Below are 115343 nucleotides of genomic sequence, written 5' to 3' on the forward strand. Positions count from 1 at the left end.
TCAGGTGCAATCATCGCGCCTCGCAATCTGTGCCGCCTACGGGCATTTCAGGCGACGAAAGTCGCTAAAGCGGTTAAACTCAGCCTTTGTTTGTAATTCACTGTTTAATAAGGCGGCAGAATGGATTTACTCACCAGTTATGGATTATTTCTGGCCAAGGCCGTCACCGTGGTGGTGGCGTTCGCAGCTATTGTTCTGATTGTGCTCAATGCTGCGATGCGTAAACGCCACAGCGGTGGTCAACTGCGCTTGACTCATCTCGACGATGATTATCGTGAAATGAAGGAAGACCTGCAGTTGGCGAAGATGAAGCCACAGGCGCAAAAAGTGTGGCTGAAGCAGCATAAAAAAGAAGAGAAGCAAAAAGCCAAAATCGAGAAGCGCAATGCCAAAGCCGGGGTGAGCGAAGCCAGTAAACCCACTCTCTACGTGCTGGAGTTTAAAGGCAGCATGGATGCGGGTGAAGTCAGCTCTTTGCGTGAGGAAATTTCCGCTGTGCTGGCGGTGGCAGTGCCGGGAGATGAAGTCTTGCTGCGTCTGGAAAGTCCGGGTGGCGTGGTGCACGGTTATGGCCTGGCCGCATCTCAGTTGCAGCGCCTGCGTGACGCGGGCCTGCAGTTGACCGCAGTCGTCGATAAAGTGGCGGCGAGCGGTGGCTATATGATGGCTTGTGTTGCGGACCGTATTGTTGCGGCGCCTTTCTCCATTATTGGCTCAATTGGTGTGGTCGCGCAGATCCCCAACTTTAATCGCCTGCTGAAACGCAATGATATCGACGTTGAACTGCACACTGCGGGTCAATATAAGCGCACGCTGACCTTGTTTGGTGAAAACACCGACGAAGGCCGTGAGAAGTTCCAGGAAGATCTCAACGAAACTCATCTGCTGTTCAAAGAGTTCGTTCAGCAGATGCGCCCAACACTGGATTTGGAAAAAGTGGCCACTGGTGAACACTGGTATGGACGCCAGGCGCTGGACTTGGGCCTGATTGATGAAATCGGCACCAGCGATGCGTTAATCATCAAACAGATGGACCGATTCAATGTGTTGGGTGTGCATTATGCACGGAAGAAGAAAATGATGGACCGTTTCACCAACAGCGCCAGTCTGGCGGCCGAGCGGTTAATTCTGAAAATATGGCAGCGCGGTGATAAGCCGCTGTTGTAAGCGAGCCCGGCAAATGCCGGGCTTTTTTATGCCAAGTGATAGCGTGAGGAGAGTTCAACGGCAAGGGATTTAAACACGTTAAACACGGCGGTAGTTTTCGCGCTCGGCAGGCCTTCATCATCCAGGAACCAGGGGCCACGAAACACCAAAACGTTGCCCTGCTGTATCACGTCATTGGCTTCCATCCCGGCTAAATAACCGTCGTGCTGCTTGATCATTTGATTGGCTATTTCCAGTAACGCCTGGCGTGAAATGGATTCCGTTTCTACTGACATTGTTCACCTCTTTTTTGACAGCAATCGTTCTCCTTCTATATTACTAGCGAGTTGGGCTGTTCATCAAATCAACGTCCGTCAGCAAAACTGGCGCAAAATTAATCAGAATGCTAATTAAGTTGCGTAACGGATTTTATCAGGTAGAGTGTGGGCGATTCAGCTTTCAGGGAGATCACACCCGGATGTGTGGTGCTGTCAGATGGAAAACCCGCTTCTAATCATAAAGTTGCATAAGTCGATGCAATCTGACCTGAGATTATCCCCGCTGCCTTGAAATGTGAAAAGTTGGCAGCAATATTGAACCCGTTGGGTTTTGGGGCACCGAATCCTCTCCCGTTTATCAGGACGTTTCAATTAGGTAAAGGTACATATGGGTAAAGCACTCGTAATCGTTGAGTCCCCGGCAAAGGCCAAAACAATCAATAAATACCTCGGTAATGACTACGTGGTGAAATCCAGCGTCGGTCATATCCGTGATTTGCCGACCAGCGGTTCAACTGCCCGTAAAACTACCGACGGGGAAAAGGCGAAAACAGGAAAAAAGGTTAAGAAGGATGAGAAGGCCGCATTGGTCAGTCGCATGGGTGTCGATCCCTGGCATGGCTGGGAAGCGGACTATCAGATTCTGCCGGGTAAAGAAAAAGTCGTAGCCGAACTGAAAAGCCTCGCCGCCGATGCTGACCACATCTACCTCGCAACGGACCTTGACCGCGAAGGGGAGGCCATTGCCTGGCACCTGCGGGAAGTGATCGGTGGCGATGACAAGCGGTTTAGCCGCGTGGTGTTCAACGAAATCACCAAAAATGCGATTCGCCAGGCGTTTGAAAAACCGGGCGAACTGAATATTGAGCGTGTTAATGCACAGCAGGCGCGTCGCTTTATGGACCGCGTGGTGGGCTACATGGTTTCCCCGCTGCTGTGGAAGAAAATTGCCCGTGGTTTGTCTGCGGGTCGTGTACAGTCTGTGGCTGTGCGACTGGTGGTTGAGCGCGAGCACGAAATTAAAGCGTTCGTGCCGGAAGAGTATTGGGAGATCGATGCGGATTTCTCTACGCCGAAAGGCGACGCGCTGGGGATGCAAGTCACGCATCAGGGCGACAAAGCGTTCCGTCCGGTTAATCGCGAGCAAACTTATGCTGCGGTATCCGTGCTGGAAAACGCGCGTTACGAAGTGCTGGATCGTGAAGACAAACCGACCAGCAGTAAACCGTCTGCGCCTTTTATTACCTCGACATTGCAACAAGCGGCGAGTACACGTCTCGGTTTTGGCGTGAAGAAAACCATGATGATGGCGCAACGTCTCTACGAAGCGGGTCACATCACCTATATGCGTACTGACTCCACCAACCTGAGTCAGGATGCGGTGGCGATGGCGCGCGGCTTTGTCGAGAAGAGTTTTGGTAAAAAGTATCTGCCAGAATCACCGATCACCTACGCCAGTAAAGAGAATTCGCAGGAAGCACACGAAGCGATCCGTCCTTCGGATGTCAATATTCAGGCAGAACAGCTGAAAGATATGGAAGCTGATGCGCAGAAACTGTACCAGCTGATCTGGCGTCAGTTTGTGGCCTGCCAGATGGTGCCTGCGCAGTATGACTCCACCACCCTGACGGTGGGTGCAGCAGACTTTAAACTGAGAGCGAAAGGCCGCACCTTGCGTTTCGATGGCTGGACAAAAGTGATGCCAGCCCTGCGTAAAAACGATGAAGACTTGACGCTGCCACCGGTCAATGTCGGCGATATGCTTGACCTGAAGGAGCTGATGCCAAGCCAGCACTTCACCAAGCCGCCAGCCCGCTTCAGCGAAGCTTCCTTAGTCCGTGAGTTGGAAAAACGGGGTATCGGCCGTCCATCGACCTATGCCTCAATTATTTCCACCATTCAGGATCGCGGTTACGTGCGGGTAGAAAACCGCCGCTTCTATGCTGAAAAGATGGGTGAAATCGTCACCGATCGTCTGGAACAGAATTTCCGTGAGCTGATGAACTATGACTTCACCGCGCGCATGGAAGACAGCCTTGACCAGGTCGCCAATAACGAAGCGCAGTGGAAAGCGGTGCTGGATTCCTTCTTCAGCGATTTCAGCCAGCAGTTAGGTCAGGCCGAGAAAGAGCCAGAAGAGGGCGGCATGCAGCCGAACCAGATGGTGCTGACCTCGATCGACTGCCCGACCTGTAGCCGCCAAATGGGTATCCGTACCGCCAGTACCGGTGTGTTCCTCGGCTGCTCCGGTTATGCGCTGCCACCCAAAGAACGCTGCAAACAGACCATCAATCTGATTCCGGAAAACGAAGTTCTTAACGTACTGGAAGGCGATGATGCTGAAACCAATGCGTTACGTGCCCGTCGTCGTTGCCAGAAGTGTGGCACCGCGATGGATAGCTACCTGATCGACAATCAGCGTAAGCTGCACGTCTGTGGTAACAACCCGGAATGTGACGGCTACGAAATCGAACAGGGCGAATTCCGCATCAAAGGTTATGACGGCCCGATCGTAGAGTGTGAAAAGTGTGGTTCTGAAATGCACCTGAAAATGGGGCGCTTCGGTAAATACATGGCCTGCACCAACGACGAGTGTAAAAACACTCGCAAGATTCTGCGCAATGGTGAAGTTGCACCACCGAAGGAAGATCCGGTGCCGTTGCCTGAGCTGGCGTGTGAAAAGTCAGATGCCTACTTTGTATTGCGTGACGGTGCGGCAGGGGTATTCCTGGCGGCCAACACCTTCCCGAAATCGCGTGAAACGCGTGCGCCGCTGGTGGAAGAGCTGCAACGTTTTGCTGACCGTCTGCCTGAGAAGCTGAAATACCTGGCGGAAGCGCCAGCAGCGGATCCGGAAGGCAATAAAACGTTAGTGCGTTTTAGCCGTAAAACTAAGCAGCAGTATGTTTCCTCCGAGAAGGAGGGCAAAGCGACTGGCTGGTCGATGTTCTATATCGACGGTAAGTGGCAGGAAGCGAAGAAGTAATTCTCCTCAAGGCCAGCTTCTGCTGGCCTTTTCCTCATCCTTATAGCTAATCGTTCTACATTCTTACGTTAACTGATATAGTGGTTATAGCTTTTTTCGTTTCGCTGACATGCTTTCCCTCCCTATACCTTAATTAAGGCGGAAACACGCCTGCAGGGATGGCCCCTCTGTCGCTACCGGGAAGATATAACTATGAAATTGCAGCAGTTGCGTTACATCGTCGAGGTGGTTAATCACAACCTCAACGTCTCCTCCACCGCTGAAGGTCTCTATACCTCACAACCGGGCATCAGTAAGCAAGTGCGTATGCTGGAAGATGAACTCGGCGTGCAGATTTTTGCGCGTAGTGGGAAGCATCTCACTCAGGTTACGCCAGCGGGTGAAGAGATCATCCGAATTGCTCGCGAAGTATTATCCAAAGTGGATGCGATTAAGTCTGTCGCGGGTGAGCACACCTGGCCTGATAAAGGCTCGCTGTATGTGGCGACCACACATACTCAAGCGCGTTATGCCTTGCCCGGTGTGATCAAAGGGTTTATCGAGCGTTACCCGCGCGTATCGCTGCATATGCATCAGGGCTCGCCGACGCAAATTGCTGAAGCGGTGTCGAAGGGGAATGCTGACTTTGCGATTGCGACTGAAGCGCTGCATTTGTACGACGACCTGATTATGTTGCCTTGCTATCACTGGAACCGCGCGATTGTCGTCACGCCAGATCACCCGCTGGCAGGCAAATCGAATGTAACGATTGAAGAGTTGGCCGATTTCCCGCTCGTGACCTATACCTTTGGCTTCACTGGCCGCTCAGAGCTGGATACTGCGTTTAATCGTGCAGGATTAACACCACGTATCGTCTTTACCGCCACCGACGCTGATGTCATCAAAACGTATGTGCGTCTGGGCTTGGGCGTGGGTGTGATTGCCAGTATGGCGGTGGACCCGGTTTCCGATCCGGACCTGGTGCGAATCGAAGCTTCAGAAATTTTTACCAATAGCACGACCAAAATTGGCTTTAGGCGTAGCACGTTCCTTCGAAGCTATATGTATGATTTTATTCAACGTTTTGCACCGCATTTAACCCGTGATGTCGTGGATGCCGCGGTCGCATTGCGTTCAAATGAAGATATCGAAGCGATGTTCCGCGATATCAAGTTACCTTTTAAATAATCCCCTAACTCATTATTTTCACAAGGTGTCCAGTGGGCATCTTGTGAATACCCCCTCGTTAGCGCCACAAGAATCTCAAAAAATTTCATTATTTTTTTGTAAATGAAACATCGATCACATGTTTTTTCATTGTTATTTCTTAAATGAGAAACAGTACACAAAATTTACGCTGCCGCTTTGCGTACCGCCAGGAATATTCCCATACTCCAGTTATCAACTGATGAGAAAGGGCTTTTAGTCTGGTCCTTAAAATTAAACTCAAATTTAGAATGGTACTAAATTTGTTTTAACCCAAATTTACAAAGTAGTTATTTGATGAATAGTTTGATCAGTAATTAAATTTATCTCATCAATATTTTGGGTTTTGATAAATAGCGTTAATCGTTGTACTCAATAAAAATAACTGGATTTTCGGACTTAACAAGTTTAGGATTCGTCCTAAATCTTAATCGTTATCAACAATCGTTTTATTGAGAGTGATTATCAAAAACTATGAATACTAGACTGACTGTACAACAAGATTTTCGTACTAAAACCGCCAAGGTTGAGCGCTCTGGTAATGTGCGTCGCAAGGCTTGGTTGACCGTCTTCGCTGCTTCAGCACTGTTCTGGGTAGTGGTGGCATTGATGATTTGGCGTATGTGGGGTTAAGCCATGTGGGCAAATACACTCAGCCGTAAGTCTCCGGTTTCTGCGCGTCAGCCGAACACGTCAGCGTGCAAAGCGAAAGAAGTAAAGAGCGTTGAACAGCCTGTGGCGATTCCTGCGTCGTGGGAACTGAGTGAAAACCAGCGTAACTTTATCGAATCGTTCATGGATCCGAAGTCGAAATAACGCAGTCTGCGTTCTGTTCTATATATAGACATCCATACCTCTCTTTACCGGATTATCCGGTGGGCATTTTAAAAGCCCGTCCTTTAACACTCAGCATTCAAAAAACGGTGTCATCAGTACAACGCTGAAGACGGTGGACTTTTTTTGCCCGGAATCCGGGAGGGAGTGACTCGATGAATACAACGACTTTTTCATGGTTCGGCGTTTATGCCTTTTCCTTTGCATTTTGGGCCGCGGCCGTGTGGGCAATGATCTAATCCAATAACTCAAATTGTACTGACTTCTATTAATGCCCTGACAAACGTCGGGGCATTTTTCTTTGTGCCTTTATGTGTCATTTCGTGTTGTTATCAAATCGTTAACGAAATTGTGGTCTATCTTTAAGCTAAACCTTGCGGTTATTGAGGTTTAAAAGAGAGGCCCATAAAAGGAGGAGCTATGTCGTTAACGTTACGGGAGCACAGTCAGGATACGCTGGACGTTCGGGCAAAAAAATATCATTACTACAGCCTGCCAAAAGCTGCCCAGCAATTGGGTAATATCGATCGCTTACCCAAATCAATGAAGGTGTTGCTGGAAAACCTCCTGCGCTGGCAGGATGAGGATTCCGTAACCGCTGAAGATATTCAGGCTCTGGTTAGCTGGCAGAAAGATGCTCATGCTGACCGGGAAATTGCCTATCGCCCCGCGCGCGTGTTGATGCAAGATTTTACTGGCGTGCCAGCGGTAGTCGATTTAGCGGCGATGCGTGAAGCGGTAAAACGCCTCGGCGGCGATGTGGCCAAAGTTAACCCCTTATCGCCGGTCGATTTAGTTATTGACCACTCGGTGACTGTTGACCATTTTGGGGATGAAGACGCCTTCGAAGAAAACGTGCGTCTGGAGATGGAGCGCAACCACGAACGCTACGTTTTCCTGCGCTGGGGGCAAAAAGCGTTTAACCGCTTCCGCGTAGTGCCGCCCGGCACCGGTATCTGCCATCAGGTTAACCTGGAATATCTGGGGAAATCCGTCTGGCATGAAACGCTAGAGGGTAAAGAGGTCGCTTATCCTGATACCTTAGTCGGCACAGACTCCCATACCACGATGATCAACGCGCTGGGCGTATTAGGCTGGGGTGTCGGCGGTATTGAAGCCGAAGCCGCCATGTTAGGGCAGCCCGTGTCTATGTTGATCCCCGACGTTGTCGGTTTCAAACTCACCGGCAAACTGCGTCCTGGCATCACCGCGACCGACCTGGTTTTAACCGTGACGCAAATGCTGCGCAAGCATGGTGTGGTGGGCAAATTCGTTGAATTTTATGGTGATGGCCTGGCCGATTTGCCGCTGGCCGATCGCGCAACTATCGCCAATATGGCACCGGAATATGGTGCCACCTGCGGTTTCTTCCCCATTGATGAAATCACCCTGAGCTACATGACCCTGACCGGGCGTGATGCTGAAAAAGTCGAGTTAGTCGAAGCTTATGCTAAGCAACAAGGGATGTGGCGAAATCCGGGCGACGAACCACGGTTTACCAGCTCACTGGCGCTGGACATGGCAAACGTTGAATCCAGCCTTGCGGGTCCAAAACGTCCGCAGGATCGTGTCTCCTTAGGCGATGTGCCCGCAGCTTTTGATGCCAGCAACGAACTCGAAGTCAATCATGCGCAGAAAGCCCACAAGACCGTAACCTATAGTGACAGCGAGACCGGCGATAACTATCAGCTGGAAGACGGCGCGGTGGTTATTTCGGCCATCACCTCTTGTACCAACACATCCAACCCCAGCGTCTTAATGGCGGCGGGTCTGCTGGCGAAAAATGCGGTTGAGCGCGGATTGATGCGCAAACCTTGGGTGAAAGCGTCGCTGGCACCGGGATCAAAAGTGGTGTCGGATTACCTCGCGGTGGCCCAGCTGACGCCATATCTGGATGAATTAGGCTTCAATCTGGTGGGGTATGGTTGCACCACCTGCATTGGTAATTCGGGCCCATTGCCAGATGAAATCGAGAGTGCCATCAAAGAAGGCGATCTGACCGTGGGTGCCGTGCTATCAGGTAACCGTAACTTCGAAGGGCGCATCCATCCTCTGGTGAAAACTAACTGGCTTGCATCGCCGCCGCTGGTGGTGGCTTATGCGTTGGCCGGTAACATGAAGCTCAACCTGCAGAACGATCCCATCGGGCAGGATAGACAAGGCAACGATGTCTATCTGCAGGATATCTGGCCATCACCTGAAGAGATTGCCGCCGCAGTGCAGAAAGTGACCAGCGATATGTTCCATAAAGAGTATGCGGAGGTCTTTGACGGTACGCCGGAATGGCAGCAAATCAAAGTGAGTGAAGCCGCAACCTATGACTGGGATGAGGGATCGACTTACATCCGCCTGTCGCCGTTCTTTGACGATATGGGCAAAACGCCGGAACCGGTCAAGGATATTAAGGGCGCACGCATTCTGGCAATGTTGGGTGATTCTGTCACCACTGACCACATCTCTCCGGCGGGCAGTATTAAAGCGGAAAGTCCTGCTGGACGCTATTTGCTGTCGCATGGTGTTGAGCGTACCGATTTCAACTCATACGGTTCGCGTCGTGGTAACCACGAAGTGATGATGCGCGGGACCTTTGCAAATATTCGTATTCGAAATGAAATGGTGCCGGGCGTGGAAGGGGGATACACCAAACACTTCCCCAGCAATGAACAGCTGGCGATTTACGATGCGGCCATGAAATATCAGGCAGAAGGTGTGCCACTGGCAGTGATCGCCGGGAAGGAGTATGGCTCAGGTTCCAGCCGCGACTGGGCTGCTAAAGGCCCACGTTTGCAAGGTGTGCGCGTGGTCATTTCTGAGTCGTTCGAGCGTATCCACCGCTCTAACCTGATCGGCATGGGGATCCTGCCGCTGGAATTCCCCGCTGGCGTCACGCGCAAAACATTGGGATTAACCGGAGAAGAGTTTATTGATGTCGAAAACCTTTCACAGTTGAAACCCGGTTGTACGGTGAATGTCACCCTGACGCGCGTCGATGGTAAAAAAGAGACGCTGGAAACCCGGTGTCGTATCGATACCGGCAATGAGCTGACCTATTACCAGAACGACGGCATATTGCACTATGTGATACGTAATATGCTGAACTAAAGAAAAAAGCCGGGAGATTTCCCGGCTTTTTACTTTCTGCATTATGCTTTTGGCAACAGATGGCCCATTTTTTCTGCCTTGGTATCAAGGTAGTGAGCATTTTTGGGGTTGCGCCCAACCACTAACGGCACGCGTTCTACAATATTAATTCCCGCTTCGCTCAGGATCTCGACTTTGCGCGGATTGTTCGTCAGCAGGCGGACTTCATTGACGCCCAACAGTTTGAACATATCTGCACACAGGGTGAAATCGCGCTCATCGGCGGCAAAGCCCAACTGATGATTCGCTTCAACGGTGTCGTAACCTTTGTCTTGCAAAGCGTAGGCGCGGATCTTGTTCAACAGACCGATATTACGGCCTTCCTGGCGGTGATATAACAGCACGCCACGGCCTTCTTCAGCGATAGCGGTGAGCGCCGCTTCCAGCTGAAAACCACAGTCGCAGCGCAGGCTGAACAGCGCATCACCGGTTAGACACTCAGAGTGAACGCGCGCCAGCACTGGATTGTGGTCGCTAACATCACCGTAAACCAGCGCGACATGATCCTGGCCAGTTGCCAGTTCTTCAAAACCAACCATCAGGAAATCTCCCCATGGCGTGGGCAGTTTGGCTTCTGCTACCCGTTTAAGCTGCATGTGACTCTCCAGAACCTTCAGAGGATGCGCTATCATCATGATAACGCACGGGCCCGACTGGCCCGACAAAACTGACAATATTGTGCCACAACCTGTACCCGGGCCGTTAATCAGTCAGAGTTATTGTAGTGATAAAGCACAATTATCTAAGCCGCAACGGGTATGTTATTCTTTTTTCAGCTAAAGTTATGCCACCCACGCGATTACCCACGGACCTAAAAGGAAACGGATGTTAAAAATTGCTCAGCGCACTACCCTGGGAATGCTTTTGTTATTAGTCATGCCCGTTGCGGTCTGGCTCTCTGGCTGGCAATGGCAGCCAGGTGAGAGTAGCGCGTTTTTGCGGGTGCTTTTCTGGATGACAGAAACCGTCACCAGCCCCTGGGGTATATTGACCAGTATTATCCTCAGCACCTGGGTTTTATGGTGCTTACGCTTCAGGCTTAAACCCGCCATATTACTGATTATCTTCATGAATGGCGCTATTCTTGTCGGTCAGTACACCAAATCTTTCATTAAAGAGCAGGTACAGGAACCGCGTCCTTATGTCGTTTGGCTGGAGAAGAGCCACGGTATTGATGAAGCGGCGTTTTATCAGCAGAACCGTCAGGGGCGCAGTCAGTTAGTGTCGACATTATTGGCTAACGATACTCAACTGCCGCAATGGCTGAAAAACCACTGGGCGTTTGAAACCGGTTTTGCCTTTCCTTCCGGACATACCATGTTTGCCGCCAGTTGGGCGCTGCTGGTGATTGGCTTACTCTGGCCACGGCGGCACATAGTGACCGTGGTCGTGCTGTTTGCCTGGGCTACCATGGTCATGGGCAGTCGTTTGCTGCTGGGCATGCATTGGCCGCGCGATTTGGTGGTGGCCACCCTGATTTCCTGGCTGCTGGTTACGGTTGCCACATGGCTGGCGCAGCGTTTTTGTGGTCCGCTTACGGTGCCGCGCGAAGAGCAGCAGGAGATCGCACAGCGTGATGACGCATTGTAATTTTCGCGCGCGACCCCATATGATTGATTGCGCTTACGGAAAATGCGCTAAGTGATGTGCTGATAAGCAGCATCGACGGCACTTTTTTGGCATACTTCTACTGGATAACCTCACGACAGGACGCATTGTGAAATATTTGCTGATTTTTCTCGTGGTTTTGGTCATTTTTATCATCTCCGTCACGCTTGGAGCGCATAACGACCAAATCGTCACTTTTAACTATCTGCTGGCGCAGGGTGAATTCCGCATCTCCACATTGCTGGCGAGCCTGTTTGGTGCCGGATTCCTGCTCGGATGGGCAATTTGCGGTCTTTTCTGGTTGCGGATACGTGTTTCTCTCGCTCACGCGCAGCGCAAGCTGAAACGCATGCAGGCGCAGAATGAACAATCAACGGCTGTGACAAATTCTTCCACTGCTGGTCGTCGGGATTAAGTTTCGATGCTTGAATTGCTGTTTTTGCTTCTTCCTGTTGCTGCGGCATATGGCTGGTACATGGGCCGCCGAAGTGCACATCAGGATAAGCAACAGGAAGCGAATCGCCTGTCACGTGAATACGTTGCCGGTGTAAACTTTCTGCTTTCCAATCAACAGGACAAAGCTGTCGATCTCTTTCTGGATATGTTGAAGGAGGACAGCGGCACAGTCGAAGCTCATCTGACGCTCGGCAATCTGTTCCGTTCACGCGGCGAAGTTGACCGCGCCATTCGTATCCACCAATCGCTGATGGAAAGCGCTTCCCTGAGCTATGAACAACGCCTGCTGGCGATTCAGCAGTTGGGACGCGATTACATGGCCGCAGGGTTGTACGACCGCGCTGAAGACATGTTTAGCCAGCTGATTGATGAAACCGACTTCCGCATCGGTGCATTACAGCAACTTCTACTGATACATCAGGCAACCAGTGACTGGCAGAAAGCTATCGAAGTGGCGGAAAGATTGGTCAAGCTGGGCAAAGACAAGCAGAAGGGTGAAATTGCCCATTTTTACTGTGAGCTTGCGCTACAGGCATTGAGCAGTGACGATCTGGATCGCGCCATGACGTTGCTGAAGAAAGGTGAATCGGCCGATCACCAGAGTGCACGCGTTTCCATCATGATGGGACGCATTTTTATGGAGCAGGGGGAATACGCCAAAGCAACGGCTCGCCTGCAGCGCGTACTGGATCAAGATAAAGAGCTGGTGAGCGAAACCTTATCGATGCTCGAAACCTGCTATCAGCGACTGAATCAGCCTGAAGATTGGGCTCAGTTTTTACAACGCTGCGTCGAAGAGAATACCGGCGCGGCCGCTGAACTGTACCTTTCTGATATCCTTGAACAGCAGCAGGGCCCGGAAGCGGCGCAGCTGTATATCAACCGCCAGTTGCAGCGCCATCCGACCATGCGCGTGTTCCATCGCTTGATGGATTTCCACCTGCACGAAGCAGAAGACGGTCGTGCCAAAGAGAGCCTGATGGTGCTGCGTGATATGGTAGGCGAACAGATTCGCACTAAACCGCGCTATCGCTGCCAGAAGTGTGGATTTACCGCACATGCGCTTTATTGGCATTGCCCATCCTGTCGCGCATGGTCTTCGGTGAAACCGATTCGCGGACTCGACGGCCAGTAACGGCCGTTTTTTTTATTTATTCTGCTATATAGTTACAACATACTATTTGGCTGATTCATCAACCGAAACTGCAGCATTGTGCAGCGTTCAGTCTATCATCGGTATTAACCGCGCTGTGAGATTGTCGGGAAGGGCACGCACGGGTAGAATGCTTGCCGTTTGTCCATTGCGCCTGCGGGTGCCTGCCTTTGAGGAAACGTTATGCCTGTAACCACTTCACCGATTCTGGTAGCACTCGACTATCATAATCTCGACAGCGCACTGCAGTTTGTGGACCGCATTGACCCGAGCCAGTGCCGCCTGAAAGTCGGCAAAGAGATGTTTACGCTATTTGGCCCGTCGCTGGTGAAAACACTGCAGTCGCGTGGTTTTGACGTTTTTCTCGATCTGAAGTTTCATGATATTCCCAATACTACCGCGCACGCGGTAGCCGCTGCTGCCGATCTCGGTGTGTGGATGGTCAACGTTCACGCCAGTGGCGGGGCGCGGATGATGAATGCGGCTCGTGAAGCGCTGCTGCCTTTTGGTAGCGATGCGCCGTTGCTGATTGCGGTAACTGTGCTGACCAGCATGGATGAAGACGATCTCAGGGGTCTCGGCATTACGCTTTCTCCCTCAGAGCAGGCAGAACGTCTCGCTCGCCTGACGCGTGAGTGTGGCCTCGATGGCGTAGTCTGTTCAGCTCAGGAAGCTGCGCACTTTAAACAGGTGTTGGGTCAGGATTTCGCGCTGGTGACACCAGGTATTCGTCCGGCAGGCAGTGATGCGGGCGATCAACGCCGTATCATGACGCCGCAGCAGGCAAAACTGGCTGGCGTGGATTACATGGTGATTGGGCGTCCGATCACCCAATCAAATGATCCGGCTGCAACGCTGCACACTATCCTGCAAAGTTTATAGGAGGCCTAATGGCTCAGGACAACCGACTGGTTTACTCCACTGAAACTGGCCGTATTGCACAGGAAGAAGAAAAAGCGCCGCGCCCACAAGGGGATGGCATAGTGCGTATTCAACGCCAGACCAGCGGCCGTAAAGGTAAAGGCGTCTGCCTGATTACGGGGATTGATCTGGATGATGATGCGCTCACTAAACTGGCGGCAGAACTGAAGAAGAATTGTGGCTGCGGTGGGTCACTCAAAGATGGCGTCATCGAGATTCAAGGCGATAAACGCGATCTCTTGAAAGCGCTACTTGAAGCCAAAGGCATGAAGGTTAAATTAGCCGGCGGTTAATAAAAACGGGCCGCACACTGTGCGGCCCGTGATGCTGTAGATGTGCTGCGTAGCCTGAATCTTTATCGTTATTTAGAAACCTGATGGCCGATAATACCGCCAACGGCTGCACCACCCACGGTACCGAGTGCACTTCCGTTAGTCAGAACAGAACCACCGATTGCACCCGCACCCGCGCCAATGGCGGTATTGCGGTCGCGTTTTGACCAGTTCGAACAACCACTCGAGGCAACAACCAGGGTGGCAGCTAATACCGCAACGGTCATACGTTTCATTGTTGTCGTCATCTCTTTCTCCTTGATTGTATGTACAGAGGCAACCTTGTAAGTATAGATGTTGCGCAACGAAGTACGTCATCCCAGCGTGTCATTCATTGTTCACTTTGATGCCTGTATACAGCGCTTTAATGGGCGAATTAACCGCTGGAAACCGTACCGCTCCTGACTTTAGCCACCTAAAGCAAAGCTAAATGCCATGAAGATAGAAAATTCTGAATTCACGCCACACTTCTCCGGTCTCAGCGACTTTCCGCTGCTTTTACAGCGATTCGCTCCATAACGTTTTCTCTGCTCGTTCAGCACAATTCAGCTATCACAGTTCGCAGGAGAAAAAATTATGCTGGAATTGCTCAAGCAGCAGGTGCTGGAAGCCAACCTTGACTTACCGCGCTATAACCTGGTCACTTTTACCTGGGGTAACGTCAGCGCCATTGACCGCGACCATGGCCTGCTGGTGATCAAACCTTCGGGCGTGAAATACGAGAATATGCAGCGCGACGATATGGTGGTTGTGGAGTTAGCGAGCGGCAAGGTGGTGGAAGGGGCGCTTCGCCCATCATCCGATACGGCCACCCATCGCGCGCTGTATCTCGCCTGGCCGGAGATTGGTGGCATCGTACATACCCATTCACGCCACGCCACAATTTGGGCGCAGGCCGGGCGCGACATTATGGCGCTGGGGACAACACACGCGGATGATTTCTACGGCACCATTCCCTGTACGCGTGCGATGAAGCGTGAAGAGATACAGCAAGAGTATGAATGGAACACCGGGCAGGTGATTATTGAAAGCTTTGCTCAACGCCGCATTAAGCCAGCCGACATCCCTGCTGCGCTGGTCAACTCGCACGGCCCCTTTGCCTGGGGTAAAGATGCAGCTGCAGCTGTGCACAGTGCGGTGGTGTTGGAAGAAGTGGCTTATATGGCGCTTCACACGGAACAACTGCGCAGCGAACTGCCTCCGATTTCGCAGAATCTACTCGATCTACATTATCTGCGTAAGCATGGCAAGAATGCCTGGTACGGGCAGAATTGAACATTGAAACTTTATTGAGGCGCCTGAGGGCGCCTTAATTTTTTGCCATTTAGCGCTGGTATGGCGATGCACATCATAAAAAAGAAATGCCCACCCTATAAAAATAAAACACTGTTTCATTAATATCGATGCGATCACTTTTTTCCAGACTGTCAGTGGTTATCTTGCCTGCCATGCCATCCGGCGAACGATAACGCATCTCCTTCTGGCTCAGTAAAGGTGACACAACTATGCATATCAAACGTGCAATCGATAAGATTCCAGGCGGTATGATGTTAATCCCGCTGTTTTTGGGCGCGCTCTGCCACACATTTTCACCCGGCGCAGGAAAATACTTTGGCTCTTTTACTAACGGCCTGATGACGGGCACTGTGCCGATTCTGGCGGTATGGTTCTTCTGTATGGGTGCATCGATCAAACTCAGCGCAACCGGAACCGTGCTGCGTAAATCCGGCACCCTGGTATTAACCAAAATCGCCGTTGCCTGGGTCGTGGCTGCCGTGGCATCCCGCATGATGCCGGAAAATGGCGTAGAAGTCGGTATGTTCGCCGGTTTATCCACGCTGGCATTGGTTGCTGCCATGGACATGACCAATGGCGGCCTTTATGCCTCCATCATGCAGCAATACGGTTCAAAAGAAGAAGCCGGCGCGTTTGTGCTGATGTCGCTGGAATCGGGTCCGCTGATGACCATGGTGATCCTGGGGACTGCAGGCATTGCTTCGTTTGAGCCCCACGTGTTTGTTGGCGCGGTGTTACCCTTTATTGTCGGTTTCGCGCTTGGCAATCTTGACCCGGAATTACGCGAGTTCTTCGGCAAAGCCGTTCATACCTTGATTCCGTTCTTTGCCTTCGCTTTGGGTAACACCATCGATTTGGCCGTGATTGCACAAACCGGTTTGTTGGGCGTATTGCTCGGTGTAGCAGTCATCATCATCACCGGTATTCCACTGATTATTGCCGACCGCTTGATAGGTGGTGGTGATGGCACGGCGGGGATCGCAGCCTCCAGCACCGCAGGCGCGGCAGTGGCCACGCCGGTACTGATTGCAGAGATGTTGCCTCAGTTTAAACCGGTCGCTCCTGCAGCGACTGCACTGGTAGCGACATCCGTTATTGTGACTTCTGTATTAGTGCCGATTATTACCGCCGTCTATTCGAAACGCGTTAAGCGTTCTCATGTGGCGGTGGGACAGCGCGCTGCCATCAAGTAAGCCTGCTTATCTTTCCCCGGCCCTATGGTCGGGGATATCTCTGGATTTTACTTTATAAATCAATCTCTCATTTGGTCTGGCCTCACTCTGGATTACGCTGATGTTGCGTTTAACGCATCACATAACTAGAGGATGAGACAATGACAGTAATTAACCAACCAACTTGCAGATTGTTTACCGAAGTCGGACAAACTACCCAGCTGGCGGCCTATTATGAGGAGGGCCGACACACCATGTGGATGATGCTGCGTGCGCAGCCACGGCCCAGTTTCAACCACGAATTAATCGAGGAAATCATGAATCTGAGCTATGCCGCTCAGCGTTCGGGTTTGCCAATTGATTTTTGGGTGACGGGTTCGCTGGTGCCGCAGATGTTCAACGCCGGTGGCGATTTGCGTTTCTTTGTGGAGTGCATTCGTAACAACCGTCGTGAAGCGCTGCGAGCCTATGCGCGTGCCTGCGTGGATTGCATCCATTCGGCAGCGCGGGGGTTTGATACCGGAGCGGTGACGCTGGCGATGATTGAAGGTAGTGCATTGGGTGGTGGCTTTGAAGCCGCGCTGGCCCATCACTTCATTCTTGCGCAGAACTCTGCACGGATGGGGTTCCCGGAGATCGCGTTTAACCTGTTCCCTGGCATGGGCGGCTATTCACTGGTGGCACGTCGTTCTGGCATGAAGCTGGCCGAAGAGCTGATCTGTGAAGGGGAGTCGCATAGCGCGGAATGGTATGAGACGCGCGGTCTGGTGGATAAAGTCTTCCAGCCAGGCGATGCCTACCGCACCACGCGTACCTTTATCGATACCTTGCGTCCGAAGCTGAATGGTGTGAGAGCCATGCTGAAAGCGCGCCAGCGCGTGCTGCAACTCTCACGAGCCGAGTTGATGGATATCACGGAAGATTGGGTGGATTACGCCTTCACACTGGAGCCTAAAGACATTGCTTACATGGAACGACTGGTGCAACTACAGAACCGTCATAGCGCATCCCTGCGCAAAGCCGGATAATCGAGAGCAGCGTTAAACGCGGGCAGGATGCTTAGCCAGCCAATGCCCGAGCTGTTCTGCGGGCATTGGTTTTGCATAATAATAACCCTGACGCCCATCGACACCGTTGGTCATAACAAACTTCTCTTCGGCTTTGGTTTCAATGCCTTCCGCAATCACCTGCAGATCGAGGGTTTTGGCCACGGCGACAATGGCACGGACCAACGATTGCGCCACGGGTTGTTTGTTGATGTTACGCACGAAGCTTTGATCCAGTTTGATTGCATCAATGGGCACGCGAGCCAACTGGGAAAGCGAGGAATAACCGGTACCAAAGTCATCAAGATGAACCTGAGCACCCAGTTCCTGGAACTGCTTCATTAGCGTAAGTGCACCGGCTTCGTTCTCAATCAGGCAGCTTTCAGTCAGCTCGATATCAATGGGACAATCAGTGAGACCGGCTTCATTTAATGCCTGCTTCAAATCGGTATAAATGCTTTGATTGAGCAACTGCTTAGCGGAAACGTTCACCGCAACGCGCAGGTAGATGCCTTCATTGCGCCACTGAACAATTTGCTGTAACACATTGAGCATCACCCAACGCCCGAGCGGAACAATAAGACCAGACTCTTCAGCGTAAGAGATAAAATCTCCCGGTGGCACCAGACCACGTTCCGGAGAGTTCCAGCGCACCAACGCTTCTGCGCTGCGCACTTCGCCGTCACGGTCTAATTTGGGCTGGTAATACACCACCAGCTGCTCCAGCTCCAGTGCTTTGCGCAGGTTAGTATCAAGCCAGAGATATTCGAAAACACGCTGATTCATCTCATTGGCGAACACGCAGAATTTACCGCGCCCATTCTCTTTGGCGTGATACATCGCGGTATCGGCGTTGCGGATCAGACTTTCCCGATCCTCGCCATGCAGCGGGGCCAGGGCAATACCAATCGAGCAACCACTGTAGACTTCGATCAAACCAACGCGGAAGGGTTGACGCAGGCGCTCAAGAATACGTGATGCCATGGCTTCCAGCGCAGCCTGACTGGTATGCTCTGCCAGTACCACGAACTCATCACCACCAAGACGGGCCAGCGTCTGATCTTTGCCCAGACAACTGAGAATGGCGAGGGAGACCGCTTGCAGCAGTTGGTCGCCAAACATATGGCCGTAGGCGTCGTTCACCTTCTTAAAATTGTCCAGATCGAGATAAACCACGCCAGTTTGACTGCCATTGGCTAATTCCAGTGCCAGACTAATCTGTTGATGGATGGCATTGCGGTTCGGTAAACCGGTCACCGTATCGGTGTTGGCGAGAACACGTAAGCGTTCCTGAGCGCGTCGCTCTTCTGTGATGTCGGTTCCAGAACAGATGAGGAAAATTTCATTTTTCCCGCTACCGCTGTGCACAAACTTATTACGAAACAGAAACAGTCGTTGACCTTTTTTGGTTTTGATCCAGCGTTCCACTTCATAAGAATTGCCATCGCGGAAGAAACCCGAAATGTTGCGCCGTGAAGCCTGCGCCTCCTGCTTGGTCATAAACAGTTGAAACACGTTACGGCCGATCACTTCCTGCTCTTTCAGACCGGTGTACTCTTCGCTTAAGCGATTGAATCGCTGAATATTCCCACGTTGATCGAGGATCACAATCACCGAGTTTGCTTCGGAGACCACTTGTTCAGCAAAAGACAATCCGAGTGTTAAATCACGCGCCACGGAGGAGGTATCACCCCAGGCGGAAGAGGTACCAGCCCATGTTGATTGGTTCACCTTGCGGCCGACAAAGTGCATAGGCACCGGCGCACCGCGCAGGGAGAGGGTCAGGTTGATACTGGAAGTGATCACCGTCATCGCACGCAGCAAACTGGCCTGCGCGGGGGTTAATGGAACCGCCAAATTGGTATTGGCATTCTCATCTTCGGCAAAATGCAAAGCATCGCTATCTGAAGTTAAACGCCAATGAGGGCTGGTTGTGCCAAACAGGGTGTATAGCAACGTTTGCCCTTGTTCATCGGTCATGGAAACTTCCTCCGGGGAAATGCTGAGCAGGCGGTATCTCATTATTTTAGCAACAGTATTCAACCTCCTGCGTTAGCACAAGATGCAAACCAAATATATTTTTGTTTTCACTAAAGAATGGCACGAAAAAGCCCCGAAAATCGGGGCTTAAAAATGTCAGCAAGGACACTTGCCGAGCTTGCCTGCCTGGCTGGGAAAACGGGCCTCAAGGCAGTAGCGATGAAAGGCTCGCTCATCCATCGGCGTTTGCCCGGGATGGTGCTCGTGCATATGCTTCAGATAAGTTTGATAGTCGTGAACGCCAACCATTAAGCGAAAACTTTGCTTCAATCCCTGCCATATTCGTTGCCAGCGATTAAGAGTTTGCCCGGTGGCCTGGGGTGCGATCGGTAAGCAATGCTGAATGTGCCAGGCACCAATCGGTTTTTTCCAGCGATGAATGGACTCAGACATTCCGCACCTCCTTACGCAGGGAGACTTCGGACTCATGGGTGGTAGGGACCTGGCTGCCCAGGGCACGGCGGATAACAAAGAACGCTGCAATTAACATGGTGACGGCCACCAGCATAAAGAAGCCACACAGGGCCGCGTTAATTTGATTGCTAAACACGATAGTTTGCATGTCCGCCACGGTTTTCGCCGGGGCGATAATCACACCCTCATCAATCCCTTTACGGAACTTGTTGGCTTGCGCAAGGAAGCCAATCGAGGGCTTCTCGTGGAAAATCTTCTGCCACCCTGCGGTCATGGAGGTCACAAACAGCCAGGCGGTCGGTAAAATCGTCACCCACGCGTAACGCTGCTTCTTCATTTTGAACAGCACTACGGTGCCGAGGATCAACGCCATCGAGGCCAGCATCTGGTTGCCAATGCCAAACAGCGGCCAAAGGGTATTGATGCCGCCCAGCGGATCGACCACACCCTGGTAGACAAAGAAGCCCCATCCGGCAACGGCCACCGTGGTGCCCGCCATATTGCCCAGCCATGAACGGTTGTTGGCCATGGAAGGCACCACGGTGCCGACCAAATCCTGCACCATAAAGCGACAGGCGCGGGTACCGGCATCGACTGCCGTCAGGATAAACAGCGCTTCAAACAGGATGGCGAAGTGATACCAAAACGCCATCATTATCCGGCTGTTAAATACCTCGGTGATGATGTGCGCCATCCCCACGGCAAAGGTCGGTGCACCTCCGGCTCGGGAAAGCACGGTACTTTCACCCACATCGCGCGCGATGCCGCTCAACATCTCCGGCGTGACGACAAAGCCCCAGCCGTTAATCACCTGCGAAGCGCTTTCAACGGTGGTGCCGATCAGTGCTGCGGGTGAGTTCATCGCAAAATAGACGCCCGGATCGAGCACTGAGGCGCAAATCAGCGCCATGATCGCCACAAAAGATTCCATCAGCATCGCGCCATAGCCGATAAAGCGGATGTGACTCTCGCGCTCAACCAGTTTTGGCGTAGTGCCGCTGGAGACCAGCGCGTGGAAGCCAGAGATGGCGCCGCAGGCGATCGTGATAAACAGGAATGGGAACAGTGCACCGGAGAACACCGGCCCGCTACCGTCGATAAATTTGGTCACCGCCGGCATTTTCAGTTCCGGCATGGCGAACAGAATCCCAACCGCCAGCCCGATAATGACACCGATTTTCAGGAAGGTTGACAGGTAGTCACGCGGAGCCAGCAGCAGCCACACAGGCAGCGACGAGGCGACAAAGCCATAGATCACAAGTACCCAGGTCAGTTCAGTGCCTTTCAGCGTGAACAGCGGTCCCCAATAGGGATCGGCTGCCACATCGCCACCGTAAATAATCGCCGCCATCATCAGCACAAAGCCGATAATCGACACTTCAGCGATCTTGCCGGGGCGCAGATAGCGCATATAGACGCCCATAAACAGCGCGATCGGAATGGTGGCGGCGATGGTAAACAGCCCCCACGGACTGTTGGCAAGCGCTTTCACCACCACCAGTGCCAGCGCCGACAGGATGATGATCATCACGCCGAGTGCACCGAGCATGGTGACCACGCCCGCAAACGACCCCAGCTCCTGACGTGCCATTTCGCCAAGCGAACGACCATCACGACGGGTAGAGATGAACAGGATCAGGAAATCCTGCACCGCACCGGCCATCATCACGCCGACCAGAATCCAGATGGTACCGGGCAGGAAGCCCATCTGCGCCGCGAGGATCGGCCCAACTAAGGGACCAGCACCGGCAATCGCCGCAAAGTGGTGACCGAACAGTACCCATTTATTGGTCGGCACATAATCGAGACCATCATTGAGCCGCTCAGCAGGCGTGAGGCGACGGTCATCCAGTTCGAAAATACGTTTAGCGATAAACAGGCTGTAGAAGCGATAAGCAATGCTGTAGCAGGCAACGGACGCAATAACCAGCCAGACGGCGTTGACGTGTTCGCCACGGCTGAGGGCCAGCATGGCAAACGCACCCGCACCAATTAACGCCACCGCTAACCAGATCAATCCGGTTTTGACGTTGTTCATGAGTTAACTCCTTGTAGAGACCGGGAAAATAGGCGATCGGATACAACAAGTTAAAAGTAATGTAATGAATTGTTAACGACAGGGAATCGAATCAGAAGTGTGAAGCGGAAGGCAAATTTAACATCAGATAAAACGTAGAGGGAAAAATGCGGGATAACGGCTGTTATCCCGCAGATATTCATGCTCAGGCAGCAGGGCGTGCCACAACGCTACGGGTTTCCATACGCACTTCGGCAATGGTCACGTCGATAATGTCGGTCACACGATAAACGACTTCGCCTTTAATCTGCACGGTGCCGCTCTCTTGTGAGCACACCAGCTCATCACGCACCGCGTGGATGAACGGGGCAGGGATAAAGGCAACGGCGCCGTTCTCCAGCAGACGCACGCGCATACCGCCACGAGACACATCGATGATCTCGGCGCTGAATTTGCGATCGGTCCCGGCAGATGGCGCGAGGAAGCGCGCATACAGCCAGTCACCAACATCACGTTCGGCCATGCGGTTCAGACGACGGCGTTCACTCATAATGGTGGTGAACTCGTCTTTTGGACGCGCAATGCTGTCGCCGCGCACAATGGCTTTCAACAGGCGATGGTTGATCATATCGCCGAATTTACGAATCGGCGATGTCCAGGTCGCATAGGCTTCGAGACCCAGACCAAAGTGCGGACCCGGTTCGGTGCCGACTTCAGCGAAGCTCTGGAAGCGACGAATACGGCTGTCGAGGTACTGAGTTGGCTGGGCATCCAGCTCACGACGCAGCTGGCGGAAACCTTCCAGCGTGGTGATCGCCTGTGGATCAACGGTGATACCGTGACCGGCAAGCACGCCAGCGGCTTGCTCCGCATTGGCCAGATCGAAACCGGTGTGCAGGTTATAGATACCAAAGCCCAGCTTCTCCTGCAGCACTTTGGCCGCGCAGACGTTAGCCAGAATCATGGATTCTTCAACGATGCGGTTGGCGATGCGACGTGGCTCAGAAATGATATCCAGCACTTCGCCTTTGTCACCCAGCACAAAGCGGTAATCAGGGCGATCTTTAAACACCAGCGCATGAGTTTGACGCCACTCGCTGCGCGCCAGGCAGACACGATGCAACAAGCGAATCTGTCCGGCAATTGCCTCATTCTCTGGCTGCCAGCTCCCGGCGTTTTCCAGCCAGTCGGACACTTCGTCGTAAACCAGCTTGGATTTGGATTCGATCCAGGCCGCGAAGAACTGCACTTCGCCCGCTACACTGCCATCTGGCGTGAGCGAAACGCGGCAGGCCAACGCTGGACGACGTACGTTTGGACGCAGTGAACAGATGTCATCAGACAGTTCGCGCGGCAGCATCGGGATGTTGAAGCCAGGTAAATAGTTAGTGAAGGCGCGTTTAGAAGCCAGTTTATCCAGCTCGCTGCCTTCTGCCACGTAAGCGGTCGGATCGGCAATAGCGATGGTCAGCTGCAGACTGCCGTCAGCCTGCTCTTCAACATACAGCGCATCATCCATATCTTCGGTGCTGGCGCTGTCGATGGTGACGAAGTTGAGCGCGGTAAGGTCTTCGCGCTGCAAGTGCTCATCCAGCATTTCGCCGAAGCCCACTTTCGGGGCTTCGCGCTCCAGATTATGGCGCGACAGGGTGACCCACCACGGCGCAAGATGATCGTCGGCTGTGACAATGAATTCGGTCAGTTCAGCATAGAATCCGCGATCGCCTTTCAGCGGATGGCGGCGCATTTCAGCCACGGCCCAGTCGCCATTCTGAAAATCATGGGTCACGTCACGGGCAGCGCGGCACTGAATCGCCTCTTTCAGCAGCGGATGGTCAGGCACAATCGACAAACGATCGTCCTTCTTCTGCACGCGGCCAACAAAGCGGGTCAGGAACGGCTCAATCAGGGTTTCCGGCTCGGCGCTCTCGCGATCTTTATCAGTGTGGATCACCGCAGAAATACGGTCACCGTGCATCACTTTTTTCATCTGCGGAGGGGGAATGAAGTAGCTTTTTTGAGCATCGACTTCAAGGAAGCCAAAGCCTTTTTCCGTGCCTTTCACAACACCTTCGGCGCGCGGGGTTTGCGCGTGAAGCTTCTCTTTCAGCTGCGCGAGCAGCGGGTTATCCTGGAACATAATATATTTAGTTTCGTGGCCTAAGAGCGGTGGACAGTTTTACGCGAATCAGGGGCGCGCGGCAAGGCCAAAACAGGCTAAAAAGCCGCATTACGCGGCTTTTTACCTTCTGATAACGCTGAGGGCTCAGGCGATACGTTGGGTCGGTACGGCGGCGGTTAACGCCAGTTTGACCGGTACCGATTTCGAGGTCGGTGTCCCGCTGCCATCGCCGTAGCTGGAGAGCGGCACCAGTGGGTTGGTTTCCGGATAATAGGCCGCGAGATTTCCACGCGGAATGTTATACGGCACCAGCTTAAAGCCACTGACACGGCGCGTCAGGCCATCATTCCACAGCGTTTCGATATCCACTAACTGGCCTTCACTAAAGCCAAGTGACGCCATATCATCCGGGTGGATAAACACCACTTCACGCTGGCCATAGACACCGCGATAACGGTCATCGAGGCCGTAAATCGTGGTGTTGTACTGGTCATGTGAACGCAGGGTCTGCAGTGTGAACGGCACTTCAACATCGTTACCCAACTGCGGGAACAGTGAAGCTGGCAAGGCCGCCGCACTGAATTCCGCCCGTTGACTTGGCGTATTGAAACGCAACTCCGCCGCCGCGCTACCGAGATAGAACCCGCCCGGAATATCGCATTTGTTATTGAAGTCGGCAAAGCCTGGAATGGTGGCGCCGATGTGATCGCGGATCACATTGTAATCATCGGCCATGCCCAGCCAGTCAATCTTGTCGCTGCCCAGCGTGGCGTGTGCAATGCCTGCCACAATCGCCGTTTCGGAGCGTTGGGTGTCTGCCAGTGGAATGCCCACACCTTCTGAGGCATGCACCATGCTGAAAGAGTCCTCAACGGTGATGAACTGGTTACCGCTGGCCTGACGATCGCGCTCTGTACGGCCCAGCGTTGGCAGAATCAACCCCTCGTGGCCCGGCACTAAATGGCTGCGATTGAGTTTGGTGCTGATGTGAACGGTCAGACCGCAATGCTGCAATGCTTCCTCTGTCACCGGTGAGTCGGGTGCAGCAGCAGCAAGATTGCCACCCAGGGCGATCAGCACTTTCACTTCATCACGCAACATCGCGCTGAGTGCTTCAACGGTGTTATGGCCGTGTTCACGCGGCGGTTCAAAACCGAAATGCGCGCCCAGAGCATCGAGGAATGGCTTATTGGGTTTCTCATCGATACCCATGGTGCGGTTACCCTGCACGTTACTGTGGCCGCGCACCGGACACAGGCCGGCGCCTTTTTTACCCAGTTGGCCAAACAGCAGTTGCAGGTTGGTGATTTCACGTACGGTATCAACAGAATGCTTATGCTGGGTCACACCCATCGCCCAGGTAATGATGACGCGCTCAGCACTCTGGTAGATCGCTGCCGCTTCCCGAATCTGCGCTTCGCTCAGTCCGGATTGACGCACGATATCTTCCCAGCGCGTGTTATCCACGGCAGCCAGATAACCCTCAATGCCATGGGTATTAGCATCAATAAACGCCTGGTCGAAGATCCCCGGTTCACCGGCCGCCAGACGCTCACGCTGGACTTCCAGCAGGGTTTTCACCATGCCGCGAATGGCCGCCATGTCACCGCCAAGATTAGGCTGGTAATAGGCAGAGCTAATCGTACCTGCTTTAGAGGTAACGATTTCCAGCGGTTTTTGCGGATCGGCAAAACGTTCCAACCCGCGCTCGCGCAGCGTGTTGAATGTCACGATTTTCGCCCCGTGATCGGCCGCGTGGCGCAGGCTGTGCAGCATACGTGGATGGTTAGTTCCCGGATTTTGACCGATAACGAAAATCGCATTGGCGTGGTCAAAATCATCGAGACGAATGGTGCCTTTCCCGACGCCGATACTGCGCTTCAAGCCGGTACCGCTGGCTTCATGGCACATGTTGGAACAGTCAGGGAAGTTATTGGTGCCCATCACACGGCCAAACAGTTGATAGAGCCATGAGGCTTCGTTACTGGCGCGCCCGGAAGTATAAAGCTCCATCTGGTCGGGGTGATCCATCGCCTTGAGATGACGAGCAATCATCGCTAGCGCATCGTCCCAGCTGATCGGTTCATAGTGATCGGTGGTGCTGTTATAGCGCATCGGATGGGTCAGGCGACCCTGATACTCCAGGAAATAGTCGCTCTGTTGATACAGGGTGCTCACGCTGTGTTGGGCAAAGAATTCAGGCTCCACTACGCGGCGGGTCGCTTCCCAGGTCACCGCTTTGGCGCCGTTCTCACAGAAGCTGAAGGTACTTTTATTGTCATCACCCCACGCACAACTTGGGCAGTCAAAGCCACGCGCTTTGTTCATGCGCATCAAATTGCGCATGTTTTTCAGCGCGGCTTTACTATCAAGGACGAAACGAGTGGTGGCTTCCAAAGAGCCCCAGCCGCCAGCAGCGGCACGATAAGGCTGAATTTTACGTTTAAATTTCATAGTCGTTGCAGGCTTATTGTTTATGAATTGTTATCAGAATATGACTTCTGTTGTGGGAAAGTGTGCGACTGACAGCAAAAGTTGTCTAATTGATTGGTTTAATGGTGCGATAGGCGGCGTTTATCGCGCTCAAGCTGGCAGAAGCGTGATGCAGTTCAAATTTTACCCGCTGGCAGGACCGGGCTGCGACGTGAGAATCCAATAACTGGCTAATAATTGCTCTTTCCATCGATGAAAGGGCGCGCACCATGAAGAATCTTGCCAGCCAAATTCATGCCTTCGGTAAAGCATTAATGATGCCGATCTCCGTTATTGCCGCTGCCGGTATCTTTCTCGGCTTGGCTGCCGCGATGCAGAATCCCGCGGTCACCGGCGATGCCTTTGCCCATCTGCAGGTACCACAACTGATTATTGGCTTTATCCGCAAAGTGGCGGCGGCCTTATTTGCCAATCTGCCCGTGTTCTTCGCCGTTGCCAGCGCCATTGGTCTGGCGAAAGCGGAGAAGCCTACTGCGGCTTTTGCGGCAGTCATTGGCTATGTCGTGATGAATGTGGGCATCAGTGCTACGCTGGCGGCCAAAGGGCTGACGGCGGCTACCACTACCCCAGAAGCCTTGCAGCAAGCAGGCCTGGATCAAACCACGGCGATGATGACCTCGGCAGAGTACATCGAAATGCTGGGCATCTTTACTTACAACATGAGTGTGCTTGGCGGCGTGATTGCCGGGCTGGTCACCGTGGCACTGCATAATCGCTTTTACACGCAACAATTGCCGACGGCGATTAGCTTTTTCGGCGGGCGGCGCTTTGTACCCATCGTCACCGTTATCGTCTTGCCGCTGATTGGCGTGCTGCTGGCGCTGATCTGGCCCACGATCGGCGAAGGCATTGCCTGGGTCGGCAAGATGATTGGGAAAAGCGGCCAGTACGGCGCGTTTCTGCTGGGAACCGGCGAACGCCTGCTTATCCCAACAGGTTTGCACCATATCCTCAATGAAACGGTGCGTTTCACCCCCATCGGTGGCATGGCGACGGTAGACGGGCAAACCATTGTCGGTGCACTGAATATCTTCAACAATTCGCTCACCAATCCGGGCGCTATACCTGATGAGACGGTGCGCAGCGCCACCCAATTCCTGGCTCAGGGTAAAATCCCGGTGATGATGTTCGGCTTGCCTGCGGCTGCACTGGCGATCTACCACACCGCGCGCCCGGAGCATAAACAGCGGGTTAAAGCGCTGGTGATGGCAGGTGCGTTGACCTCCTTCACCACCGGCATCACTGAACCGCTGGAGTTCTGTTTTATCTTTGTGTCACCGGTGCTTTATATCCTGCATGCGTTGTTGACCGGCCTGTCATTTATGCTGATGTCGATGCTGCATTTAATGATCGGTAACGTGCAGGGCGGCGCGATCGATCTGGTGGTGTTCGGTATTCTCGGCGGCAGTAAAACCCAATGGTGGTGGACGGTAGCGCTGGGGGTGATTTATGCACCGATCTATTACTACGGCTTCCGTTTTGTCATCACGCGCATGCGAGTGGAAACGCCTGGACGAGAATCGGATGAGGAGCCGCAAAATGCGCAGGTGACAGCGGATGAACGCACTCAGGTGATCATCAGCGGGTTGGGCGGCGAGGCCAATATAGAGGACGTCGATTGCTGTTTCACACGCCTGCGAGTGCGCGTGAAAGAGATGAAAGAGGTGGTGGATCAAACGCTGCTGACCACCGGCGCTAACGGGATTAACCGCGTCAGCGAGCACGATGTGCAGGTGATTTATGGTCCGCAGGTAGAGAAAATTGCGAATCAGGTTAAGTCGGCGCTAGGGGTTGCCTGAGAAGGCGTTCGTCATGGAAATCATGTCGGCATAAGCGGCGATTGATTACCCTCTGCATCCACTTCTACCGACAGGACCCGAAGAGCAAGCATCAGGGAACATAGGTTGGGGAATCATTGGATACCAATCTATGCCGAGCACAGGGTCTCGATAAGGCTCAGTATAAGAGCAAGCTGAGAGTACAACTGTTATGAGCAAAATAAAGAGCTTCAACAGGATTTATCCATATAAGGAGAGAATTTATGAGAGATTACGCTATAGTGAGTGGCAGACAAGGCAGACTCGTCTTGTTTTGATTTCATGGTGTAATGAAAAAACCGCTAATGCGCCATCAGACTATTTACTCCTTCATTTGACAGGCACCTGCAATAGACATTAAACAGCTTATTTACCTTTGCAATCTTGAGCGCGAGCGCCATTTTGGCCGCGCGGCAGAGGCCAGTTTTGTCAGTCAGCCGACCTTATCCATGCGGTTAAAAAACCTTGAGCGTGAGCTGGGTTTATCGCTGATTAACCGCAGCAACAACTTTGACGGCTTTACGCCAGAAGGGGAACGCGTGTTGACCTGGGCGCGAGAGATCGTTTCGGTCTACTCGGGCCTGAAGCTGGAAGTCGAATCGCTGAAGCATGGCGTCAACGGCACGCTGCGCCTGGGCGTGATGCCGCAGTGCAGTGTCGCCTTGCCGGCGTTATTAAAAGCGGTTGAAACGCGTTATCCGCAGCTGGATTATCGCGTCTCCGCCATGAGTGCGGACCAACTGCTGGAAGCACTGAATAGCCATACTGTGGACGGTGGCATTGGCTTCTTCGAACTCACCGCTCTGCGAGAATTACACTTTCAGACCGCGCTGTTAAAAGACCCCGGCGTGGAAGCGATTTTTAATCCTCAGCACTTCCCGGATTTACTTCAACAAGAAACGGTTTCACTTTCGCAACTGGCGCAGCAACCGCTGTGTCTTGCCGAACCCACGCGCTATTTCCGTCGTTACGTGGATAGCCAACTACGCGAAACTGGTTTGTTACCGCGAGTGATTGTGGAAAGTGCCTCGATTATGCAGCTATTACAGAGCGCGCAGGTGGGATTAGGCGTGATGGTGTCGCCGCGCGGACATTTACTGCCGGAGATGCTGCAAAATCTGGCGCGGAGGCCGATTGAGATGGCGCCCATGGGACGCCAGGCCCGCGTTAGTGATTGCTGAGCCGGGCAGGGCATCGCCGCTGGCTCAACATTTCTTTGACGAAGCGCGGCGCCATCTGCCGGATTAACGTGTTTCACCCAGCGCCATCCATAACCGATCCTGCCAGCTGGCAAACGCCACTGTCTGCAATAGCGTAAAAATGCGCTCGGTTCCCCATCCCGCATTCAGCAATGGCTGCAGGTGTGCTGCGCTAAAGCGCTCTGGCATGCGAACCAGCTGAGCGCTAACGCCAATCACCGGCTGCTCTTCTCCCGCTTTATCAACATCTGCAAGCAACGCGTCGCGCTGGCTAGCGGCATGGCGCGTGAACGGACGCTGACAACCCAGGATGCGCGCGCTGGTTGCCAGCGCCAACGCAGATTGCTCGTCATGATGTTCGCCGATGCGCTGTTGCAAAGTCGCCCAGCCATACAGCGCCTGCGCGTCATGCACCAGCAACCAAATCGCGTCCTCTAATCCTTCGATGCCCTGACAAAAGGTTATTGCCGCCAGTTGATCGGCACTGGCATAGCGCAACTCAACCGGTTTGAGCGCGTGCTGCCATGCGGTGTCTCGGTCAAAAAGCGCCGGATCGGCATCCGCGGGTGGTGATACGCCGGGTATCCAGCGTACCGGCAAGCCCATCATGGCCTGCAGTGCCGCGACGACTCGCGCCTGATAGCTGACGAATCCCACCAGTTGATTAAGAGTGACGATATCTGGTTCTGTAAGCCCGACGGCATCCAGGGCGCTGATACCCGTGGCATTGATCAGTGCCGGTTGCATCGCCAACTGACGCGCGTACTGGGTGATTTGCGTCAGGCGGTTGTTACTCTCGCGGGAGGAGTCCGGGCCCGGCAGCGGATTGAGGCGCGCGGAGTAGTGATTGCACAGGCGCTGCACACCGGCAACCTGCGCCACCGTTAACGCGGTACTGAGACGATCGTAGAGCGTTAAGGTATGCGTGAGCGAGTTGCTCAGCGTATCCGGCAGCAAAATCTGGCTCAGATCACGCGCGGCCAGTAACGCCGGCTGGAAGCGAGTAAACAGGGGCTGAAGAGCAGTGGCTTCCTGTTGCAGACCTAATAAAAAGCGGTCTTCGAGATAGGCGGCTTCGGGCACTAATGGCGCGGTGGCCTGGGTGTGCGGGCGAGTCTGGCTTTCATAAAACCAGTGGTCATGGCCGGGAGAACGGCGTTGTTCCATGGTCATTCCTTGCGCAAAAAACGGTCTGGGTACGCGACGGGCAAATCTGAAAAGCGCATCGCCACCAAAAGGCTAGCTTATCGTCGCTGAAGCACTGGCTGTGGCAAAAGAATGAAGGGGAATAATTAAGATCGAATGAATCTATACGCCTGAAATTTCAAGCGGTAGCGAGCAGGAAGAGGTGAGTTTGCGGAGCAGTCAGGCGAAAGTGAACAGGGCGAAAATCGGTCAGGGCAGCGGAGACTTCGCTAAGAAAAAAGGCGAGCACCAGGCTCGCCTTCAGAACTTATTTCAGTTCCAGCTCGTTCATCGCGGCAATGCTGAAGCCGCCATCAACGTGAACCACTTCACCGGTGATACCACCCGCCAAATCAGAGCACAGGAAGGCCGCAGAGTTACCTACGTCTTCGATGGTGACAGTACGGCGAATCGGGGTAACGGCTTCACAGTGAGCCAGCATCTTACGGAAATCTTTGATGCCTGAAGCTGCCAGGGTACGGATTGGACCCGCGGATACGGCGTTAACACGCGTACCTTCAGGACCCATCGCGTTCGCCATGTAACGCACGTTGGCTTCCAGAGACGCTTTGGCCAGACCCATCACGTTGTAGTTCGGGATCGCGCGCTCTGCACCCAGATAAGACAGGGTCAACAGGGCTGAATTCGGGTTCAGCATCGCACGGCACTCTTTCGCCATCGCAACGAAGCTGTAGGCAGAGATGTCGTGAGCGATTTTGAAGCCTTCACGGGTCACGGCGTTCACGTAGTCACCATCCAGCTGATCGCCAGGTGCGAAACCAATTGAGTGAACAAAACCGTCAAATTTTGGCCAGGTTTTTGCCAGTTCGGTGAACAGCGCAGTGATGCTCTCGTCTTCTGCCACATCGCAAGGCAGAACAATGTCAGAACCCAAATCTTTAGCGAACTCTTCCACACGACTTTTCAATTTGTCGTTCTGGTAGGTGAAAGCCAGTTCTGCGCCCTGTTTGTGCATCGCCTGTGCAATACCGTAGGCAATGGAGAGTTTACTGGCAACGCCAGTAATCAGAATGCGCTTACCGGAAAGAAAACCCATAGCTGTAATCCTTATGGTCATTGTTGTTGGCGGTCGCAATGATTAAATAGTAGGCGACCGACGTTAATCGACGTGCGGATTCTAGCACGTCTCTCTCAAATGCGGTAAATCGCACCGCGTTTTCGCGATGTGATGAACAATCAACGAACTTTGCGCCAGGCTTCGGCGGTTAAGGCTTCGCCAAAATGGCTGGTGATCAGCCGTTTAGTGAGGTCATGCAGTGGTGAGGCCAGCACATCCGCTGTGCCGCCGCGTTCCACCACTTCACCCTGATGCATCACCAGTACCTGATCGCTAATGTGCTTCATCATGCCGATATGTTGCGTCACATAAATATAGGCGATGCCGTGCTTCTCCTGCAGTTCCAGCATCAGATTCACCAGCTGCGAACGCATCGTCATATCCAGTGAGGCGAGCGCTTCATCTGCGACAATGACCTTCGGCTGCAGGATGAGTGCGCGAGCCAGCGCCAGACGTTGTTTCTGGCCGGGGGCCAGCATATGCGGATAGTAACCGGCGTGATCGCGCAGCAAGCCCACCTGACGCAGCGTGGCAATAATGCGTTTCTCCCGCGCTTCATCATCCAGATCGGTATTCAGTCGCAGCGGAAAGTCGAGAATCTGACTGACACGCTGACGCGGGTTGAGTGAGGTCGATGGATCCTGAAAAATCATGCGAATGCGCTGACTGCGGTAACCGTAATCGCCATACTCCAGCGGATGATCGTCAATCAGCATCTCACCTTCCGTCGGGGCCACCATGCCGCTCAACATTTTCGCCAGCGTGGATTTCCCTGAGCCGTTCTCACCAATGACCGCCAGGGTCTGCTTCTCACGCAAGGTGAAGCTTACCCCTTTCACCGCCTCAACATGCTGTCGGCGAAACAGGCCGGTGCGATAGCGATAGGTTTTACTCAGGTTGCGCACTTCCAGCAGGGTTTCCATGCTCATTGCCCCTCCACATTTAACGGGAAGTGACAGGCAAACAGATGCGATTTGGTACCGGTGAGACGCGGCGTTTCAATACACTTACGCTGCGCATAGGGACAGCGTGGCCCTAGTCGGCAGCCAATCGGCAGATGTTCAAGCGAAGGAATGGCACCGGACAGTGTGTTCAGGCGGCTTTTATGCGGCAGTGCACTGCCAAAGTCGGGCATTGCGCGGATCAGCGCCTGGGTATAGGGATGATGCGGCGTATCCATTAAATCTTCACTCTGCGCGGTTTCAACGGTCTGTCCGCAGTACATCACGTTAATGCGATCCGCCCACTGGCTCATGGTGCGCAGGTCATGACTGATCAGCAAAATCGTGGTGTTGTTATTTTGGTTGAGGCGGCTCAACAAACGGAATATCTGTGCCTGCGTGGTCGGTTCCATAGCATTGGTCGGCTCATCGGCGATCAGCAGACGCGGCTGATTGGCCAGCGCAATGGCGATCATCACTTTCTGGCATTCACCTTCCGTCAGTTCATACGGGAAACTGCGCATGATGTCTTTGTGGTCTTTAATGCCCACGCGGTGCAACAGCTCGATGGCCCGCGCTTTGCGCCAGAACCACAAACGCTGATACCAGCGCCCTTTAAAAGTCCAGCGTGGGATCGCCTGCATCAACTGGCGGCCGATGCTTTCAGAGGGATCCAGACAGGATTGCGGTTCCTGGAAAATCATCGACACGTTATGGCCGACAATGCGGCGTCGTTCGCGCGGCGTCAAACGCAGCAAATCGATATCATCGAACACCATACGATCGGCGGTGACGCGCCAGTTATCTTTGGTTACGCCGCAAATCGCTTTCGCAATCAGGCTTTTGCCAGAGCCGGACTCACCCACCAACCCACGCACTTCACCTTCACTGAGCGTCAGGTTAATGCGATCAACGGCTTTCACCGGACCTTCTGAGGTCATGAACTCAATAGTGAGATTACGAATATCCAGTAACGGCATTATTCTGCTCCCGCTTCTACGGCGCGACGGATGCCATCGCCCAGCAGGTTAACGATCAACACACTGACCATCAGCGCGACGCCGGGCAGCATCACGGTCCAGGGCGCGACATAAATCAGCTCCAGCGCATCGCCCAGCATCGCTCCCCATTCAGGTGAGGGCAGCTGTGCCCCTAAATCGAGGAAACCGAGTGCGGCAATGTCGAGAATGGCCATGGAGAGTGAACGCGTAAATTCCCCGACCAGCAGCGGCAGGACATTGGGCAGCACGGCGTTCCACAGAATATTCAGATTGCGCGCGCCATCCAGACGCAGCGCCACCACATACTCTTTTTCCATCTCGTTATGTACCGCAGTATAGATCTCCCGCACCAGACGCGGAATGATCGCCAGCAATACCGCCAGCATGGCGTGTTCAAGGCGTGGACCTAAAAAGGCCACCACAATGATTGCCAGCAGCAGCGAAGGGATGGAGAGCAAGGTATCCAGCACGTGGTTCATGACCGCAGAGCGCAAACCGTGGGTAACGCCAGCCAGCACACCCAGGATCAGGGCGCAAATCGCGGCTAAAACCGTCACCATGATGGCCGAACCGACAGTGGGCGCGACGCCGCTCAGCAGGCGGCTCAATACATCGCGGCCCAAATCATCGGTACCGAGGAAGAAAGAGACATCCCCGTAACGCGACCATGAAGGGGGCAACAGTTGATAGCCGAGGAACTGCTGATCGATGCCATAGGGCGACAATAAGCCGCCAAACAGGCACAGGAATAGCAGGGTACCAAAGCCGTACAATCCGATCATGCCACTGGTATCACGATAAAAACGCTGCCAGAACAGACGAAACGGGCTGGGTAACTTCGTCTCTGCATAGATATTATCTAAGGGCATACCATTCCTTGTGTTTCAACGGATTAAGCGCCGCACCCAGAATATCTGACAGCACGCTGACCAGAATCACCAGACCGCCAACCACCATCACACCGGCAGAGATGGCCGCATAATCCTGCTGACGAATGGCGTTGATCAACCAGCGACCAATGCCCGGCCAGTTGAACACCACTTCCGTAATCATCGCCAGCGTCAGCATGGTGGAAAACTGTAAACCCAGACGCGGGATCACGGGCGGCAGCGCGTTGTGCAGCACATGGCGGCGAATCACGGTGAAGCGAGATAATCCACGCGTGGCCGCCGCTTTCACATAGTTTTTATCCATCACATCGCTGGTGCTGCTGCGCAGTAAACGAATCACCTCGGTGGTCGGTGCGACGGCCAGTACCACCACCGGCAAAATCATATGAGTCAGGGCACTCATCAACATCTCATGGCGCCACGGTGAAGGACTCAGCCAGGCATCAATCAGTGCAAAGCCGGTCACGTTTTGTACCGGGTAGAGCAGATCAAAGCGTCCGGAAACCGGCAGCCAGCCCAGCGTCAGGGAGAAGAACAGGGTGAACAGCAGTGCCAGCCAGAACACCGGCATCGAGAAGCCGAGCAGAGCCAGTGCGCTGATGGCTTTATCCTGCCATTTTTTGCGCATCACGCCCGCGCAAATTCCCAGCGGGATACCCACCAGCAGCGCCAGCATAAAGGCCAGTATGCAAAGCTCTAGCGTGGCGGGGAACACCTCGCGCAGTTGCAGGTCGATCAGCTGGCCGTTGGTGCTGGAAACACCAAAGTCGAATTGCAGCAGGCCTCTAAACCAGAACCACCAGGCATCGAACAGCGAGGCACCTTCCAGCGGCGCATTCGGCGTAAAGTAGCTCAGACTGAAACTCACCAGCGACAATAAAAACAGCGTGATCAGCAGCAACAGCAGGCGACGCAGTATATAGATGATCATGCTTATTCCTCGCTGCTCTCATCACGGTAAACCCCGGCAAACGAGGCATTCCCAAACGGACTTAGCACCAGACCTTTAATATCATGGCGATATGCCTGTAAACGCAACGATGACGCCAGCGGCAATACCGGTAATTCCTGCGCCAGAATTTGCTGTGCCTGATCGTAGCTGTCGATGCGCGCCGAAAGCTGCTGCGACAACAACGCCCGTTGCAAGGATTCATCAAAGGCCGGTGAACACCAGTGCGCAAAGTTGGTTTGCGAGCGGATGGCTGCACAGCTCAACAGCGGCCGGAAGAAGCTATCCGGGTCGTTACTGTCTGTCGCCCAGCCGGTCAGCGTCAGATCATGATTCATCGCCATCAACTGCGCTTCCTGGAAACGGCCCTCTACCGGAGCGATGGTGACGCGCACGCCAACCTGAGCCAAATCGGCTTGCAGCAGTTCAGCGGTTTTCAGTGGGCTGGGGTTCCAGGATTGTGAGGTGGTAGGCACTACCAGCCGCAAGTGCAGATCTTCCAGCCCGAGCGCTTTCAGCGCTGCACGGGCTTTCGCCGGATTGTATTCGGTGACCCGTGCATCATTATCATACGCCCAGGACGCTCGCGGTAAAATGGAGGCGGCGGTTTCAGCGGTGCCGTAATAGATCGATTCCATCAGGCGTTCGTTATTAATGGCCAGTGCCAGCGCGTGACGCACTTCGGGGCGATCCAGTGGCGGTTTACGCGTATTGAACGCTAAATAGGCGATATTCATGCCAGGACGCAGCGTCATGCGCAGACGGGGGTCATCACGCAAAATCGAGAGCTGGCTGGCCGCCGGATAAGCCAGCACATCGCATTCACCTGTGAGTAACTTCGAAAGACGTCCTGTTCCACCAACGCCAAGATCGATCACCACCTGTTGCAGACGCGGCACACCTTTCCAGTATTGCGGATTACGTGCCAGGCGCAGATATTGCCCGGTACGGTACTCGCTCAGCTGAAACGGCCCGGTGCCCACCGGCTCGCGATCCAGGCGCTCCTGCTGGCCTATCGCCGTCAGCTTGTCGGCGTATTCCTGCGACAATATCGGCGCGTAATGCGTAGCAATGTGCCAGAGGAAAGAGGCATCCGGACTGTTGAGACGGATTTCTACCGTGTCGTTGTCCAGCTTTTTAACGCTTTGTACCGAGTCAGAGAACTGCAAACTATCGAAATAAGGATAGCTGCCACCGTTGACGTTATGCCACGGATGCTGACGATCAAACATGCGCGCAAAGCTGAACACCACGTCATCGGCATTCATTTTGCGTGTGGGTTTAAACCAGTTGGTGTGCTGGAAAGAGACATCTTTGCGCAGATGAAAACGGTAAGTAGCGCCGTTATCGCGTACTTCCCAACTCTGTGCCAGGTCAGGAATCAGGCGATAAGTGTAGGGGTCCACATCCAGCAGGCGGTCATAGAGCTGTGCCGCCAGCGTATCCACCACAAGGCCGCTGCTGACCATTTGTGGGTTAAAAGTATTGACCGTGCCATTGACGCAATAAACAAAACCGCTATTACGGATGTTATTGGTTGGCGCGGCCAGCGCAGACGCACTCAATACGCTGAGACCGAGCAGCAGCGAGGAGAATAATTTTGGCATAGAACTCAACGATTCTGAGGCAATAGCGTGAGTGTATCGCAAACGTCACGCACTCCCCAAATTCATGATGGTTCTGCGTTGTTTTTCACCAATCTGGCGAGGAGGTAATCACAATGTTAGTGTGGAAATGAGAAAAATTCTCAATTAGGGCTTTACAGATGATAATAAGAATGATTATTATTCTTCTGCTCTTCGACGGTGGCTCTACCGAAGAAGAGCACGACATTGCTCACATTGCTTCCAGTATTAAGTTGCCCGCATCTAATGCGGGCTTTTTTTTGTGTGTCGTTTTTCCCGTCATCTTTTGCGCTGCTGCTGCGTTAGCTGCGCGCGCTAACCCCGGTCACATACTGATGTATGCTCCCGGGGATTAGCGCACTTGCCGCCTTGCATCAGCACAAAAGCTATAGGGAAAACCGACCCACACCTGAGCTGTCTTTAAAAGCACTTCGATAGGTAAAACGATGATGTGGTGAGTTATCTGTTAGCAGCGAAGCAACGATGTGCTCCCAGATAATCACCAGGCTGCGTTTTTTCATCTCATGTAGCTCAGGCTAATCCTCATCACGTGCCGGATGCGGTGCTTTTTCATGATGGCGCTCAATTGATGGTAGGAAATGCGCAGTCACTCTGCGGCACGGCGTTTGCAGCTCTCGCTTTGTCGTTCAATCCTCATCACGTGCCTGGATGCCGTGCTTTTTCATCATGGCGCGTAACTGATGGTAGGTGACCCGCAGTAACTCGGCGGCGCGGCGTTGGTTGTATTTTGCCTGTTGCAAGCTGGCTTCGACCAAATCGCGCTCCTGCTGGTTTTGCCACTGGCGCAGATCGAGTGGCAGGGCGGGTAAGCCGCTGGTGCTGGGTTCGGGGAGGCTTTCAGGCGCGGCGCTGCGCGGGGCGAACGGGTTGATGATGATATTATCCAGTTCCTGCTCTGCGCTGTGATGGCGATACACCGAGCGTTCCACCACATTCTTCAATTCACGTACATTGCCGGGCCAACTGTGGGTGAGTAGCGTGAGCTGAGCGCGCTCGCTGAAGCCGGGAAACAGCGGCAGGCCGAGTTCGCGGCACATCTGGATAGCAAAATGCTCGGCCATCACCAGAATATCGCTACGACGTTCGCGTAACGGTGGGAGTTGCACCACATCAAAGGCGAGACGATCGAGGAGATCCGCGCGGAATTTTCCTGCCGCAGCCAGTGCGGGTAAATCTTCATTGGTGGCACACACCAGACGCACATTGACCTGCAACGACTGGTTGCCGCCCACACGTTCCAGCTGACCGTATTCGATGACGCGTAGCAATTTCTCCTGCACCAGCATCGGCGCGGTCGCCAGCTCATCGAGGAATAAAGTGCCGGTGTCAGCACGCTCAAAGCGGCCAAGATGACGTTTTTGCGCGCCGGTAAACGCACCGGCCTCATGGCCAAACAGTTCAGAATCCAGCAGGTTTTCATTCAGTGCCGCGCAGTTAAGCGACACAAAAGGCCCTTGCCAGCGATCGGAGAGATAGTGCAAGCGGCTGGCAATCAACTCCTTACCGGTTCCTCGCTCGCCTATCACCAATACCGGTTTTTCCAGCGGCGCGAGGCGGGAAACCTGCTCCAGCACTTCCAGGAAGTTGTTTGATTCGCCCAACAGGTTGTCACTGCCATTTGCCATGATGAATTTCGCCACTGGTTAATCAATTTCACTACATTAATGGATGCTTACTCGAATGTAAAATATGCAAACTCTATAAAATCAATAAATTAAAAGTTGGCACGCCATTTGTATTAAGAAACCGTGCACCGCACAACCACATGACAATCAGAGGAACATCATTATGGGTATTTTTTCTCGTTTCGCCGACATCGTGAACGCTAACATCAATTCCCTGCTGGAACGCGCCGAAGATCCGCAGAAACTGGTACGCCTGATGATTCAGGAAATGGAAGACACGCTGGTGGAAGTTCGCTCCACGTCAGCGCGCGCGCTGGCAGAAAGGAAACAGTTGCTGCGCCGAATTGAGCAGGCCGAAGTTCAGCAGGCTGAATGGCAGGAAAAAGCCGAGTTGGCCATCAGCAAAGAGAAAGAAGATTTGGCGCGCTCTGCGCTGATTGAAAAACAGAAACTGACCGATCTGATTGCAGCACTCAAGCAAGAAGCCATTCAGGTTGAAGAAACATTAGATCGCATGAAAGGTGAGATCGGTGAGCTGGAGAAAAAACTCAGCGAAACCCGCGCACGCCAGCAGGCATTGATGCTGCGTCATCAGGCAGCGTCCTCTTCCCGCGATGTGCGCCGTCAGTTGGACAGCGGCAAGCTGGATGAAGCCATGGCGCGCTTCGAATCGTTCGAACGCCGCATTGACCACATGGAAGCGGAAGCGGAAAGCCAGCGTTTTGGTAAGCCAAAAGGTCTTGACCAGGAGTTCGCCGAGCTGAAAGCTGACGACGAAATCAGCCAGCAGCTGGCGGCGTTGAAAGCCAAAATGAACCGCAGCGAGTAAATGGGCGTGGGGCTCTACGCTGAGCCCCGTGACCAGGGTGTTAATGATTAAGGAGAGTCAATGAGCGCACTTTTTCTCGCCATACCCCTGACGATCTTCGTGCTCTTTGTAGCGCCGATCTGGTTATGGCTGCACTACAGCAACAAACGCAACGGGGGCGCGGAATTGTCATCAGGCGATATGCAGCGTCTGCAACAGTTGACCCAGGACGCGCGCCGCATGCGTGAACGCGTGGAAGCACTCGAAGCGATTCTGGATGCAGAACATCCGAACTGGAGGCAACCATGATGAATGGCCGCAAATTGTGGCGCATCCCGCAGCAGGGGAAAATTCGCGGTGTTTGCGCCGGTCTGGCCGAGTATCTCGATATTCCGGTGCGCCTGTTGCGTGTGATTGTGGTGCTGTCACTGTTCTTCGGGCTGTTTATGTTTACCGTGCTGGCGTACTTCATCCTGGGCTTTGTGCTGGATGAAAAGCCCGCGGATGCGCCGGATGAGCACACGCCAACGGCACGTGATTTGCTGGATGAGCTGGAAACATCGTTGAAAAGTGATGAGCGCAACGTGCGAGATATCGAGCGTTACGTCACTTCAGAGACCTTCAGCGTGCGCAGTCGCTTCCGCCAAATCTGATTATTTCCGCCGGGCCCACAGCGGGTCCGCTTCATCGCATATTCTTAAGGAGTGGAGATGTACAATCCGCGTATGACTGCTCTGCGCCGCCGCGCAACACCTGCGTTGAAGTCGGCGGGGAAATTCATCATCATCAGTGCAGTAACCTATGGTCCCGGCGGGTTAGCTGGCTGGGCAGTGAAATCGGTGGCGCGTCGCCCGTTGCGCCTGCTTCTGGCGGCCGCCCTGGAACCGTTGCTGAGTAAGGCATTCAAACGCCTGTCCTCACGTTTCGTCAGGGAGATGGATGAAAAGACTGCAAAATGAACTGGCCGCGTTGATGAACCGCGGTGTTGACCGTCACTTACGCCTTGCCGTAACCGGCCTGAGCCGCAGCGGGAAAACCGCGTTTATCACCTCGCTGGTGAACCAACTTCTCAATGTACACAGCGGCGCCCGTTTGCCGCTGTTTTCCGTGGTGCGTGAAGAGCGCCTGCTCGGCGTCAAACGTGTGCCGCAGCGGGAACTGGGCACGCCGCGTTTTACCTATGACGAAGGGCTGGCGCAACTCTACGGTACGCCTCCCGTCTGGCCAACGCCGACGCGTGGTGTCAGCGAAATGCGTCTGGCGCTGCGCTATCGGCCTGAACAATCGCTTTTGCGCCATTTCAAAGATACCGCCACGCTGTATCTGGAAATCGTCGATTACCCTGGTGAATGGTTGCTCGATCTGCCGATGCTGGCGCAGGATTATCTCAGCTGGTCACGACAGATGATGGGGTTGCTGCAGGGCGATCGTCAGCAGTGGGCGTCATACTGGCACAGCTTGTCACAGGATCTCGACCCCTTTGCCCCCGCGGATGAAAATCGTCTGGCGGAGATCGCTGCTGCCTGGACTGATTATCTGCATCAGTGCAAAACCGAGGGATTGCACTTTATCCAGCCAGGTCGCTTTGTGCTGCCGGGCGATATGGCAGGCGCCCCGGCGCTGCAATTCTTCCCGTGGCCACAGGTCGATGAGATTCACGCCAGCAAGCTATTGCAGGCTCCTGCAGGCAGTAACTTTGCCGTGCTGCAACAACGTTTTAACTACTACTGCCAGCACGTGGTGAAAGGTTTCTATAAAAATTATTTTCTGCGCTTTGACCGCCAGATTGTGCTGGTGGATTGTCTGCAACCGTTAAACAGCGGACCGCAGGCGTTCAATGATATGCGCCTGGCGTTAACCCAATTGATGCAGAGCTTCCATTACGGGCAGCGCACGCTATTCCGTCGTCTGTTTTCCCCGGTCATCGACAAACTCTTGTTTGCTGCCACCAAAGCTGACCATATCACGGCCGATCAGCACGCCAATATGGTGTCTCTGTTACAACAGTTGGTTCAGGATGCCTGGCAAAACGCGGCGTTTGAAGGGATCAGCATGGATTGTCTTGGGCTGGCGTCAGTGCAGGCCACCGAAAGTGGGCTGGTGGATCATCGTGGTGAAAAGCTGCCCGCGCTGCGCGGTCATCGTCTTCATGACGGCGAAGCGCTGACCTTCTATCCCGGCGAAGTGCCGCCACGTTTGCCCGGACATCAGTTCTGGCAACAGCAAGGATTTCAGTTTGAACAGTTCCGGCCGCAGCAGTTTGATGTCGATCGGCCGCTGCCGCACATTCGCATGGATGCCGCGCTGGAATTTTTACTTGGAGATAAATTGCGATGAGCGACGAAACCCCTTTAAAACCGCGCATTGATTTTGCACGACCGCTCGAAGCGGAGGCGCAGCAACCGCTGCGGGCGGCACACACTTTCAGTGAGGAAAGCGAGGGCGCGTTTCATGCTACCCAAGAGTCGGAGCCGCTGGCAGAGGGCGAAGGCGAAAAAGTGGTTGAGGCCGCGCTGCGCCCCAAACGCAGCTTATGGCGCAAGTTGGTAGGTGCGGGTCTGGGGATTTTTGGCATCAGCGTAGTCGCGCAGGGCGCTCAGTGGATGCATGATGCCTGGATCACGCGCGATTGGTTTTCGCTCGGCACCGGTGTGGCAGGAAGTCTGATTGTGGTCGCCGGAGCCGGGGCATTGATCGGCGAATGGCGTCGACTTTACCGGCTGCGCCAGCGAGCAGAAGAAAGGGATATTGGACGAGAGTTGCTACACAGCCACGGTATCGGTAAAGGGCGCGCTTTTTGCGAAAAGCTGGCCCAACAGGCGCAGCTCGATCAGGCGCATCCGGCACTGCAGCGCTGGCATGCGGCGCTGCATGAAACCCACAATGACCGTGAAATCGTGATGCTTTACGCGCAACTGGTGCAACCGGTGCTGGATCGTCAGGCGCATCGTGAGATCAGCCGCCACGCTGCGGAATCCACGTTGATGATTGCGGTGAGTCCACTGGCGCTGGTGGATATGGCATTTATCGCCTGGCGCAACCTGCGACTGGTCAATCGCATTGCGGCTATTTATGGCATCGAGTTGGGGTACTTCAGCCGCATCCGCCTGTTTCGTTTAGTGTTGCTGAATATGGCCTTTGCCGGCGCCTCAGAGTTGGTGCGTGAAGTGGGGATGGATTGGATGTCGCAAGACATTGCCGCACGGCTCTCAGCCCGCGCCGCTCAGGGCATTGGCGCCGGTTTGCTGACCGCACGTCTGGGTATCAAAGCCATGGAACTGTGTCGCCCGCTGCCATGGCTGGAAGATGATAAGCCGCGTCTCGGAGATTTCCGTCGGGAACTATTGGTTCAGCTAAAAGAATCCCTGTCTAAGAGTGGGGGTAAAGCAGGGCAGACTGCTAAATAATGTCCTGTTGCTCACCTTTCACGCTGTCAATCAGGTGGAAGGTGAAATTATCTTTGTTAAATGTGATATTTGGCGGGATTATTGTGGGTTGTTCCGCTACACTTCTTCGCGTCACCTGCCTCAAGCTGTCAACTTTTCATGACAGGCCTCTTCTGAGGCGCTGCAAGTTAGCGTATTATCTCTAAAATCAAAACCTGACTAAGGCTCATCGCAATGCGTTTGGAAGTTTTCTGCCAGGACCGCATCGGTCTGGCGCGCGAGCTACTCGACCTGCTGGTTGCGCGCAACATCGACCTGCGCGGTATTGAAATTGCGCCACTCGGTCGCATCTATCTCAACTTTTCTGCCCTTGAATTCGAACCCTTCAGTACGCTGATGGCGGAAATCCGTCGTACACCGGGCGTAACAGATGTGCGCACCGTAAGCTACATGCCCTCTGAACGTGAACATCGCGCGTTGAGTGCACTGCTGATTGCTATGCCGGAGCCGGTGTTCTCTATCGACCTTAAATGCAAGGTGGAACTCGCCAACCCGGCAGCGCAGAACCTGTTTAATCTCGATGAACAGAAGCTGCGTAATCAGAACGCCGCAACCCTGATCACCGGTTTCAATTTCCAGCGCTGGATCGAGAATGAGCGTGTGGAAGCCCAGGCACATCACGTTGTTATTCAGGGACGTGATTTCCTGATGGAAGCCCGACCGATTTATCTGGCAGAAGAAGAGGGGCAGAGCGATCAGCCCGTCGGCGCAATGATCACGCTGAAATCCACCGCCCGCATGGGCCGTCAGCTGCAAAATCTCACCGTGACGGATGAGTCGGAATTTGACCACATCGTGGCAGTGACGCCGAAAATGCGTCAGGTGATCGATCAGGCACGTAAACTGGCGATGCATGATGCGCCGCTGCTGATTGTCGGCGATACCGGCACCGGCAAAGATATGCTGGCACGCGCCTGCCATCTGCGCAGCGCACGCGGTAAAAAACCCTTCCTGGCCCTTAATTGTGCGTCTCTGCCGGATGATGTGGCCGAGAGCGAGCTTTTTGGTCACGCGGCGGGCGCTTATCCGAACGCGCTGGAAGGCAAGAAAGGCTTCTTTGAACAGGCCAACGGCGGCTCGGTGCTGCTGGATGAGATTGGTGAGATGTCACCGCGCATGCAGACAAAACTGCTGCGCTTCCTCAACGATGGGACTTTCCGTCGCGTGGGTGAAGAACATGAAGTGCATGTGGATGTGCGCGTCATTTGTGCCACGCAGAAGAACCTGATCGAGCTGGTGCAACGGGGTGAGTTCCGTGAAGACCTGTTTTACCGCCTTAATGTACTGACGCTCAATTTGCCGCCGTTGCGAGAGCGTCCGCTGGACATCCTGCCGCTGACGGAGATGTTTGTGGCGCGCTTTGCCGATGAGCAGGGGCTGCCGCGTCCGCGTTTGTCACCGCAGCTCGCGCCGTTCCTGACGCGGTATAACTGGCCAGGTAATGTGCGGCAGCTGAAAAATGCGCTGTATCGCGCACTGACGCAACTGGAAGGCTACGAGTTGCGTCCTCAGGACATCATTCTGCCTGAGCAGGCATTAGATGTGACGTTGGGCGAAGAAGCGATGGAAGGTTCGCTGGATGAGATCACCAGCCGTTTCGAGCGTTCGGTGCTGACGCGTCTCTATTTGTCTTATCCCAGCACGCGCAAACTGGCAAAACGCCTGGGGGTGTCGCATACCGCGATAGCCAACAAATTGCGCGAATACGGTTTAGGGCAAAAACGTGGCGAAAGTGAATGACCTGCTAGCGCATAGCTCGCAGCGATAAAAAAGGGCGCACTTCACAAAGTGCGCCCTTATCACATCATCTTAATACTTACTTCAGTGCAGCCAGTGCCGCATCATAGTTTGGCTCTTCGGTGATTTCGTTCACCAATTCGCTATAAATCACTTTGTCGTTTTCATCCAGCACCACCACAGCACGTGCAGTCAGGCCTTTCAGTGGGCCATCAGCGATTGCCACACCGTAATCTTCTTTAAATTCTGCACCGCGCAGCGCTGACAGGGTCACGACGTTGCTCACGTTTTCTGCACCGCAGAAACGAGACTGGGCAAACGGCAGATCGGCAGAGATGCAGAGCACCACAGTGTTGTCGGATTCGCCGGAACGCTCGTTGAACTTGCGCACTGATGCCGCGCAGACGCCGGTATCAATACTTGGGAAAATGTTCAGAACTTTGCGTTTACCTGCATACTGAGAAAGGGAGACGTCACTCAGGTCCTTTGCGACCAGACTAAAAGCTTTAGCCTGTTCGCCAGCCTGCGGGAAGTGACCTGCAACCGGGACCGGATTACCCTGAAAGTGAACATTCTGAGACATACGATTTCCTTTTAGCGATGAAAAAGTCTGGCATTAAGCCTGCCAGAGCAGATATAGCGTTTGTTTATGACATAATTTTGAAGGGTTTACGAGCGCATTTCGTCGCGATAGCAGAAGCACATCGCAATTAAGCCACGGATTTAAGGAGAATTAATGAGAACAGTGAAGAGTTATCCAGAGGCCTGGCCGTTGCATTCGCCGTTTGTTATTTCACGCGGGAGCAGGACAGAAGCGCATGTTGTGGTGGTCGAGATTGAACAGGATGGTCTGAAAGGCGTGGGTGAAGCCACGCCTTACGCACGCTATGGCGAAAGTGAAGACTCGGTGCTGCAACAAATCGCCGCGCTGTTGCCCGCTATTCAGGACGGTATGACACGTGACGAACTGCAACAGGCATTAGCGGCGGGTGCCGCGCGTAATGCCCTCGATTGCGCCTTATGGGATCTGGAACGCCAGCAACAGAGTAAAAGTTTGCAGGCGCTGTGCGGTGTTGAGTTGGCAGAGGAAATCATCACTGCGCATACAGTGAGTATCGATACGCCGGAAGCGATGGCCAGCAGCGCGTTAGCGTTGTGGCAGCATGGTGCGCGTTTGCTGAAAATCAAACTCGATCATCATTTAATCAGTGAGCGCCTGGTGGCAATTCGCACTGCCGTACCGGAAGCGACGCTAATTGTGGATGCCAATGAATCCTGGCAGGCTGAAGGGCTGGCGGCGCGCTGCCAGTTACTGGCAGACCTGAACGTCGCGATGCTGGAGCAACCGCTTCCTGCGGCGGAAGATGCTGCGCTGGCAAACTTTGTGCACCCACTTCCCATCTGCGCAGATGAGAGCTGTCACACCCGGGAGAATCTGGCGCAGCTGAAAGGGCGCTATGAGATGGTCAATATCAAGCTGGATAAAACCGGAGGATTGACCGAGGCGCTGGCGTTGGCCACCGCGGCGCGTCAGCAAGGTTTTACGGTGATGTTAGGCTGTATGTTATGCACCTCACGGGCGATTCGCGCCGCGCTGCCGCTCACGCCGCTGGCAAAATTCGCCGATCTTGACGGCCCAACCGGGCTGGCTGCCGATGTTGAGCCGTCGCTGCATTTCTCACACGGCGTGCTTAAACCTGCGGCTGCCAGCGCAGCAGGTTAATCATCGCATCAAGATAAACCTCGGTGGCTTCATCCACCGAGATAGGCGGCATCTCGGCGGTTATGCACAACAAGCCGAGATCGTCGCACCAGCTGCCAAAGGATCCCGGCGTGGCATAGCCCACGCTACTCACTACCGGTAATTGCGTTTGTTCAGCCAGCCACTGCGCGAGGTGACTGTGGTGTGGATCATCAATACAAGCCAGTGGCTCATGCCAGGACACTACCCAACGCGGTTTAATCTGATGAATCAACTGGCAGAGTGCGCGTGTTTCCGGTTCAGAAGCGGGGCTACTGCCCGTCGACAGCACCACATCACGTTCGTCCGCTGCGCTGTTCCAGCGATAGACCGTGTCGCCATTTTGCCAGTTGGCGGCCGGGAAATTGCGATTGAGATCGACCCCGTTCGCATTGGCACGCAGCCCCAACTGGCAACCATCCGGATTCATAGCCAGCACCACATGATGACGGCGCAGTGGCTCCGGCAGCGTGCGCATTGCACCGGATAGCGTCGCGACGGCGGCATTTTCATCACCGTGCGTGCCGGCAATGATCAACCCACTGTCGGCATCGGCCGCCGGGGCCGGGAACCACAGCAGCGGTGCACCGAGCACCGATTGCCCATATTGTTGCCAGACCACGTCGAGTTTGCCGCGCAGCGGGCGGGGATGATGTGACGACATGACATTCCTCTCTGAAATCGTGCAATGAGCGCCAGGATGGCCAGGCGCTTCAGGATTAAAAATGTGACCGACAATTCAGCCTCAACATAACGGTAAACAGCAGACAGGGAAATAGCTATATATCAATCAGCAATTTGCGATAGAGTCACCAAAGACGCTGGCGACGCAGACCTCTTCGCAGTCGCCATTTTTTTAGGTAAAGGAGTGGTGATGAAATTAACTTTCCGCAAGACGCTGGCCGCCGTAATGATTGCTGGTGTTTTCTCACCGGTGTTTGCCGCTAATGTGCCAGCGGGCGCACAGTTAGCGCCAACACAGGAAATTGTTCGCCATATTAAAGACGAACCTGCTTCGCTGGATCCAATGAAAGCCGTGGGTCTGCCAGAAATTCAGGTCATGCGTGATCTGTTCGAAGGGCTGACCAATCAGGACGCACACGGAAAAATCGTGCCGGGCGTGGCCGAAAGCTGGCACAGCAACGACAACAAAACCTGGATTTTCACGCTGCGTAAAGATGCGCGCTGGTCAAATGGCGAACCGGTGACAGCGCAGGACTTCGTCTACAGCTGGCAGCGCCTGGTGGAGCCGAAAAACAGTTCTCCCTTTGCGTGGTTTGCCGCGCTGAGTGGCATCGAAAACGCGGATGCCATTACCAAAGGGCAGATGAGTGCCGATAAGCTGGGCGTGACAGCCACTGATGCGAATCATCTTAAGGTGACATTGTCACGTCCTGTGCCATGGTTCCCGAGCATGGTCGCGAATGCCGCGATGTATCCCGTCCCGCAAAAGGTGATTGAGCAAAACCCTGATAGCTGGACGGCCCCGGGAAAACTGGTGGGCAACGGCGCCTATCAATTGCAGGACCGCGTGGTGAACGAAAAAATCGTGTTGGTGCGTAATCAACACTACTGGGATAATAGCCACTCTGTCCTGACCAAAGTGACCTTCATCCCTATTAACGAAGAGTCCAGCGCCACCAAGCGTTACCGCGCGGGCGATATCGATATCACCGAATCCTTCCCGAAAAATATGTATGCGCTGCTGAAAAAAGAGCTGCCAGGCCAGGTGTATACGCCGGATCAGTTGGGCACCTATTACTACGCCTTTAACACGGAAAAGGGCCCGACTGCCGACGTGCGCGTGCGCAAAGCGTTGTCATGGAGCATCGATCGCCGCATCATCGCCGAGAAAGTGTTAGGAACGGGGGAGAAACCGGCCTGGCACTTTACACCGGACGTCACCGCAGGGTTTACGCCACAGCAAAGTTATCTGCAACAGCACAGCCAGCAGGAGTTGAACGCACAGGCAAAAGCGCTGCTGACCTCCGCTGGCTACGGTCCCGGCAAACCCTTGCATTTGACGCTGCTGTACAACACCTCGGAAAGCCATCAGAAGATCGCCATCGCCGTGGCGTCAATGTGGAAAAAGAACCTTGGAGTGGACGTTACGCTGCAAAACCAGGAGTGGAAAACCTACATCGACAGCCGCAACAGCGGTAACTTTGACGTGATTCGTGCGTCATGGGTCGGGGATTACAATGAACCTTCCACGTTCCTGAGTTTGCTGACTTCAACGCACACCGGCAATATCGCCCGTTTCCACAGCGCGGATTATGATGCGGTGCTGACCAAAGCCAGCATGGAAACCAGCGTGGCTGCACGCAATACCGACTACAACAAAGCGGAGCAGATCATTGCCGATCAGGCGCCGATCGCCCCGATCTATCAATATACCAACGGGCGCTTGATCAAACCGTGGGTCAAAGGTTATCCGATCACCAACCCCGAAGATGTCGCATACAGCCGCGAACTGTGGATCGAAAAGCACTGATTTAACGACGCTAATCAGCAGAGTGGCGTGATGGTGTGCGTCTCCTTAACCGGTGCAACGGATTAGGGAGGCGCATCCAGTGACGTTGTTGCCGCTCTCGCTTTCAGCGGATGCTCACCACTGCCTTGTCATCTTTGCTCACAGCCTCATGATTGCAACTCGTCGCCGCCACGCTAGACTGTATCGTATTGATTTTGATAGTGAGGCGAGTCAGTGAACGTCATTGAAGGAAAAGCGCTAAAAGTATCGGATGCGATTATCTCCTGCCAGCTGGACGGCAAAGGCGGGATGATTCCGATTGAAGATAAAGATGTGATCAACTGTGAGCGCCCGTGCTGGTTGCATCTGAACTACACGCAACGGCAAAGTGCCGAGTGGCTGCAAAATACCCCCTTGATCCCCGATTCCGTGCGTGATGCGCTCGCGGGCGACAGCATGCGTCCACGTGTCACTCGCTTAGGCGATGGCTTTATGATTGTGCTGCGCAGCGTGAACCACAATGCCGATTCACGCCCCGATCAACTCGTCGCCATGCGCGTGTTTATCAACGATAAAGTGATTGTTTCCACGCGCCGGAGAAAGGTGTATGCCATTGATGAAGTGCTGGCCGATTTGCAAAACGGTAACGGCCCGGTGGATGGCGGCAGCTGGTTAGTGGATGTCTGCGATGCGCTGACCGATCACGCCAGCGAATTTATCGAAGAGATGCACGACAAAATCATCGAGCTGGAAGATGCGCTGATGGATCAACAGGTCCCGGCGCGCGGTGAGCTAGCGCTGCTGCGTAAGCAACTGATTGTGATGCGTCGTTATATGGCGCCGCAGCGTGATGTTTATGCCCGCCTGGCGAGTGAAAAACTGCCATGGATGAATGATGACGATCGCCGCCGCATGCAGGACGTTGCCGATCGACTGGGACGCGGACTGGATGACCTCAATGCAGGCGTAGCGCGAACTGGGATACTGGCCGATGAAGTGGCGTCTTTGCTGGCAGAATCAATGAACCGCCGCACCTATACCATGTCGCTGATGGCGATGATTTTCCTGCCTGCGACATTCCTGACAGGATTGTTTGGCGTCAACCTTGGCGGTATTCCGGGTGGTAGTTGGCCGCTGGGCTTTACCGCGTTCTGCGTACTACTGCTGGTGATGGTGGTGGGCGTGGCGATATGGCTCAAACGACGCAACTGGTTGTAATGTAAGGCTCAGGCTATAAGCGTTAACCCGCTGTTAAATAAAGTGCTGCAAGCAAAAAAGCGGGAAAAACCTGATCGATATCAATAAGTGGATCGCCTAACAGGGGCAAACTCTCTCTCGCAGGTGAATGCAACGTCAAGCGATGGGCGTTGCGCTCCATATTGTCTTACTTCCTTTTTTAGAATTACTGCATAGCACATTTGATTCGTACAACGCCGGCTAATCCGCCGGCTTTTTTTTGCCCGCTTGGCTTGGCCGCGCTTCATTACCTATGCTTTAGGGACATTCAGCAATAAGGAGCAGGGCATGCAAGAACTCATTGCGAGCGATCCCATTCCAACCGATCCGCCACCGATTCCAGAACCGATTCCTCATCCGCAGCCGATTCCGGAACCTGATCCTCCCTACGATCCCGAGTTTCCACCGATCATCGATCCGCCTCCCCATCGGTAACAAAACAGGCGCAGAGCCGAAGCGCTGCGCCTGTTTTTAATTCGTCTGTCAATTACTTAATTTCTAATACATCCAGACGAACGCTCATTTCCGGCGCGTCTTCTTCGTCCGGCTGCCAGCCCGCAGGTTTCACCGGCAGTGTTTCGCGATCAAAGCCAATATCGCCGCCGTCGACCACTTCATCGCCGTGCTGGATGCCTTTAAAGTCGAACAAATTAATGTCCGCCATGTGCGAAGGCACAATGTTCTGCATCGCACTGAACATGGTTTCGATACGGCCAGGATAGCGTTTATCCCAGTCACGCAGCATATCCGCAACGACCTGACGCTGGAGGTTCGGTTGTGAACCGCACAGATTGCAGGGAATGATCGGATACTGGCGCGCTTCAGCAAAGCGGATGATGTCTTTTTCGCGGCAATAGGCCAGCGGACGGATGACAATATGTTTGCCATCATCACTCATCAGTTTTGGTGGCATGCCTTTCATTTTGCCGCCGTAGAACATGTTCAGGAACAGGGTCTGCAGGATATCGTCGCGATGATGGCCTAGCGCAATCTTGGTACAACCCAGTTCAGTGGCGGTGCGGTAAAGAATCCCGCGACGCAGTCGTGAACAGAGCGAACAGGTGGTCTTGCCTTCCGGAATCTTCTCTTTAACGATCGAGTAAGTGTCTTCATCGACGATTTTATACTCGACACCCTGTTCTTCCAGATACGCGGGCAGAATATGCGCCGGGAATCCTGGCTGTTTCTGGTCGAGGTTAACCGCCACCAGTGAGAAGTTAACCGGCGCGCTCTTCTGCAAATTGCGCAAAATTTCCAGCATGGTATAGCTGTCTTTACCGCCAGACAGGCAGACCATGATGCGATCGCCTTCTTCAATCATGTTGAAATCAGCAATGGCCTCACCCACGTTGCGACGCAGACGCTTCTGAAGCTTGTTGAGATTGTATTGTTCTTTCTTTGTTACTTCTTGATTTTCTTGCATTATTAACTGTCTCAGAAAACAAAAGGGGCATGCAATGGGCAAGTCATTTCAGATCGCCAGTTTGCTGTTGAGCATATCTACCTGCTCGCCATTCATCTCTTCAATCCATGTCGCTTAGATTTTACTCACCATCTGCGCGTTCTCATGTCCCATCTGATTCGCTATGAAAGACGGGTTTGCGCCTGCCGTCAAAAGCCAGCAGGCAAAAGTATGTCGCGTATGGTACGGATTACGGCGACGAATTCCAGTTCCAATCTGATTATTAATATGAATTTTCAATGTCCGGCTCTGGAGCTGTTTTGGCGTTGAGCTTAAAAAGCAATCTTTCTGCCTCTGCTAAACTTTTGTCTGAAAACATGAAAATACACGATTAAAAGGATAGACAATGGCAAACGCAGAGCTGATCCCAAATAAAGGTTCGGATAAGATCGAACATAAACTTGTTCTACAGAGTGGGGCAGCATGGAATAAGCAGTCTTATGAAGCGTATCCCAAAGGCAAGCCACTCATATCGGTTATGCGTATGTCTCTACCTCCTGATACCGAACTGCCCTGGCATACACATGCCATACCTAACACGGCCTACGTTCTGTCGGGACAGTTGACGATTGAAAACAAGAATACAGGCGTCACATATCGCGCTAAAGCGGGTGAGGCGATTAATGAAACGGTAAATAGCGCACATCGCGGGTATACGTCCGAACTGGGGGCTGAACTGGTAATTTTTTACGCAGGAGTTGAAGGTCAGGAGCTTTCAGAACCTCTGCCTGGAGAGAAACCTGAATATTAGGCCCTGATTTAAAAGACCACAGTATTCAGAATGTTATCCTACATTTTGGTGAGGGTTGTGTTGCACCGACCCGTCGAACTCATTTCATATTCGAACGTGCCGGGCATCACACCAGAACATAACAGTGCTGTTAATTCACTAAGCACCAGTTGCTATAGGCGTACCCTGATGGAAAACCAGAGACCACTGGCCCTCTTTCGAAATTAGCCAGTAAGAGGAACGTAATGCGGGTCGGCTCCCGTCAGCATCAGACGTATGGTAAAGAAGTATTACGCAACTTTCACTTATTTCGATTAGCCGGAAATTGCTGCTTATGATTGGACTTGAAGTTTTCTCGCTCTTTAGCGACATGATCGTGTCTGAGCGATCGACCATCATGCCTGAACGTGTAATCTCCAGGAATTCAGGATGAAGAAGATGCTCGAGCCAATTCCGGTCGTTGCGTTTTTCACCGTGAAGGCTGCATTCAAGCAACATGAGCTTTTCAAGGAGCATTGTAATTGACCTCTAATGATTTGGCAGGACGTTTTTTTGAATTGAGAGGGTGTCAATGAGTTATGGCGCCGCTCACTGGGCAGAAAAGTACTACTCTTTGTAGAAGTTATCATAATTTTAACTGGAGAGTATGTATGGAAAATATACCGACGCGCGCGCCAAGCAGGGGCATAAACCATGTAGGGCTTACCGTTCCTGACCTGCAAAAGGCAACTGAATTTTTACAGAAGGCGCTGGACGCGAGGTTTGTCTATGACGGCCTAACAGACCATGATCATCCACGACAGGGGGCAGATACAGAGAAACAATTAGGCCTAAGTTCTGGGTCAATGATTATCAAGCAGCGCTTGTTACGGATTGGTAATGGTCCAAATCTTGAGCTTTTTGAGATAAAAAGTGAAGAACAGGAGCAACCTGTAAGGCTGCAGGATATTGGCTGGAATCACATATCTCTTTACGTGGACGATATAAATTATGCGGTGGAAAGGGTCAGAGCAGCGGGAGGAAGGCTTCTTTCAGAAATACATGGGAACTCCCGTCATGAAGATACAGAAAATAATGCCAGCGTATACTTTCAGGCTCCGTGGGGCAGCCTGATTGAACTTCAATCAATACCGAATGGTTACTATTATCCCGATGATAGCGAAGCAGAGACATGGATACCTGCACCGTAGTTATCATCTCAGGTAAGGGTGCTTGACTAAACCGGCTCCCACTCCCGCAGTTCGTGTCTGAAAACTAGCAAACACTTAACCATAGCTGGCTTATGCACTGCGTCAGCTATGTAGTCAACTCCTCTTACTCTCATCATCAGATGTCTCTTCTGAGTTATTCTCAGATTAAACAGGCTATTGACTCACTTTCCCAGAACCGGTAATTAAAGTGAAGACTGGATTTCTTTCACAGAACTTTAGTACCAATAAGGGAATATTAAGTACGAGGAGGGGCAGTTAACCTTGCATTGCTATTACATCGCGTTATTAACTTGCTTTTGCTTATGCTAGTTAAGACTTTATTAGGGTAGTCACCTCATCATTAATGATGCCAGGCATTTATTTAAGTCGTTTACATATGAGTTGAGAGATTTCGGTCCCTTAACGTCATAAATGATTGTTATAAAATAGAAAGATCTCAATTACCTCCTATCTGCCATTATTTTAAATAAATGATGACATTGTTACATGCAACAATAATAATTCATATATTTCACCTATTTAAAGAAATTAAGGAAAGTTCCTTCATGAGTTGCATCTTTAAATAGGCGTAACCTATCGGGTAAATAATATAATTAGGGAGGTTAATGCTATAATAATAGTGTAGTTGATAATGTTATTTAATTTATTAAGCGAGGTGTAAACGTGTTGTACAGCGAAGACATGACCGGTCACGCAATTATTGGTGAAGCAGCAGTCAATCTAGCCGTGCGTGACCAGGATATAACCGTCGATGCGCTTATCTCAGAATTGGCCACGATGCTTAAGGCGGACAGTAGTCACTCGAGAGACCAGGCAATCAGGGGAGCCATTAAGTGGTTGCGAGGACACCGTAGTATGAGCGCTAAATCAACTGGCGAAGATAGCTGGCTTTTACCAGATGCAGGCCATTCAGGCACTACATCGCAGGAAAGTACCATCCGCTTGATGGCAGATGACGATGACTTAAGATAACTACACACTGTGGCGGCAGGTACGGTTATGCCTGTCGCTTTCGTAAGTGTCAGTGCCAGGATTTTACTTACCCATATAGCCGCTTATTCTGAATCTGTGCTTGCTGGTTCCGCAATACATTTACTGCCATATACTTAACCTTAGCGGCAGTATTTGTGACTGCAAGGCTATAATCTTTAACTTTTTATCCAGCCAATGCGTAATTTAAACCAACGCGAATCGCGCGAGCATTCAGGGATCATCACAGCATGAGAGAAACCAATACGGTTGCACACATACAGGCATGCCTTATGGTTAAAGGTTACCGTTATGCATTACAGAAAGAAGCGCTGGATAACATGATCCGCAGCCTAATTTACATAGGGGTACCGGTGAATAACAGAACCATTATGCGGCGTATCATGAATCAGCTCTTGGTTGAAACTAACGCCGAAAGGCAGGAAACTCTGCGCGTCCTGCTCCAATTGGTCGTGAGATTTACTCCGGACGATCCCGGTGTCTGAAAGCGGCTGGCGCCGCATAATTTCAATTGAGTTTTTTTGCCAGTAACCTGATGGCCCGCTCACAGGAGTCGCGCGTTATTTTGTCCGGGGTGGACTCCTTCAGGCGCCAGAGGGCGGCGATGAGTTCATGCACATGTACGGCCCCGTTTGGACGCAGAAGTTGTTTCAGCGCGACCGCCACAGCCTGATGCATAAGATCATCTATTTCATTTCCGTTTTTCAGATGCGCTCCGCTTATTGGGGATATATACAGTATATCGCGATAAGCGGTGCTGATAAACATGCGGGAAAAAAACAGCCTGATGGCAGTTCAATCAGTAAGGGGATATACGGTCAGGTGGAATATCATGATTGCCGCCAGGTGCTTCGTCTTCATGACCTGGCAGCGGTATAGCGACATCATGAATACAATGTTCTGACATGATTATTCCCGTCATCTTTAAATACACGACATTAAGTTTAGCTGCGTTACTTTACCGAGCGTGAATCATTATCGGGAATGTGACTTAGGATTAAATGAGTTCAACGCGCATGAAGTGTGAGCGAAGAGTCCCGCGTATCGGACATACTGTCATCGATGCACAAACGACAGATGGAGGCCCATACATTCAGACGTTGCGATGCAATCTGATAGGCGTGCCTATAGGTGAGCGCAGACCCCAGAAATTGACGCTCCGGATGATCTTCCAGGCATACGCATCCTCTGCCGTGTAACTGGTAATGCTGTCCTGCATTGAGAAGGTAATAAAACTGGGGCATACGTTTTTCCTTCCGGTTAAAAGAGATACTGTATGCTGGGATGTCAGGTAGTGAAATTCATTTTTTAAAGCGATATAAGTCGGAACTACCGGAGGGTGTCGTCCTTGACAGGTTCTCCGGCCGGTGCACGCATTGGCGAGACCGGTGAGGTCATCTTCATCGTCGTCTTCCGGCCAGAGCCGGACTACGTCCTTTGGCGTCAGTTCTTCTCGTCGTTCAGGTCTGCAGAAGTCTGCAGGTACGGCAGATACCGGACGGCCTGATCAGGCTCATGGAAGCTTTTCAGCCAACTTCTGGCTTCCGATATTTCCGTGAGCCGTTTATCGCTGCCGCCGGCTTGTGCCATGCTTCCAAGCTCAGCAATAAGCGATTGTACGCTTATCTCTTTTTCACCCAGCGCAAGGCTCAATGCCGCTTCGCCAATAATGACGTGCCCTTTCCCGTCGTGATGATTAGACAAATTAACTACCTCCATTTCACGTTGATGACAGCCTCACGTCACACTGTAGTCGCAGATGGTGAAAGTGCCCGTAGGTAATTCTGAAAAAAGCTATATTCGTAATAATTTGTATCAATTGCTGAGTTTATTGGACCTTTCATGCAAAAATTTACTTACGTAATCCACTAAGAATTAACCGTGGCCTGATGAATTGATTCGCTGATAATTAAATCAGGCTGTTCTGTCCATCAGATTTTGTCTGCATGAATGTGGGGGGTGTGCTGCCCGTAACCTTGAGTCTTTCGCGGCGCGCAGATTCAGTACTGTTGATTAGGATTTGAGGTAAACGCATGCCGGAGGCGCTCAAATCGAAAGATATTACTTTGTGTACATATGCTTTGCTGTTGTACGTACTGGCTTTGCGAAGCGCGGCACCCTCATGAATTAATGCCAGTGTTGAGGACAAACAGGCTTAATGATGTCTAGGTCGTTGAAGTCGCGGTGTGGTGAGGGTGACTACCGGTCCGGTTTGAGAATGGTCAGCCAACTGCTATGGTGCCTGTGACAATCTGCGGTAAAATGGAGCCAGAAATGCTTACAACAATTATTTACCGAAGCCATCTCGCCGATGAGGTACCCATCAACATCCTGCCGGGTATGGTTGAGAAAGCCAGCCTGCTCAACGCACGGCATCAGGTCACGGGGATCCTGCTCTTTAACGGCACCCACTTCTTTCAGATTCTTGAGGGCCCGGAGGAGGGCGTGCAGGACATCTATGGTCGTATCTGCGCCGACCGGCGTCACCACAATGTGGTTGAGCTGATGCGCGACTATTCACCGTCGCGCCGCTTCGGCAACCATGGTATGGAGCTGTTTGACCTGCGCCGCCATGACAGCGGCAGTGTGCTGCAGGCGGTGCTTGACCGCGGCACGTCTAAATATCGTCTGACATACGACGATCGGGGCCTGCAGTTCTTACGCACCTTCGTGGAAGCCCGTGAGAAAGAAAACTACTTCGAGGTTTTGCCCGCTGACTACTGGGACTTTGTACCGGATGAGAACGGTCCTTCGTTCCCGGCTGTGGGCGTCACCTTCCGCCCGGTGGTTGATCCTCTGGGTCGTGAAGTCACAGCCATCGAGGCCATACCCGATGACGCCCCGGATGGACTAACCGGCGAAGCGCTGTATGCGTATAACCTAAGCGTCGTCACAGAGGCACTGAACAAGGCAGGCAGATCGTGTCCCGACGACATCATGTTATACGTCAGCATATTGCCCATGACGCTGGTTAACCTTCCAGATGCCGTCAGCCGGCTCATTAACGCAATTGACCGTGCTGAGCTGGTGCCGCAGCAAATAATACTCGGCGTCAGTGAAACAGAGGTTATCTCTCAGCTGGAATCATTCACTCAGGCGGTACGCCAACTGAAGCAAGCGGGTATCAGTATCTCTATCGACAACTTTGGTGACGGTTCGGCAGGACTGTCTCTGCTGGCGCACGTCCAGCCGGACCGCGTGCGCATCGGCGCAGCGATCGTGCGCAATATTCACCGCAGCGGTCCCCGTCAGGCGGTGGTACACGCGGTGCTTCGCTGTTGTTCAGCGCTGGAGATAAACGTCATTGCTGCGGGTATCGAACAGCCGGAGGAGTGGATGTGGCTGGAGGCAGCTGGTGTCACTGATTTCCAGGGTGCCCTGTTCACAGCAGAAGGCGCGGCTGTTGCCTGGCCGGAGACCCGAGAGGCTGTTTGAGATACAGGAAAGAAAAGGGCCCTAAGCGGGCCCAACATGCGGTAAGGTTGGTTGCTGGCTGCTCTGCCATTACAGCCGATTTAAGCCTTTTCATACCGCAGAGTTCTGCCACGATTCGCTTTTTCAAGCCAGGTAATGAAATGCGTCATCATTGCGGACGCGTGTTGTGTATCGGGCGTGCGGTAAATAAGCAGCCGGCTTTTGGTCTGGTTTGTGCAGTCGATGGCATAAATCTCAATACCGGTATCACGTTGCTCGCTTTCAATTGCTGTGAAATGCATGCGAGGCCAGCGGTTTAACCTCAACATAAACTCACTAAGAATCATCTTTTTCGCCTTTGTTGTTTTAGAGTTGGAAGACTTTTTTCACTGGTCTGCCCAGCGTAGAACTGGTTGCGGACTCTGCAAGCTATCGGCACATTATTATTCGTAAAAATTTCGTAAAGGCAGCGGGTTAGAACACTTATCAGCACCGCAGATGTCTTTAGCATGAACCTGTGGTGCGTATCCGACAATCCGCTGGCAGGCTATCAGTGCAAGAGGGAATAACTGAGAGGGGAGTCAATAATGCTCAGTGAAGATCGTTTGAATCAAATCGCAGAAAATCCGGGCAACTATGAAGCGGAAGCTGTGGCCATGGCGCTGGAGATCCTACAGCTGCGGCGTATGCTGGGTGCGCCCTGGGCCGTGGTGCAACCGCTGGGCGAGCTTTACGTTGAGGACGGGAACGCGGCGATGATCTGGCCGGCAAGCCTGGCGGAGCGCGGCGACGTCTGCCTGTACCGCCTGGATAAGCCTTCACAGGTGGCGGCAGCCTCATCGCCCGCAGCAAAGCAGCGCGGCCGCAGAAACAAATCACTGGCGCTGGAGTAAGCTACCTTCAGCACAACATCCCTAACGTGACGCGTATTAACACTGCCGTGTAAATGTTTTCTATAGGTATCCTTCCCGTTAATGTTCGGGCCAGCTGCGCTGTGGTAAGCTCTGCGCCCAAAACCTGCTGCCGGATAACCCCATGAAAAATGATTTTGAAGATAAAATGGCCGACATTATGCTTGGCGAGGCCGTCACGGCGCTGCTGGATGAGGACGTGGCCATTAGCTGGGCGGCACTGACGGATCGCTTACGGTCGGCCATTGAAACTGAAACGGACGAAGATCGGATTCGCGCAGGTCTGCGCGCTATTGAAGAAGTAAGGCGGGAAATGCGTATTCGCAACGGTGAAAAGACCGGAGGGAAAAGGGTCACAGGACTAACAGAGCAGAAGCTTCACTGACTCCCTAAGGGGCTGCGGTATCTGACACTGCCCCTTTCTGTTATACTGTACACTCATCCACCTTACGGACGGAGGTCATATGAATGATGACACCACCGCCGAAGATATCTACGCCGTTATTGGAACGGTCGTGGCTCGCCTTCTTAAGCCGGACCAGCACCTCTCTCTTCACGAGATTACCAGCGCCCTGCACAGCATGAGTGAATCAGTCGACACTGCCGGAATGCGCGTAAGCTGCGAACGCGCCATCAGGCTTCTGGCTGAGCAGATGCACTGACTTTCGGATTCCTCCTGTTCTGACATACACCCTGGCGCACTGACGGTGACGTGCCACACTAAGAAGTGTTGAACTTTTAAGCCGGGAGAAACCTGTGAAATTCTGGATTGCTGTAAGTCTTACCGCCGCCATCAGCTGCTCCGTGTGGGCTTCGCGGGGCGGATTTGATTCCCCAGCAGCAATGGCCGCCGCGCACGTCACGCAGCAGAATTAGTCTCAAAAACCTTCGTCGTCAGGCGTTTTGCCCACCACAATTTCCAGCGCGCTGCGTAGTATGTCAAGCTCAACCATATCTGTCGTGCTCTCCAGCTCGGCGATCAGGTAAAGTATGATCGCTTTGCTGGTTACCTTTTTACCATGAATGACGATGTCGCGGATAACAGCGTCTAGCACGGCAGTTTCTGCGGCCAGCTTGTCGCCGCCGCTGCGAAAGTGCTGAATGATGCTTGCTTCTGTAGAGGTGTTTTGTTCATTAAGCTGCATAGTGTTATCCGTCAGGCCCTACGGGCTAAAGTGACCAGGCTCATAGCCTGAAAAAAACGGCTACCCCCTAGGTAGCCGCATCCTGCGGGCGTCCTGCCGCTCTCCGGTAAATACGGAGATTCGTCCTGAGGTTAATCAGCGACTACTATTTCTTTGTGCTACTACTCGGTCCATTAAGGGCACCCAATGCCAGCACTGCTGCATCAAGGCCTTCCCGGGACTGTATAAATTCCGTCTGCACCTCACCCAGCGCCAGGGCTATAGCTTCTCGCCTGTCCTTAGTAGTCTCACTGCTACCCATAGCCCTGAGCTGTCGAGCCACGCTATCTGCGCTAATTCCGTCATCGATGCTCAGCAGGGCTACCACGGCCTCACCCAGGACGACGTCGGCGAGGCGTTTTAAATCGTTATTTTTCATACCCGCATCTTCAGGTTAATGCCCTCCAGGCAGGGTGGCAGGACAACTATTCCGGGCGGTCCTGAATGCACGCTGCGGGCATCACCTGCTTACAGCGAAAAACTCAGCGTTCAAACAGCATGCCGATTAGTGTTTGATAATGACGCTCTTCTTCCTGATTCGCCGCCACTTCAAGGCGGCGCAGCAGTTTGGTACAGATAGCCTTACGGTTAAGGTTCTTGCCTGCGCGCAGGATTTCAACGACAATCTGTCCCAGCGTTTCCTGCTGGGTCGGCGCCGATGCTTTACTGAAGTAATACGCAATATCGCTGGCGGAGTCCGGGAATTTCGTAACGTTCTGACGCATGGTGAACCTCTCAATGGTTAAAATGTAGTCGGCTCTGTCTGACGATAAAGTTATACAACCAAATCAAACTTGTACAGCAATTGTGTTGTTGTACAACTTTTCTTTTTGTGCAAAAAATGCTTACATCTATTATTCAGTAAGTTAGGTTGATACCTGTGCGCAAATAGTGAGTGAGTAATTCAATGGAATGGTTGTACAACAGGCTGGCTATTTAGTTAAGAGGTCAGGGAAGATGCCTACCCGGTTTGTCCCGGACAGGCTTAAACTATTCAGTGCACTGAGCTGCGGCCCGCTCCGGTGACCCATCTCAGCTCGTCCCGGTTACCCGGTAATGATTTAAACCCGCGAAGCCAGCGCTTTGCCCCTCTTATCTGCACGCAGCGCAAAGGATCTTTTTCAGCTGCGGCCATATCAGCCAGTTCCCGGATAAGTGAATTAACGGTAATATCCGTATTATTCATCGCCAGGTGAACCGCAGCCTCGCCAATAATCAGCTGGTTTCCGTTATGAAAATCTTCAGACATGTTCAGCTCACTCTCAGTCTCGTTACGGTGTTTCAGTGTAGTGGTTTAATGAAATCAAGTCCGCTTCCATATCATTATTTTCAGCGCATTATCCTCTCAGCCTGAAATAAAAGTTTCCGTCAGAAGATAAAAACAACCTGAATTCAGATGCCTGGCAGCTTATAGGGGTTAAGCATCGGAAAATACTGAATAATCCTTAAGTGTAAAATGAAATCGATTTCAGCTTAGGAATCGGGCTGAGAAGAGATTTAATCTCAAACGAGGATTTAACACATTACGAAAAGTTCTCCCCGGTCAGTCTGTGAGGTAACACTGTGAAAGTGCGAATCGGGCGGGTAAATCACGGAGTAAAACGTGAAGATTATTGTGCAGCAGAATCGAAAATATTTAGGAAATGTAAATTCCCTAATTGAGCACTCCGGGATGAAATATTACCTTCGGCGCGCGTCCGTAAAGCTTAATTAAATTCAGGTTTTGGACCCCGGGCGGCCACGCGTGCGCGGTCGGGACAGTTTTTAAAGTTGCCGTCACTGGCGGCGGCGCCTTTGCTGCTCGCTTCAGAGGCTAGTGACGGGTCGGCCGCAAAGTTTCCGGCACCACCGCGTCTTGATGTTGTCGTGATGTGTTCCTCAGTTAAAAGATGTCCTGTATTTCAGGCAGTTAAATTATGACCCGTCCGCACAGGACTACCCGCGTTCGGCACAATTTTTCAGAGAAATGACGGCGGACGCGTGTTACAGGACGGCTGAATCTGAAACGCGGGCCTAACAGCACTTGCGGCTTGCCATTTCATTGGGATGCGTCAGGATTTATGCGCGGAACGGCACGTGACAACCCTCCGGTGGAGAGCTGTTCTGCGGCCGTGCCGTTCCGCAACTGCGTCAGTTCTGCGCAGCGTTAGGGGCTGTGAGCTAATAACACCCGTCTCCGCAGATGACTTTAAGGCTCGACGCCCCCAGTAGAAGGCGGGTCAGTGGACTCAAAATGCCAGCCAGCTGCGCATCGGGTGCAGGCAGCCTGATTCACCTGTGCCGTCCCACTCGTACACGCGGTGCTTCGGGTCGCGCAGCGCACAGGCTACAATTCCCACCCACATCCCTTTTGCCGCGTTGGTCTGCGCGCTGTCGATAATGATGAACGATCAGTGATGCAGCAAATAGCAGAAAATCGTCGCGTCAGGCCGTACACCGCATTCTAATGCAGCGGCTGGCGTGTGCGTCATACCTCACCTGTATGCTGGCTTGCTACGGCGAGGTGTAGTCTTCAGTGTCATCCAGTCACCGCATAGACGGTTTCCAGCAAGGGCACCTGTGCGAACAGCCTGAACTGCCGTTCTGCTGCGTACTGCCATAGGGTGTAGCCGAACGGCATTAATAGGGCAGCGTAAAGGCTTTGCATCGCCGGCAAGAAATACCCGGGTATTGGCCCGGATAGTGTCTTTCGGATTGAGTAACTGACTGAAGATGTTATCGGGCAGGGTAATGGGCATGCTGTCGTCCGCCGCTATTATGCTGATCAACGAGCTTCCCTTATAACCGAAGCGTTAATTTAACTTTATGAATTTAATGAAGTAATGCCAAATTTTGCTTAAAGAATTTAGCGCCGCCGGATTACTGCTGTACACGCGCCATTACATCGGTTATTTTGCGCCCGAACTTATTCACTCCACACGGGTATTTCATGCGACAGGACGGACTACCACCTGAAAAAGATGCCGGGCTCACCGGTTACTTTAGCCAGGTTACCCACCCCTGCCAGATTGCGCTGCTGGGCCGCATTACCGTTGAAATCCTGCGAAAGGAGCGCCGGCTGACTCGGACTGCTGTGTGCCTGAAACTGATAGCGCGGCTCGACGCGACCAGCGATGAAACCGAGGCGGCACACCTGATGGATCTGCTCAGGATGCTTTTTAATCGCTGAGTCTGGGGGCTGCCGACAGGGTGTTTGTATAGATAAGTTCGCCTAAAAAGGAGAGTGGCAACCGGAATGCCGTACAGTCCCGGCGCATAACAACAGTTCTAAGATGCCGGTTTCAAACACACCAGACTTCATCGCGACCGTTGGAAAGAATGAAATGGGCGTCCGACGTTTCCGACGGGTTAAAGCACCCTAGCGCCCGACAGGCGGTAGTTAGGCTGAACCCGCCCAGCATCGGCAGCGGCCGCGGGCCGCCCGGCAACTCTTCCCCCCCTCAGATACAGACCCTGTTCCATCCAGAGCATGGCCACCTTCGTAGCGCAATCCCATTCTTCAATAATAGATAATTTCCCTGATGCCTCCCGGTGACCCCAAAAGCCGCAATCCGAATCGCTTAAGCCCGTCAAATGCGTTTAGCGGGGCGCCTTAGTCAAACGGATTCACGATATTATGATCATCACACCCATGGCGACTTTGTTTTTGCAGTGAACGAGATTTCCCTACACGATCTGGTCGGCCAACATCTGCCGAAACCACGAAAATCAGACCTCAGTTTTCCGTTTATCTTAAAATTGACTTTGGCTTTGCGGTAAGGCGAAAAGCAGTCCATATTTTAAGCCAGCAAAAATGGAGAATGTATGAGCTGGATTGATTATGAAGTTGAAAAGCCCGCAGACGGTCAGGTAGTTGCAATATGTACGGATGAAGGGGTAGGTAGCGGAAAATATGAGGCATCATTTGAAAATTTTACCCATATTCTTATGCCGGGGGACGCTACATTCAGGCAATATCGCGTATCTCACTGGTTTCCTTTACCAGACAGCTATGGAGTGGGTAAAAAATAGCCACTTTTTAAGTGCAAAAAAAATCCCGGGACAATTCCCGGGAAAAAATTCAGCTTCCATTTCACCCAAAGCCGTAACAATTCAAAGCCCGATTAAGCTAGACCAAAATACTGGTTTGTCCAAAAAATATTTGTCCTGATTGGCATTTATCTTTAAAAGTAAGCGAGAGCACTCCATTCACATATTATTTGTATAATCCTCATATAGTCTGCATAAGAATCACCCTAATCTGCCGGGCCATAATCATTGCGGGCATTTAGATTATAAAAAATGGGTGTGGAATGAAGCAGTTATAGGGCTTAACTCTTTCAGGTAAAATTCACGATTCAGCGCTTATCAGAAGTGCGTCATAGACGCCGAGATTAGTGGGTTATGACTAGAGTTGGGATGTGCACAATAGTTTTTTAACCCTTTCAAAAAGGACTGTATGCTTACAACGAATGAGATTTTACACACTTATTAGAGTGGGTAGGGCAAGTGTTTAATACAAGTGATTGATTAAAAAAACACCATAAAGAAGAATAGGGGTGGATAGAATCAAAAAAATATTCTAAACATATAGTTAAACATATCGTGCCGGGTGAATACTCGTCAACGAGTTCATAAATATTACTATTCGCACCTGAGTGATTGATACAAATGAACGTTATTCCTATGTCTTACAGCACCAGTACGGTTTACCGTCGTTTTGAAATGCTTGGCAACATTGAGCATGAACCGGGTCATATGTGGATCCTGTTTGATGAGAAGCTCTATTTTTCTGCAGTCGTATGTTCTGTACCTACGATGCAGGGTAACGTCGCCCGGCACAAAATTATAGCAACGATGGATTGTACATGTGATCTGACAGGCAGGCTCACACTCGAACGCTATTGGCAGTCTGAAAAACTGCCCAGCGAAGTCGATCTTTCTGAACCAATCATCAGGGCTCTTTCAGAAAAGAAAGGTCTGTGGATGAAGCCGGTGAGCGTAGCTTGAATTGCATAACTGAGGCCTGGTTGCTCCTCGTTTTTACTAATCTACACTATTAGTCCCTAAACCTTAGCGTAGGTTAATTTTTTTGCATTCTAAAATTCTACATCTTCATCCTGAGATCCAAACAATATGAGAATGATCACCCATTAGCACATGAATCAGGATATAAATATGCTCATAATGGAAAATCAAATTTTCGAACAGGTTAGTGTCACGAATTGCCTTCTAACTCAACTCTGGTAGTCTCTTACTCAACAAATAGCTAACGTCCGGCGTATCAGACCTGCTTAAAGCTCACTATGACGAACCACCGCCAGATGCAAGTTAAAGTACTATCAGAATTTGATGGTACTTTAATGTATTGAATGCAGACCGGATCGTGAAAAAGATAAAAAACGGACACCATAGTCTGCATATCTCTTTTGCATATCGTGGGGTATGAGCACAATACTGACGCAGATTGCTGAAAACCATCTATTATTGAACAGTTAGAATCAACTTTTTTCAAAAAGAGGGATAAGTAATGAATATAAAAGGCATAGGTTTCCTGTTAATTGCTTCAGCTTTCGCAGTTTCAGTTACGGGCTGTTCTTCAAATCAGGCTATTAAGACTACTGACGGTCGTACCATCGTGACAGATGGTAAGCCTCAAATCGACAGTGATACGGGCTTAGTATCTTACAAAGATGCCCAGTCAGGACGAACTGAACAAATCAACCGCGATAAAATCACCAACATGAGTGAATTAGATAATTGATAAGGAACAGTCTATGAAAAAAATCACTTTCTCAATGTTAGCCGCGCTTATCGCGCTGTCGGCTTTAACTGGCTGTACCCGGACAAGTTATGCCATTCATACTAATGATGGTAGAACAATTGTCAGCGATGGTAAGCCTAAAGAGACTGAAGCAGGATTGCTAGGTTACACTGATGCTAACGGCGTTAAGCAACAGATTAATAAGCAGGAAGTCAAAGAAGTATCAGAAATACCACATTAATCAAAAACACCGCCAGAAGTGGCGGTGTTTTTACATTCCAGGTTACAACGTTAAAGCACTTCTTAGGTTATAAAAAAATTAAGCCTTTCCGACAAAGGATTTAGTTCAAAGCTGAATAAGGTATTAATGTTGCTAAAGATGCTTTAAAGCAATGCATAGAGGAGATTTGTAGGAGTTAGCTCAACTGGAACTTGCTAAAGTTACTTAAAAAAGATTTGAAGTGAAACTAGCATTGTAATGTTAAGTCCAGATAATAATTTTTGTGGGCGAATACTAAATTTAATCAATTAAGCATTCATGTTTCGATTATTCAGTGGTTAAATAAGAGGTGGCTTTTGTTTGATTGGTGTAGGATGAATTTAATTAATCAATCGAAAATCTGTGAGGTATGTCAATTATTTAAAATTTAATTAAATATGACCTGATTTCAGTAAGGCCACTCTGGGCATATGAACTATAGTATATGAACTATTAATTAAGTTTCTTGGAGGTGAGATGAATATTCATTATCTTGATGAAAGCGATAAAAATAGTCAAAAGGTAGTGTTGCCCTCTACAGAAATTATGGTTGGTGAACTGGTGCATGAATTGCTACGTGAGCGCCGTTGTGTCAACAGACGTGCCATGATATCGCGACTATTGTTAAGGCTTGAAAATGTCACATGTCCAATGGAAGCAATATATTATGCAGAAATTCTTAATATGTTTGAGCAAAAATAGCTTGTTGTTATTCTCGATAGTTTTTAGTTAGTATGATTTCTGGAGACGTGTTTACGATAATCGGTACTACCTTACTGGTATTTAACTACTAAGGGGAGTGTATCACTATCTTTGAATACTTGATGAAATACATTGATCAATAACTTTTAACTGGACTTACGTTTTCCCTGACAGGTACTTTTAAACGCATTTTCAGCCAGACTAAGGTCATAATCATCCAGTATTTCTCTCCCGCGCGAAGTAAGTTTGTATCGCTTTTTTTCACGCATCCATTCATCGCCCAAAAGAAACTCAACAAGCCCCATATCTGACAACTCTTTTCTCACAACGGGTTTGACAGAAGAGGGGACTGATCCTCTCTCTTTGATTATTGATAACAATCTAAAGTGTTTCTGAGCAAGTTTCATATCAGCCATCCTTCGCAATAAATCCTTAATAATTTAACCAGTGCTTTGGTTACATGCAATGAAATTTTTCATTGTGTCGCACCTTCAAGCAACAAAGGAGGGTAAAAATAACAGCTATATGCAAACTCGAATTTTCATGCTGTTAAATAATATTTTAATTTCTTTTGTTCTTTCAGTCGTCAATCATAAGATTCAGTTAAAAAATACGAATTGTGTGATTAAGTTAAAATTATCTTGAAGTTTTTTACGACCAAGAAAAAACCCGCAATAGCGGGTTGAAAGCTGGATTTAAAAGTTGGTTTGATGACCGATCCTTAAAGTTTACTCATCCCCCTGGGGGGTGCTTAATTATCTGTATTAAGCGATAAAATTATAGTGCGCTTCGGTGATGAAAACGATTAGGATGAATCTCATAATCTCTCAAAATGAACATTAGCAACACTGTTAATGGAGTCACGCGCTGCTAAGTCGGAGCAGGCGTATTGTTAACTGGACTTGTGCTTTCAGTTCCTCAAGCGTCTGTGAAGCCATATGTCCAGTTCAGGATCAGATAGCGGCTTAGCAAAAAAATACCCCTGAGCCTGGTCGCAACCGAAATCACTCAGAAGAGTGGCTACTTCAGCGTCCTCTACACCCTCCGCGAGCACCGTATAATCAAGTTCTTTTAACATTTTGATAATACTGCGCGCTATGATGAGCGATGAGGCATCTTTGAGTACACCTGATATGAGTGAGCGATCAAGTTTTATTACATCTAGCGGCATACGTCGCAGGTAACTGATGTTACTGTAACCTGTCCCAAAATCATCCAGAGATATGTTAAACCCTTTTTCATAAAGTCTATGCAAGCCGGATAGTGCCTGTGCATTTTCAATAATTCGCTCAGTTTCAAGGCATTCAATTCCCAGTAGGTTATTAGGTAATCGGGCCTCAAGCATTTTCGATTCCAGTAGATCTGCAAAATTGCTTTTTGCGAAATCGTTCAGGCTGACGTTTATTGTGACGGGCAATTGAATATTTTGTCGATTGAGTCGCTTAAGGCAGGCTATCGTCGTGTCAATCACCCATTCTGTCATCTCATGCAGTAGGTCCGTTTGTTCAGCCATTGGTACAAATGCCGCGGGTGAGAGTTCACCTCTGACAGGATGTGTCCAACGTATCAGCGCCTCAAGGCCGACGGGCTGACCCGATTTGAGGCAAGTTTTAGGCTGATATACAAGGTACAGGCCCTTATCAAAACGTATTGCATCAGAAAGCTCATTCATAAGCGTAAAATCATTCGAACGTTTTATTTCTTCTGACTCTTTATAAATGACTGAAGGTAAGTTTTTATCGATCGCTTCCTCAAGTGCAGCCGAAGCACGGCGAACGACATCATAGGCTTTGGATGAAATTGCCGTAAAATCCGTTTGGCCCGCATGGGAAGTGAGGGTAATTGATATCCCATTACCTAATTCTGCACAGATGCCTTCCATACGCCCGGCAATCCACGAGGCGTCCAGGCGGCTTTCGTCGCGAACCAGAATGGCGAAGCGTCCCGTGGAAATCGCATAAATCATCTCACCGTTTTGAGGACTTAACCGGCGAGGCAATTTTATAGCTATATCCCTGAGAAGTTCTTCAACCGGCATCATTCCAACTGTTTTAGCTAAGTCATAAGCATGTGCCATTTTCAGGCAATCAATAATAATCAGACGACGCTTGAACTTATCTCCCTCTGCAGCGAGCGACTGCATATCGCTGATTAATCGTGAGCGGTTAGGCAAGTGAGTAACAGGGTCATTAAAACCGGTGGCATGCCAGGCTTCCAGAAATGACATTACTAACTCAGCAAGCTGTTTAAGCGTTGCGAGCTGCGTATCGCTGAAGGGATGTGGTTCCCGATCAGTCACACAAAAAGTACCTAATACTTGGCCTTCTCGATCTTTAAGCGGAACGCCAGCATAAAAACGAATGTAAGGTTCACCAGTAACAAAGCGGTGGGTTAAGAAACGAGCATCAAGCCATGTATCTGAAACGATGAGTGCACTGTCGCCATCAACAACATGTTGGCATAAAGACTCTTCTCTTTTTGAGTGTTTCAGTGAGAAATTATGCGAGGCCCGTATGTATTGAAATTCCTCATCTAAAACTGAAATGAAGCTCCCAGGGATACCCAGCGCCTGATTGGCTAAATGTACAAATTTCCTCAGGACATTGTCCCTTTCTTCATCAGGGGCGAGAAGGGCTTCAAGCGCACGCTTATGACGTTCATTAATAGCATTTAAATTTTTATTCATAAATCCCCCGTGCCGGGTCTAATAACCGGAACGTAAAAGTGAAAGAAAAAAACCGACCGGAAGGAGAAGCTATAAACTGAGTGAAGATTAAGCATTTTGTTGTCTCTTTCACCATCATAAGACGGTCACTCGAGTACGTCCTGTTTTTTTTAGTTTAATTAAAAGGGTCTATCTGTTAGAGAAAAATATTTCTTGCTGGAATATTTCCTTTTTTTTAAATGCCTGCCAGACTCTAACTGAGAACGCACTTGCGCGCAATCTAATAGCACGCTACGAAAATAATTTTTATGGTTACTATTTTTTCCTAAATTAATCACAACACCAGGTAATTAAATGAAATTTCTTACAAACTTTACTATTCGCCGGGTAGTGCAGTGCATTCTTGTTGCCGCTTTTATTGTTGTTGCTCTTGCTGGTTTATATGGTTCAGAAATCTTAAGAGATCTACATAAACAAACGCAGCGTGAAGGAAAGTTGGTAGCTGAACTTATCTTTCTGACCCGAGCAGGTAATGTGATGAATTCAGGTGACGATTCCTTGAAGAGAACCCTGGCAGGAGAAGTTCCTGCTACACCAGACTGGAATGAATTTCGAACAGCCTTGACAGGTTCTGATATAAATTTTAATTCAGTATCAAAAGAGCGTTTGGAATTCCTCCGGGAGAAACTGGCTGATAAAGAGAATGCATTCAATGATGATCGTCAAAAACTCGAGTTAGCTTTCACCGTTGCCTCATTATTTATCATTGTGTTACTGGTGTTCTGCGACCGTTTTCTGGTCGTGCACCTCGTTGAGCCTCTGACAACCTTAAGGGAACATTTCAGAGGAATTGCTTCCGGCGAACTGACTAATCCATTGCAAGATTTGGGTAGAAATTGTGTAGGGCAGCTGGTACCACTGGTGAAAACCATGCAAGACAGTCTTTTGTTAACTGTACTTTCCATCAAGAAAAATACGGACCTGCTGAAGCGTGAGGCTGAAGACATCGAAGCGGGCAATACTGACCTCTCTGGCAGGACTACTCAACAGGCATCTTCCTTAGAGCAGACAGCCCATAGTATTACCCAATTGAGTGCAAACGTTCAGCAAAATGCATTAAGTGCTGATGAAGCAAGCAGTCTTGCAGAGAAAGCGGCATACATAACCGGAGAAGGCGAAACGCTGGTGAACTCAGTTGGGCTCATGATGAATGGTATTACCGAGGAAGCCGAAAAAATACGGCAGTTTACCGCCACAGTTAACAGTATCGCATTTCAGACAAATATACTGGCGTTAAACGCTGCCGTTGAAGCAGCACGGGCAGGAGAACAGGGCAGAGGATTCGCTGTTGTTGCTACAGAAGTTCGTACACTTGCTCAGCGCAGCGCAAGTGCAGCCAAAGAAATTGAAGGGTTAATCAATGCAACTCTCTCTCGTGTGAATGAAGGCAAAGAGGTCGCAGATCGTGCCGGGAACACTATGGAAGCGTTGACCCAATGCGTTTTTTCAGTTGATGAACTCATCAGGAAAATATCTTATGCTTCAAATGAACAGAGCAAAGGGATCATTCAGGTGACGCAGGCAGTAACCGATCTCGAACGGGTCACACAGCAAAATTCCACATTGGTCAGGCATGTTGCCAGCTCAGCCGTAAGGCTCAATAGCAGAACCGAAGACATGGCTAAGACCATCATTCATTTCGCATTACCGGCAACCAATCAAGTGTAAGACACATTAACCTACGCCATGGGATAACTGATTTAATTGCTAATAAAATCTCATTTAATTACAGATAATTAAATCATGGTCTTGGGTGTTATGAGAGGGGGATGATCCCTGAGCCATGCAAGTATCTGTTCTGTATTTGAACCTACTTCCCTGATAGCTCTGGTCAGCCTTTCCTGAGTGGTTTGGAGCGTAAGAGTCCAGTAGGTTATTTGCCAGTGCTCGTTAATTATTACCTGCGTCAAATCATGGGGGATGCGACGTTGAATCGGGTCTTTCATGACTAACCTCATATGAAAAAAATTTTCTGATTTAATTGGGGCCAATTGGGGGTCAGATTCTGAATGATTTGATTAAACTAAAAAGCAGAATATTCCCTAATAAATGTCTAAAACTATTTATGGGATGTTTCTGATATAGAGACGGGAAGTAAGCGAGGCGGGTGAAAATATAAGCGAAGAGTTAATTTTCCATAACTAGATTTATGAGCATTAAATATTTGAAAGTGGAGTTTTTTATAAAGTTTCTTTGACCATTACACACACCAAAGACCAACGCCAGAGATAAGTTATGATGAAAAACAACTTTGTACCGGTAATGTCCGTCCAGCATGATATTCGAAGCTTACGCATTGAAGCGGGTATGACACAGGCTAATGCAGCCGAAAGATTTAATCTGAGTCTGAGAGTGTGGCAAATGAAGGAGTCGCTTTCGAAACCTGCTCAACTCAGTCAGGGAGAATACGAATTTTTACTACTGCTGGCAGGAAAACACCCTGAATATCAGCTTTCTACCAAATAAATTTTGCCGGCAGTATGAATTCTGCCGGCACATTAATTAAGGGTGTAAACAGCGTATCAGGAAGTAAATTCTTCGAGTACCCAAACACTTACACTACCCGCTTTACATCTAAACACGCCTTCTCCCGATTCATTAGTATTAACAACTTCACCGGAATTACAAAGATAATCTCGCCAGACCCGATTAGCCAAGGATTCACCAAGATTAAGCGTTTTCTCCCCGTCATCACCATTTGACATTATCACAACGCATCCTGGTTGTTCCGCCGTACCACTCCGGCTGAATGCAATGCAGTTTGGATGATCAAACCAGGACGTCTGAACACCATGCGCGAATTGCTGACGTGCCAGCAGTAGCTTATCGAGTTTATCTATGACTGGCATGTCAACACGATGGGTTTCACCATCATTACCCGTATCTTCATAGTCTGCTCCAAAGAGGTCCGGGTAAAATACTGAGGGAACGCCATTTTCTCTCAATAAGATAAGCGCATACGCCAGTGGCTTAAACCAGGCTTCAACCGGGGCTTCTAGAGACTGAAGGGGCTGAGTATCATGATTCGCAACCAATGTGACCGCATGAAAAGGGTCGGCTTCAACTAATGTGCCTTCAAAGATTCGACTCAAATCATAATCACTACCTTGTTTAGATGCCTCATGAAATTTCATATGAAGAGGTGCATCGAAGAGCATTGTTTTCCCTTCAACCTGCTCAATATACTGTTGTAATTTATTTAATTCAAAAGACCAGTATTCTGCCACAATGAACAGAGGGGTGTCTGAAACAGCCTGCACATGCTCGATCCATTCTTTATAAAACCAGGCGGGAATATGTTTAACTGCATCAAGTCTGAAACCGTTGCAACCCGTTTGTTCCATAACCCAGCGTGCCCAGTATTTGATTTCTTCAGTTACTGCGTGGTTTCTAAAATCGATGTTTGAGCCCATAAGGTAATCAAAATTACCCATTTCTTCATCAACCTGCTGATTCCAACCTTCTCCCGTATAATCATTAACTATCTTAAATACCCCATCCTCTGAGGGGTTTTCAATGTGATCTACACCATTAAAACACTTAAAATCCCACATAAATTGAGAGTATTTTCCCGCTCTGGCCGGAAAGGTATAGCGTGTCCAGGCTTCGCAGCTAACAACTTCTTCATCAATTTTCGTGCGGTCGTTTTCGTCCACTCTGTTGACCTGAACTGCCTCCTTTTCATCAGCCCCCATTTTATGATTAACAACAACATCTAATAAAACGGCAATATCATTATTTTTCAATGAACTGATAGCTCTGAGTAAATCTTCTTTATTACCATACTTTGTTGAAATACTACCTTTCTGCTCAAATTCTCCCAAATCGAACAGATCATAAGTGTCGTATCCTACAGAAGTTGCACCCCCGGCGCCTTTGTAGGCAGGCGGTAGCCAGACCATGTTTATTCCAGATTCATTCAAGCCTGACGCTCGCTCGGTGAGTTCGGGCCAGAGTTTACCACCATCAGGGTAATACCAGTGGAATGCCTGTAACAGAGTTGGATTCTTCATTTGTTTCTCCATGTTTAGACATTTTAATTATGGAGTGAAAAATGATTTTTGCAGCGCGGAAGGTTTTTTATATTTTACTTTTTTTCATTGACAACTCTTAAGAAAGAAAAAATGATTTGTCGTGAGGAAAACGACAGGGCCTTTTCAAGCTGTAAAAGCAGAATTCCGTAAGGGGAATCTTTTGTCTTTACTTAAATTCCTTTAATGTATCGCTGGATGTAGATCAATAAAAATTATCTTATTGTAACGATTTCTAAATTATTGGGTGATATGCGACATTACGAAAAGATGATGAGGCGTGGTCGAAATCTGAGTGAGGTAAAAGAAGTGGCAATCGATTGACGCGTTATTAACGACTTCTTGCCAAGCCGTTCTAATGAAAATTTGGGGTGGGAAATTTTCATGTAGCGAATTTGAAATTGAAAGCTGAGCTTGTTTATATTGATTAACACAGTTAATTTAGAGAGGGTTCCAAAATTTCGCATATCCATATGTTAATTCTGAATGTAATTAAAATAACCACATTGAGTGCAAGGTTTGCACTGCCATTAATTAACCCTGGCATTAAGGTTAATTATGGGCGTCCATACAAGTAACAGTCAACACACTAAAGAATGTTATATACGCAAGGGACTGCCTGAAGCCAATCCTATTACGGGTCATGCCTATGAAGAAGACAACCATACCGCAAAGAATAATCCTAATGAACACGGTGAAATTCGACGCACGCGCGACGATAGTGAAGACCATAAGCATGACCCGTACGGGGACAAATGAACCAGTAATTAGAGAAAGTAAGCGTTTTTGATTAACACTAAAAAAAACCTCTATAAGTGGAAATCCATAAACACTTACAGAGGTGATGCAATGCACCATTCGTTACATGCGGCGATAGCCGCGGCCCAAAGTTATACAAGTTGACATCAATTGTACATTTCTTTTTCATTGCTAATGAACTCTCCCGTATATAGCAGCATGATTTCACAAAAATTCTTCGATGAATTGAGTATTAATGATTCAAATTATTTATGATTAAATCAATCTCGTGAGGTTTGAGTGATTGGTCGTTAATGCTGAACTAATTGATTACTATCAAGTAAAGCGTAAAGATAAATAAAGTGCGCATCTAATGGTTTATCCAGAAGCTAAACTTTTAAATTCACGGCTTCGCTTTATTTTTTGATTTTTTCTGCTATTAAATATTCAAATAATTAGCAGTGAGTGGTGAAGTCAATGAGAGAAAACGGATTTGATCTGCAACTTTACGTTGTTGAGATTAGAAAAATAGCCGCGGCACATCAGTCGGGTTTGAGTCTTTTGGAAGCCAAAAGGCAGGTAGATTCTACCGTACAGCATATGCGAATTAACCTGAGAGATGACAAACCTTACCAGGCCCGCCAGTGGAGTACCTTGCTGGATGCTCTTAAAGCTTATAATCGGAACACCGTTGACCCCCGATGGGCAAAAGTGATAAACCACGCCAATTTCAGAATAAAGAGCCGACTAAACACAGTCATTTACTATCGAAAAAGACTCAGCGGGCAGCAGTAATGCCAAATGGATTTTTAAAGTCATTTCAAATCAGGTTAATCGAATTTAAAAGCCAGATTCAATAGAATTTATTGCGTCCGTCTCAATTAAAAAATGATGTTTTTTCTAGCATTTTAAAATTCATTCGTCCTGATGCTATGGAGTAGGTTTTTTCAAAAGTGTGAAAAAGTATTTTTGATAAAATTCAAACGTCCTTTGATATTGCCACCATCACTTATCAGCAACTCGAAGATGATCATGCAGACACTGAATTTCCAAGTTAGGAACCTACCCGGCCCTGGTGTTTGAAACGTCCTCATTACGTATTGAAGTGCTTTGATACGTTCTGAAAGTATGATTGAAATCAAATTATTTTTTAAGTGGATAGGCTCAGAATGCCACTCACAGAAAACAAGATATGTTTTGTGCCAAGATTTTAAAAAGCCCAGTAGTGCCCAAGAGTATCAAGGTCTTGATTAGCCATGCGCGGAGAAATAAAAAAGCCCGGATGAATTTCCGGGCAGCAGAAGTTTTGCCTTAAATTGATGGCGTCCCGTTGGGGACGGGACCCGTTTAGTATGTAACTGAAAAATTGCTGATCTTAAAATTAAAAAAACACAGATTGCTTATATCTGCAGTCGCTGCGGAGTGTATCAGATAATCTTTTATAACCATTTCAGGCCTGCTGTGACGCATCGAGTCACCACTGCAGGCAAATACGCTTTTCCTGCATAACAAAAGCATTCATGCACTTAAGCATTGTAGTCTAGAGTTTTTATTAACTCTGTGGTTGTCCGACGGGGCCTTTACCTAATGGCCCACCGGGCACCGACTCATTACTTGGGGCATGTGGGCGGCCATCGTTACCCACCGCAGGGCTTTCATGCTGGCATCCCGCCAATGTAACCAAACTCGCTATAATGAACATCCCGCCTAATAAATTTTTCATAATTTCCTGCCCATGGTAAAGCAACGATATGTTGCTAATTAAGCGTAGGGTTTTTATTTAATCTGTCAAAGTTCAGGAGCTAAATTTATTTTTTGATTTGAAATTTGGGTAAGGCCATTTAAACCCGTTCCATACGGGCATAAATTCGCTTTTCAGAATAAGTACCGTTCAATATGATATCATTACTGTTGGTATTGCTCCATCGCCTTAACGAAAGAGCTTTTTAACCGCATGGCAGATAATTTGAGATAAGCAACGTATATGAGTGTTTGAGTTTCTGGTGAATGCTTATCAAGATATTCAATCACCAGTAATTCTCTGCTTCATCTCGCGCTGATGCTTGTGATAGTCCTCGCCACACTCTGCAGAACAAAAAGCGGTGTTAGCCACAATTGCCTCATAAGTACACCAGATGCAGTTACCATTTCGGCTTACCAGGCGCGGCTTACGGGCAGACAAAGAGGCCGCTAAATGCGCTTCTTCACGTTCCTGAGCCAGATCCACATCATCCATTAATTAAAATCCTTATCATCAATATGTTGTATTACTAAGCGCTTTTCGGCCTGAATCATCAGATGCCATTCACTGCGCAGACGTTCAGCTTAGTTCAATTGTTGAGAATAAGCGGTTTAACGCTTCAAATAATCTGAATTTGGTGATTTTTCATATAAACTCCCGACATTCAACATTCCTTCCCGGTTACGGATTTACCCACCGCCGAAAGGGGCTATTGAGGTCCTTTCCATACCGTATATCCATTATCAAATGCCCTACACGTCTAAATTCCTATAGCATTCAATCAGCTTACAAAGTCTCAAGCGGTACGGCTTGAACAGCATCACCAACTCATCAATGCTGTATGTAAATACAGTGGTAACGGGAGGGTTTCGACATGCCTCGCGACTACGAGATTATGATTGCTTTCAGGCAGGCGGTTAAACGCGATGCCGCTGGCCGTTATACCATCAGGACACTCGATTTTGTCGAAGAACTCAATAGTCTGAACTGGCGCTACTCGCTACGCGCCGCCAACAAATGGATCGAAATGCACACAACGACCTTCAGGGATATTTCCCTTCGGGAGGGGGAGGAGAGGGCTTTCCAGGTGTTCAATCCCAACGGATGAACCGGTTACAGGCTGAAACCCGCCAACATATCGGTGGTATTTTTGTTTACATAAAAAAAAGCATGAACCAGCCTTGAATCCGGTTCATGCAGAGTGCTGACTACTAAATTTTAGTTTTTATTTGCCCGCTCTGATGCGTCGAGTCACCAGGGCGTGGGTCCCTACCGGGTTTACAACAGAAAGATAACCATCAGAACCAGCACGGTGGTGACAGCCGGTATAATCAGGTGTCGCATGTTCAATCTCCTGTGTGTCATAACACGAGAATTTGAATCGATGAAAACCTGCCAACATCCACCACGAACCGCTAAATTGATAATGTCAGCCTGATGGAAACTCCTGAATTTTACTGCCTGCAGAGCGCAGGGCATGTATTTCAAAAAAACGTTCAGAAACTTTGACAAGCCTATCGTGAGCACGGTGATAGCCACAATATTCAGTATGACAACGGATCCTGGTGAAAAATCTATAAGTCACCTCAGCCAACCAGACGGTACACAGTCAAAATACGAAGCCATGCCGGTAGCATGTCGGTCATCACTGAAATCACCAAGGCTGCGTACTGATGATTCACCTACTGAGCACGCTCCATTTTTGTCCCAGCGTTCCCGCACAGGCATTTTGCTCACTAAGCGTAATGCACATTTCAGAGACTAAAAGCGTAGCCGAAGAACGAAGTCAGGGGTTTTACATGGAGTTGAAATAGACTGTAAGCCTCCATGCCGAAACGCCACTCCTGTGGGCTGCCCGTTATCAACCGCGTGGTGCAGGGGGGAGTAAGCTAAAAAAAGCCCGCACAAGGCGGGCCAAAAAGCAGTGGCTAAGGAATGTCTCTCTCGTATGAAACGCATCCTGTGTGCAGTGCTGCCAGTCAACGACTGGCCCTCATACCATAGTCCATTAATTTGCGGGTGGTAGGATGTGTTAACGAAAGCGATAAAATTCCAGTAATTTCTAATAAAGCATACTGATTAACAATCAAAAAACTTAAATTCAGAGAATTAACCGAAGCGGCCAGCGCTTATTGCTGATTATATCTTGTTTAAGACGGCCTAAATGTGCTCAAAAACTATCATTTTCGCGCTCATGATTTCCGCCCCAGCAGACAGAAACACTCCGTACACCTGAAATTAAATCCCCTTTACCCACAACACCATTGGAAAAAGTCTTCATGCCCGCCTTGATCGATTGTGCTGTGTACTATTACTGTTTATATGTACAGCTCTTATCAGGGCAATTTTTATGGAGTTTTTTAGACTAGCGGAAATCCGCGCCATTCTGAAGTTACCGCTTTTTATTGCCAGAGTCCCGTGTGGCTTTCCTTCGCCTGCTCAGGACTATGTCGAACAGCGGTTAGACCTTAATAATCTGCTGGTCAGCCATCCCAGTTCGACCTACTTCATCCGGGTCAGTGGTGATTCTATGATCGAGGGTGGTATTAACGATGGTGACATGCTAGTGGTAGACAGCTCTGTCAGCGCGGAGCATGGGATATCATCGTGGCAGCGATTGCCGGCGATTTCGCCGTGAAGCAACTGATGATCCGGCCATTCCTGCATCACAAACCCACGAATGCTGCACACGTCATTATCCCGATCCCCGATGCTGATTAGTTTGAGATCTCCGGTGTGGTCAGACACTCCATTAAGGCGATGGGCCGTTAATGTTTGCCTTGGTGGATGCGAACTCCTTCTACGCCAGTTGCGAGACAGTGTTCAGACCTGATCTGCGTGGTAAGCCGGTGGTGATGCTGTCGAATAACGATGGCTGCGTCATCGCGCGATCGGCAGAAGCGAAAGCTCTGCAACTGCCTATGGGGGCACCGTACTTCAAGCTCAAGGATGAGTTCAGACGTCATAAGGTCCATGTGTTTAGCTCGAATTATGCGCTGTATGCGGACATGAGCAACAGGGTGATGACGACGCTGGAAGACATGGCGCCGTCCGTCGAAATTTACTCGATCGACGAAGCATTTATGAACCTGACCGGGGACCGTAACTGCCGCGTACTGGAGGACTACAAACCACAGGCCAACAGTGATGCGCTGATGCGAGTTGTTGACGGCCTTAACCAGAGCGGGAAGGGGAAATTGGGGTTTGCAGGACAGGGAATGCAGAAAACATGGGCCATGAAGCGGGAAATGTTGTCCCCGGCGTACACAACCCGCTTTTCGGACCTGCCCGTTGCGAGGTGACGTTTTGACTAAATCCTCTGCAGCAGCTGCTACCCACAAGCTCAACATGTTATTTGTTTAAGTTTCAGGGGCGGACCTGCATCATTGATGAACGACTCCGGCCCGAGATGGGGATATGGTTTTGCTGGATATGTCACTGATGTATGAGTGGGGAAACCTATACACACATCCACACCGGGTAATAACGGATGAAGGATTGATTCTGGAAGAAAATTTACTGGAAGATATGGCTATCCTTGGCGTTGTAACGCATGAGGTCACGGCCATAAAAGGGCAAGATGGATCGCCAATCTGGTGCAGTAAATAAAAAGCCCGGGAGAATCCAGTCACCCGGGCGGCATCAATGTATGCCAAACATTTCCAATAAGAGTTGTGTCGTCTAAACAGGGAAGTAAAAGGCGACCTATTGAAAATAGACTGGAACTGATTAAACGCTAGCGAAGCGGCAATAAAGAGTGAGAAAAGTTGATGTTTTGACATTTGATGGTGGCTGGAAGAAGGTGATTCGGTTAGGGGGGCAGTGCAAAAAAGTCAAAAGAAAGACACTCAAAGCGCTAGATAAGATAATTCGGATAGAGAATCCTTTGACTTTAACTGAAGTAATCTTGTGCGAACATTAACAGCATGAAAATTGACTTTTCATTGAGGTTTACAGGCTTTGACGCAAAAAAACACAGAATGCCCTTGAGTTCAGCCTGTGCGGAGAGTGTCTGGTATTCATTTATCTTATTTTTTGTTCTGCCAAGATAAGACGTTTTACCACATCATGGGAATCCATTGTGCCTGGATCAGAAAAATTATTGCAAGCAAAAGCACCGTCGTTAACGCAGGAATCGTCAGGTATCTCATACGGACCTGTTTTCTCATTCAGGAGGAATTTTATTTACCGACAACTGTAGACCATGCAGGAAGAAAGATCGCACTACGGGTGAGTTCAATAGCGGGCAAATTTTGGGATAATGATTGTACTTTCGGATATCACGCATCTTACATTTTATTGCATGTAGTGATGCAATCATTCCCAGTTGAGTACAAAAAACACCCGTCAGGGGCAGGTGAACGTGTAGTGAATAGGGTTATTGTGCACCACTGTAATTGCCTGAAAGTAAAAAACACATAATACTTGCATCGGCTGACAGTCATTAAAAAAGCACAATTCAAGCCGGAAGAATCGCATTGAACCGGGCAGAAATGCATTCAAATGCTAAATCCTCATCAAGTGGTAAAGCGCGCTTGGTTTATGTACAGCGTCTCTGTTTTGATTCTATCTTTCAAAATGCTCCGTGAATGCTCGTTTTAGAATCATTGAAAGATTCAAAAACAGAAGTGTATGAGAATCTTCATTTAAAAGAAAAGCCCGGAGCTGGTGGCGAGCCGGGCCTGCACAAAGAGTGCGAATCATGATCAAACGGAGTTTTATCGATATCACAGGAAAGTGGTAGCGATAAACACAGTTTAGACCGAGATAATGGGATTGCATGCGAAGCGGGAAGATTGAGTCATGACTAAATAATTTTATTAAGATAATGCCTATTATGACACAGATAAATCTAAGCGATGTTAATGGCCTAACGCAATGAAATAATTAGCTTAACCGAGTGAAGCTTACCTCTTCCCCAAGATCAAAGTTAAACAATCAAAAATCCTGTAATCAAATTGCTATAGTCAGATTCGCAATCATTAAAAACCAGGTTTGCCATAATGTAATCTAAGCGTGAGGGATGGATGTTTATTGAAAGTAATATTGAACTTATTCGGTGTATGCTGGCGAAGTCATGCTTTGAACGACGGGATATTATGGATGCACACTCTAGCCATTTGAGATAGCGCATGTTCTTAATGGGTTCAGGCCCCTGCCCGGAATGAGCAGGAGCATGCGGGTAATTTTCAGGGTTCGTCTATGCGTGAAACTTTTAAATGCGCATTTTTACCTTTGCCAAACACCTTGCCACTGACGCGAATTTTATCTTCAGAATTGAAGGTTTTGCTTTTGAAGGTAGCTACTGGGGCGTCAATATTCACCGTGCCCGTGCTGTCACGAAACTGATAAATGTCGCCTTTCACTTTTTTAACGATGTAACCCTCAAGAGTGACATAACCGCCCTGGCGGAAATCTTTGATCAGTGTGACCGGTGTTTCCGAGGTGTCTTCGGATCCTTTGTAACCTGCATCTTCTTTGCTCTGAGGGGGTGGGGTTTTACCCGCTTCAAATCCGCCAGATTCAGCATAAGTGCCAAAACTGAGAGGTAACATTACTGCGATCCAGGCAACTTTATTCATTTTAATCTCCATTTATGAGGAATCGACTTTAAGCCTGGCACAACATGATAAAAGTGACGGATGCGCACGTAGTTTTAATGTTACATAAAGAGTAATGATTCAGCGATCGGGGGAGCTAACGATCCATCCTGGGAGTTAAACGGGGGCAGAATCAGGGGCAAAGATCTATTTCAGAGCACTAAATGGGGCATTGTCATTGGTGTTTAGTATAGAACGGCTTACTTACACGATATTTTAACCGACTTAGATATCATCAATATCCAATACTGCTAAGAACTTGCAGTAACTGTCTAATTTGTTCAGATTAAATAGTTATTTCATCATTACTTATTGATTTATGACATTATTTTCACGCTTGAGAATGAACGCAAGGGCCGTTGGCGGCTGAATGGAGCTTCAGCGGCAATAAACCCCTTTCACATGAGTGCGTATGGTACGGATTGCGCAGGCGAATGCCAGTCTGATGTGATCTCTTTTCACGGTTTCCTGCGATAAAACCGCACACGTTGCCAGAACAATCTGCCCATTTATTGATCTGGGTAAAGATTGTGCGCATCGCTGCCTGACAGGATGGATGAAGTGTTTTCTTTAGTTTCTAAAGGTGAGGAGAGGCAGATGCAAACGTACGACATGGTTTTTGAAGAAGCGTGCCGGCTAGTCGGGCAATGTTATCTCGAGCTGGCGCAGCGCGGATCAGCAACAGAAAAAGAGGTGGTAGCGACGGAATTGCGCAATCTGCAACTGCGCTATCGGGAACTCACCGGCTCGCCAAATCGCGCGGTTGAAATGGCGATCATTCAGCTTCAACCCTGTTGAAATATCAAGCCCGGCCAGCGCGCCGGGCTTAATTCATTTAGTCACTTTTCTCTGCTTTACCGGCCATTTCCGCCAGTCGCTGATAGCGTTGATTGGCGGCTTCGGTTGCTTCCTGCCATAGCTGCGCAGCGGCTTCCGGTTCACGGGTTTGCAACTGGCGGAAACGCTGCTCGTTCATCAACGCCTCTTCCAGCACCGAGGTAGGCGGGCGAGAGTCCAGCGCCAGTGCCGCTTTGCCTTGCTCGGCCCGACGCGGATCAAAACGATACAGCGGCCAGAATCCACTGGTGGTCAACAATCGCATCTGCTCATGGCTGTAGGCGAGATCGTAGCCGTGCTCTTCACACGGACTGTAGGCGATGATCAGCGATGGGCCGGGCCAGGCTTCAGCTTCCTGAATCGCTTTCACCGTCTGATTCAACTGCGCGCCCAGCGAGATTTGGGCCACATACACATGCCCATAAAGCATGGTGGCAACGCCTAAATCCTTACGTGCTTTGCGCTTGCCTTGCTCGCCAAACTTGGTCACTGCACCGAGCGGCGTGGCTTTGGAGGCTTGTCCGCCGGTATTGGAGTAGCACTGGGTATCGAGTACCAGAACATTGACGTTTTCGCTCAGGCTCATCACATGATCAAGACCGCCATAGCCGATGTCATAGGCCCATCCATCACCGCCAATCAGCCAGACCGATTTCTCAACCAGCGCATCGGCGATCACCTGCAATTCGCCAGCGTGCGCAGATGATGAGGCAGACAACAGCTGGCGCAGTTGCGCAATTTGCTCACGACGTAGCGATGTCAGCACATTCTCTTGTTTAAGTGCCGCCACTAAGTCATCAGGCAACAGCGGCGCGCACTGATCTAACAAACGGAGCGCACGCTGTTTTTGCTGATCGACACTCAAGCGGAAGCCGAGTCCGAACTCAGCGTTATCTTCAAACAGAGAATTTGCCCATGCTGGGCCGCGTCCTTCTGCGTTGGTGGTGTAAGGCGTGGAAGGGAGATTGCCGCCATAAATGGATGAGCAGCCGGTGGCATTGGCAATCAACAGGCGATCGCCATACAACTGCGTCAGCAATTTAATGTACGGCGTCTCCCCGCAGCCGGAGCAGGCACCTGAGTATTCGAACAGGGGGGTGATCAGCTGCGATGTTCGAATATCAATACGTTCCAGCTGTTCCGCAGTGATTTCCGGCAGCGCAAGAAATGCATCGTAATTCGCCTTTTCAGTTTCGACATGCTCGAGGCGGGACTGCATGTTGATGGCTTTAATTTCCGGATGCTGGCGATCGCTGGCTGGGCACACTTCCACGCAGAGATTACAGCCGGTGCAATCCTCAGGCGCCACCTGCAACACGTATTTCTGGCCGCGCATATCGCGCGATTTGACGTCCAGTGAAGCGAGGGAAGCCGGTGCGGAATCCAGTGCCTCAGGCGCGACGACTTTGGCACGAATCGCCGCGTGTGGGCAGGCTGCTACGCAGTGGTTACACTGCGTACAAAGGTCGGGTTGCCAGATGGGGATCGCTTCTGCAATGTTGCGTTTTTCCCACTGTGTGGTGCCGACGGGCCAGGTGCCGTCCGGCGGCAGTGCTGACACCGGGAGTTTATCGCCTAAGCCCGCCAGCATGGCAGCGGTGACGGTTTTGACAAAATCCGGTGCGCTATCGGATACCACCGGCGGACGGTGCGGGCTGTGCTGATCAACCGCCTGCAGCGGCACCGCTTCCAGCGCTTGCTGCGCCATTGCCAGGGCCTGCCAGTTACGTTGCACCAGCTCCTCGCCTTTACTGCTGTAGCTGCGTGCAGTGGCATTTTGCAGTTCCGTTAAGGCACTGTCGCCGGGCAGGATCTGCGTCAACTTGAAGAATGCCATTTGCATCACGGTATTGATGCGCGCGCCAAGCTGGCATTCACGCGCGATGCGCGCCGCGTTGATGACAAAGAAACGTGCCTGTTTATGATTGAGCTGGCTCTGTACTTCCTGCGGCAAGCGTGACCAGACTTCATCGGCGGCATAAGGCGTGTTCAGCAGAAAAATGCCGCCCGGTTTTAGCTGATCAAGCATCGAATACTTGTCGATAAATTGCAGTTGATGGCAGCCAATAAAATCCGCCTGCTGCACCAGATAGGCTGACTGGATGGGATGCTCACTGACGCGCAGATGGGAAACGGTCAGGCCGCCGGCTTTTTTCGAGTCATAGACGAAATAGCCTTGCACATGCCACGGCGTGGCGTTGCCGATGATCTTCAGATTGTTTTTGCTGGCGCTTACGCTGCCATCACTGCCGAGGCCGTAAAACAGCGCTTCCAGTCGTGCCTGGTTTGGCACAATGTTAGCTTCCATCGGCAGCGATAAGTGCGTGACATCATCATAAATACCCACGGTGAAACGCGCAGGCGGCTGTTCACGTTGCAGCGCACGGAACACGGCGAGCACAGCATCAGGAGCAAACTCTTTCGATGATAGACCGTAGCGTCCGCCAATCACCTTCGGCAGCGTCGGGCGTTCACCCCGGCTAAAGGCTTCAGCCAGCGCGGTCATCACATCCAGAAACAGCGGTTCACCCAGTGCGCCAGGCTCTTTGGTGCGATCCAGCACCGCCACGCGCTGAACGGAAGCGGGCAGCGCGTTGATCAAATGTGCCGCAGAGAAGGGGCGATAGAGGCGCACTTTTACCAATCCCACTTTTTCGCCGCGTTGTAACAGGACGTCAATCGCCTCTTCGGCGGTGCCGCAGCCCGATCCCATCATCACTATCACGCGCTCAGCCTGCGGATGGCCATAATACTCAAACGGCTGATAGCGGCGGCCTGTCTCAGCAGCAAACGCGTCCATAGCGGCTTCAACATGGTCGGTGCAGGCGTCATACCAGGGGTTGGTGGCTTCGCGCGACTGGAAATAGGTGTCAGGGTTGGCAGAGGTGCCGCGGATCGTTGGGTGATCCGGCGTCAGTGCGCGTGCACGATGCGCGGCAATCGCGGTTTTCGGCATTAATGCCTGCAGCGTTTCATCGCTGATCGGCACGATTTTGTTGATTTCATGTGAGGTGCGGAAGCCGTCGCAGAAGTGAATAAAGGGCACGCGGCTATTCAGTGAAGCCATCTGTGAAATCAGTGCGAAATCCTGGGCTTCCTGCACGCTGGAGGCACATAACTGCGCGCAACCGGTCTGGCGAACGGCCATCACATCGGAGTGATCGCCAAATATCGACAGCGCATGCGTGGCAACAGTGCGCGCTGCGACATGCAGAACAAACGGCGTTAACTGTCCGGCCAGTTTATACAGTGTTGGGATCATCAGCAGCAGGCCCTGTGATGACGTGAACGTGGTGGAAAGGGCGCCGGTTTGCAATGCACCGTGCACGGTGGCGATCGCACCGCCTTCTGATTGCATCTCCACCACGCGGGGGATATCACCCCAGATATTGCGGCGACCTTCGCCAGACCAACTGTCGGCCAGTTCAGCCATGGTGGAGCTGGGTGTGATGGGATAAATGGCGATCACTTCACTGGTGCGGAAAGCCACCGAAGCCACCGCACCGTTGCCGTCGACGGTAATCATAAATCGTCCTTTGCTACGCTGAGAAACCCGAAACTTTACGGGGGTAATGATTCAGTTTAGCAAAGGGGGTTAACAGGACTTTTTCATCTGTGTGGTGACGACAGGTGAAGGCACTGCCATCTAAAGTTGTCGGTTTTTACATCATTTCCAGTGACTGAACGCCTTTGATCTCCATCACTTTATCGTAAATAGAGTGAATTGCGGCATTGCGTGACAATGTCACCTCTACGCTGAGTTCACACAGGCCATTTTCTTCATCCCGATTCACCACGGCGATATGACCATAGCGAATATTTTCGCGTTGCAGCACCAGCAACACCAGCGGCACACTTTTGGGTTTGAGGTGCACCATCAAGGTATGATGGCGGCCGATTAACCAATGGCTGATGCGGCGGAAGGTCTCTAACACCACCAACGCTAACACCGTGCCATAGATACCAATTTCATACATGCCGCTACCAATCACCAGGCCAATCGCTGCGGTGACCCACAAGCCTGCGGCGGTGGTTAAACCCTTTACCACTTGTTTTTGAATGATGATGGTCCCGGCACCCAGGAAGCCCATCCCGCTCACGACCTGCGCCGCAATTCGGCTGGGATCGAGCGGCACGTGATCACTATCAAGCATGTCGGCGAAGCCATATTTCGATACCAGCATAAACATGGCGCTGCCGATACCCACCAAAATATGGGTGCGTAAACCGGCCTCTTTGGCGCGCATCTGACGTTCGAGACCAATCAGCCCACCCAAAACGCCGGCGAGCGCAATACGGATCAACATGTCCGTTAGCATGATTCCTCCTTACGCATTGAAAAATAAGATTGTTTCGGTGAAAAAAGGCTAATCAGGTCCAATCAGGATAATTCTGCTTGCAAAAGGCGATAAAAAAATTTGTAAAAAGCTGTGTCGCCTATCGATCCCTTAACGTACCTGACATATGCTGGTGGCTCTTTTACGCCCAACTCCCCGGAGCCCGACCGATGAATGCCGCTACCTTACTGCTGGCCGGTGCAGCACTGTTACTTTCTGCCTGCAGCAGCAACAGTGATGACGAACCACCGCAACAGGCTACCGCAGCACACGTTCAACCACATGTTGTGATGGCCTCCATGGCCGAAGTGAATTGCAGTAATGCCGGGGGAACACTGGCGTTTTCACGTCAGCTAGATGGATCGCGTATAGGCATGTGTCAGTTAGCCAACGGCCGTCGTTGTGACGAGCAGGCGCTGATGGGTGGACAGTGCGCCCGCTGAGGCAGGCGCAGCCTCTTTACGCTTTCACCTGATTCGGGCAGGTTTCGCCACGTTCAAGCTGACTTAAATTGCTGAGCGTGGTTTCGGAAATCGCGGTCAGGGCTTCGGCGGTCAGGAATGCCTGATGGCCGGTGAACAACACGTTATGGCAGGCTGACAGGCGACGGAACACATCGTCCTGAATCACATCATTCGATTTATCTTCAAAGAACAGATCGCGCTCATTTTCATACACGTCCATACCCAGCGAACCTATCTTTTGCTGCTTCAGCGCATCAATGGCTGCCTGTGAGTCGATCAGGCCACCACGACTGGTGTTGATGATCATCACGCCATCCTTCATCTGGTTAAAGGCTTGCGCGTTCAACAGATGATGATTTTCCGGCGTCATTGGGCAATGCAAGGTAATCACATCGGATTCGGCAAACAGCGTTTTGAGGTCGACATACTCGACACCCATTTCGAGTGCCGCAGCGTTTGGGTAAGGATCAAACGCCAGTAAACGCATGCCAAAGCCTTTCAGGATGCGCAAGGTTGCCACGCCGATTTTACCGGTGCCAACGACACCCGCCGTTTTGCCGTGCATATTAAAGCCGGTCAGCCCATCCAGTGAGAAGTTAGCATCACGTGTGCGTTGATAGGCGCGGTGAATGCGGCGATTCAGCGTCATCATTAATCCCACCGCATGTTCCGCCACGGCTTCCGGCGAGTAGGCCGGTACACGCACCACCTGCAGGCCCAGACTTTCGGCTGCGGCAAGATCGACATTATTAAACCCGGCACAGCGTAACGCGATCGTTTTCACGCCCAGTGCTGCCAGCTCCTCCAGCACCCCTTTACTGCCATCATCATTGACGAAAATGCACACGGCATCGCAGCCGGCGGCATTCTTGGCGGTGGTTTCGCTGAGCAGGAAGTCAAAAAATTGCAGCTCAAATCCAAAGCTGGCATTGACGTGTTCGAGGTATTTCTGGTCGTAATGTTTGGTACTGTAAACCGCAACTTTCATTATTTCGCTCCTGAAAAATGCAACGTCGGTATCCTCACAGAATAACGTTTTCTACATCATTTTGCTGATCTTCAGCCAGGCTATATAGGTAACACCTTCATTTGCCGGGCATAACATGACATCATCTCCGTTAGGATTGCGTAAAGAACAGGATAGTTAACTGCCATGTCGCGGGGCCTCCGTCGAACACTTGCTGCGCTACTGGCGCTGATACTGCTGCTGTTGGGATTATTGCTGACGCTGACGCAATGGTTGCCGCGTCTGGCGGGGATCTGGCTGCCGGAAAATACCCGCGTGGAGCTCAATGGCTCACCGCGCTGGCATCACGGCGGCGTGCATTTTCCGGCGGTACGCTATCTGGCCGGTGATTGCGAACTGGCGACAGTGAAAGATGTGGCGCTGGGTTGGCAAGATAAACGCTGGCAGCTCAGTGCACAGGCTGTGCAGCTTAATAGTGATTGCCTGCAAGCCCTGCCACAGAGCGAAGCCAGCGGTGCACCACGCAGTCTGGCCGAATGGCAACAGATGCTGCCGGGCGCCGATATCCATCTGGAGCAACTGAGTATTTTACCTTGGCAGCAATATGCCGGTCGTTTTGATCTCAGCCTCGATAAAACCGTCCAGCAGTTGCACTATCAGGGCGATAACCTCCAGGTTGATGCACGTTTGCAAGGGCAGCAACTGCAGATCGCACAACTCCAGCTCAGCCATCCTCTGCTGCCAAAACCGCTCGATTTGCACGGAGAGTTAACGCTGCCCACCTTTGCCAATGGGTTACCGATTGCGGGCGAACTCAGCGGCGACGTCAATCTGGCGCAGTGGCCGCAGCCACTGGCAGTGACGCTTAACTGGCAGCAGCAGCAGGGCACGCTGGTGATAAATCAACAGGGCGACGATCAGCCTTTGTTACAGTTACCCTGGCAGGTCGATGCACAGCAGATTCGTATCACCCAGGGACATTGGCGCTGGCCGCAAGCCGATCAGCCGCTGTCAGGCGGTCTGGCGCTCACGCTGGAGCACTGGCAGCAGGGGCTGGAAAACACTCAAGTCAGCGGACGGTTTAACCTGCTCACCGCGGGGCGCGGAGGTAAGGGAAACCTGGTGCTGAGTGTCGGGCCGGGAAAATTGAGCCTGACTGACAGCGCGTTACCGTTCCAGCTGACCGGCGAAAGTAAGTTTGCCGATCTGCAGTTATTCGGCAGTATGCCGGGAATGCTACACGGCATGCTGACTGACCCGCAAATCACGTTCAAACAAGGCGCACTGCTGCGCCTGCGTGGACGCTTGCTGTCGACGCTGGAAGTGGACGAAGCGCGCTGGCCGCTGGCGGGTGTCACGCTGGCTTCGCGCGGCATTAATGGCCGTCTGCAGGCCATTTTAAAGGCACACGATCCCAACTTTGGTCGCTTCACGCTGCATCTTGATGGCCGCGCCAGCGATTTCTGGCCAGACAGCGGACGCTGGAACTGGCGATACTGGGGCGATGGATTGATGCAGCCACTCAATGCCAAATGGGATGTGAAGGGCACGGGCAGCTGGCAGGATACGTTAATCAGCCTGGACACACTCAACACCGGTTTTGATCAACTGGCTTATGGCATGGTGCAGGTTGATAAACCGCGCCTGACCTTGACCGCACCGGTGCGCTGGCAGCGAGACGTTGCGCATCCGGCTTTCAACGGTGGTTTTACCCTGAAATCCGGTCAGACGCAGTTTAGCTATGGCGGCTGGTTGCCACCTTCAGAACTGCGCTTTGAGGCCAAAGGCAGCGATCCGAGTCGCTTTATCTGGCGTGGACAACTGACTGCTGAGGATATCGGCCCGGTGCGGGTTCACGGTCGCTGGGATGGTGAGCGTCTGCGTGGTGAAGCCTGGTGGCCCGCGCAGTCATTAGCCGTGTTCCAGCCGCTGCTCAGCAGCGATTTGAAGATGCGCATTCAGTCAGGTGAACTGCGGGCACAAATGGCGTTTTCTGCGGCCACCCAACAGGGCTTCGAAGCTGGTGGTTTCTGGGAAGTGAAACAAGGCAGCGTGTGGATGCCGGACAGCGAAATCAATGGCATCGACTTCACGCTGCCATTCCGCCTCAAGGATCACCAATGGCAGTTAGGGCGGCGTGGTCCGGTTTCACTGCGCATCGCCGAGGTCAAAAATCAGTTTGCCTTGCAGAACATTACCGCCGATCTGCAGGGTCACTATCCATGGCAGGAGCGCCAGCCGCTCACGCTGAGCAACGTCAATCTCGATCTGCTGGGCGGTCATGTCAGCATGCCAGAGCTGAGGATGCCGCAGCATGAGCCCGCGCGCGTTTCACTGCGCGAGATTGACCTCAGCAGGCTGATCACGGCAATCAAACCGAAGCAGTTTGCCATGTCGGGCAAAGTGAATGGCGAGCTGCCGCTGTGGGTGAATAATCCACAATGGTTGATTGAGAAAGGCTGGATTGCCAATAGCGGCCCGCTGACGTTCCGAATGGACAAAGATATGGCCGATGCCATCGTCAGCAATAATTTTGCTGCGGGAGCCGCCATGGACTGGCTGCGCTACATGGAGATTTCCCGTTCGTGGGCAACATTAGATCTCGATAATTTCGGCAATCTTACGATGCAGTCCGAAGTGAAAGGCACCAGTCAGTTTAGTAATCGCCGACAATCAATCAATCTCAACTATCGGCATCAGGAAAATCTGTTCCAGCTGTGGCGCAGCCTGCGCTTTGGCGATAATTTGCAATCCTGGGTGGAACAAAATGCCACCCTGCCATCGAAGAAGGATCCCCAACCATGAGCCTCAGGGCATTGCTGGTGTTGGCAGCTGGGCTGCCGCTGATCGGTTGCGTGCCGCGCATTGAAGTGGCGGCACCGAAAGAGCCGATCACCATCAATATGAACGTGAAGATCGAACATGAAATCCACATCAAGGTCGATAAAGATGTGGAAGCGTTGCTGAAAAACCAAAGCGGCCTGTTTTGAGGAGCGGCATGATGAAATCAAAAGCGATGGCATGGTTGCTGGCGCTGCTGCTGGTGCCTTCAGCCTGGGCACTGACGCTGGATGAAGCGCGGCAGCAGGGGCGCGTCGGTGAAACTCTCAGTGGCTATGTGGCGGCGCGTCAGCAAGACGATGAAACGCTGGCGCTGGTGAAACGGATTAACGATGGCCGTACGCAGCAATATCAGCGCGTCGCGCAGCAGAATAATCTCACTACCAGCGAAGTGGCACGTATCGCAGGAGAGAAACTGGTGAGTCGCGCGGGCAGCGGGGAATATGTGCGCGGCATCAACGGGCAGTGGATACGTAAGTAAAGCCAAAATGGGTAATAAACAGCCATAAAAAAGCCGGGCACTCAGGCCCGGCAAAGATGGCATCATACCCATTATTCTCGGGTATTCATCACGTTCATAAGATTACGCAGCAACAATTTGCTTGATGGCATCTTTAGCGTCGTTAGCCGCTTTGGTTGCCACCTCTGGACCATAAGCAATACCTTCCGCGAACACGAAGTTCACATCGGTGATGCCGATGAAGCCCAGGAACAATTTCACGTATGGGGTCAGCAGATCGGTTGGGGTATCTTTGTGGATACCACCACGGCTGGACAGGATCACGGCACGTTTACCGGTGACCAGACCTTCCGGGCCCGCTTCGGTGTAACGGAAGGTGACGCCAGCACGTGCGATCAGGTCGAAATAGTTTTTCAACTGAGTCGGGATGTTGAAGTTGTACATTGGCGCAGCGATAACCACAGTGTCATGCGCTTGCAGTTCTGCAATCAGCTCATCAGACAGCGCCAGAGCTTCCTGCTGACGTGGAGACAGCGGAGCATCGGAAGGACGCAGTGCGCCAACCAACTCGCCATCCAGAACCGGAATTGGCTGAGCAGCCAGATCGCGAACGGTCACTTCATTACCTTTAGCGCGCGCTTCTTCAGCGTAGAAGTCAGCCAGTTGGTTTGACTGAGAATAACCGGCCAGAATGCTTGATTTCAGAACTAAAACTTTGCTCATGGTATTTTCCTGTGCGTTACGCGGTTGGCTTACCGCTCAATGCGTTACACTCTACGGAGTTCCTCCGCGAGGTAAAAGCGCAATATTTCGAGACCTATGTTCGAAATTATTGAATAAGGTCGCACGTCCGGTCAGGTGAGGTTTTCCAGAGTGTGCTATCATGCCGGGCAATAATTGATTGAATCCGCCGGGAAATTTCAGCCGGTATAGAGCGCACTTTGCCAGGCTCGCCGCGACAACAGGTAACGCATCACTATGTCATCATCCCAAACGTCCCCTTTGGCGCCGCTCTGGTCGCGGCTCGATAATCTGACGCTGCGCGATCGCCAGCGTTTGCAACGTCGCCTGCATGGCGCAGCGAAGGTAAAAAATCCAGCCGCGCAGCAAGGTATTGCGACAGAATTAGAGTCTGAATTTGCTGCCGCTGAACAGCGCATTGCCCAGCGCACGGCGGCCACGCCACGCATCACTTTCCCGGAAAACCTGCCGGTCAGTCAAAAGCAGCAAGAAATTTCTGAGGCGATTCGCGATCATCAGGTGGTGATTGTGGCCGGGGAAACCGGTTCAGGGAAAACTACCCAACTGCCGAAGATTTGCCTGGCGCTCGGACGAGGTGTGAAAGGGTTGATTGGTCATACGCAGCCACGCCGACTGGCCGCGCGTACGGTCGCCAACCGTATTGCCGATGAGTTAGAAACCTCGCTCGGCGGCACTATCGGCTACAAAGTGCGCTTCAACGATCAAGTCAGCGACACCACCCAGGTGAAGCTGATGACCGACGGTATTCTGCTGGCGGAAATCCAGCAGGATCGTCAGTTGTTGCAATATGACACCATCATCATCGATGAAGCGCACGAACGCAGTCTGAACATCGATTTTCTGCTGGGGTATTTGCGTGAGCTGCTGCCGCGCCGTCCCGATTTGAAAGTGATCATCACCTCGGCGACCATCGACCCGCAACGTTTCTCGCGCCACTTCAATAATGCGCCGGTGATTGAAGTCTCAGGCCGAACCTATCCAGTCGAAGTGCGCTACCGCCCAATGGTAGAAGACGCTGACGATACCGACCGCGATCAGCTGCAGGCGATTTTTGACGCCGTAGATGAGTTAGGTCAGGAAAGCCGCGGTGATATTCTGATCTTTATGAGTGGCGAGCGTGAAATTCGCGATACCGCCGATGCGCTGATGAAGCGCGATATCCCGCATACCGAAATCCTACCGCTGTATGCGCGTCTGTCGAATGCCGAGCAGAACCGTGTATTCCAGTCGCACAGCGGTCGCCGTATCGTGCTGGCCACTAACGTGGCGGAAACGTCACTGACGGTGCCGGGGATTAAGTACGTTATCGATCCCGGTACGGCGCGCATTAGCCGCTACAGCTATCGTACTAAGGTGCAGCGTCTACCGATCGAGCCAATTTCTCAGGCTTCCGCCAATCAACGTAAAGGACGTTGCGGACGTGTGTCGGAAGGGATCTGTATTCGTCTCTATTCTGAAGACGATTTCCTCAGTCGCCCGGCGTTTACCGATCCGGAAATTCTGCGTACTAATCTGGCGTCGGTTATCCTGCAAATGACCGCGCTTGGCCTGGGTGATATCGGCGCGTTCCCGTTTGTTGAAGCGCCCGATAAGCGCAATATTCAGGATGGCGTGCGACTGCTGGAAGAGTTAGGTGCCATCACGCTGAGTGAAGATGAAACCTATAAGTTGACGACGTCTGGCCGCCAGTTGGCGCAATTGCCGGTAGATCCGCGTCTGGCACGCATGGTGCTGGAAGCACAAAAGTTCGGTTGCGTGCGTGAAGCGATGATCATTACTGCGGCCTTATCGATTCAGGATCCGCGCGAGCGCCCGAGTGATAAACAGCAGGCATCCGATGAAAAACACCGGCGCTTTGCTGACAAAGAGTCGGATTTCCTCTCATTTGTGAATCTGTGGAATTACCTGCAGGAGCAGCAAAAAGCCCTGTCGGGCAATCACTTCCGTCGCCAGTGTAAAACCGATTTCCTCAATTATCTGCGGGTGCGTGAATGGCAGGATATTTACACGCAGTTGCGTCAGGTGGTACGCGAACAAGGCATGCCAGTTAACAGCGAACCCGCGCCATATCGTGAAGTGCACTGCGCCTTACTGACCGGATTGCTGTCGCACATTGGTCAGAAAGACAATGAGAAGCAGGAATTCACCGGTGCGCGTAACGCCCGCTTCTCCATCTTCCCTGGCTCCGGCCTGTTTAAGAAGCCGCCGAAGTGGACGATGGTCGCGGAACTGGTGGAGACCAGCCGCTTGTGGGGCCGTGTGGCCGCACGTATTGATCCCGAATGGATTGAACCACTGGCCCAGCATCTGATTAAACGTAGCTACAGCGAACCGCACTGGGAGAAAGCCCAGGGAGCGGTGATGGCCACAGAGAAAGTCACGCTTTACGGGCTGGCAATCGTGCAGGCGCGTAAGGTCAACTACAGTCGCATCGATGCGCCACTCAGTCGTGAGCTGTTTATCCGCCACGCGCTGGTGGAAGGCGACTGGCAAACGCGCCATGCGTTCTTGCGTAACAACCTAAAATTACGCAGTGAAGTGGAAGATCTGGAACACAAATCACGTCGGCGTGACATTCTGGTGGATGATGAAACGCTGTTTGCTTTCTACGACCGTCGCATTGGCGCTGATGTGGTCTCCGTACGCCACTTTGATAGCTGGTGGAAACAGGCGAGCAGAGAAAATCCTGACCTGCTGAGTTTTGATAAGCAGATGCTGATCAAAGATGGCGCGGATAAAGTCAGCCAGCTCGATTACCCGAACTTCTGGCATCAGGGTAATCTGAAGCTGAAACTGAGCTATCAGTTTGAACCCGGCGCGGATGCCGATGGCGTTACCGTTCACATTCCGTTGCCGTTGCTGAATCAGGTTGAAGAGGGCGGTTTTGAGTGGCAGATCCCCGGTGTGCGCCGTGAGTTGGTGATTGCACTGATTAAATCGTTGCCAAAACCGACGCGCCGTAATCTGGTGCCCGCACCAAACTACGCAGAAGCTTTCCTCGGTCGTGTGAAAGCGATGGAGTTACCGCTGCTCGATGCGCTGGAGCGCGAGTTCCGCCGCATGACCGGGGTGACCATTGATCGGGAAGCCTGGCAGTGGGATCAGGTGCCCGATCACCTGAAAATGACCTTCCGCATTGTGGATGAACACAATCGCAAGCTGCAGGAAGGCAAAGATCTGCATCAGCTTAAACAGGTGTTGAAAGGGAAAGTGCAGGAAACGCTGTCGAAAGTCGCGGACGATGGGCTGGAGCAGAGCGGACTGCACATCTGGAGCTTTGGTGATTTGCCGCAAAGTTACGAGCAGAAACGCGGCAGCTATCAGGTTAAAGCCTGGCCCGCACTGGTCGACGAGAAAGACAGTGTTGCCATTCGCCTGTTCGACAACGAGCTTGAGCAGCAAAAGATGATGTGGCGAGGTCAGCGTCGCTTGTTGTTACTGAACATCCCGTCGCCAATCAAGTATCTGCACGAGAAACTGCCCAACAAAGCTAAACTCGGCTTGTACTTCAATCCTTACGGCAAAGTGCTGGATCTGATTGATGATTGCATCGCTTGTGGTGTCGACAAACTGATGGCGGAAGCGGGCGGTCCGGCATGGCAACAGGAGAACTTCGAGCAGCTGCGCGATAAAGTGCGTGCTGAATTGAACGAAACCGTGGTCACTATCGCCAAACAGGTCGAGCAGATTCTGACCAGCGTGTTCAATATCAACAAATTCCTGAAAGGTCGTGTCGACATGACGCTGGCGCTGGCACTGTCTGATATTAAAGCGCAAATGAGCGGACTGGTTTACCGCGGCTTTGTCACCGGTAATGGCTATCAGCACCTGGGCGATACGTTGCGCTATTTACAGGGCATCGAGCGCCGCCTTGAAAAACTGCCGTCAGATCCCTACAGCGACCGTGCGCGCATGTTGAAAGTGCAAGCCACAGAGCAGGCTTGGCAGACATGGCGCAATAAACTGCCCCCGCAGCGTCAGGATGATGCTGAAGTTCAGGCGATTCGCTGGATGCTTGAGGAGTTGCGGATTAGCTATTTTGCTCAGCAGTTGGGCACACCTTATCCCATCTCTGATAAGCGCATTCTGCAGGCGATGGAGCAAATTAGCTGAGTCAACAAAAGCACAGAGGCGCTATTTCTGCGCCTCTGTGAGTGAAATATCGCTGACTGCGCATGAAACACCCTCGCGCAAAGAAGGTGAGCGATGCAGTGGCAAAATCTTATTTCGCCAGCGCTTCCAGACTGTCTTTAAAAGACGTCACCGCGATGGCACGGTTATCCGCGCGATAACGGTCCGCCGGTGCAGGTGCAGAGCTTTGCACGGCAATCAGTTTCCAGCCATCACCACTTTTCAGCAGAAGAGGCGATCCGCTGTCACCGGGCAACGTATCGCATTGATGCGACAGCACGGCACGTTGCGCCCAGCCGGTAATCAGGCAGTCGCTGTGAGAATAGAGCGTGTCGAGGTGATCAGCCGGGTAACCGGCTTGTGTCACTTTGCGTTCGGTGGTTTTCAACGCATCGGTTAAATCGCTGCGTGAGCCGTCAAATAAGGGGATGGGTACGATACCCGACGGCGGATTATGCAAAATAACCAGCCCGTAATCGTAAGGTGCCGCGCCCGGTGGCACGATCCAGCCCTCACCATCGGCCTGTAGCCTGCGCGCCAGTGAAGGTTCTACACGCGCATCAATATCATGTATTTCGTAACGCCAGCCTTTAGCACCTGACATAAAACGCAGCGCCACCGGTTTATCAAATTTACCCGGAGGGGCGAGCAGGCAGTGTCCAGCGGTTAATGCCAGATGCGCGGATATCAGGGTTGCCGTGCAGAGGTTGCCACTTTCGGTCTCCAGCTGGCCAATGGCATCCCAGGGAGCGGCACTCACATCCGTAATGGCTTTGCGGTGGTCTTTACCAAAAAATAGCGTCTTGATGTCTTCCGGGCTTGGCCCATCTTCATCATCGGCATGTGCTGCGAGGTTAAAACTGAAAATTCCAACAAGTAACAGGATAGCCAGGCGCATAGTTCTCTCAATGGCGAGAATAAGAAGAGGTTATTGTCATCACGCTTGAGCGATAACTATAGTCGGAGAGCGGGAAAAAAGGGAGAAATATTGGAGTAATCAGCACGCTACAACGACTAGATAAAAAAGCTGGCTGCAACAATGCCGCACAGGATCATCACAATCAGGATAATTTCGAAGCGATAGCGACGCACCATTTTTCGCTACTCCAGTAAATAAACACCCGGCATAACCGGGTGTTTTAGATATTAATGCGGTGTTGGCGCTAAGGGGCCGAATTATTTAGCCGCTTTTTTCGCTTTGTGATGCTTTTTAGCAGCCTGAGCTTTCTGTGCAGCTGGTTTGGTTACTTTTTTGTGGTGCTTTTTAGCAGCCTGAGCTTTCTGTGCAGCTGGCTTGGTTGCTTTTTTGTGGTGCTTTTTAGCAGCCTGGGCTTTCTGTGCAGCTGGCTTGGTTGCTTTTTTGTGGTGCTTTTTAGCAGCCTGGGCTTTCTGTGCAGCTGGCTTGGTTGCTTTTTTGTGGTGCTTTTTAGCAGCCTGAGCTTTCTGAGCAGCTGGTGCTTTCTTCGCTACTTTTTTGTGTTTCTTAGCTGCCTGAGCTTTCTGGGCAACTTTCTTATGATGAACTGCTTTGTGCTTAACAGGTGCTGCGGTAGTGGTAGCGGCAGCAGCCGGAGCAGCTGTAGTGGTCTCAGCAGCGAAAGCAACAGAAGACATACCCATAGCAGCGGCGATCACCAGTGCAACTAATTTTTTCATCGCAAAATCCTCGAACTATTTTTTCATGTGTAGCCCACTGCGGGGCCGGTGAAAGAACTATATGAAAAACAATTCGGTCTTTCCGTGAGGCATTGGTATCGGCGTGTAACGGAATGTACAAAGGCGGGTAAAGGAAGTGAAAAGGGCGGCCCATCAGGCCGCCGCGCAGTTTACTCAGAGAGATAGCGTTGTTCAAGGTGCTGACGGAAATAGTGCGGATTCAGCGTTTCACCCGTGGCATTCACCAACAGTTGCTGCGTCGGGAAGCGGCTGCCGTGCTGCCAGATGTTCTGCTGTAACCAATCAAACACCGGCTGCAACTCTCCGTTACGGATCAGATCATCCACTTGTGGGATAGCGCGCTTCACTGCCTGGAACAGCTGGGCGGCGTACATGGCACCCAGCGTGTACGTCGGGAAGTACCCAAAGGCGCCATCGGTCCAGTGAATGTCTTGCATGCAGCCATCGCGGTAGTTGCCACGCGTATCCATTCCCAGAGACTGCTGCATTTTCTCATCCCACAGCGCGGGGATGTCATCAACTTCAATCTCGCCTTCAATCAACGCACGTTCGATTTCGTAACGCAGAATCACATGTGCTGGATAGCTCAGTTCATCGGCATCCACGCGGATAAAGCCCGGCTTCACGCGTTGTGTCTGACGAACAAAGTTATCCAGCGCTAATGCAGGCTGGTCACCCATCAGGGCGACGACCTGCGGATGAATATGCTGCAGGAACGCCTTGCTGCGGCCCAACTGCATCTCCATGAACAGGCTTTGTGATTCATGCATGGCGGTCGATCGCGCATGTGCCACCGGTTGTCCACGCCATTGCTGCGGTAAATTCTGCTCGTAACGTGCGTGGCCGGTTTCGTGGATCACGCCCATCATCGCACTCAGGAAATCGTTCTCATTGTAACGTGTGGTAATGCGCACATCTTCTGGCACGCCACCACAGAAGGGGTGAGCGCTGACATCCAGGCGGCCATGGTTGAAATCGAAGCCCAGCGTTTTCATCACACTCAAACCGAGTTGCTTTTGCGCTTCAATGGCAAAGGGACCCACCGGCGCCGCGATAGCAGTTTTCTGCTGTTTCTCGACGGCTTTTTGCAGCAGTGCGGGCAGCCAGCTTTTCAACTCGCCAAAGGTACTGTCGAGTTGCGCACTGGTCATGCCGGGTTCGAACACATCCAGCAGCGCGTCATACCGAGACACACCCAGTGCATCGGCGCGCAGTTGTGCTTCTTCACGGCTGAGTTTCACCACTTCTTTCAGGTTAGCCGAGAAGCCTTGCCAGTCATTGGCGGGGCGTTGTTGACGCCAGGCATGCTCACAACGCGAACCGGCCAGCGATTTGGCTTCGACTAATGAAGCGGGCAGAATCGTTGCCTGTTGCCAGGCACGCTGCATTTCGCTCAGGTTAGCTTGCTCAACATCGTTCAACGATTCTTGCTGAGCGGCATCGAACAGGCCGCCGAGGCGTTTATCGGTCAACAGTTCATGCATAAACACGCTGAGTTCCGCCATGGCTTCACCGCGCGCCTGGCTGCCGCCGGGTGGCATCGTGGTTTGCATATCGACACCGGCGATAGCCCCAAGATGGCCAAAGCGCGCCAGGCGCTGGAAAGTTTTGCTAAGTTCCTGATAAGCAGAAGTCACCATTAAAGCTCCTTATGACGGTAAACGGGGCGAAATATCTCGCAAGGGTAGATCAACCGGCCAGCAGAAGCGAACGCAGGCGCCACCAAGCGGACTGCTCTCAATAGTGACATGTCCCTGCAGTGCCTGAGCAATGGAGTGGACAATTGCCAGCCCAAGGCCGCAGCCACCGGTCGCGCGATCCCGACTGGGATCGAGACGAACAAAAGGTTCGAACACGCGCGCGCGTTCTTCGGGGGGATACCCGGCCCATCATCTTCGACCTGTAAATTACCAATGGCGCCGTCAAACCACAGGCTAACGCGCAGCCGCTGCTGGGCATAACGCAGCGCATTGTTCACCAGATTGTCCAGAACGCGCTCCATCAGACGGGTATCGGCGGATCCCACATTCTCAAGTTGCGGAATATCCAGGGCGATATGTGCCTGCGGATTCATGGTTTGTACATCTTCGATATGCACTCGCAGCCACTGCGCCAAATCAAACGATTGAAGGTTGAGATCGACACGCGGGCGGTCAAGGCGCGCATAGGTTAACAGCTCTTCTATCAGACTCTCTAACTGGCCGACATCGCGGTTCAACGCAGCGGACTCGGCGTCACTGAGGTTATCGCTCATTTCCAGGCGATAGCGCAGTCGAACCAGCGGTGTCCTTAACTCGTGGGCGATGCCATCAATCAGCTGTTTTTTGCTGGCGACCAGCGTATTGATATTGTCCGCCATCTGGTTAAACGCCACGCCCAGGCTGTGCAGACTCGAGGTACTTTCAAAATGGGTACGCACATCCAACTCACCGCGACCAAAACGTTGCGCGGCTTTTTCCAGCCGCTGCATCTCTTGCCAGTGCGGTCGTAGCCAGATAAACACCGGCAGCGCCAAAGACATGCCGATAAACGCCAGCAGCGCGATATCCAGAATGCGCATTTGATGCAGATAAAACAGATAAGGGATCGGGCCGACCGACAGCACATAATGGCTGCGCGGTATGTGCTGCAGGAAGGTGTATTGATCGTCAAGTGCGACGATCTCACCGGCGCGCAGGCGGCGCATATCAGGCTCATCCAGCTGATATTTACTCATCGGTTCGATATGCAGCTCAAACGACAAGTCGAGATCGAGATTGCGGATGGTTTTATTCCAGTCACGCGGGGGGATCTCGCGCAATTCACTGCGCATTAAAAACAGCGAACTCGCCATCAAATCGTTCATTGACTGGCGGCCCGCACGCTCAGCGGTAAACTTGTAGACCAGCCCCACCAGCAAGGTCATCACCAGAAAGCAGACGAACAGCAGTAGATAGAACTGGATAAAGAGTTTTCTCATGCGGAGCGGGTATCCCAGGCCTGAGGCGCGAACAGGTAACCTTTATTGCGGATGGTTTTGATACGAAACGGCTCGGTGGCACTGTCATACAGTTTTTTGCGCAGGCGAGAGATCGCCACATCAATACTGCGATCCATGCCGTCATAGCTCACCCCTCGCAAGGTTTTCAGCAACGCATCACGATTCAGAATCTGGCCTGCATGCGTGGCCAGCTCCCACAGCAGATCAAAATCGGCGGTGGAGAGGGTGATGTTTTCATCAAACAGCGTGACCTGGCGATTGAGGGAGTCGATAGTCAGCGAACCAAAACGCAGTACCCGTTGCGAACTCTGAATGGCTGGCGCGACTTCGGGCTGGGAACCCTGCGCCTGACGCAAATGCAGACGCAAACGTGCCAGCAAAACAGCGGGCGGTGTGGTTTTCAGAATGTAGTCATTGGCACCCATTTCCAGCGCCAGAATGTGGTTCATGTCGCTGTCCAGCGATGTCAGCAGCACAATCGGCCCAGACCAGTGCGCACGCAAATCGCGACAGACTGTCATGCCATCTTTGCCAGGCAACATGATATCCAGCAGCACCAGGTCGGGATCGGCATTGAGAATAGTGGCTTCAGCGCGGTCACCGCGCGTTTCTACAGTCACTTCAATATCGTGGCGGCCAAGGTAGGCGGCGATCAGTTCGCCGACTTCCGGCTCATCTTCCACATAGACAATTCTGTTCATATTTCACTGCGAGTGATGAGAATGGCATCAGCATAACTTTTCCTGGTCCTGAGCTCTACGCTATCGCACGAAATATCCCTGGCTGACTGGTATGTTTACCGTGAAATGTGCCATTATTAGCGGCGCGTTGTAGCGCAAGGTTCGGAACCGTAACGAAAACCAGGAGGAGTGCGAGGGTGTCTGATAAAGAGCTGGCTTCAGCCGGATACAGTGACCGCATCTGCTTCAATTACAGCGATTTTCTTTCTGCTTCCTGCAAAAAACGCTGGAGTTTCGTTGACGCTATTTACGGCGTGATGCCGATTTTTGGCATGGTCACGCGCAAGTCCGCTCACGGCTTAGCCGCAAGTGACGATCATTTGAAAGAATTAGCATTACAAATCATTTCAACGCAGGTCAGCGACGAGATAAATATCGCACGACTGATTACCCTCGCGGAACAACAGCACATCAGCCGTTTTGACATCCAACTGCCTTATCCGTTGTCAGAAGATCAGCTGGACGCGATTCATCAGGAATACCGTAAAGCGCTGAATCTGACACAGCAGGATGACCTGCTGTGCGTCTCAATCCCGGTTCAACCTCACTAATTACTGCGTAAGCTGCCACATCGCTGGCAGTGCTGCCGCAATCAGTAATCCAATCGCGATGCGCTCAAGTTGTGACAGCACTTTGTTGCCACGGCCGCCGCGTCGCGCATACAGGAACAGCAGTAATCCCGGCGCGTACAGCACCACAGACAGCAGCAGATGCAGCGGACCTGAAGCATAAAGCAGCCAGAATCCATAAGCACTGGCACCGACTCCGACCGACATCGCCAGCGGATTTTTTTGTCCGCGAACCACTTTAATTAAATACAGGCCCACCAGCAGATATGGCACCAGAATCATCTCTGACGCGATGGTCAGCAGCGTATTGTAATCCGCGCCCGTGACCGCAATCAGGATCAGACAAACCTGCACGCTGCCGTTGGTGAGCCACAACGAAGCGGCTGGCGAATTGTGACGATTCTGTCGCGCAATGCTGCGGGGGAAAGCCCCTTGCTGTGCAGCGAGAAAAGGGACTTCTGCCGCCATAATTGTCCAGCTCAAATACGCGCCACACACGGAAATAATCAGACCCACCGCAATCACCGTATTACCCCAATGCCCCAACAGATGCTGCATCAAGCCGGCCATGGAGGGATTTCGCATTTGCGCCAGCTCTGCACGCGGCACCACGCCCAGTGCAAGCAGGGTCACCAGTAAGTAAACCAGCAGTGCCGCGATAACCGCCAGCATGGTGGCGCGTCCCACATCTTTCTTATGACGTGCCCGCGCGGAGACTACCACGGCGCCTTCCACACCAATGAAGACCCACAAGGTAATCAACATGGTCTGCTTGACTTGCTGCCATAGTGGCTGGCCTAGCGCGACGCCGCTGAAGTCAAAGTGGAAGCGATCGTAGTTAAATGCGAGCAAAGCCAACACCACAAACAGCAGCAGCGGTACCAGTTTCCCCAGGGTAGCGAGCAGGTTGATGCTGGCAGCTGTTTGCACGCCTCGTAACACCAACCAGTGCACCAGCCATAAAAGTACCGATGCACCGAGCATCGCTTGCCAGGTATTGCCATCGCCAAATACCACGTGGTCAGGCGAATCGGTGAAGAAACTCAGCGCTGAAAAGACGATCACCAGATAAGAAACGTTGGCGATGACCGCACAGAGCCAGTAACCCCATGCGGAACAAAATCCGACTAACTCACCAAATCCGGCGCGTGCATAGGTAAAAATCCCGCCGTCCAGTTCGGGTTTTAAGCGCGTCAGCAGCAGCATGGCCAGCGCGAGAAACAGGATGCCGACACCGGTGATCAGCCAGCCAATCAGCAGTGCAGCGGGACCGGCGACGGCAGCCATATTTTGCGGCAGGCTAAATACACCCGCACCGAGCATGGAGCTGAGTACCAGCGCGGTGAGCGCGCTCAGACCTAATTTTTTATCCAAAACACCATTCCTGGACAGCAGAGTATGCTGGGTAGTGACGATTCCGCTGGAGTGTAACGTGGCAATTGGCCGGTTTTGAAACGGAATACCCTGAAAATAGGCGAAGGATTTTACGGAGAGCGAAAAGGGAAGGCAATGCAGGATTATGCAGATCTGCGCACAGACTATGCAAACAGATGAGCAGGGCGACGAAAGCCGCCCCGCAAGGGAATTACTTGAACAGATCCGCGGTCACGGTCAGGTTGCCACCGCTTTGGTTCGACCACTGACGCGTGATGTGGTAGTACTTCGCACCTTTTTCCACGGCACGTTTGCCCACAGCATCAGAGATCTCTGTTGGCGTACCGAAGTGGTCAGAGAAGGTGATGGTATCAAACGGCTGCATCTGTGCCGCAGTAATCGCATTCACTTCCTGCACGCTACGGCCATCCGCCAGTTTCACCGTATAACGTTCACCGGTGGAGCTTTGCGTTTCAAAGAAACGGCCTACGCTACGACTTGGCGTATCAGAAGAGGCAACGCCAGGGATAGCCACTTTCTTCGCTTCTGCACCGCCCGCGGCTAAAGCGGCTTTACCGGCTTCAGAATCGGCTGGGATGGAATCGGAGACGCTCTGCACTTTGCGCTCTGGTGCATCGGCTTTATAAACATAAGCCGTCACGTACTGGTTGCCGCCGTTGTTAGCATCAACCTGACGCACAATAAAGAAGGAAGCTGCGCCTTTGTCTTTCGCTTTTTTAGCGATCGCTTCATTCACATCAGGCTGGCTGGAGAAAAAGCCATTGACGGAAACCGTGTCGAATGGCTCTAAACGATAGGCTTCCGCTTTCGGCAGTTCTTTAACACCGCTGAACTTACGGTATTGAGTGGACTCATCCGCCTTAGGGGCATTCGCTTTGTACAAATCTGCGGTGACGCGCCAGTTGCCGCCGTTACCGTTAGTATCGTTGATACCCTGCACATAGAAGGAGTCAGCGCCTTTTTCATCGGCTGCTTTGGAGATGGCATCGGTGGCATCGCCAATAGCATTAAAGCGACCGTTGATATTAATACGTTTGAATGGCTTCAACGCGGCCGCTTGTTCTGGCGTCAACTCTTTGGCGGCAAATGCATTTGCTGCCAGCAGTGATAACAAGGTGGTCGCCAGAATGGTGTTCTTCAGCTTCATAAAAATGATCCTTCGCCTTACGCAAAATGAGTACGAAAACGTGCTGGACTCTTGATGTATAACAGATTAGCCGCTGATTATTGCATGTAATAATCAACCTGTCTCAGCCAATTTATGCGCATAAGATTGACAATCTCCGCAATTTATTCATCGACATGTCATTTACCTATGCTATGGCTTTTTTTTGACCGCTTTACCACTTATTCTGGTAACACATAGCATCATAATAGTTAACGTATTGTTAAATAAAGGTTTTTAAAAACACTAAATTCGACATGACACGATTTTGCGCAGCAGAATATTTTTTATTATGTCGCAAAACTAGTGGCAAAACGTGGCATTCAATCTTTGCATCTGAATATTAGTGTGAATGTCATAAGTGTGCGTTATCGCTGTGGATCACTTTTCACATTTTCAGTAGGTTATAAAGACTTTGTTACATTGCGCATTTTGCTCATAAAAAGCTGAAACGCTGTTTCAGCCTTATGGGCTTGTGCCACTTACAGAACCTCATCCTTTAATTGTTGAAAGGAAACAGTATGTTAATTGGGATACCCAAAGAGCGGTTAGCCAATGAGTCGCGCGTTGCTGCAACGCCAAAGACCGTTGAGCAACTGATCAAGCTGGGATTCAGCGTCACGGTCGAGCAGGGCGCTGGTATTCGCGCAAGTTTTGACGATGAGAGCTTTATCGCCGCTGGTGCCACTGTCAGTACCACCGAAAGTGTCTGGCAGTCTGACATTGTGTTGAAAGTGAATGCGCCAGACGATCAGGAGATCGAACTGACACGCGCGGGCAGCACCTTAGTGAGCTTTATCTGGCCAGCACAAAATCCGGCACTGCTGGAGAAACTGGCCGCGCGTAACGTCACCGTCATGGCGATGGATTCTGTACCCCGTATTTCCCGTGCCCAGGCGCTGGATGCACTGAGTTCCATGGCGAACATCGCCGGTTACCGTGCCATTGTTGAAGCTGCGCATGAATTTGGCCGTTTCTTTACCGGGCAAATCACCGCAGCCGGTAAAGTACCACCGGCGAAAGTGATGATTATCGGTGCGGGTGTGGCAGGTTTGGCAGCGATCGGCGCGGCGGGCAGTCTCGGTGCGATTGTGCGTGCGTTTGATACGCGTCCAGAAGTGAAAGAACAGGTGCAGAGTATGGGCGCCGAGTTCCTTGAGCTGGATTTCGAAGAAGAAGCTGGCAGTGGCGATGGATATGCCAAAGTGATGTCAGAAGCCTTTATTAAGGCGGAGATGGAACTGTTTGCCGCGCAGGCGAAAGAAGTCGATATCATCGTCACTACCGCGCTGATCCCAGGCAAACCGGCACCGAAACTGATTACCGCTGAAATGGTTGCCAGCATGAAGCCGGGTAGCGTGATTGTCGATCTGGCGGCAGCCACCGGCGGTAACTGTGATCTCACGGTAGCCGATCAGGTGACGTTGACCCGCAATGGTGTGAAGATCATCGGTTATACCGATCTGCCTAGCCGTCTGCCAACGCAATCTTCTCAGCTGTATGGCACCAACCTGGTTAACCTGCTGAAACTGCTGTGCAAAGAGAAGAACGGCGAAATCACCGTCGACTTCGATGACGTCGTCGTGCGCGGCGTCACGGTGATTCGTGAAGGCGAAGTCACCTGGCCAGCACCACCGATTCAGGTATCAGCGGCGCCGAAAGCCGCGCAGGCAGCCATTGAGCCAAAAGCAAAAGTGGAAGCCAAACCGGTTTCACCGTGGCGCAAATATCTGTTGCTGGCATTGGCTGTGGTGCTGTTCGCCTGTCTGGCCAATGTGGCACCGCCTGAATTCCTGTCCCACTTTACGGTCTTCGCGCTCTCCTGCGTCGTCGGTTACTACGTGGTGTGGAACGTCAGCCATGCATTGCATACGCCATTAATGTCCGTCACTAACGCCATTTCCGGCATTATTGTGGTGGGTGCGGTGCTGCAAATGGGCCACGGCGGTTGGGTGACTTTCCTTGCCTTCGTCGCTGTACTGATTGCCAGCATCAATATCTTCGGTGGATTCACCGTCACCCAGCGCATGCTGAAAATGTTTCGTAAGAATTAAGGGGTAACAACATGTCTGGCGGATTAGTGACTGCAGCATACATTGTTGCCGCAATTCTGTTTATTTTCAGCCTGGCCGGCCTCTCAAAACACGAGACGTCAAAGCAGGGTAACATCTTTGGTGTCAGTGGCATGGCGATTGCGCTGCTGGCGACCATCTTTGGTCCCAACAGCGGCAACGTGGCGTGGATTCTGTTGGCGATGGTGATCGGTGGCGCAATCGGTGTGCGTCTGGCGAAGAAAGTCGAGATGACTGAAATGCCAGAGCTGGTGGCAATTCTGCACAGCTTCGTGGGTCTGGCTGCCGTTCTGGTGGGCTTCAACAGCTACCTCGATCATGCACCCGGTCTGGCGCCGGTGATGGAAAATATCCATCTGACGGAAGTGTTCCTTGGCATCTTTATCGGTGCGGTGACCTTCACCGGTTCTATCGTGGCGTTTGGCAAACTGCGCGGCAAGATCTCTTCTAAAGCGTTGATGCTACCACATCGTCATAAGATGAATCTGGCTGCGCTGGTGGTTTCTTTCCTGCTGATGCTGTGGTTTGTGCAGACGAATAGCACCGGTTCACAAGTGGTTGCTTTACTGCTGATGACTGTCATTGCTCTGGTCTTCGGCTGGCACCTGGTCGCCTCCATTGGCGGTGCGGATATGCCGGTTGTGGTGTCGATGCTGAACTCTTACTCCGGTTGGGCAGCGGCGGCGGCGGGCTTTATGCTCAGCAATGACCTGCTGATTGTCACCGGTGCGTTAGTGGGTTCTTCGGGTGCGATTCTGTCCTACATTATGTGTAAGGCAATGAACCGCTCGTTCATTAGCGTTATTGCGGGGGGTTTTGGCACCGATGTGAGTGTCGGTGGCGAAAGCGAAGAAGAGGGTGAACACCGTGAAATCACGGCAGAAGACACTGCAGAACTGCTGAAAGGTTCAACGTCAGTGATCATCACGCCTGGCTACGGCATGGCGGTGGCGCAGGCGCAGTACCCGGTGGCGGAAATCACCGAGAAACTGCGTGCGCGTGGCATCAAAGTGCGTTTCGGGATCCATCCGGTTGCCGGTCGTTTGCCTGGCCACATGAACGTGTTGCTGGCTGAAGCCAAAGTGCCGTATGACGTGGTGCTGGAAATGGACGAGATTAACGATGATTTCAGCGATACCGATACCGTGCTGGTGATCGGTGCCAATGACACCGTGAACCCGGCGGCGCAGGAAGATCCGCGCAGCCCAATCGCGGGTATGCCTGTACTGGAAGTGTGGAAAGCGCAGAACGTTATCGTGTTTAAACGTTCAATGAATACCGGTTACGCCGGGGTACAGAACCCGCTGTTCTTCAAAGACAACACGCAAATGTTGTTTGGTGATGCGAAGGCGAGTGTAGAAGGCATCCTGCGCGCGTTGTAATCTGTATTGCGATTAAAAAAGGCGACCATCTGGTCGCCTTTGTTGTTTTAATCGTCTTCGTCTTCTTCATCGTCATAATCAATCGGCGATTTGAAATCGTCCGGTTTGATTGCCAGCAAATCACAACGCAGATGATCGATAACCTGCTCTGCGGTATTCCCGAGGAACGCGGCTGAAAGGCCAGTGCGGCCGATGGTGCCGAGTACCACAATCCCCGCCTCCAGATGAGAGGCGATATCCGGTATCACTTCCTCCGGCAAGCCTTTTGCCACATGCGTAAACTCTTCGCCGATGGAGAATTTCTGGCGTAGCGCTTTCATCGCCACCAGATGTTGTCCGCGAATCGCATCGTTATACACGCTGGGGTCAAAGTCGGGGAGTTCAATAGCGATATTGATTGGCGTGATGGGATAAGCACCGACAAGGTGCACCTCAGTATGATTGACCATATCAGCCAGCAGCACCGTTTCACGAATCAGTTTTTGGTTTAACTCATCGTGATGGGGCTCTTCACTGGCCAGATTGACCGCCACAACGGCTCTGCCTCCCTCTGGCCATGGCTGATCTTTCACCATCCACACCGGGCAGGGGCATTTACGCAGCAGATGCCAGTCAGTTGGGGTAAATATCACCGCTTCGAGGCGATCGTGCTGGTGGGCCATTTTCAACACCAGGTCGTGCTGGTGCGCCATCACTTCCTGGATGATCGCTTCATAAGGGCGATTATGCCACACCACTTTAATTTCAATATCAACACCCGCCTCAAGATAGGCGTGGGCCTGTTGACGAATCCATTCAGTACGCTGACTGATGACGCCTTTACGCATGTTGGAACGTTCATCAGGCGACAACAAGGTGGTCATTTCATAGGAGAAGTCGTAGATGGGCAGAAAAGCTTTGATTTTTCCGCCGATACGTTGATTCAGATACACCGCACGACGTAACGCGGGTTGATCGTCCTGCTGGGCGTCAATCGCCACCAGAATATTTTGGTACCGGGACATAGGGCAATCTCCTCAAACCAAAGCAAGTTGGATTAAAGATAGCCTAAGTTGGCGCGGGGCAGAAGGGGAAAAGTTGTTGCCGGATCAATAAACTAACATTTATCGACCCGGCACAGAATCACGCAGCTTGTTCAGTTTGACCTGCCAGTTCTGCCAGCAATGCATGGTTCTCGATGGTGATATATTTGCCTTTCACTGCCAGCATGCCACTTTTCTGGAAGCGGCCCAGCAGACGGCTAATGGTTTCTACGGTTAGTCCCAGGTAGTTACCAATGTCACCACGCGTCATGGTCAGGCGGAACTCGCGTTGAGAAAAGCCTCGTTGACCAAAGCGGCGGGACAGATTCCAGACAAAGGCCGCCAGACGCTCTTCCGCGTTTTTCTTCGAGAGCAGCAGGATCATGTCCTGGTCGCCTTTAATCTCACCGCTCATCAGACGCATCATCTGCTGACGCAGTGCCGGCATTTTACCGGAGAGATCGTCAAGGGTTTCGAAAGGAATTTCACACACCATTGCCGTTTCCAGCGCCTGAGCAAAACTGGGGTGGTGCGCGCCGACAATCGCATCAAAGCCCACTAAATCCCCAGCCAGATGGAAACCGGTAATTTGCTCATCACCCTGTTCAGTAATGGTGTAGCTTTTAATGGTGCCGGAGCGGATAGCGTAAAGCGATTTCAGTTCATCACCGGCTTTGAACAACGTCTGACCTTTCTGAATCGGCTTTTTGCGCTCAATGATATTGTCCAGCTGATCCAGCTCATGCTCGTTCAGTGTGAAAGGGATACACAACTGGCTGATACTGCAATCCTGACAGTGAATGGCACAACCGCCAGACTGAATACGTCGAATGCTGCGTTTTTCCGGGATCATATAGGTACGCTCGATGATTATTGACTGCCGTCAATTTTAACATTTTTACGCGTTAAGGGAACTCATCCGAGCAGTAATTCCCCTTAAACCCCCACTAACGTAGGGTATACCTGAGTTTGCGCAAGGTTTGCCTGACATTATTTTTTGACCTGGAACGTTTTGTTGCCATATTTACATCTGGTCACAACTTGTCTCAGCGCAAAAAGTGACAGATGTGATGCCAAAAATCCTTTGCTACTATTTTGTTTTTGAGCGGCAACTTGCGCTCAGCAAACCACCAGGCGTGAGAAAACACCATGAACCTAGACGATGAAGACCTTTTCCGGGATGCCATGGGCGATGTGACGCCACTGAAAGATTGTGCCAATACCCAATGGTTGCGTTCCCCTTCAACCAAAGCGCCGCGCCCGACGCAAGCCAATGACGAACAGGAAAATTTCCTCACGCGGGGCTTCCTTGACATCATCCCGCTGACGACGCCGCTGGAATACAAAACAGAAGGGATTCAACAAGGTGTGCTGGATAAGTTGCGGCTGGGGAAATATTCCCTGGACGCCAGCCTGAACCTGCTGCGTCAGCCGGTAGAAACCTGTCGGAAGTCATTGTTCAGTTTCATGCTGCAGGCACGCAAGCAGGGGCTACGCAATCTGCTGATTATCCACGGCAAAGGCCGTGATGATGAAGCGCATGCCAATATCGTACGCAGTTATCTGGCACGCTGGCTGACGCAGTTTGACGAGGTGCAAAGCTTTTGCGTGGCGCAACCCCAGCACGGAGGTGCCGGGGCGTTGTATGTCAGTTTAAGAAAAACGGATCAGGCGCGGCTGGATAATCGAGAGCGCCACGCCAAACGCAGTCGCTAATCAGGTGTGAAATTTGCGAATGGTCGCCAGCAACACTTCGGCACTCAGGCTGAGATGACTGCCGCTGCGGGTGATAATCCCCACCGGCTCTCCCGGCCCTGGAGAGTTAATCGGCAGTGCAATCACGGCATTGTGGCTGAGATCTTCCTTGATAGCGCCTGAGGGGACAAACCACACATAGTCATAACGCAGGGCCAGCTGACGCGCCAGCGAAGTGGATGAGGTTTCAACACAATTAGCGGGAAGCGCACAACCTTGCTCGTCCAGCATATGTTGAGCGATACGGCGCGGGGCAGTGCCCTCCGGCGATATCACCACCGGCCACTGCATCGCGCGGGATAACGTGACATTGTCACTGAGGAGTGGGTGTTCCGGGCGTACAACCAGTTTAAGCGACTCAAGGAATAGCAATTCATAACTTAGACCCGCCATCATTTCGCTGTCGGCCATGCGCCCAATGCCAATATCAAACTCACCCGCGCGCAACCCAGCCAGCAGAACATTATTGTGTAATGTCGCCACTTGTACCGTGGTGTTCGGCTGTTGCTCATGAAAGCGATCGAGAATCTGTGGCAGCATGCCCATTGCCGCGGTGGTGAGCGCGCCGAGGCGAATCACGACCGGTCGGCCTGGTTGTGGGGTGTTAAAGCTTTGGCCCGCATGGTTAAGTGCATCCAGCACTTTTACCGCATGGACAAGAAATTGCTCGCCGAGCGTCGTTAACTGAGCACCAAGACGGCCACGTTCAAACAGACGCGCGCCAGCCAGTTCTTCCAGCTCATTCAGGGTCTTTGAGAGCGCAGGCTGGCTGAGATTGAGTGTCTCTGCCGCGCGCCCCAGCGTGCCTTGCTGCGCAACCGCAACAAAGGTGTGTAAATGGCGCAAGCGAATGCGCTGATTGAAAAGGGAATTTTTGTCCATAGCCTCAAACATAATGACTTTTACCTGATGGCGGCAATGGGAAAACTGGAATTATGTTAACTTCACTGCAAAATTATATTAACAAAACCCCTAAAATTTCTAACCTGCTGTTTTAAATAGAATTAGTAAAAATCAGCGTCAGTGCAAAATTATCACCTATTGCAATATCAAGCGCTTAATCTCGCATAATTTGAATAATTCTCACTTACACCTAAAAATCCTGCCCGTTATTGTTAACGATGAGCTATCATTAGCGCCGTTTTTTTTACCAAAACTGATGATTAAACGATGAATGTGCAGGAGTTGATCCGTGACCACCGTTGAAGCCGTAGATGTTCGCCAGCTGATTAATCAGAGTGCGCTTAGCCGTTGGCAAAAACGCCTGATTGCGCTGTGCTTCATCGTTGTTGCGCTGGATGGCATGGACATCGCGCTGATGGGCTTTATCGCTCCGACATTGAAAGCCAGTTGGGGCGTCACTAATCATCAGCTTGGCATGGTGATCAGCGCCGCGCTGATTGGCCTGGCCTTAGGTGCCATGGTGGCGGGGCCATTGGCCGATCGCTACGGGCGGCGTGTGATGATACTGCTCAGCGTGGGTTTTTTTAGCTTGTGGACGCTGGCAACCGCCATGGCGCAAAACATCGATCAAATGATGTTATTCCGTTTTCTCACCGGCCTTGGCCTCGGTGCAGCCATGCCAAACGTTGGCACGCTGGTAGCAGAGTATGCACCGGAGCGTCGACGTTCCTTCATTATCACCGTGGTGTTCTGCGGTTTCACCTTTGGTGCCGCATCGGGCGGATTTGCGGCTTCCTGGCTGTTGCCTCGCTATGACTGGCACTCCGTGATGTTGATGGGTGGCGTCTTGCCGCTGATTGTGTTGCCTTTCCTGCTGCGCGGCTTACCGGAATCCGTGCGCTTCCTGATTAGCCGTCGCGCACCTGCTGCACGTATTCATGCCATTTTGGATCGCATGCTGCCTGGCGTCGTTGAGCCGAACAGCCATTACCAGTCCACTGAACAGGTTGTCGTGCGGCGTGGCGCAGTGGCGACGGTGGTGTCGCGGCGTTATCTCTTCGGCAGCCTGATGTTATGGGGCGGCTACTTTATGGGGCTGTTCCTCGTCTATCTGATTGGCAGCTGGATGCCCTCGCTGATCAACACGTTGGGAATGTCGGTGACGGAAGCCGCCATCGTTACGGCGATGTATCAGGCGGGCGGTACAGTAGGTTCGCTGTTTGCTGGCTGGCTGATGGATCGCATCAATGCCAATATCGCGCTGGCGGTGATCTACTTCTGTGGCGGTATTGCGATTGTCGCGCTCGGCTTCTCTCCGGCAGAAGTGGGATTAATGAGTGCCATCGCCTTCTTTAGCGGGTTCTGCTTTAACGGTGCCAACACCGGCATGAATGCGTTGTCGGCCAACTATTATCCCACGCATGCACGTGCGACGGGTTCCAGCTGGATGCACGGTGTGGGTCGCGTCGGCGCGATTATGAGTGCTTTTGTCGGCGCAGAACTCCTTTCGCTCGGGTGGTCGTTCAGCCAAATTTTCCTGTTGCTGGCGATTCCAGCGGTGCTCACCACGATCATGCTGGCCCTGAAATGCCGCTTTGGTGACCCGTCAGACCGGGCTGAGTGACAGGGCGATCACAGTTCCACGAAATTCCTCCACGGTGATAAAGGGTTGATCTACATTAGCAACAACCCTTAACGCCGAGGTGATGACCATGGAAAACTTTCTCACCAGTGATGCGATTCGCACGCTGTTCTCGCAAGCGATGTCCAGTATGTATCAGCAGGAAGTGCCGCAATATGGCACCCTGACGCAACTGGTCACGGCCGTGAATGAACGTACGCTGGAAGCACAACCCGCTTTAAAAAACCGTCTCGCCGCCGCCGATGAACTGGACCGACTCAGTGTGGAACGTCACGGTGCGATTCGCGTGGGAACGGCAGAAGAACTCAGCACACTGCGCCAGATGTTTGCGGTGATGGGAATGGAACCGGTGGGATATTACGATCTCTCTCAAGCGGGGGTGCCCGTTCACTCCACCGCGTTCCGCCCGGTCACCGACAGCGCATTGCGCCGCAATCCATTCCGCGTGTTTACCTCTCTGTTACGGCTGGAACTGATTGATGACGCCGCGCTAAGGGAAAAAGCCGCAACTATTTTGGCCGCGCGCGATATTTTCACCCCGGGTTGTCGCGCATTGATCGCTCAACATCAACAACAGGGCGGTTTAAACGCTGCGGACGCGGCGCGCTTTGTCAAAGAGGCGCTGGAAACCTTCCGCTGGCATGCCCACACCACCGTGGACAGCCTGACCTATCGGGCACTGAGTCAGCAACATCGATTGATCGCCGATGTGGTGTGCTTCCAGGGGTGCCACATCAACCATCTGACGCCGCGCACGCTGGATATCGATCGCGTTCAAACCTTGATGCCCGCGCGCGGCATCGATCCCAAAACCCTTATTGAGGGGCCACCACGGCGCGAGGTGCCGATCCTGTTACGTCAAACCAGCTTTAAAGCGCTGGAAGAGGCAGTGCATTTTAATGACGGCACTCCCGGCACCCATACTGCGCGCTTTGGCGAGATTGAGCAGCGCGGCGCGGCACTGACCCCCAAAGGACGTACACTGTACGACCGTCTGTTGGCGGAAGCAGGCACCGGCAGCGATAACCAGCATCATCAACAGCATCTGAGCGCAGTGTTTCGTGATTTCCCTGATGATGAAGAAGCCTTGCGTGAACAGGAACTGGCGTGGTTCCGCTATCGTTTGACCGCTAAGGGCATCCAGCATCCTCCGCAAATGGGGGAAACCCTGGCCCAACTTCTCGCTGAGGGACGGGTGCAGGCAGAACCGATTGTGTATGAAGATTTCCTGCCAGTGAGTGCAGCGGGGATATTCCAGTCTAATTTGGGCGACGAAACGCACGCACGCAGCGCGGGCAATGCCAGCAGGGCGGATTTTGAAGCCGCATTAGGCGCAGCGGTGCAGGATGAGATGGCGTTGTATCAACAGATGCAGCAGCGCAGCCTGGC

The 115343-nt window shown here is 51.6% G+C and carries 101 protein-coding genes and 5 pseudogenes (1 of these 106 only partly in view); 58 read left to right on the forward strand and 48 right to left on the reverse strand.

The window, feature by feature from the left end; genetic code table 11:
• Nucleotides 1–120 precede the first annotated feature (120 nt).
• Nucleotides 121–1167: a protease SohB gene (sohB, locus tag LH22_RS11560; protein WP_038646689.1), complete on the forward strand. Its 1047-nt coding sequence runs from the start codon at nucleotides 121–123 to the stop codon at nucleotides 1165–1167.
• A 26-nt stretch (nucleotides 1168–1193) separates the two neighbouring features.
• Here the strand turns inward: sohB and LH22_RS11565 are convergent, their stop codons facing one another.
• Nucleotides 1194–1442: a DUF2498 family protein gene (locus tag LH22_RS11565; RefSeq protein WP_038646691.1), complete on the reverse strand. Its 249-nt coding sequence runs from the start codon at nucleotides 1440–1442 to the stop codon at nucleotides 1194–1196.
• A 370-nt stretch (nucleotides 1443–1812) separates the two neighbouring features.
• On the opposite strand from LH22_RS11565, the gene topA reads away from it, so the two are divergent.
• From topA to acnA, 5 genes are all read left to right on the forward strand, one after another.
• On the forward strand, nucleotides 1813–4410 hold the full coding sequence (gene topA / locus LH22_RS11570) for a type I DNA topoisomerase (protein ID WP_038646692.1): 2598 nt from the start codon (nucleotides 1813–1815) through the stop codon (nucleotides 4408–4410).
• Between the two features lie 192 nt (nucleotides 4411–4602).
• Nucleotides 4603–5577: an HTH-type transcriptional regulator CysB gene (gene cysB, locus LH22_RS11575; protein WP_034821485.1), complete on the forward strand. Its 975-nt coding sequence runs from the start codon at nucleotides 4603–4605 to the stop codon at nucleotides 5575–5577.
• Between the two features lie 492 nt (nucleotides 5578–6069).
• Nucleotides 6070–6228, forward strand: coding sequence for a YmiA family putative membrane protein (locus LH22_RS20215; RefSeq protein ID WP_071845610.1), 159 nt, complete (start codon nucleotides 6070–6072; stop codon nucleotides 6226–6228).
• A 3-nt stretch (nucleotides 6229–6231) separates the two neighbouring features.
• A complete protein-coding gene (locus LH22_RS11580) occupies nucleotides 6232–6411 on the forward strand; it encodes a hypothetical protein (protein WP_034821480.1) in 180 nt (59 codons plus the stop codon).
• Between the two features lie 438 nt (nucleotides 6412–6849).
• Nucleotides 6850–9531, forward strand: a complete 2682-nt coding sequence (gene acnA / locus LH22_RS11585) for an aconitate hydratase AcnA (protein ID WP_038646695.1) — start codon at nucleotides 6850–6852, stop codon at nucleotides 9529–9531.
• A gap of 41 nt (nucleotides 9532–9572) precedes the next feature.
• Here the strand turns inward: acnA and ribA are convergent, their stop codons facing one another.
• Nucleotides 9573–10166: a GTP cyclohydrolase II gene (gene ribA, locus LH22_RS11590; RefSeq protein ID WP_034821474.1), complete on the reverse strand. Its 594-nt coding sequence runs from the start codon at nucleotides 10164–10166 to the stop codon at nucleotides 9573–9575.
• A gap of 229 nt (nucleotides 10167–10395) precedes the next feature.
• Here ribA and pgpB point away from each other — a divergent pair, with 229 nt between their 5' ends.
• The 5 genes from pgpB (at nucleotide 10396) to yciH (ending at nucleotide 14001) form a co-directional block, all read left to right on the forward strand.
• A complete protein-coding gene (gene pgpB / locus LH22_RS11595) occupies nucleotides 10396–11160 on the forward strand; it encodes a phosphatidylglycerophosphatase B (protein ID WP_038646697.1) in 765 nt (254 codons plus the stop codon).
• Between the two features lie 127 nt (nucleotides 11161–11287).
• Entirely contained in the window at nucleotides 11288–11593 is a 306-nt protein-coding gene (locus LH22_RS11600; RefSeq protein ID WP_038646699.1) for a LapA family protein, read from the forward strand.
• A gap of 6 nt (nucleotides 11594–11599) precedes the next feature.
• Entirely contained in the window at nucleotides 11600–12769 is a 1170-nt protein-coding gene (gene lapB, locus LH22_RS11605) for a lipopolysaccharide assembly protein LapB (protein ID WP_038646700.1), read from the forward strand.
• Nucleotides 12770–12970: 201 nt separating this feature from the next.
• Nucleotides 12971–13669: an orotidine-5'-phosphate decarboxylase gene (gene pyrF, locus LH22_RS11610; protein WP_038646702.1), complete on the forward strand. Its 699-nt coding sequence runs from the start codon at nucleotides 12971–12973 to the stop codon at nucleotides 13667–13669.
• Nucleotides 13670–13677: 8 nt separating this feature from the next.
• Nucleotides 13678–14001 carry a stress response translation initiation inhibitor YciH gene (gene yciH, locus LH22_RS11615; protein WP_038646704.1) on the forward strand — a complete coding sequence of 108 codons (324 nt, stop codon included), beginning with the start codon at nucleotides 13678–13680 and terminating at the stop codon, nucleotides 13999–14001.
• Nucleotides 14002–14069: 68 nt separating this feature from the next.
• Here yciH and osmB read toward each other — a convergent pair whose 3' ends face one another.
• Complete coding sequence (gene osmB / locus LH22_RS11620; protein ID WP_038646705.1) at nucleotides 14070–14288, reverse strand: osmotically-inducible lipoprotein OsmB; 219 nt, start codon at nucleotides 14286–14288, stop codon at nucleotides 14070–14072.
• Between the two features lie 328 nt (nucleotides 14289–14616).
• On the opposite strand from osmB, the gene araD reads away from it, so the two are divergent.
• The 3 genes from araD (at nucleotide 14617) to LH22_RS11635 (ending at nucleotide 17536) form a co-directional block, all read left to right on the forward strand.
• Nucleotides 14617–15315 carry an L-ribulose-5-phosphate 4-epimerase gene (gene araD / locus LH22_RS11625; RefSeq protein WP_038646707.1) on the forward strand — a complete coding sequence of 233 codons (699 nt, stop codon included), beginning with the start codon at nucleotides 14617–14619 and terminating at the stop codon, nucleotides 15313–15315.
• 230 nt (nucleotides 15316–15545) lie between these two features.
• The gene (kdgT, locus tag LH22_RS11630; RefSeq protein WP_038646709.1) at nucleotides 15546–16529 is read left to right on the forward strand and encodes a 2-keto-3-deoxygluconate transporter; all 984 of its coding nucleotides are present in this window, start codon (nucleotides 15546–15548) and stop codon (nucleotides 16527–16529) included.
• A gap of 140 nt (nucleotides 16530–16669) precedes the next feature.
• Complete coding sequence (locus LH22_RS11635) at nucleotides 16670–17536, forward strand: crotonase/enoyl-CoA hydratase family protein (protein WP_034821448.1); 867 nt, start codon at nucleotides 16670–16672, stop codon at nucleotides 17534–17536.
• A gap of 12 nt (nucleotides 17537–17548) precedes the next feature.
• Here LH22_RS11635 and pdeR read toward each other — a convergent pair whose 3' ends face one another.
• The 5 genes from pdeR to LH22_RS11660 all read right to left on the reverse strand — a co-directional run bounded on the left by pdeR (nucleotide 17549) and on the right by LH22_RS11660 (nucleotide 26601).
• Entirely contained in the window at nucleotides 17549–19534 is a 1986-nt protein-coding gene (gene pdeR / locus LH22_RS11640) for a cyclic di-GMP phosphodiesterase (RefSeq protein WP_038646711.1), read from the reverse strand.
• 156 nt (nucleotides 19535–19690) lie between these two features.
• Nucleotides 19691–19987 carry a YbdD/YjiX family protein gene (locus LH22_RS11645; RefSeq protein WP_038646713.1) on the reverse strand — a complete coding sequence of 99 codons (297 nt, stop codon included), beginning with the start codon at nucleotides 19985–19987 and terminating at the stop codon, nucleotides 19691–19693.
• Nucleotides 19980–22046, reverse strand: coding sequence for a carbon starvation CstA family protein (locus LH22_RS11650; RefSeq protein ID WP_038646715.1), 2067 nt, complete (start codon nucleotides 22044–22046; stop codon nucleotides 19980–19982). Before LH22_RS11650 ends, LH22_RS11645 begins: the two co-directional genes overlap by 8 nt.
• 184 nt (nucleotides 22047–22230) lie before the next feature.
• Nucleotides 22231–24165 carry an exoribonuclease II gene (locus tag LH22_RS11655; protein ID WP_038646718.1) on the reverse strand — a complete coding sequence of 645 codons (1935 nt, stop codon included), beginning with the start codon at nucleotides 24163–24165 and terminating at the stop codon, nucleotides 22231–22233.
• A gap of 126 nt (nucleotides 24166–24291) precedes the next feature.
• On the reverse strand, nucleotides 24292–26601 hold the full coding sequence (locus LH22_RS11660; protein ID WP_038646720.1) for an FdhF/YdeP family oxidoreductase: 2310 nt from the start codon (nucleotides 26599–26601) through the stop codon (nucleotides 24292–24294).
• Between the two features lie 248 nt (nucleotides 26602–26849).
• Between LH22_RS11660 and LH22_RS11665 the strand changes: the two genes are divergently transcribed.
• On the forward strand, nucleotides 26850–28439 hold the full coding sequence (locus tag LH22_RS11665; protein ID WP_038646721.1) for a PTS transporter subunit EIIC: 1590 nt from the start codon (nucleotides 26850–26852) through the stop codon (nucleotides 28437–28439).
• Between the two features lie 368 nt (nucleotides 28440–28807).
• Nucleotides 28808–29705: pseudogene (locus LH22_RS11670) on the forward strand (LysR family transcriptional regulator).
• Here LH22_RS11670 and LH22_RS11675 read toward each other — a convergent pair.
• The 8 genes from LH22_RS11675 to pspF all read right to left on the reverse strand — a co-directional run bounded on the left by LH22_RS11675 (nucleotide 29702) and on the right by pspF (nucleotide 38971).
• The gene (locus LH22_RS11675) at nucleotides 29702–30823 is read right to left on the reverse strand and encodes a CMD domain-containing protein (protein ID WP_038646723.1); all 1122 of its coding nucleotides are present in this window, start codon (nucleotides 30821–30823) and stop codon (nucleotides 29702–29704) included. The pseudogene LH22_RS11670 and the gene LH22_RS11675 overlap by 4 nt on opposite strands.
• A 286-nt stretch (nucleotides 30824–31109) precedes the next feature.
• Nucleotides 31110–31898 carry an enoyl-ACP reductase FabI gene (gene fabI, locus LH22_RS11680; RefSeq protein WP_007892455.1) on the reverse strand — a complete coding sequence of 263 codons (789 nt, stop codon included), beginning with the start codon at nucleotides 31896–31898 and terminating at the stop codon, nucleotides 31110–31112.
• Between the two features lie 140 nt (nucleotides 31899–32038).
• The gene (sapF, locus tag LH22_RS11685) at nucleotides 32039–32842 is read right to left on the reverse strand and encodes a putrescine export ABC transporter ATP-binding protein SapF (RefSeq protein WP_038650074.1); all 804 of its coding nucleotides are present in this window, start codon (nucleotides 32840–32842) and stop codon (nucleotides 32039–32041) included.
• 2 nt (nucleotides 32843–32844) lie between these two features.
• Nucleotides 32845–33840, reverse strand: a complete 996-nt coding sequence (gene sapD / locus LH22_RS11690) for a putrescine export ABC transporter ATP-binding protein SapD (RefSeq protein WP_038646725.1) — start codon at nucleotides 33838–33840, stop codon at nucleotides 32845–32847.
• The gene (sapC, locus tag LH22_RS11695) at nucleotides 33840–34730 is read right to left on the reverse strand and encodes a putrescine export ABC transporter permease SapC (protein ID WP_038646727.1); all 891 of its coding nucleotides are present in this window, start codon (nucleotides 34728–34730) and stop codon (nucleotides 33840–33842) included. The genes sapD and sapC overlap by 1 nt, the downstream gene beginning before the upstream one ends.
• Nucleotides 34717–35682: a putrescine export ABC transporter permease SapB gene (gene sapB / locus LH22_RS11700; protein WP_038646729.1), complete on the reverse strand. Its 966-nt coding sequence runs from the start codon at nucleotides 35680–35682 to the stop codon at nucleotides 34717–34719. The genes sapC and sapB overlap by 14 nt, the downstream gene beginning before the upstream one ends.
• A gap of 2 nt (nucleotides 35683–35684) precedes the next feature.
• Nucleotides 35685–37307 (reverse strand): ABC transporter substrate-binding protein SapA, encoded by a 1623-nt coding sequence (sapA, locus tag LH22_RS11705; RefSeq protein ID WP_038646730.1) that lies wholly within the window; start codon nucleotides 37305–37307, stop codon nucleotides 35685–35687.
• A gap of 665 nt (nucleotides 37308–37972) precedes the next feature.
• A complete protein-coding gene (pspF, locus tag LH22_RS11715) occupies nucleotides 37973–38971 on the reverse strand; it encodes a phage shock protein operon transcriptional activator (protein ID WP_038650077.1) in 999 nt (332 codons plus the stop codon).
• Nucleotides 38972–39134: 163 nt separating this feature from the next.
• On the opposite strand from pspF, the gene pspA reads away from it, so the two are divergent.
• The 7 genes from pspA to tyrR all read left to right on the forward strand — a co-directional run bounded on the left by pspA (nucleotide 39135) and on the right by tyrR (nucleotide 44965).
• On the forward strand, nucleotides 39135–39800 hold the full coding sequence (pspA, locus tag LH22_RS11720) for a phage shock protein PspA (protein ID WP_038646734.1): 666 nt from the start codon (nucleotides 39135–39137) through the stop codon (nucleotides 39798–39800).
• A gap of 60 nt (nucleotides 39801–39860) precedes the next feature.
• Nucleotides 39861–40088 (forward strand): envelope stress response membrane protein PspB, encoded by a 228-nt coding sequence (pspB, locus tag LH22_RS11725; protein WP_034821383.1) that lies wholly within the window; start codon nucleotides 39861–39863, stop codon nucleotides 40086–40088.
• A complete protein-coding gene (gene pspC / locus LH22_RS11730; protein ID WP_038646736.1) occupies nucleotides 40085–40432 on the forward strand; it encodes an envelope stress response membrane protein PspC in 348 nt (115 codons plus the stop codon). Before pspB ends, pspC begins: the two co-directional genes overlap by 4 nt.
• Nucleotides 40433–40489: 57 nt before the next feature.
• Nucleotides 40490–40738: a phage shock protein PspD gene (gene pspD / locus LH22_RS11735; protein ID WP_038646738.1), complete on the forward strand. Its 249-nt coding sequence runs from the start codon at nucleotides 40490–40492 to the stop codon at nucleotides 40736–40738.
• Nucleotides 40719–42116: a YcjX family protein gene (locus tag LH22_RS11740; protein ID WP_038646740.1), complete on the forward strand. Its 1398-nt coding sequence runs from the start codon at nucleotides 40719–40721 to the stop codon at nucleotides 42114–42116. The genes pspD and LH22_RS11740 overlap by 20 nt, the downstream gene beginning before the upstream one ends.
• Entirely contained in the window at nucleotides 42113–43186 is a 1074-nt protein-coding gene (locus LH22_RS11745; RefSeq protein WP_038646742.1) for a YcjF family protein, read from the forward strand. Before LH22_RS11740 ends, LH22_RS11745 begins: the two co-directional genes overlap by 4 nt.
• A 213-nt stretch (nucleotides 43187–43399) precedes the next feature.
• Nucleotides 43400–44965: a transcriptional regulator TyrR gene (tyrR, locus tag LH22_RS11750; RefSeq protein ID WP_034821366.1), complete on the forward strand. Its 1566-nt coding sequence runs from the start codon at nucleotides 43400–43402 to the stop codon at nucleotides 44963–44965.
• 76 nt (nucleotides 44966–45041) lie between these two features.
• Here the strand turns inward: tyrR and tpx are convergent, their stop codons facing one another.
• Nucleotides 45042–45545, reverse strand: a complete 504-nt coding sequence (gene tpx, locus LH22_RS11755; RefSeq protein WP_038646744.1) for a thiol peroxidase — start codon at nucleotides 45543–45545, stop codon at nucleotides 45042–45044.
• A gap of 153 nt (nucleotides 45546–45698) precedes the next feature.
• On the opposite strand from tpx, the gene ycjG reads away from it, so the two are divergent.
• Complete coding sequence (gene ycjG, locus LH22_RS11760; protein ID WP_038646746.1) at nucleotides 45699–46685, forward strand: L-Ala-D/L-Glu epimerase; 987 nt, start codon at nucleotides 45699–45701, stop codon at nucleotides 46683–46685.
• On the opposite strand, the gene mpaA is transcribed toward ycjG, so the two are convergent.
• Entirely contained in the window at nucleotides 46654–47367 is a 714-nt protein-coding gene (gene mpaA, locus LH22_RS11765; RefSeq protein WP_038646748.1) for a murein tripeptide amidase MpaA, read from the reverse strand. The two genes, ycjG and mpaA, sit on opposite strands and share 32 nt — an antisense overlap.
• A gap of 210 nt (nucleotides 47368–47577) precedes the next feature.
• Between mpaA and LH22_RS11770 the strand changes: the two genes are divergently transcribed.
• The 3 genes from LH22_RS11770 to LH22_RS20725 all read left to right on the forward strand — a co-directional run bounded on the left by LH22_RS11770 (nucleotide 47578) and on the right by LH22_RS20725 (nucleotide 50847).
• Nucleotides 47578–49197 (forward strand): peptide ABC transporter substrate-binding protein, encoded by a 1620-nt coding sequence (locus tag LH22_RS11770; RefSeq protein WP_038646750.1) that lies wholly within the window; start codon nucleotides 47578–47580, stop codon nucleotides 49195–49197.
• A gap of 213 nt (nucleotides 49198–49410) precedes the next feature.
• On the forward strand, nucleotides 49411–50394 hold the full coding sequence (gene zntB, locus LH22_RS11775) for a zinc transporter ZntB (protein WP_038646752.1): 984 nt from the start codon (nucleotides 49411–49413) through the stop codon (nucleotides 50392–50394).
• A gap of 306 nt (nucleotides 50395–50700) precedes the next feature.
• The gene (locus tag LH22_RS20725; RefSeq protein ID WP_167347098.1) at nucleotides 50701–50847 is read left to right on the forward strand and encodes a hypothetical protein; all 147 of its coding nucleotides are present in this window, start codon (nucleotides 50701–50703) and stop codon (nucleotides 50845–50847) included.
• Between the two features lie 52 nt (nucleotides 50848–50899).
• Here LH22_RS20725 and ttcA read toward each other — a convergent pair whose 3' ends face one another.
• Together ttcA and LH22_RS20875 are read right to left on the reverse strand one after the other, a co-directional pair.
• Nucleotides 50900–51835, reverse strand: a complete 936-nt coding sequence (ttcA, locus tag LH22_RS11780; protein WP_038646755.1) for a tRNA 2-thiocytidine(32) synthetase TtcA — start codon at nucleotides 51833–51835, stop codon at nucleotides 50900–50902.
• A 48-nt stretch (nucleotides 51836–51883) separates the two neighbouring features.
• A pseudogene (locus LH22_RS20875) lies at nucleotides 51884–52099 on the reverse strand (tyrosine-type recombinase/integrase); the annotation flags it as partial.
• A 121-nt stretch (nucleotides 52100–52220) separates the two neighbouring features.
• Between LH22_RS20875 and LH22_RS11785 the strand changes: the two are divergent.
• Nucleotides 52221–52625: a cupin domain-containing protein gene (locus tag LH22_RS11785; RefSeq protein WP_052059401.1), complete on the forward strand. Its 405-nt coding sequence runs from the start codon at nucleotides 52221–52223 to the stop codon at nucleotides 52623–52625.
• Nucleotides 52626–52763: 138 nt separating this feature from the next.
• On the opposite strand, the gene LH22_RS20225 is transcribed toward LH22_RS11785, so the two are convergent.
• Complete coding sequence (locus LH22_RS20225) at nucleotides 52764–53120, reverse strand: DUF4440 domain-containing protein (RefSeq protein ID WP_071845611.1); 357 nt, start codon at nucleotides 53118–53120, stop codon at nucleotides 52764–52766.
• Between the two features lie 134 nt (nucleotides 53121–53254).
• Between LH22_RS20225 and LH22_RS11790 the strand changes: the two genes are divergently transcribed.
• The 3 genes from LH22_RS11790 to LH22_RS11800 all read left to right on the forward strand — a co-directional run bounded on the left by LH22_RS11790 (nucleotide 53255) and on the right by LH22_RS11800 (nucleotide 55290).
• Entirely contained in the window at nucleotides 53255–53794 is a 540-nt protein-coding gene (locus LH22_RS11790) for a VOC family protein (protein ID WP_038646761.1), read from the forward strand.
• Between the two features lie 684 nt (nucleotides 53795–54478).
• Nucleotides 54479–54787: a hypothetical protein gene (locus LH22_RS11795; RefSeq protein WP_038646763.1), complete on the forward strand. Its 309-nt coding sequence runs from the start codon at nucleotides 54479–54481 to the stop codon at nucleotides 54785–54787.
• A gap of 290 nt (nucleotides 54788–55077) precedes the next feature.
• The gene (locus LH22_RS11800; protein ID WP_038646765.1) at nucleotides 55078–55290 is read left to right on the forward strand and encodes a biofilm development regulator YmgB/AriR family protein; all 213 of its coding nucleotides are present in this window, start codon (nucleotides 55078–55080) and stop codon (nucleotides 55288–55290) included.
• 958 nt (nucleotides 55291–56248) lie between these two features.
• Here LH22_RS11800 and LH22_RS11810 read toward each other — a convergent pair.
• On the reverse strand, nucleotides 56249–56509 hold the full coding sequence (locus LH22_RS11810) for a hypothetical protein (RefSeq protein WP_038650083.1): 261 nt from the start codon (nucleotides 56507–56509) through the stop codon (nucleotides 56249–56251).
• Nucleotides 56510–57079: 570 nt separating this feature from the next.
• Here LH22_RS11810 and LH22_RS11815 point away from each other — a divergent pair.
• A complete protein-coding gene (locus LH22_RS11815; protein ID WP_038646769.1) occupies nucleotides 57080–58240 on the forward strand; it encodes a diguanylate phosphodiesterase in 1161 nt (386 codons plus the stop codon).
• A gap of 80 nt (nucleotides 58241–58320) precedes the next feature.
• Here LH22_RS11815 and LH22_RS11820 read toward each other — a convergent pair whose 3' ends face one another.
• Nucleotides 58321–58566, reverse strand: coding sequence for a hypothetical protein (locus tag LH22_RS11820; RefSeq protein ID WP_052059404.1), 246 nt, complete (start codon nucleotides 58564–58566; stop codon nucleotides 58321–58323).
• A 240-nt stretch (nucleotides 58567–58806) separates the two neighbouring features.
• Here LH22_RS11820 and LH22_RS11825 point away from each other — a divergent pair, with 240 nt between their 5' ends.
• The 3 genes from LH22_RS11825 to LH22_RS11835 all read left to right on the forward strand — a co-directional run bounded on the left by LH22_RS11825 (nucleotide 58807) and on the right by LH22_RS11835 (nucleotide 59792).
• Nucleotides 58807–59112: a hypothetical protein gene (locus LH22_RS11825; protein WP_052059406.1), complete on the forward strand. Its 306-nt coding sequence runs from the start codon at nucleotides 58807–58809 to the stop codon at nucleotides 59110–59112.
• A 142-nt stretch (nucleotides 59113–59254) separates the two neighbouring features.
• Entirely contained in the window at nucleotides 59255–59515 is a 261-nt protein-coding gene (locus LH22_RS11830) for a hypothetical protein (RefSeq protein WP_038646771.1), read from the forward strand.
• Nucleotides 59516–59594: 79 nt separating this feature from the next.
• Nucleotides 59595–59792 (forward strand): hypothetical protein, encoded by a 198-nt coding sequence (locus LH22_RS11835; RefSeq protein ID WP_038646773.1) that lies wholly within the window; start codon nucleotides 59595–59597, stop codon nucleotides 59790–59792.
• 216 nt (nucleotides 59793–60008) lie between these two features.
• Here the strand turns inward: LH22_RS11835 and LH22_RS11840 are convergent, their stop codons facing one another.
• From LH22_RS11840 to LH22_RS11855, 4 genes are all read right to left on the reverse strand, one after another.
• Entirely contained in the window at nucleotides 60009–60275 is a 267-nt protein-coding gene (locus LH22_RS11840) for a biofilm development regulator YmgB/AriR family protein (RefSeq protein WP_038646775.1), read from the reverse strand.
• Between the two features lie 145 nt (nucleotides 60276–60420).
• Nucleotides 60421–60693: a hypothetical protein gene (locus LH22_RS11845; RefSeq protein WP_038646777.1), complete on the reverse strand. Its 273-nt coding sequence runs from the start codon at nucleotides 60691–60693 to the stop codon at nucleotides 60421–60423.
• A 103-nt stretch (nucleotides 60694–60796) separates the two neighbouring features.
• Nucleotides 60797–61039, reverse strand: coding sequence for a regulatory protein YcgZ (gene ycgZ, locus LH22_RS11850; RefSeq protein ID WP_038646779.1), 243 nt, complete (start codon nucleotides 61037–61039; stop codon nucleotides 60797–60799).
• 269 nt (nucleotides 61040–61308) lie between these two features.
• Nucleotides 61309–61563, reverse strand: coding sequence for a hypothetical protein (locus tag LH22_RS11855; RefSeq protein WP_038646781.1), 255 nt, complete (start codon nucleotides 61561–61563; stop codon nucleotides 61309–61311).
• 1680 nt (nucleotides 61564–63243) lie between these two features.
• Between LH22_RS11855 and LH22_RS20235 the strand changes: the two genes are divergently transcribed.
• Complete coding sequence (locus LH22_RS20235) at nucleotides 63244–63483, forward strand: biofilm development regulator YmgB/AriR family protein (RefSeq protein WP_071845612.1); 240 nt, start codon at nucleotides 63244–63246, stop codon at nucleotides 63481–63483.
• On the opposite strand, the pseudogene LH22_RS20885 reads toward LH22_RS20235, so the two are convergent.
• Nucleotides 63473–63785, reverse strand: a pseudogene (locus LH22_RS20885) (hypothetical protein). The gene LH22_RS20235 and the pseudogene LH22_RS20885 overlap by 11 nt on opposite strands.
• Before the next feature lie 333 nt (nucleotides 63786–64118).
• On the opposite strand from LH22_RS20885, the gene LH22_RS11865 reads away from it, so the two are divergent.
• From LH22_RS11865 to LH22_RS20600, 5 genes are all read left to right on the forward strand, one after another.
• The gene (locus tag LH22_RS11865; protein WP_038646785.1) at nucleotides 64119–64325 is read left to right on the forward strand and encodes a hypothetical protein; all 207 of its coding nucleotides are present in this window, start codon (nucleotides 64119–64121) and stop codon (nucleotides 64323–64325) included.
• Between the two features lie 654 nt (nucleotides 64326–64979).
• Complete coding sequence (locus tag LH22_RS11870) at nucleotides 64980–65303, forward strand: hypothetical protein (protein ID WP_038646787.1); 324 nt, start codon at nucleotides 64980–64982, stop codon at nucleotides 65301–65303.
• 520 nt (nucleotides 65304–65823) lie between these two features.
• Nucleotides 65824–66057, forward strand: coding sequence for a YgdI/YgdR family lipoprotein (locus tag LH22_RS11875; RefSeq protein WP_038646789.1), 234 nt, complete (start codon nucleotides 65824–65826; stop codon nucleotides 66055–66057).
• Between the two features lie 13 nt (nucleotides 66058–66070).
• Nucleotides 66071–66298: a YgdI/YgdR family lipoprotein gene (locus LH22_RS11880; RefSeq protein WP_038646791.1), complete on the forward strand. Its 228-nt coding sequence runs from the start codon at nucleotides 66071–66073 to the stop codon at nucleotides 66296–66298.
• 495 nt (nucleotides 66299–66793) lie between these two features.
• Complete coding sequence (locus LH22_RS20600; RefSeq protein WP_156102794.1) at nucleotides 66794–67018, forward strand: hypothetical protein; 225 nt, start codon at nucleotides 66794–66796, stop codon at nucleotides 67016–67018.
• 146 nt (nucleotides 67019–67164) lie between these two features.
• Here LH22_RS20600 and LH22_RS11885 read toward each other — a convergent pair whose 3' ends face one another.
• Both LH22_RS11885 and LH22_RS11890 read right to left on the reverse strand, forming a co-directional pair.
• Nucleotides 67165–67434, reverse strand: a complete 270-nt coding sequence (locus LH22_RS11885) for a hypothetical protein (protein ID WP_156102795.1) — start codon at nucleotides 67432–67434, stop codon at nucleotides 67165–67167.
• A 494-nt stretch (nucleotides 67435–67928) separates the two neighbouring features.
• On the reverse strand, nucleotides 67929–69704 hold the full coding sequence (locus tag LH22_RS11890; RefSeq protein ID WP_038646795.1) for a GGDEF domain-containing phosphodiesterase: 1776 nt from the start codon (nucleotides 69702–69704) through the stop codon (nucleotides 67929–67931).
• 333 nt (nucleotides 69705–70037) lie between these two features.
• Here LH22_RS11890 and LH22_RS11895 point away from each other — a divergent pair, with 333 nt between their 5' ends.
• Nucleotides 70038–71411, forward strand: a complete 1374-nt coding sequence (locus tag LH22_RS11895) for a methyl-accepting chemotaxis protein (RefSeq protein ID WP_038646797.1) — start codon at nucleotides 70038–70040, stop codon at nucleotides 71409–71411.
• 68 nt (nucleotides 71412–71479) lie between these two features.
• Here the strand turns inward: LH22_RS11895 and LH22_RS11900 are convergent, their stop codons facing one another.
• Complete coding sequence (locus LH22_RS11900) at nucleotides 71480–71701, reverse strand: DUF3606 domain-containing protein (RefSeq protein WP_346421585.1); 222 nt, start codon at nucleotides 71699–71701, stop codon at nucleotides 71480–71482.
• 280 nt (nucleotides 71702–71981) lie between these two features.
• Between LH22_RS11900 and LH22_RS11905 the strand changes: the two genes are divergently transcribed.
• On the forward strand, nucleotides 71982–72209 hold the full coding sequence (locus tag LH22_RS11905) for a hypothetical protein (protein ID WP_038650089.1): 228 nt from the start codon (nucleotides 71982–71984) through the stop codon (nucleotides 72207–72209).
• Nucleotides 72210–72265: 56 nt separating this feature from the next.
• Here the strand turns inward: LH22_RS11905 and amyA are convergent, their stop codons facing one another.
• Entirely contained in the window at nucleotides 72266–73756 is a 1491-nt protein-coding gene (gene amyA / locus LH22_RS11910) for an alpha-amylase (RefSeq protein WP_038646799.1), read from the reverse strand.
• Between the two features lie 2779 nt (nucleotides 73757–76535).
• Nucleotides 76536–76748 (reverse strand): DUF2116 family Zn-ribbon domain-containing protein, encoded by a 213-nt coding sequence (locus LH22_RS11925; RefSeq protein WP_038646805.1) that lies wholly within the window; start codon nucleotides 76746–76748, stop codon nucleotides 76536–76538.
• A 379-nt stretch (nucleotides 76749–77127) separates the two neighbouring features.
• Between LH22_RS11925 and LH22_RS11930 the strand changes: the two genes are divergently transcribed.
• The 3 genes and pseudogenes from LH22_RS11930 to LH22_RS11945 all read left to right on the forward strand — a co-directional run bounded on the left by LH22_RS11930 (nucleotide 77128) and on the right by LH22_RS11945 (nucleotide 79555).
• Entirely contained in the window at nucleotides 77128–77361 is a 234-nt protein-coding gene (locus LH22_RS11930; protein WP_038646807.1) for a hypothetical protein, read from the forward strand.
• Nucleotides 77362–78603: 1242 nt separating this feature from the next.
• Nucleotides 78604–78974: pseudogene (gene umuD, locus LH22_RS11940) on the forward strand (translesion error-prone DNA polymerase V autoproteolytic subunit).
• Nucleotides 78975–79024: 50 nt separating this feature from the next.
• Nucleotides 79025–79555 (forward strand): DUF4113 domain-containing protein, encoded by a 531-nt coding sequence (locus LH22_RS11945; protein ID WP_052059407.1) that lies wholly within the window; start codon nucleotides 79025–79027, stop codon nucleotides 79553–79555.
• Between the two features lie 1887 nt (nucleotides 79556–81442).
• On the opposite strand, the gene LH22_RS11955 is transcribed toward LH22_RS11945, so the two are convergent.
• Nucleotides 81443–81835 carry a YgiW/YdeI family stress tolerance OB fold protein gene (locus tag LH22_RS11955; protein ID WP_038646813.1) on the reverse strand — a complete coding sequence of 131 codons (393 nt, stop codon included), beginning with the start codon at nucleotides 81833–81835 and terminating at the stop codon, nucleotides 81443–81445.
• Between the two features lie 579 nt (nucleotides 81836–82414).
• On the opposite strand from LH22_RS11955, the gene LH22_RS11960 reads away from it, so the two are divergent.
• Nucleotides 82415–82651 (forward strand): DUF2767 domain-containing protein, encoded by a 237-nt coding sequence (locus tag LH22_RS11960; RefSeq protein WP_240474657.1) that lies wholly within the window; start codon nucleotides 82415–82417, stop codon nucleotides 82649–82651.
• A 37-nt stretch (nucleotides 82652–82688) separates the two neighbouring features.
• On the opposite strand, the gene nifJ is transcribed toward LH22_RS11960, so the two are convergent.
• Both nifJ and LH22_RS11970 read right to left on the reverse strand, forming a co-directional pair.
• Nucleotides 82689–86216, reverse strand: a complete 3528-nt coding sequence (nifJ, locus tag LH22_RS11965; protein WP_038646816.1) for a pyruvate:ferredoxin (flavodoxin) oxidoreductase — start codon at nucleotides 86214–86216, stop codon at nucleotides 82689–82691.
• Between the two features lie 136 nt (nucleotides 86217–86352).
• Nucleotides 86353–87009, reverse strand: a complete 657-nt coding sequence (locus LH22_RS11970; RefSeq protein ID WP_038646818.1) for an MgtC/SapB family protein — start codon at nucleotides 87007–87009, stop codon at nucleotides 86353–86355.
• Between the two features lie 188 nt (nucleotides 87010–87197).
• On the opposite strand from LH22_RS11970, the gene LH22_RS11975 reads away from it, so the two are divergent.
• Nucleotides 87198–87470, forward strand: coding sequence for a putative hemolysin (locus LH22_RS11975; RefSeq protein ID WP_038646820.1), 273 nt, complete (start codon nucleotides 87198–87200; stop codon nucleotides 87468–87470).
• Nucleotides 87471–87486: 16 nt separating this feature from the next.
• Here the strand turns inward: LH22_RS11975 and LH22_RS11980 are convergent, their stop codons facing one another.
• Entirely contained in the window at nucleotides 87487–88479 is a 993-nt protein-coding gene (locus LH22_RS11980) for a 2-hydroxyacid dehydrogenase (RefSeq protein WP_038646822.1), read from the reverse strand.
• 165 nt (nucleotides 88480–88644) lie between these two features.
• Here LH22_RS11980 and LH22_RS11985 point away from each other — a divergent pair, with 165 nt between their 5' ends.
• The 3 genes from LH22_RS11985 to LH22_RS11995 are packed head-to-tail and all read left to right on the forward strand — an operon-like array spanning nucleotide 88645 to nucleotide 91780.
• The gene (locus tag LH22_RS11985) at nucleotides 88645–91263 is read left to right on the forward strand and encodes a YdbH family protein (RefSeq protein ID WP_038646824.1); all 2619 of its coding nucleotides are present in this window, start codon (nucleotides 88645–88647) and stop codon (nucleotides 91261–91263) included.
• Nucleotides 91260–91448 carry a YnbE family lipoprotein gene (locus LH22_RS11990; RefSeq protein WP_013509194.1) on the forward strand — a complete coding sequence of 63 codons (189 nt, stop codon included), beginning with the start codon at nucleotides 91260–91262 and terminating at the stop codon, nucleotides 91446–91448. The genes LH22_RS11985 and LH22_RS11990 overlap by 4 nt, the downstream gene beginning before the upstream one ends.
• A gap of 11 nt (nucleotides 91449–91459) precedes the next feature.
• Nucleotides 91460–91780 (forward strand): YdbL family protein, encoded by a 321-nt coding sequence (locus LH22_RS11995; protein ID WP_038646825.1) that lies wholly within the window; start codon nucleotides 91460–91462, stop codon nucleotides 91778–91780.
• A 102-nt stretch (nucleotides 91781–91882) separates the two neighbouring features.
• Here LH22_RS11995 and azoR read toward each other — a convergent pair whose 3' ends face one another.
• Nucleotides 91883–92482 (reverse strand): FMN-dependent NADH-azoreductase, encoded by a 600-nt coding sequence (azoR, locus tag LH22_RS12000; RefSeq protein WP_034821315.1) that lies wholly within the window; start codon nucleotides 92480–92482, stop codon nucleotides 91883–91885.
• A 255-nt stretch (nucleotides 92483–92737) separates the two neighbouring features.
• On the opposite strand from azoR, the gene hrpA reads away from it, so the two are divergent.
• Nucleotides 92738–96634, forward strand: a complete 3897-nt coding sequence (hrpA, locus tag LH22_RS12005; RefSeq protein WP_038646828.1) for an ATP-dependent RNA helicase HrpA — start codon at nucleotides 92738–92740, stop codon at nucleotides 96632–96634.
• A gap of 109 nt (nucleotides 96635–96743) precedes the next feature.
• On the opposite strand, the gene LH22_RS12010 is transcribed toward hrpA, so the two are convergent.
• The 5 genes and pseudogenes from LH22_RS12010 to rstA form a co-directional block, all read right to left on the reverse strand.
• Nucleotides 96744–97550, reverse strand: coding sequence for a trypsin-like serine peptidase (locus tag LH22_RS12010; RefSeq protein WP_038646829.1), 807 nt, complete (start codon nucleotides 97548–97550; stop codon nucleotides 96744–96746).
• A gap of 278 nt (nucleotides 97551–97828) precedes the next feature.
• Nucleotides 97829–98308, reverse strand: a complete 480-nt coding sequence (gene asr, locus LH22_RS12015) for an acid resistance repetitive basic protein Asr (RefSeq protein WP_038646831.1) — start codon at nucleotides 98306–98308, stop codon at nucleotides 97829–97831.
• Between the two features lie 170 nt (nucleotides 98309–98478).
• Nucleotides 98479–99966: a carboxypeptidase M32 gene (locus LH22_RS12020; RefSeq protein ID WP_038650095.1), complete on the reverse strand. Its 1488-nt coding sequence runs from the start codon at nucleotides 99964–99966 to the stop codon at nucleotides 98479–98481.
• Nucleotides 99967–99978: 12 nt separating this feature from the next.
• Nucleotides 99979–101288 (reverse strand): annotated as a pseudogene (gene rstB / locus LH22_RS12025) (two-component system sensor histidine kinase RstB).
• Nucleotides 101285–102010 (reverse strand): two-component system response regulator RstA, encoded by a 726-nt coding sequence (gene rstA, locus LH22_RS12030; protein WP_038646832.1) that lies wholly within the window; start codon nucleotides 102008–102010, stop codon nucleotides 101285–101287. The pseudogene rstB and the gene rstA overlap by 4 nt, the downstream one beginning before the upstream one ends.
• A 176-nt stretch (nucleotides 102011–102186) precedes the next feature.
• Here rstA and LH22_RS12035 point away from each other — a divergent pair, with 176 nt between their 5' ends.
• On the forward strand, nucleotides 102187–102600 hold the full coding sequence (locus LH22_RS12035; protein ID WP_038646835.1) for a hypothetical protein: 414 nt from the start codon (nucleotides 102187–102189) through the stop codon (nucleotides 102598–102600).
• Here the strand turns inward: LH22_RS12035 and LH22_RS12040 are convergent, their stop codons facing one another.
• Together LH22_RS12040 and ydgH are read right to left on the reverse strand one after the other, a co-directional pair.
• On the reverse strand, nucleotides 102601–103992 hold the full coding sequence (locus LH22_RS12040) for a basic amino acid/polyamine antiporter (protein ID WP_038646837.1): 1392 nt from the start codon (nucleotides 103990–103992) through the stop codon (nucleotides 102601–102603). It lies immediately after the preceding gene.
• Nucleotides 103993–104203: 211 nt separating this feature from the next.
• Nucleotides 104204–105160: a DUF1471 family protein YdgH gene (gene ydgH / locus LH22_RS12045; protein WP_038646839.1), complete on the reverse strand. Its 957-nt coding sequence runs from the start codon at nucleotides 105158–105160 to the stop codon at nucleotides 104204–104206.
• Between the two features lie 539 nt (nucleotides 105161–105699).
• On the opposite strand from ydgH, the gene pntA reads away from it, so the two are divergent.
• Nucleotides 105700–107232 (forward strand): Re/Si-specific NAD(P)(+) transhydrogenase subunit alpha, encoded by a 1533-nt coding sequence (pntA, locus tag LH22_RS12050; RefSeq protein ID WP_038646842.1) that lies wholly within the window; start codon nucleotides 105700–105702, stop codon nucleotides 107230–107232.
• An 11-nt stretch (nucleotides 107233–107243) separates the two neighbouring features.
• The gene (pntB, locus tag LH22_RS12055; protein ID WP_038646844.1) at nucleotides 107244–108632 is read left to right on the forward strand and encodes a Re/Si-specific NAD(P)(+) transhydrogenase subunit beta; all 1389 of its coding nucleotides are present in this window, start codon (nucleotides 107244–107246) and stop codon (nucleotides 108630–108632) included.
• A gap of 47 nt (nucleotides 108633–108679) precedes the next feature.
• Here the strand turns inward: pntB and uspE are convergent, their stop codons facing one another.
• Both uspE and LH22_RS12065 read right to left on the reverse strand, forming a co-directional pair.
• The gene (gene uspE / locus LH22_RS12060; RefSeq protein WP_034830915.1) at nucleotides 108680–109636 is read right to left on the reverse strand and encodes a universal stress protein UspE; all 957 of its coding nucleotides are present in this window, start codon (nucleotides 109634–109636) and stop codon (nucleotides 108680–108682) included.
• Between the two features lie 118 nt (nucleotides 109637–109754).
• A complete protein-coding gene (locus tag LH22_RS12065; RefSeq protein ID WP_034830913.1) occupies nucleotides 109755–110507 on the reverse strand; it encodes an FNR family transcription factor in 753 nt (250 codons plus the stop codon).
• Nucleotides 110508–110803: 296 nt separating this feature from the next.
• On the opposite strand from LH22_RS12065, the gene smrA reads away from it, so the two are divergent.
• The gene (gene smrA / locus LH22_RS12070; protein WP_038646846.1) at nucleotides 110804–111370 is read left to right on the forward strand and encodes a DNA endonuclease SmrA; all 567 of its coding nucleotides are present in this window, start codon (nucleotides 110804–110806) and stop codon (nucleotides 111368–111370) included.
• Here smrA and LH22_RS12075 read toward each other — a convergent pair whose 3' ends face one another.
• Entirely contained in the window at nucleotides 111371–112291 is a 921-nt protein-coding gene (locus LH22_RS12075; RefSeq protein WP_038650097.1) for a LysR substrate-binding domain-containing protein, read from the reverse strand.
• 310 nt (nucleotides 112292–112601) lie between these two features.
• Between LH22_RS12075 and LH22_RS12080 the strand changes: the two genes are divergently transcribed.
• Both LH22_RS12080 and hglS read left to right on the forward strand, forming a co-directional pair.
• Nucleotides 112602–113936: an MFS transporter gene (locus tag LH22_RS12080; protein ID WP_038646848.1), complete on the forward strand. Its 1335-nt coding sequence runs from the start codon at nucleotides 112602–112604 to the stop codon at nucleotides 113934–113936.
• 88 nt (nucleotides 113937–114024) lie between these two features.
• Nucleotides 114025–115343, forward strand: partial view of a 2-oxoadipate dioxygenase/decarboxylase HglS gene (gene hglS, locus LH22_RS12085; RefSeq protein ID WP_038646850.1) — the 5' portion only. It continues 19 nt past the right edge of the window; 1319 of the gene's 1338 nt are visible here — the first part of the coding sequence; it begins with the start codon at nucleotides 114025–114027; its stop codon lies off the right edge, out of view.

It is taken from the genome of Pantoea rwandensis (assembly GCF_000759475.1).
Lineage (GTDB): Bacteria > Pseudomonadota > Gammaproteobacteria > Enterobacterales > Enterobacteriaceae > Pantoea > Pantoea rwandensis_B.

Coding starts and splice junctions, on each gene's coding strand:
- LH22_RS11635 (WP_034821448.1), top strand. CDS start 16,670: ATGACAGTAATTAACCAACCAACTTGCAGATTGTTTACCGAAGTCGGA.
- LH22_RS11885 (WP_156102795.1), bottom strand. CDS start 67,434: ATGGCTGATATGAAACTTGCTCAGAAACACTTTAGATTGTTATCAATA.
- ycgZ (WP_038646779.1), bottom strand. CDS start 61,039: ATGCGTCAGAACGTTACGAAATTCCCGGACTCCGCCAGCGATATTGCG.
- LH22_RS11995 (WP_038646825.1), top strand. CDS start 91,460: ATGAAATCAAAAGCGATGGCATGGTTGCTGGCGCTGCTGCTGGTGCCT.
- sapB (WP_038646729.1), bottom strand. CDS start 35,682: ATGATCATCTATATACTGCGTCGCCTGCTGTTGCTGCTGATCACGCTG.
- LH22_RS11815 (WP_038646769.1), top strand. CDS start 57,080: ATGCTTACAACAATTATTTACCGAAGCCATCTCGCCGATGAGGTACCC.
- sapF (WP_038650074.1), bottom strand. CDS start 32,842: ATGGAAACCCTGCTGGAAGTGCGCAACCTGAGTAAAACCTATCGCTAT.
- araD (WP_038646707.1), top strand. CDS start 14,617: ATGCTGGAATTGCTCAAGCAGCAGGTGCTGGAAGCCAACCTTGACTTA.
- pspC (WP_038646736.1), top strand. CDS start 40,085: ATGATGAATGGCCGCAAATTGTGGCGCATCCCGCAGCAGGGGAAAATT.
- ydgH (WP_038646839.1), bottom strand. CDS start 105,160: ATGAAGCTGAAGAACACCATTCTGGCGACCACCTTGTTATCACTGCTG.
- tpx (WP_038646744.1), bottom strand. CDS start 45,545: ATGTCTCAGAATGTTCACTTTCAGGGTAATCCGGTCCCGGTTGCAGGT.
- LH22_RS11650 (WP_038646715.1), bottom strand. CDS start 22,046: ATGAACAACGTCAAAACCGGATTGATCTGGTTAGCGGTGGCGTTAATT.
- pspA (WP_038646734.1), top strand. CDS start 39,135: ATGGGTATTTTTTCTCGTTTCGCCGACATCGTGAACGCTAACATCAAT.
- LH22_RS11835 (WP_038646773.1), top strand. CDS start 59,595: ATGAATGATGACACCACCGCCGAAGATATCTACGCCGTTATTGGAACG.
- uspE (WP_034830915.1), bottom strand. CDS start 109,636: ATGTCCCGGTACCAAAATATTCTGGTGGCGATTGACGCCCAGCAGGAC.
- pspF (WP_038650077.1), bottom strand. CDS start 38,971: ATGGCAAATGGCAGTGACAACCTGTTGGGCGAATCAAACAACTTCCTG.
- sapD (WP_038646725.1), bottom strand. CDS start 33,840: ATGCCGTTACTGGATATTCGTAATCTCACTATTGAGTTCATGACCTCA.
- LH22_RS11980 (WP_038646822.1), bottom strand. CDS start 88,479: ATGAAAGTTGCGGTTTACAGTACCAAACATTACGACCAGAAATACCTC.
- LH22_RS11655 (WP_038646718.1), bottom strand. CDS start 24,165: ATGTTCCAGGATAACCCGCTGCTCGCGCAGCTGAAAGAGAAGCTTCAC.
- LH22_RS12065 (WP_034830913.1), bottom strand. CDS start 110,507: ATGATCCCGGAAAAACGCAGCATTCGACGTATTCAGTCTGGCGGTTGT.
- LH22_RS20225 (WP_071845611.1), bottom strand. CDS start 53,120: ATGCTCCTTGAAAAGCTCATGTTGCTTGAATGCAGCCTTCACGGTGAA.
- LH22_RS11675 (WP_038646723.1), bottom strand. CDS start 30,823: ATGGAACAACGCCGTTCTCCCGGCCATGACCACTGGTTTTATGAAAGC.
- lapB (WP_038646700.1), top strand. CDS start 11,600: ATGCTTGAATTGCTGTTTTTGCTTCTTCCTGTTGCTGCGGCATATGGC.
- yciH (WP_038646704.1), top strand. CDS start 13,678: ATGGCTCAGGACAACCGACTGGTTTACTCCACTGAAACTGGCCGTATT.
- LH22_RS11990 (WP_013509194.1), top strand. CDS start 91,260: ATGAGCCTCAGGGCATTGCTGGTGTTGGCAGCTGGGCTGCCGCTGATC.
- LH22_RS11870 (WP_038646787.1), top strand. CDS start 64,980: ATGTCTTACAGCACCAGTACGGTTTACCGTCGTTTTGAAATGCTTGGC.
- topA (WP_038646692.1), top strand. CDS start 1,813: ATGGGTAAAGCACTCGTAATCGTTGAGTCCCCGGCAAAGGCCAAAACA.
- ycjG (WP_038646746.1), top strand. CDS start 45,699: ATGAGAACAGTGAAGAGTTATCCAGAGGCCTGGCCGTTGCATTCGCCG.
- LH22_RS11745 (WP_038646742.1), top strand. CDS start 42,113: ATGAGCGACGAAACCCCTTTAAAACCGCGCATTGATTTTGCACGACCG.
- LH22_RS11785 (WP_052059401.1), top strand. CDS start 52,221: ATGGCAAACGCAGAGCTGATCCCAAATAAAGGTTCGGATAAGATCGAA.
- LH22_RS11820 (WP_052059404.1), bottom strand. CDS start 58,566: ATGATTCTTAGTGAGTTTATGTTGAGGTTAAACCGCTGGCCTCGCATG.
- LH22_RS11900 (WP_346421585.1), bottom strand. CDS start 71,701: ATGAGGTTAGTCATGAAAGACCCGATTCAACGTCGCATCCCCCATGAT.
- LH22_RS11800 (WP_038646765.1), top strand. CDS start 55,078: ATGGTTAAAGGTTACCGTTATGCATTACAGAAAGAAGCGCTGGATAAC.
- LH22_RS11665 (WP_038646721.1), top strand. CDS start 26,850: ATGAAGAATCTTGCCAGCCAAATTCATGCCTTCGGTAAAGCATTAATG.
- LH22_RS11880 (WP_038646791.1), top strand. CDS start 66,071: ATGAAAAAAATCACTTTCTCAATGTTAGCCGCGCTTATCGCGCTGTCG.
- LH22_RS11985 (WP_038646824.1), top strand. CDS start 88,645: ATGTCGCGGGGCCTCCGTCGAACACTTGCTGCGCTACTGGCGCTGATA.
- LH22_RS20725 (WP_167347098.1), top strand. CDS start 50,701: ATGCAAGAACTCATTGCGAGCGATCCCATTCCAACCGATCCGCCACCG.
- LH22_RS12075 (WP_038650097.1), bottom strand. CDS start 112,291: ATGGACAAAAATTCCCTTTTCAATCAGCGCATTCGCTTGCGCCATTTA.
- LH22_RS11845 (WP_038646777.1), bottom strand. CDS start 60,693: ATGAAAAATAACGATTTAAAACGCCTCGCCGACGTCGTCCTGGGTGAG.
- LH22_RS11830 (WP_038646771.1), top strand. CDS start 59,255: ATGAAAAATGATTTTGAAGATAAAATGGCCGACATTATGCTTGGCGAG.
- tyrR (WP_034821366.1), top strand. CDS start 43,400: ATGCGTTTGGAAGTTTTCTGCCAGGACCGCATCGGTCTGGCGCGCGAG.
- pdeR (WP_038646711.1), bottom strand. CDS start 19,534: ATGACCGATGAACAAGGGCAAACGTTGCTATACACCCTGTTTGGCACA.
- LH22_RS20600 (WP_156102794.1), top strand. CDS start 66,794: ATGAATATTCATTATCTTGATGAAAGCGATAAAAATAGTCAAAAGGTA.
- LH22_RS11740 (WP_038646740.1), top strand. CDS start 40,719: ATGAAAAGACTGCAAAATGAACTGGCCGCGTTGATGAACCGCGGTGTT.
- LH22_RS11865 (WP_038646785.1), top strand. CDS start 64,119: ATGAGCTGGATTGATTATGAAGTTGAAAAGCCCGCAGACGGTCAGGTA.
- LH22_RS11790 (WP_038646761.1), top strand. CDS start 53,255: ATGGAAAATATACCGACGCGCGCGCCAAGCAGGGGCATAAACCATGTA.
- LH22_RS11770 (WP_038646750.1), top strand. CDS start 47,578: ATGAAATTAACTTTCCGCAAGACGCTGGCCGCCGTAATGATTGCTGGT.
- sapC (WP_038646727.1), bottom strand. CDS start 34,730: ATGCCCTTAGATAATATCTATGCAGAGACGAAGTTACCCAGCCCGTTT.
- LH22_RS11840 (WP_038646775.1), bottom strand. CDS start 60,275: ATGCAGCTTAATGAACAAAACACCTCTACAGAAGCAAGCATCATTCAG.
- LH22_RS11975 (WP_038646820.1), top strand. CDS start 87,198: ATGAATGCCGCTACCTTACTGCTGGCCGGTGCAGCACTGTTACTTTCT.
- sohB (WP_038646689.1), top strand. CDS start 121: ATGGATTTACTCACCAGTTATGGATTATTTCTGGCCAAGGCCGTCACC.
- LH22_RS11645 (WP_038646713.1), bottom strand. CDS start 19,987: ATGTCTGAGTCCATTCATCGCTGGAAAAAACCGATTGGTGCCTGGCAC.
- pgpB (WP_038646697.1), top strand. CDS start 10,396: ATGTTAAAAATTGCTCAGCGCACTACCCTGGGAATGCTTTTGTTATTA.
- LH22_RS11875 (WP_038646789.1), top strand. CDS start 65,824: ATGAATATAAAAGGCATAGGTTTCCTGTTAATTGCTTCAGCTTTCGCA.
- LH22_RS11905 (WP_038650089.1), top strand. CDS start 71,982: ATGAAAAACAACTTTGTACCGGTAATGTCCGTCCAGCATGATATTCGA.
- pspB (WP_034821383.1), top strand. CDS start 39,861: ATGAGCGCACTTTTTCTCGCCATACCCCTGACGATCTTCGTGCTCTTT.
- cysB (WP_034821485.1), top strand. CDS start 4,603: ATGAAATTGCAGCAGTTGCGTTACATCGTCGAGGTGGTTAATCACAAC.
- osmB (WP_038646705.1), bottom strand. CDS start 14,288: ATGACGACAACAATGAAACGTATGACCGTTGCGGTATTAGCTGCCACC.
- LH22_RS11930 (WP_038646807.1), top strand. CDS start 77,128: ATGCCTCGCGACTACGAGATTATGATTGCTTTCAGGCAGGCGGTTAAA.
- LH22_RS11660 (WP_038646720.1), bottom strand. CDS start 26,601: ATGAAATTTAAACGTAAAATTCAGCCTTATCGTGCCGCTGCTGGCGGC.
- amyA (WP_038646799.1), bottom strand. CDS start 73,756: ATGAAGAATCCAACTCTGTTACAGGCATTCCACTGGTATTACCCTGAT.
- smrA (WP_038646846.1), top strand. CDS start 110,804: ATGAACCTAGACGATGAAGACCTTTTCCGGGATGCCATGGGCGATGTG.
- pntB (WP_038646844.1), top strand. CDS start 107,244: ATGTCTGGCGGATTAGTGACTGCAGCATACATTGTTGCCGCAATTCTG.
- LH22_RS11825 (WP_052059406.1), top strand. CDS start 58,807: ATGCTCAGTGAAGATCGTTTGAATCAAATCGCAGAAAATCCGGGCAAC.
- LH22_RS11925 (WP_038646805.1), bottom strand. CDS start 76,748: ATGGATGATGTGGATCTGGCTCAGGAACGTGAAGAAGCGCATTTAGCG.
- LH22_RS11855 (WP_038646781.1), bottom strand. CDS start 61,563: ATGTCTGAAGATTTTCATAACGGAAACCAGCTGATTATTGGCGAGGCT.
- LH22_RS20235 (WP_071845612.1), top strand. CDS start 63,244: ATGCGACAGGACGGACTACCACCTGAAAAAGATGCCGGGCTCACCGGT.
- azoR (WP_034821315.1), bottom strand. CDS start 92,482: ATGAGCAAAGTTTTAGTTCTGAAATCAAGCATTCTGGCCGGTTATTCT.
- LH22_RS11955 (WP_038646813.1), bottom strand. CDS start 81,835: ATGAATAAAGTTGCCTGGATCGCAGTAATGTTACCTCTCAGTTTTGGC.
- acnA (WP_038646695.1), top strand. CDS start 6,850: ATGTCGTTAACGTTACGGGAGCACAGTCAGGATACGCTGGACGTTCGG.
- ttcA (WP_038646755.1), bottom strand. CDS start 51,835: ATGCAAGAAAATCAAGAAGTAACAAAGAAAGAACAATACAATCTCAAC.
- LH22_RS20215 (WP_071845610.1), top strand. CDS start 6,070: ATGAATACTAGACTGACTGTACAACAAGATTTTCGTACTAAAACCGCC.
- ribA (WP_034821474.1), bottom strand. CDS start 10,166: ATGCAGCTTAAACGGGTAGCAGAAGCCAAACTGCCCACGCCATGGGGA.
- LH22_RS11565 (WP_038646691.1), bottom strand. CDS start 1,442: ATGTCAGTAGAAACGGAATCCATTTCACGCCAGGCGTTACTGGAAATA.
- LH22_RS11895 (WP_038646797.1), top strand. CDS start 70,038: ATGAAATTTCTTACAAACTTTACTATTCGCCGGGTAGTGCAGTGCATT.
- mpaA (WP_038646748.1), bottom strand. CDS start 47,367: ATGTCGTCACATCATCCCCGCCCGCTGCGCGGCAAACTCGACGTGGTC.
- asr (WP_038646831.1), bottom strand. CDS start 98,308: ATGAAAAAATTAGTTGCACTGGTGATCGCCGCTGCTATGGGTATGTCT.
- LH22_RS11580 (WP_034821480.1), top strand. CDS start 6,232: ATGTGGGCAAATACACTCAGCCGTAAGTCTCCGGTTTCTGCGCGTCAG.
- LH22_RS11945 (WP_052059407.1), top strand. CDS start 79,025: ATGTTTGCCTTGGTGGATGCGAACTCCTTCTACGCCAGTTGCGAGACA.
- pyrF (WP_038646702.1), top strand. CDS start 12,971: ATGCCTGTAACCACTTCACCGATTCTGGTAGCACTCGACTATCATAAT.
- rstA (WP_038646832.1), bottom strand. CDS start 102,010: ATGAACAGAATTGTCTATGTGGAAGATGAGCCGGAAGTCGGCGAACTG.
- pspD (WP_038646738.1), top strand. CDS start 40,490: ATGTACAATCCGCGTATGACTGCTCTGCGCCGCCGCGCAACACCTGCG.
- LH22_RS12010 (WP_038646829.1), bottom strand. CDS start 97,550: ATGCGCCTGGCTATCCTGTTACTTGTTGGAATTTTCAGTTTTAACCTC.
- pntA (WP_038646842.1), top strand. CDS start 105,700: ATGTTAATTGGGATACCCAAAGAGCGGTTAGCCAATGAGTCGCGCGTT.
- LH22_RS11890 (WP_038646795.1), bottom strand. CDS start 69,704: ATGAATAAAAATTTAAATGCTATTAATGAACGTCATAAGCGTGCGCTT.
- kdgT (WP_038646709.1), top strand. CDS start 15,546: ATGCATATCAAACGTGCAATCGATAAGATTCCAGGCGGTATGATGTTA.
- nifJ (WP_038646816.1), bottom strand. CDS start 86,216: ATGATTACCGTCGACGGCAACGGTGCGGTGGCTTCGGTGGCTTTCCGC.
- sapA (WP_038646730.1), bottom strand. CDS start 37,307: ATGCCAAAATTATTCTCCTCGCTGCTGCTCGGTCTCAGCGTATTGAGT.
- fabI (WP_007892455.1), bottom strand. CDS start 31,898: ATGGGTTTTCTTTCCGGTAAGCGCATTCTGATTACTGGCGTTGCCAGT.
- LH22_RS11970 (WP_038646818.1), bottom strand. CDS start 87,009: ATGCTAACGGACATGTTGATCCGTATTGCGCTCGCCGGCGTTTTGGGT.
- hrpA (WP_038646828.1), top strand. CDS start 92,738: ATGTCATCATCCCAAACGTCCCCTTTGGCGCCGCTCTGGTCGCGGCTC.